The organism is Marinobacter sp. MBR-99 (assembly GCF_040547575.1).
Taxonomy (GTDB): Bacteria; Pseudomonadota; Gammaproteobacteria; order Pseudomonadales; family Oleiphilaceae; genus Marinobacter.
In genome coordinates this window covers 1-113971 of sequence record NZ_JBEPPY010000013.1, presented here as the reverse complement: position 1 = coordinate 113971, position 113971 = coordinate 1, and the positions used below count along the sequence as shown (strand labels likewise).

The window sequence follows — 113971 nt, the reverse complement described above, 5'->3', positions numbered from 1 at the left end:
GGGTCGTCTGCCGGTGCTGATTTCTGATTGGCCAGCGCCACCATTTTGCCCAGCAGCTTCTGGTAGCCCTCTTCTTCAAAGTACCGGGTCCGGTCCTTGATCACAGCAATCAGGCGCTCCTGTCCGATGTAATCGACCAGATCCCGGAACGGTTTATTGAGCTCATCCTGGCGCGGTTCCGGCAGGGACTGGTATTCGTCCATGCTTTGCATGCGTTCCTGCATGGTCTTCAGGGAGGTTTCTGCCTGAGCTCGGGTTTGCTGCACTTTCTCATCGATGCGCTCCTGCAGGCTATCCAGTTGGCCCTTGAGCTGCTGAATGCGATTCCCCTTGTAGCAGTTAGGGTCGTTCAGGATGGTGCGGATCTGCTCGATCTCGTCCCCGGACACATAGATGAAGTTGGGCTCCTGACTCTGCAGGAAGGACCGAGCCTGGTTGTAGATGTCTTTCTGTGAGCCGCCCATAAGCCTGCGGATGGGATCGATGACATCCTCTTTCAGGTCCAGCAGTTGGTCTTCCTGCTTGCCCAATTCCGTCAGGTGCCAGGTGTAGGGCTTTCCGGCGACCTCTTTCAGCGTCACCAGGGCAGGTTTCAAGGCATTGAGAAACGGGTACTGATCGACCTGCGCTATCCGCCGATCCAGGTCGTGGTACATGTCCTGGAAGGCTTCGCCGGCCTCTTTACCCAGGGCCTTGGCTTCGCTGCTGCGGGGCGGGCTGTCGAAGAAGTCCTCGTAGAACGACTTGAGGGCTCGGACCTGAGAGGCGGTGAACTCAATCTGTGGTTCCAGCACCACGTTGCCGTGGCCGTGAGTGTTACGCAGGGCGCGCTCCAGCTCGCTGTCCTCCAGGATGTTACCGTCGAGACGAACTTCCACCTTGCCACGGGCACAAAGGTTGGCCAGGGTGCAGAGAATCGCGGCGTAATACCAGCCGTAGGGTTTGTGTTCGAACTTTTCCAGCAGGCTCTTGAGGGTGGTGCGGACACCGCCCCGATTGTTGCTCTGAATGAACGCCAGCACTTCCTGCTCGGATTCTGCCAGGGCCGTGGCGTCGTTACCGAAAAGGCCATCGTCTGTACGGTTGAGGCAATTGCTGATGTCGTTTTCCGTGTAGGAAACGCCGCGCAACATGCGGAGGTTGGGGTAAGCCCGTGAAATCAGCTCATGGAAGCCCCGAATAATGCGCGTCTGGGGGTCCTCATTCGCCACTTCCACATCGGCGCCGCCAATGAGCAACTTGGACTTGCCCATGAGGGTCTGAACCTGCTGCCGGAGCCTGGCCTCGCGCTCACGGTTCTGGAAGCCCTTGTCATTCAGGATCCGCTTAACGGCTTCCTGCTGGGTAACGGAAATGTTCTGCTTGATGTACTTCTCGGTGCGCTTGAACATGAGCAGATCGCGCACCAGGCGCTCGTCCGACGGCATGAGCACGAACAGCTCGTCCGCCTTGTAGGTCGAGGCTGTGCGTAGCATTTGCTCGTTGTCAGTATGCTCGTGGAACGGGCTGATGACATTGATCGAGAGCTCGTATTCACGCCCATGCAGACGATCATCCAGTTTGCGCGAATAGGAGTAGTCCTGCCCCTGGTTTTGGGAGGAGCCGGCGTCATAGCGGATTTTGCGCTGTTTTATAACAAAGTCGAAAACGATCTTTTCCAGCTCGTCCGCAACGTCCGATGACTCAACCTCTGTGTTCTTGATCTCCTGCTCGACGTCCTTTTCCTCGTCCGTCAGGTACTCGTACTGGTCGCCGTTGCGCTGTATGTAGGTCTGTTGCTCCAGAAGGCTCAGGGCTTCTTCGACCTTGGTGCGAAGTGCCGGTAGATCCTGATCGAAGGCATCCAGCATCAGCACGCAAAGGTTGCGCACCGTGGGCTTGAATTCCTTGACATATTTGACCAGGAACAGGGCCTTCAGCAGCCGGATAGCGAAGGCATTATCGAGATGGTTCTCGGCCTGAATAATCGCCCGCTGTATTTGTGATTTCAGTGCAGAGCGGATGCCTTCAAACATCAGGTCAAAGGTGGCCAGCTGGCCCACCTCATGGTTGCCGATGTGGATGGCCACCTGCTGGAAAACACCCAGCATGGAGCGCTCACCGACAGAACTGTGTTTACCCTCGAAGGCGTTGTGCTGCGACAGATTCTGGATCGCCGATTGAAACAGCGCGAACTGGTAGGGGACGAAGGGGTAGCTGTGGATGAAGTGGTCCCTGTCCCGGAAGTTCCGGTAGGTGGCCGATCCATCCGCGAAGTCAAACAGGGTTTTGAAGTTGTTTGCCTGCGCGTGATAGACGTCCGACAGCTGATTGACGCCTTCTTCGGTCTTGGTTAGCAGGCGCTTCTGGATGACCTCCGCCACGTCCGCACTGGACAGCTTCATACGGTTATTGAACCGTGCCTGAATTTTCGAGAAATCGTTGCCTTGCTGCTTGCCCATTTCGCCAACCACGTTTTTCATTTCTTCCTGGGCGGTGACGATAATCCAGGCCCGCCCACGACACTTGGTGGCGAGGCTCTCGGCAATGGTTTGCAGGTTGGTCATCAGCTTGGTGTTGTCGGCAATGTACTGGCCAACCTCGTCCACAAAGAAGTTCAGGCGGAACTCTTTGTGGCCACCCTCTTTTGCCTGCTTCTCGATATAGGTGTTCACATTGTCCGCGAAGTCCTCTATCGAAACTCGGTATTCGCTGCGGTACTTGTCCAGAATGCCCGCTGCCGACTGCGGGTCGCCACCGGTCACAGCGGCGTAGGCTTTGGCGATATTCGCGCCTTCCAGGAGGGCCTGCTCCCGGCCTTTCTGCCAGGGGCGGCCGGCGATGGTCTCGTACTCGGCTTTGAATTGTTCGTACAGGCCACGGCCGTCCAGATCGCGCTCAAACTGGGCAATGTGCCCTTGTTTGCCGTAGTAGCCGCACATTTCGTCGAAGACTTTAACGAACACGGCCAGAAGCGCATCGATTTGGGTTTTGCTGATGACATCGGCTTTCTGGTCGATGTTGAACAGAATGCTCTTCGCCGGAATTGAGACAGCTCGCTTCAGGTCGCCCCGGAGAATTTCATTCTCACTGCACTTGGGAAGGAACAGGTCCAGGGTAGTAGCACCGTCCATCTCCCGGTTTTCAAGCAGAAGGGCCAGCATCTTGAGGAGGTGCGACTTACCTGAGCCGAAGAAGCCGGATACCCAGACCCCGTTCGCCCCTTCGTAGTTATTGTAGGCGTCCAGGAACTCTTCGAGGCGTTTCTCGACTTCGTTGGTCAGTACGTATTCTTCAATTTCGAGGCGAAGACTGGCTTCATCGTCGGCTTTGATAACGCCTTCAATGGGGCGGTCAACGGGCTTTAGAAAAATATTCTTCAATGTCATTGTACTTTCCCTTAATGATTACGCCTCGAATCGTATCGTCCGCTCAGGCTTCGTAATGAAAGATGTTGAACGCACGGTAGTACTTGTCGTCATGCAGCCTGCCGAACAGATCCAGCGATGCACCGGTTTCCAGCGAGTGGGTATAGGACCCCGGAAAGAACATCACCGTTGGCTGGTCTTTGGCGGTGCTCTGCAAGTTGTTGAGCACGTTATGGGAGCGTATGTAGGGGAAAACCTCGCCCACCCCTGAGAGAAACAGCACGTCAAACTCAACGGACTGGAGTTTTGCCGCAATAGCGGGCACCAAATGGGCTTCCGGGTCCAGCACTCCCTGTAGCAGTTCTTTCAGCTGATCCTTTGAGACCGTGGGCTCGAGCTCCAACACCTGCTCCCAGATGTCTCTTTCTTTCAAAATATCGACGGCCAGGTCGTACAGATTGATACTCAGGATCCGGATGCCCGCCTGCTCCAGCCGGTTAACCAACTGCCGCTGAAGACGCTCCATCTCGACCGCTTCTTCAGGCCGGTAGGGACAGATGAAGAAAGGCACTTCATTACCCAGTCCCTGTTTGTTCAGGAACCGCTGGCCGGAAACCACGCTAAACAGGTGCTGTAGTCGCTCCTGCATCGGCATTTTGGCAATGTCCTTTTTCAAGCTGACATCCCCCTGATATCGGATTCATAGACTGGGAAGTAGAAAAACTCGTCAGGATTGTTCTGACGCAGCAACTCAACCAGCCTGGGGCTGAGCAGAACTGCGTTTATGGTTTTGTCCTTAGCTAACAACCCTGCCTCCCGCAGCATTCTGAACAGGACCTGCCGCAATTTATCGCGCGTTGAGGCGCTGGCATTATCCAGTTCGTCATGCCATTCCGATTTACGGTTATAGAAGGCATCGAAATCCTCAAAACTGAGATCCAGCTTCATCGCGACAAACCGTTCGTGTAGCACTTCCACCGCAAAGTCCGCGATAAAGCGGTACAGGCGGCACACGGCAACCCACAGAAGGTGAGCCTGGTCCTGGTGGTTTGCCTCGGCCAGGAAAGTCAGTTCGCTTTCGGTCAACGTCTTCAGGCGTGCAATCGCCTCTCTACAGGTGCGCTTTGCCGTGCTTTCTGTTCTGGCCTGTAGCAGGTTGTCATGTAGAGCTTGAGTCCGCACATCTTCCCAGTCACGGAGCGACAGGTACAGCTCGGCCAACTTCACCGATTCGCGGTGATACAGGCTGCCGGACGTGAAGGAGATGCGATACCGGCCTTGGGTCATTCGGAACGCTCACCTTTGCTCGTCTCAGCGGCTCCACCGCCCTTGACCCACTCATCCACTTCGACTTTTTTGAACTTCCAAAATCGCCCCATGCGGTGGGCGGGCATTGCGTGCTTGTCGATCCAGCGGTACACGGTGTCATTGCTGACACCGAGGTGCTTGCCAATTTCGTCTACGGATAACCAGCGATCTTCCATCTCGGCCATGTTTTCGCTTCCTATGGGCGATGGTGTTGCCACCTTATCTGAGGCGGCACGGTCTCATGGGCGGAACAGCCCTACACTACATTGACTGATCAATATATAGAGGTACCACGCTGCATTCAACCGATTTGACCCGGATAGACCAGCAAAGAACGGCATATATAGCCACCTGAAATCTGGGCGATCCCATCAATAGCCCCACGCAATCAACACCTGCGGTGTGAGCGGCATGCCTTTTACCGCCAACAGCCCTCATCCCTCCTCGTTGGAGGGGCTTGAACTCCCGCTGGTCGCCTCCTTCAGTCCACCGAGGTGCTCCTCCAGATTTTTCAGGAGGCGCTCGCTTTTCCGCACGATTCGACAAAGCTCCGCCTGGTTGGCATTGAGCCTTCGCAACATTTCAAAACCGTCCTCAGTTTCCATGATGAGCGGTTTCTCCCAGTCCTGTGCCCGCGTGAAGGCCGGTTTGTGATAGCGGAACCGACCTTCTTTGCGGATGTACTCACTGAAAACTGATCGGCCCTCGCCACTCTTCTTCGGGATAAAGCGGTTGTAGTACCAGGACAATTCCAGTTTTCTTTTTCTGAGTCGAACGCGGCAGCCGAAGTGCCCGGGATAGCCGGGTGTCTTGTCGGTACGATGAGCCATGTTGTGGGACCAGAAGTGATCACAGAGCCGCTGCGCCAGATAGCGGTACCTTGCTTGCTCCACGTCCGCTTGCTGGTGAATCGCCGTCAGAAACTGACGGCATTGCGTTATGGCGGCTTTGATACCACGTTGGTGGTTCACATTTTGGGCTCGGCTGACCGCCTCCCACTCTTCGCAGATTTCCTGGTGAGTCATTCGTTTGCTCATGGCTGGCTCCTCGCTATGGATTTGCCAACAATCGTAATCCGTCGAGTGCTTTGAGCTGCCATGTGCTTTTGTCCTTTTTGGACACAAAGGCGGGGGCGGAGGCAGATTCCTTCCTCCAAGCCATGGGACCTTTCCAATTCCTGTCCACGTGACTACCTGATTTGGGACTTTGCCGCTGCGCTCCCACGCGCCATGAAATAGCTCGCATGGGCTGAAGGATCCGCGCTCCATTATTTATTTGGGACCCTGGCCTCCCACCTCAGTGAAAACACCGGTATCCGGTGGCTTGATGGAACCGGACTGACTGTCGTCGCTACGACAATTCCCGCTACTTCCTCGGGGCACTTACAAAGGGCTTGGAAGAGACCTTTTGGAGCCCCGTTGTGATATGGACATGCCCCGTAAAATAACAGGGCCTCGAAAAGGCTCTTTAAGAGGCTGTTTTGATCACGTCCAGCATTGACTTTCACATGTGAAAGTCAATGCGCATTACCGCTTCACAAAATGATGCCGTGATGGTGGCGGGTAACAGCGATTGCTTACATTTCGCCAGATTTTGCTCGTAAACCGATGAGGCTCCCATGAAAATCGCCTTAATGACAGAAGTTAACCTTTAATTTCATCTAGTTATAATTTTTTTCTCTTTGCGCCCAAAATGGCCAATTTCACGGTTCTGGTCCTGACTCCTGATTACTAATAATCACTCCTGCCGTTAATCAACGAACCAGGAGTAGATAATGAAACACATGTTTTCTAGCGAGACCAACGAGCGCTTGCTCACATACGAAGAAGTGTGCGCCGTCACTCAGCTATCGCAAGCCACGCTACGTCGATACGTCCGATCAGGTCGCTTCCCCGCCCCCATCAAGCCAAACCCGCAAGGTCGAGCCGTCAGGTTTCGGATCCAGGATGTTAGAAACTGGCTGGATCGGTTGTGACGGAGGGGCAAATGAAATTTCAATTGAGAGACTCTGGCCTGTACTGCTTCAGCTCTGATGAATGGCAAAGAGTTGGTGGATGGATTGAGGTTATTGCCAGAACCCGACTCTCCAACAAGAAGCACGGTCACGGTGCGCTGCTGCAGTGGAAAAATATGGACAACGTCCTGCTCCGCGAGGTGGTGTATGCGCGCAACCTGAACGGCGATAACGCCCGACAGATACGGGAGCTGCTCGTGGACAGCGGCTATCCGCTGGAGCCTGGCAATATCAGTTGGGCACGACTACAACGCTACCTGCTTGAGGAAATGGCAAAGGCGCCGCCGGCCACAACCGTCGACCGTACAGGTTGGCACGGCCCCATCTTCGCGACGAGTAGCTGGACGGCAGGTCAGGCGGATGAGCAGCACTACTTCGTCGGGCAGCTATCAACCTCCCCTCTACTTCAGGAAAACGGTTCTCTCCAGGATTGGCAAGCTCAAGTGGGGAAGCTGTGTGAGGGCAACCCGCTGGCGATGTTCAGCATTGGGGTAGCCCTTGCGGCACCACTGCTGAAGCATGCGGAGATTGAAAATGGGGCTTTTCACTTCGGCGGCAATAGCTCCAGCGGTAAAACGACACTACTGCAGGCGGCCGCGAGCGTGTGTGGTGCACCAACGTTTGTGCGGAACTGGGTATCGACTGCCAATGGCTTGGCAGCCGTGGCTGCTGAGCACAATGACATGTTGCTGGCATTGGATGAAATTGGCCTGGCGCGCCCGGAAGATGTCGATGTAGCGACGTATCATATAATGACCGGTGCCAGTAAGTTGCGTGCGAATATATCAGGGGACCTTACTGCACAAACGCACTGGCGAACTCTGGCTTTAAGTACCGGTGAGGTATGGCTATCGGAAGTATTTCAGGAAATAGGCAAGTCGGTTAAAGCCGGCCAAGAAACCCGACTTGTCGAGATTCCGATTTTTGGGAGGTTTGGAGCCTTTGACAAGTTGCATGGATTCAACAGTGCCCAAGAGTTCGTGGACACGTTGAAAAGCCGTACCGGGCACTACCACGGCACACTGTTCCGGCACTGGCTCGAGCGTCTTACAGAAGATGTGAATGACCTACCCAGCTACATCCAGAATGAGGTTGCCCGGTTGACGGAGCAATGGAAGACCCCTCATATGGCTTCGCAAGTCGTCCGAGTGATCAGGCGGTTCGCACTGATCACCGCTGCACTATGCCTGGCATGTCGGAACTATCTCCTCCCCTGGACGGAAGCGGAGTCGGTTCGAGCAGTACACCAAGTCGTTGGAGCCTGGCTTCGGAGCCGGGGTCACATCTTCAATTCGGAGGAGTACCGCCTGTTGGCCCGCCTTCGCGATGCTATTTACAAATGGAATCACCGTCTCGTTGACATAGAGCGGGGGGATTACGGAAGAGCAATTGGTCTGCGACGCAAAGTGGCCGGTGAGACGCAGTGGCTGATACCCAAAAATACTCTTATCAAGGAGCTTGGCCTTCGAAGTCGATACACCCGGGAAATTGAGCCGCTGATCCAGAGAGATTTCCTGGAAACCAATGAACAGAGCCGTGGCACCATGAAAATCAAGCTACGGGATCGATCGGAGCGTTTTTTCGCCCTGTGGCCTGATCGCATCAAGGCGTATTGGGAAGCGCTACCGGATGGAGATGGACTTTCCCAGTTTCCCACTTATCCCAGTGTTGATTCGGAGGTAACGGAGAATGAGTAACAAGACCTTCAGTCCGCCTTCGGAGGAGGTGCGCGCCAAGCTGCTGGCTCGTTCTGGACAGTGTGAGCGGCTGGTTCGGGAGTCGGACCGTCGAGCGATTACAGCCGTCAGCCGGACGCAGTGGTGGACCTTGGAACGAAAGCGAGTGGCTCCGGCACGACTCAAGCTGGGATGCAACTCAGTGGCCTGGCGCCTGTCGGATCTGTTGGCCTGGATTGAGCAACAAGGGGCCTGATCTGGCCCCTTTACCCTCCAGAGCTGACTTCACCTCTCACGATGGGCGCCAGCCACTCGCAGAGCGCCTCGTGAGCCGCTCTTCGCTCTTCAAAGTACGCATGCTTGTTATAAACCCGGTCCGTCCGGTTGCCGGGCAGTTGATTCAGGCAGCGCTGAGCCAGATTGTCATCAAAACCAAGCTTGCCCAGCTTCGTCCTGGCCGTGCCACGCAGATCGTGGACGCGGCGCTTGTCGAACGAAAAGAACTTTTTCTCAAAGAGTTTCTTGAGCGCATGGTTCAGCGTGTTTTCACACACAAACGGCGTCCGTGCTTTTTTACTGATCCTGCGAGCTGGAAATACCCACTCACTACCGCAGGAACGTACCTTCAGCTCATTCAGCCATTCCACGGCGGGCTCCGCCAACGGGATATCGATGGCCCTTCTCTTTTTGGTCCTTTCCTCGGGCAGGTACCAGATACGGTTCTCCAGATCGAATTCCGACCAAGGCGCTGCCAGCAGCTCCATTTTTCTCGTACAGGTCGCAATCAACAAAGCACAGGCCAGGTAGTTTTCACGGCTGAACTGCGCCGGAATCACCCGGAGTTTGGTGAAGAACTCGGTGACTTCGTCTTCATTCATTGGGTAGTTGGCGGCCTTCTCCTCCCCGCCGGCGTCCCTGGGACGGAATGGCGAGGCTGGATTGAACCTGGTGACGTCCAGTTTGATGCCATGATCAAACAGGTTCCTCAGCAGGCGCATCAAATCATTTGATAGGGTTGGGCGGGGCTTATTGTCGTCATAGCCAGTGGCCACGTCCCGCAGGATTTCACTGATATCCACTGGTCGGATCTTTTCAAGTTCCACCTTTCCGATGCGCCAGGCGACCTCACGCTCGTACAGGCTCTTCTCTTTATGGTGGGACGCGATTTCTCGTTTGCGAAGCTCGTAGTAGTCCGCGTACAGGTCATTGAGCGTTTTGAAGGGGTTTTGGTTGACCTTCTGCCGCTCCTGAACCGGGTCAGCACCCTCACGCTTGATCGCCAACCTCAGCTTCGCCGCCTCATCACGGGCGTCGGCCAATGACCAGTCGTCCACCTTGCCGATGGTGTATTCGCGCCGGAGCTTGGTAGCTGGGGTGGTATAGCGCAGCATCCAGTAGGCATCGCCGCGCTTCGGGGTCATGAGGTAGAGACCATTGCCATCGGCATGCCGCACGGATGGCTTCTCTTTGATCAGTTTCTTGACGGTCTTGTCGTGTAGCTTGCCCACTTTCCTGCCTTAAAAAAATTGGGGAGTACAATCTCGCCGATACAATATAGCGAGAAAATACTCCCCAATCTACTACCCATCACTACCCAAACTTGGCAGAACTTACACGAACATTATGAGCGTCAAAATTACATAACTATTTGATTTATAATGCCATCAAGAACAACGTCGAACCCCCAAGAACATCACTCAATATTCTGCACCTGCTCACGCATTTGCTCGATGAGCACTTTCAGGTCCACCGCCGCGCGGGTAACAGCGGCATCAATGCTCTTGCTGCTAAGGGTATTGGCTTCCCGGTTCAGCTCCTGCATAAGGAAATCCAGGCGCCGGCCGATGGCGTCATCGTTTTGCAGGGTGTCGGTCACTTCACTGATATGGGCCTCCAGCCGGTCCAGTTCCTCGGCCACATCACTCTTTTGCGCCAACATCACCATTTCCTGTGACACCCGCTCCGGGTCCAGCTCGACTTTGGCTTTTTCGAAGCGATCCCGAAGGCTCTGCTCCTGGGCGGCCAGTAACTGTGGCATTTTCTCCCGCACCTCCGCCACCAACCGGCCCATGGTGGCCAGTCGATCCTCAAACAACGGCCGCAGGCGCTCACCTTCCCGCTCGCGAACCGTCATCAGCTCTTTCACAGTATCTTTGAAAAGGCCGGCAGCCGCTTCTTTCGCCGCGCTGTAGTCTTTTTCCGGCAAAGACATCACGCCCGGCCAGCGCAGAATATCCAATGCATTGATATGGGCCGGGTTATCCAGGATGCGGTTGATGTGGTTGGCCGCCTCGTTCACCGCCCTGGCCATTTCATCGCTGATTTCGAAGCTCTGCACCTCGTTCTCGGTCGACTGCAGGCGCATGGAGATATCGACCTTGCCTCGCTTTAACCCCTGATTGCGCAGCTCCTCCCGAAACCGGTTCTCCAGCTCCCGAAACGCCTCCGGCAGGCGGAAAGACGGCTCCAGATAGCGGTGGTTTACGGTACGGATCTCACAAGTGAGCGTACCCCAGTCACCCTGGGTATCCTTGCGGGCAAAAGCAGTCATGCTGCGGATCATATTGGCTCCATAACCGATGAACAGATGCGTCGAGTTTAACAGGGTATCTGCCCGGGCGGCGAACCCGACCAAAGATCACCCTGCAGGCCACCGCCCGGGGCTTGCTACGTGTTATACTCGCCGACCTTTCAAAGATTCCGACCGGCACCGCCCGGACATGCATTTTCACAAACAGGACACACTATGCGACCAAGTGGCAGAACGCCCGAGCAACCCAGAGACGTCCGCATCACCCGCAACTACACCCGCCATGCCGAAGGCTCGGTTCTGGTAGAGTTTGGTGATACAAAAGTCATCTGTACCGCCTCTGTTGAGAACAAGGTACCGCCGTTCCTGCGCGGCGAAGGCAAGGGCTGGATCACCGCCGAGTACGGCATGCTACCCCGTTCCACCGGCAGCCGCATGGGCCGCGAAGCCGCACGTGGCAAACAGGGTGGCCGCACCGTGGAAATCCAGCGCCTGATTGGCCGCAGCCTGCGCGCCGCGGTAGACCTGGAAGCCCTGGGCGAGCACACCATCACCATCGACTGCGACGTTATCCAGGCCGACGGCGGCACCCGCACAGCGGCCATCACCGGTGGTTGCGTGGCCCTCGTTGACGCCCTGAACCACTTGGTCGCCACCAAACGCCTGAAAAAATCTCCCCTTGTTCAAATGGTGGCAGCGGTCTCCGTTGGCGTTTACAAAGGTACGCCGGTAGCGGACCTGGACTATCCGGAGGATTCCGAAGCAGAAACTGATATGAACGTGATCATGACGGATAAGGGTGGCTTCATCGAAATTCAGGGAACGGCGGAAGGCGCTCCGTTCGAGCAGGCCGAGCTGGACTCCATGCTCGCGCTGGCCAGGACAGCGATTAACCAGTTGTTTGAAATCCAGAAAGAAGCTCTCGGCGCGCAAGCCTGACGGCCTACTGAGATCTAGCGGGTTCGGAGGGGGAAGCCTTTCCGGGACCCTCTCCGGCCAGGGATGGCCGGAGCGGAGCGCACAGGGATGTGCTCGTAGCGTGTCCCGGAAAGGCTTCCCCCTCCGGACACGCGGTCGACTATCTCAACGCTTAAAAGCCGATTTCAATATCATAATCCATGATCACCGGGGCGTGATCAGAGAAACGGGTGTCTTCATCAATCCAGCCATCACGGATGGTCTTGCGAATACCCGGCGTCAACAACTGGTAATCCACCCGAATACCCGCCTTCTTGCGGGAACCCTCGGTTTGCTCCGGCCACCAGGTGAACTGATTGCTCTGTTTGTTGATTTCCCGGAAACCATCAATGCAGCCCATCTCATCAAACAGGCGATCAAGCCATGCACGCTCATGGGGCAGGAAACCGGAGAAATCCGTCTTGTGATACAGCGGGCTGGCGTCCGTCACATGGTGGGCGGTTTGCAGGTTGGCACAGAAAATAAACTGGCGGCGCTTACGCAGGGTTTTCTGCATATGCAGGCCGAAGGCTTCCATGAACTCGTCTTTGTGGTCGAGCACAGTGAGGTCGTCTTCGCCAATCAGCTCATCCTCCCGGCCAAGGGCGCAGGGCGCCAGCACACAGGCCACGGAGACCTTGTCGAAATCCGCCTGAATAAAACGGCCTTCGCGGTCGGCCTGTTCATTGGCAAACCCGTACATGATGGCTTTCGGAAAGTGGCGGGTGTAGATACCCACACCACCGTGCTCGTTGAGCTCACCATCAATAAAGTAGGCCTCATAGCCTTCCGGAATCAGGTTTTTATCTTCCACTTCATAGGCACGCATGCGGTGGTCCTGCACACAGACGACATCAGCGTCCTGCTCGGCAAGCCAGTCAAAAAAACCCTTCTCAACGGCCTGTTCAAGACCATTGACGCTGATTGTAACTACCCGCATACATGTTCCCTGATTCGGTTTGTGTGTATGATACCGGTTTTACGCTTTAATTAAAGATCAAACCCCGCCAGAAGCCTTGCCATGCACGACTATCAGCAAAATTTTATCGAGTTTGCCATTGAGCGGAATGTTCTGCGCTTTGGAGAGTTCACGCTCAAATCCGGCCGAACCAGCCCCTACTTTTTCAATGCCGGGCTGTTCAATACCGGTAACGACCTGTTGCAACTAAGCAAAGCTTATGCCGCAGCCATCGAACGCAGCGGCCTGAATTATGACATTATTTTCGGGCCCGCCTATAAGGGCATTCCGTTGGCCACGGTGACCGCCATGGCCCTTGCAACAGACGGTAACAGCAAACCGTTTGCCTTCAATCGCAAAGAAAAGAAAGATCATGGTGAGGGTGGCAATATTGTTGGTGCACCACTAGAAGGTAAGGTACTGATTGTGGATGACGTGATCACTGCCGGCACCGCCATTCGGGAATCCATCGACATCATTCGCGCCGCTGGCGCGGAGCCCGCCGGTGTGCTGATAGCGTTGGACCGGCAGGAAAAAGGCAACGGCGAGTTGTCCGCCATCCAGGAAGTGGAACAGGAATTCGGAATTCCCGTTGTCAGCATCATTCGTCTTGAGCAGGTATTGGACTACCTGAAGTCCAATCCGGAGTTTGCCGGCCATGCGGAAAATGTGGCCAGCTACCGGGACCGTTACGGAGTCTGACCATGCAACACCGTGTGTCCAAATCGACGGTTATTGCCAGCCTGGCGGCGGCAGGGCTGCTGTTCTCTGCCAGTGTGCAGGCCAATATGTATCGTTACACGGATGACAACGGTCAACTGGTGATCAGCAGCACCATCCCGCAGGAAGCCACCAAACGCGGCTACGACATCCTCAGCACCAATGGCCGGGTGATTGAAACAATCCCGCCCGCGCCTACGGCCGAGGAAATCGCGGCCCGGGAAGCGGAAAAAGAACGCCAACGTCAGGCAGAGATCCAGCAGCAACAGGATCGCCAACTGTTGAAACGGTTCAGCCACCCGGACCAGGCTGTGCGCGCCATGCATCGGAAGATTCGCGAACTGGAAGGGATCATCCAACTGAAACGGGGCAACATTTCCGTCATTTCCAGCCAGCTTGACAGCGAACAAAGCCGGGCAGCCGACATGGAGCGGGCTGGCAGGGAGATCCCGGAAGCCACTCTGGAAAGGATTCGGCGGCTGGAATCACAGATCCGCGACGTGGAACGGGAAATTGCGGCGCAACAGCAGGATATCAGCTCGATGAAGAAAGAATTTGAGGCGGATATCAAGCGACTGGAAGTTGTTACTGGCCAGGAGCGGACTCTTCCTCTGGAGCCGGAATAAATTTTTGCGATTACGAAAAAGACAAAGGGCGCTCACCAGAGCGCCCTTTTTGGTTACAGCTTTGCGTCCTGATCAGGCGGAAGCTGTTTCTTTCTTGGCTGCCGTCTTGCGAGCCGCAGGCTTACGAGCGGCCGGCTTCTTGGCAGTGACCGACTTTTTGGCATCCTGAGCGGCTTCTGCTACGTCTTCTGCAGCGCCGGAAACAGCGTCAGCACCTTCAGCGGCTTCCTTCTCAAGCTTGGCAACCAGTTCGGCGGCGAAGTTACCGAAGCGGCTGTTCAGACTACGCAGCTGCTCGAACAGGTTCTCGGAGTAGCCGGTGTAGCGCTTGCGCAGGGTCTTTACGCTGTATTCGCGGGCTTCTGCTTCCAGCTTCTCTGCATAATCAAACGGCTTGGAAGCCAGCTTCTTCTGCTGCTCTTCAGCAGCGTTGATGCCCTTCTCAACGATGTCCTGCAGTTGTTCCTGGTAAGATTTCAGTTTACCCATGGTATAGCTCCTTGATGTTAGGATCGTTTCGGCACCACAAGCCCTTGCTTCTGAATGCCTTTGGTAACTTTCACTTACCAAGGTACGGCTAAAAATTAGAATGTTCATACTAAAACCCGCATTTGCGGTTTTTACGGATAGTTCACTTGATCGAAAGGCAATGGCTGGCATAATCGCACCTAGTTTGAGGTAGCCCGTCTCCCTGCTTTATTCAGGCTCCATACGACCAGAAAACCAGAGAGCCAACTACGGCTCCGTATGCGAGTTGACCATGAAGACTGTACTGCCACTTTTGCCCGGCCGGGCCTTGCTTTGTCTGTCGATTATTGCCATTACCATCCTGATGACTGGCTGCCAGGAAGACACTCGCGCCAGCAAACTCGACTCACAGCGCGCCTCGGAAGTCTCGGATGCCAGGCTGAAACAGGCGCAATCCAACCTTCTGGCCACACTGGGACAGTCGCCCACGGCACAGGAGAGCCAGTATTCTGCGGATAGCGCCGACAGCCCCCGCACTCTGGCATGGAACCCACCGATGACCCGCGAAGATGGGTCGTCTCTGGCACCCGGCCAGATCTCCGGGTATCGCATCTATTACCGGATGAAGCACAAGAACGATTTCAATATCATTCCGTTAAACGATGCCAGCACAACCCGGTACCGCCTTGAAGGCATGCCACCCGGAGCTTACGAGTTCTCGATTACGACCGTTGACGTGGATGGGCTTGAAAGCCGACGCTCAGATCCGGTGGAGGTTAACCTGATCTGAGCGCTAAAAAGGGGCAGTAGGGTTACCAGCGGAAGATGACCCAGCTGGGAATCAACAGGTCAGACTCAGTGTCCTGAATCCAGCCACCACCGGACGGCACCAGGTAGTACTCGGGCCCTACTTCGGGCACCACCTTGATTTCCATCAACTGGCCGTTCACCCGGTATTCGTAAAAGACTTCATTCTCCCCCGGCCTGATCACAATTTCCGGCCCACCCTCCGGGGGCTGGTAATCGGAAATAATCACGGGCTCCTGGGGCGTAACCACCGGGACAGCATCCAGTGAGCCTTCTTGCTGCGCCATCACCGGCAAAGAGACAAGCCCAGCCAACATGGCGGAACAGGCGATTCGTTTCATTTTCGTGGTACCCTTTCGTTCATCTTTCTGGCTAGAGTTGCACAAGCCAACCCACGCTTCAATCAGATTCCGGACCGGCTTTGACATGACTGAGAAAAAGACCCCACCTGTGGTCCTTGTGGACGGATCGTCCTACCTGTTTCGTGCTTACCACGCGCTGCCACCACTGACCACCAGCAAAAACCATCCGACCGGCGCCATCAAAGGTGTTATCAGCATGTTGCGGCGCCTTGAGCAGGATTTTCCCGGCTCCAAGGTGGTGGTGGTGTTTGACGCCAAAGGTAAAACCTTCCGCCATGAAATGTTTGATGAATACAAGGCCAACCGACCGCCAATGCCGGAGGATCTGGCCGTTCAGATTGAACCAATCCATGAAATCGTGCGCGCCATGGGGTTGCCGCTGCTGATTGTGCCGGGGGTGGAAGCCGATGACGTGATTGGCACCCTGGCCCACGAAGCCACCAGCAAGGGTATCGATGTGGTGGTGTCCACCGGCGACAAAGACATGGCCCAACTGGTGAGTGACCATGTCACCCTGATCAACACCATGACGGAAACCGCCATGGATCGGGAGGGCGTGGTCGAGAAGTTCGGCGTGACACCGGAACAGATCATCGACTACCTGGCCCTGGTCGGTGACAAGGTGGATAACATCCCGGGCGTGAACAAGTGTGGCCCGAAAACCGCTGTAAAATGGCTGCAGACTTACAACGATCTCGACAACCTGATCGAACACGCGGACGAGATTAAAGGCAAGATCGGCGAATACCTGCGGGAGGCCACAGGCACCCTGCCCCTGAGCCGGGAACTGGCCACCATCCGACTGGATGTGGATCTGGACTTCGGCCTGGAAGATCTGCAAGAGCGGGAACAGGATGACCATTCCCTGCTGGAGCTGTTCAAGGAATATGAATTCCGTAGCTGGATTGCCGAGCTTGAGAACGCCGATTCCGCCAATGCCCGGAGCGAGCCCTCCGCCGAGCAGGAATCCGCAAAACCGGTAGAGAAACAGTATTCCGTGGTTACCGAGCAGGGAGAGCTCGACACCTGGCTGCAACGGCTGAATGCCGCTGACCAATTCGCTTTTGACACCGAAACCACCAGCCTGCGTTACATGGACGCCGAAATTGTTGGTGTGTCCTTTGCCGTCGAGCCCGGTGAAGCGGCCTACGTGCCCTTGGGCCACGACTACATGGGCGCACCGGACCAACTTGACCGCGATGACGTGCTGAATCAGCTCAAACCGTTGCTGGAAAACCCGGACGCGAAAAAGATCGGCCAGAACCTGAAATACGACAAAAACGTACTGGCCAACCACGGCATCCATCTGGAGGGCATCAGCGACGACACCATGGTGGAGTCCTATGTGCTCAATTCCGTGGCCACCCGCCACGACATGGACAGCCTGGCCCGGGAATACCTCGGTGAACAAACCATCACCTACGAATCCATCGCCGGCAAGGGTGCCAAGCAGCTTACTTTCAACCAGATTGACCTGGAAAAAGCCGGGCCTTACGCCGCCGAAGACGCTGACATTACCCTTCGCCTGCACCAGGCCCTGAGCCCGAAACTGAAAGAGACCGGCAAGCTGGAATCGGTGTACCGGGATATCGACCTGCCACTGGTGCCAGTGCTGTCGCGCATGGAACAAAGGGGCACACTAATCAGCGCCAGCACCTTGCGCCAGCACAGCCAGGAGCTGGCGGAACGTATGGCAGAGCTGGAGAAAGAAGCCCATGACGTAGCCGGCGAATCCTTCAATCTCGGCTCCACCAAGCAACTGCAGGCCATTCTGTATGACAAATTCGGCCTGCGCGTGATCAAGAAGACCCCGAAGGGTGCGCCATCCACCGCCGAGCCGGTGCTGCAGGAACTGGCCCACGAACACGAACTGCCCCGGCTGATTGTGGAACACCGCAGCCTGAGCAAGCTCAAGTCCACCTACACCGACACCCTGCCGGAGCTGATCCATCACCGCACCGGCCGGGTACACACCTCTTACCACCAGGCGGTCACTGCCACCGGGCGACTGTCGTCCTCAGAGCCAAATCTGCAGAACATCCCTATCCGTACCCCGGAGGGCCGCCGCATACGCCAGGCATTCATCGCCCCGGAAGGTTACAAATTGCTGGCAGCGGACTATTCCCAGATCGAACTGCGCATCATGGCGCATCTGTCCGGCGACAAGGGCCTGCTGAGGGCCTTCGAACATGGCGAAGACATTCATAAAGCCACCGCCGCCGAGGTGTTCGGCGTGAGCCTGATCGAGGTCAGCTCCGACCAACGCCGAAGCGCCAAGGCCATCAACTTCGGCCTGATCTACGGCATGTCTGCCTTCGGCCTGGCCCGGCAACTGGAGGTGGACCGCAAGACCGCTCAGGAATACATTGATCGCTACTTCGAGCGCTACCCCGGCGTGCTCAAGTACATGGACAACATCCGCAAACAGGCCCACGACGACGGTTACGTGGAAACCCTGTTCGGCCGCCGCCTGTACCTGCCGGAGATCAATGCCCGCAACAAACAGCTGCAACAGGCTGCCGAGCGCACCGCCATCAACGCACCCATGCAGGGAACCGCTGCCGACATCATCAAGCGGGCGATGATTGATGTGGACCAGTGGCTGCGCTCAGAGCATACCGACGCTGCCTGCATGACCATGCAGGTGCACGATGAACTGATCATCGAAGTTCGGGAAGAAGCCCTGGAGACCGTGCGTAAGGGTCTGATTCAGCGGATGCAGGCAGCCGCCAAGCTGGACGTTCCGTTACTGGTCGAAGCCGGCACCGGAGACAACTGGGACCAGGCCCACTAAGGCCTCAACCCTCCCTGATAACGCCCTGTTTTTGTCCATTTTCACCGGAAAAGCACAATAACAGGGCGCCTTTTTCCCATCTTTCCGCCTTCCGGCTCCGTTTAAGCGCCTCCCGATAACGGCACGAAATCTGCAAAGTTCAAACCGTCTGGGCTCTCTGATGCCCTATGCCGTGACAGCAATGCGAGGCCTATTCCATGAATTCCGCAGCGAGTGAACGCAACTGGTTATTCGACCCAGCCCACCTGAAACTGGTGCAGCAGTGCCGGCGGCTGATTCAGTCTGAATTCGGGGTAAAGCTTCACCTCAACGAAGACCACCTGGCGGAGCACCTGGCCGAATACGCAGGTAAAACCCGCTCGCAGCACCTGGTGCACACCTGGGAAGCCCTGAAACAGAGGGTGCCAGAACTCAGCCAAGTGGAATACGAAAGCACAGAGACAAAGACTTATCGTGGCCAGCCCATTGCAGGCAGTGCATCAAGTGATAGACAACACGAAGGTGGGGAAGAAGCCCGACCACGGAAGAAACAGGTTATCTACCGTGGCCAGGTAGTGGGCTGACCCGGGCGCGCCGGGCCAGTCACTCAGGAGGTCAGCCGGTTAGAAGGCCTTGCTGAACTCGACGGCGGCGCTCCAGGCGCTGAGGTCGTATTCCGCCTGATAGTTGGATGCACCGAAGCTTGGATCTTGCTGAGTCGGATTCTCGTGCTGGTAGAACACTTCATCGACTTTAGCGTTGCCGTCGAAGATCAGGGTTCCGACTGCTGCATCAACCGTCCAGCCACTATTGACGTCTTTCCACTGAGTTCCCAGTGTCAGCCAGTGACGGTCCGTTGATGGAATACGGGCGGTAACGTACTCACCAACTGGTGATTCGTCATAGGCATAGCCTGCCTTGAAAGCCCAGGCCGGGGTAGCTTGCCATATCCCACCAACATTGAATTGCCAGGTATTACCCCATTTCTCCGTAGTGTGACTAATCACCGCACCCGGAACGCCCGCGATCTCTCCATCAGGGTCACGGCTGATGATGTCGAGCTCCTCGAAGCGACTCCAGCGAGAGTATGTTGCACCCGCCAACAGGGTTACATCATCTGTCAGTTTATGGCGCGCCCCCACAGTAATGCTCTCGGGAATCGCCAGGGGCACCTCAACCTTTTCGTTCAGGGCTGTTGTTACTCCAGGCATACCCGGGACGGGAACACCCGTCACCTCCATATCACCCTTTAGGTTGAGTTCTGTGCCGGTTTGCGCCGTCATGCCAAACTGGGTTTTGTCAGACAGTTCGTACAAGAAACCTACGCGAAAGGTCACACCAACATCATCACCGTCAATGTCAGCGTAGGGCTCTGCGCCGACCGGTAGCGGCTCCGCACTCGGCCCAAGATCCTGATTCCTGGTAAGCCGGCCCTCAGCATAAATGATATTCAGCCCGACACCCATGGACAGGCCCTGACCGTTATTAACGGCGATCGATGGTGTAAACGCAATCGCGGTTAACTCGGTTTTGTCCGCAAAAAACCGCCCCACAAAATCATCCTCGTAGTCACCGGCCAGCCCGTAGGGAGCATGAATACCAAAACCGACGTCTACTGAATCACTCACCTCATGGGCCAAGTAGAAATTGGGCAGCCACGCACCATCGGCTATATCCCCGCCCCGGCCAGCCGGGGTTACAGGATTACCGGATATCCGAGTGGCAGACGCCCCGTCCTTTGCCTCTGCATCAATGTCGAGGTAGGCCGCACCAAACGAAATATTGGTCCCAGACAACTGACTCATGCCGGCCGGGTTAAAGAATACGGTCGTGGCATTCTCGGGGTTAGCCGCCGCACCGGCATTGGCGGTACCCATGGCACTGGCGCTCTGTTCATTCAGGGCAAAGCCGCCAGCCATAACAGTGGCCGGAGCAGCAACGGCTGCCAGGGTGACGAGGCGGATGGCCTTTACGAGTGCATTGGCATTCTTGTGCATGGTGTCTCCTTTGTTAGTCGCGCGCGGAGTATACGCAGGGCACCATAATGGCCTCAAATGCCAAAACTACTGGTTGCAGGCACTAACAAAGTACGACTTTGGTATTAAGGCGACCCTGAACCGGGCCGCCTGGGGGGAGGGACTGCCTGTTGCTCCGATCAATCGTCTTGAATGGTGAGCTTGTCGACTGACGAGGACAGCTTGTCGGCGCCCTGGGCATCGGCACCGAGCTTGATCATCAGACGCAGATCGTTCGCGGAATCCGCGTGGGCCAAGGCGTCTTCGTAGGTGATGGAGCCTTCGGCGTACAGCCGGTACAACGCCTGGTCAAACGTCTGCATACCGGATTCGTTGGACTTGGCCATCAACTCTTTGAGTTTGTGCACTTCGGCTTTACGAATCAGGTCCGCCACCAGCGGCGTATTGATCAATACTTCGATTACGGCCTTGCGGCCTTTGCCATCCGGCGTCGGTACCAACTGCTGAGCCACTATGGCGCGAAGGTTCAGGGAGAGGTCCATCCAGATCTGGTTGTGCTGTTCCGGCGGGAAAAACTGGATAATCCGGTCGAGGGCCTGGTTGGCGTTGTTGGCGTGCAGGGTGGCCAGACACAGGTGGCCGGTTTCCGCAAACTGTACCGAATACTCCATGGTCTGGCGGGTACGCACCTCACCAATGAGGATAACGTCCGGCGCCTGGCGAAGGGTGTTCTTGAGGGCCACTTCAAAGCTTTCGGTATCGATGCCTACTTCCCGCTGGGTGACGATGCACCCCTGATGCTGGTGCACGAATTCGATCGGGTCTTCGATGGAGATGATGTGGCCGCGGCTGTTACGGTTGCGATGGCCGAGCATGGCAGCCAGGGAGGTGGACTTACCGGTACCGGTGGCGCCCACAAACATGATCAGGCCACGCTTGGTCATGGCGAGGTCCTTGATGATCTCGGGCAGCGCGAGGTCGTCAATCTGGGGGATTTTCACCTCAATCCGCCGCAATACCATGCCGCAGAGGTTGCGCTGGAAGAATGCAGAAACCCGGAAACGGCCGATACCACGGGCACTGATGGCGAAGTTACATTCGTGGGTTTCTTCGAATTCGGCGCGCTGCTTGTCGTTCATGGCGCCGTAGACAAATTCCCTCGTCTGCTCCGGCGTCAGGGCATTCTTGGTGACCGGCAGTACTTTCCCGTTCACCTTCATGCTGGGTGGTACACCTGCCGTAATAAACAGGTCCGAACCGCCCTTTTCTACCATTAGCCGCAATAGTTTTTCGAATTCCATCTTTCTGTCCAGTCTTCAACGTTTGGAGCCCGGGCGAGGCGGGTACAGCTTCCCGGGACACGCTGTGAATACGTCCCTGTACGCTTGACTGCAGCATCCATGCTGCAGACAGTCCCGGGAAGCTGTACCCGCCTCGCCCTTCAGACATTATTCGGGGAGTCCTTCAGGACCACCCGCCCCACTCCCTGCTCCAAACTCAATGCAGGGAGCCCCAAATTAAAAGTTATCAGGCATCTTGGCCTTGGCCCGCGCCGCTTCGCGGGAAATCAGCCCCTTCTGCAGCAATCGTTCCAGACACTGGTCAAGCGTCTGCATACCAATGGAACCACCGGTCTGAATCGACGAGTACATCTGGGCGATCTTGTCTTCACGAATCAGGTTACGGATCGCCGAGGTACCAATCATGATTTCGTGAGCCGCAATCCGGCCGCCGCCCATTTTCTTCATCAGGGTCTGGGAGATAACCGCCTGCAGGGATTCCGACAACATGGACCGCACCATGGACTTTTCCTCGGCGGGGAATACGTCAACCACCCGGTCAATGGTCTTGGCGGCAGAGGTGGTGTGCAGGGTGCCGAACACCAGGTGGCCGGTTTCTGCGGCGGTCAAGGCCAGGCGGATGGTTTCCAGGTCCCGAAGCTCACCTACCAGGATGATGTCCGGGTCTTCCCGCAGGGCAGAACGCAGGGCTTCGTTAAAGCCCAGGGTGTCCCGGTGAACTTCCCGCTGGTTGACCAGGCATTTTTTCGAGTCGTGCACAAATTCGATCGGGTCTTCGATGGTCAGGATGTGCTCATAGCGGGTGTCGTTGATGTAGTCCATCATCGCCGCCAGGGTGGTGGACTTACCGGAGCCGGTGGGCCCGGTGACCAGGACCAGGCCACGGGGTACGGACGAAATATCCTTGAACACCTGGCCCATGCCCAGATCTTCCATGGTCAGAACCTTCGAGGGGATGGTCCGGAATACAGCGCCGGCGCCACGGTTCTGGTTGAAGGCGTTTACCCGGAAACGGGCCACACCCGGCACCTCGAACGAGAAGTCGGTTTCCAGGAACTCTTCGTAATCCTTACGCTGCTTGTCGTTCATGATGTCGTAGATCAACCCGTGCACTTCTTTGTGCTCCATCGGGGGCAGGTTGATGCGGCGCACGTCGCCGTCGACACGGATCATGGGGGGCAGACCGGCAGACAGGTGCAAATCCGATGCGCCCTGTTTCGCCGAAAAGGCAAGCAGTTCAGTAATATCCATAGGATTCCTCGGAGGGCTTTTTCTTTTAGTCCAGAAGCGGCAAACTCACACTATGAGCAGCATAGCAGACAACATCGGGAGCGTAACCCGACGCATACAAAAAGCAACATTGAAGGCAGGCCGGGACCCCGGCAGTGTGCGCCTGTTGGCAGTCAGCAAGACACGCCAGCCAGACGAACTCAGGGTCGCTGCCAGTGCCGGCCAGGTTGCCTTTGGTGAAAACTACCTTCAGGAGGCGATGGACAAGATTGACGCCCTGAAGGATCTTGATCAGGTTGAGTGGCACTTCATCGGCCCCATCCAGTCCAACAAAACCCGGCAAATTGCTGAGACGTTTGCCTGGGTGCACAGCGTTGACCGGTTGAAAATCGCCCGCCGGCTAAGTGAACAACGGCCGGCCGGTTTACCGCCGCTAAATCTGTGTCTGCAGGTCAACATCAATAATGAGGACAGCAAATCCGGCTGCACGCTGTCCGAACTGCCCGAACTGGTGGATGAGATCGGCGATTTGCCTAATGTGAAACTGCGAGGGCTAATGGCGATTCCCGATCCAGACCAGTCCGAGGCAGATCTGAGGATGAGTTTTCGCAAGCTGGCCAATACCCTGCGGGAACTCAAACAGGCGTTTCCAGAGGCCGGCCCGATGGACACCCTTTCCATGGGCATGTCGGATGATCTCGAAATCGCCATTGCAGAAGGCGCAACCTGGGTTCGGGTGGGCACGGCGCTGTTTGGTGCGCGGCCACCCAAACACAGCCAGAGCTGAAACCCGCGGTTCCTGCTATCATCGCATTCAACGAATTAACTGACCAAAGCCCTGGAGCAAACCTTGAGCAAATCACCCACGATTTCTTTTATAGGTGCCGGCAACATGGCCAGTGCCATTATTGGCGGCATGCTGGAGAACGGCTACGAGGCCGGCAATATCTGGGTAAGCGCCCCGGATGATGGCCACCTGCAATCCATCCGGAAGCGTTTTGGCGTCAGTGTGACCACTGACAACCGATACTGCGCCCAGCAAGCTGACATTGTGGTGCTGGCCGTCAAACCCCAGGTAATGGCGGATGTCTGCCACGACATCGCCCCGGTGGTGCAGAATACCCGCCCGCTGATGGTTTCCATCGCCGCTGGCTTGACCGCCGAGACTCTGGACAACTGGCTTGGTGGCGGAATGCCGCTGGTCCGCGTGATGCCCAACACACCCTCGCTGGTCGGAAAGGGTGCCGCCGGACTGTTTGCCAACGCACAGGTCAAAGACGCACAGAAGACATCGGTGCAATCGATGTTCGAAAGTATCGGCTCAGCGCTGTGGGTGAACAACGAAGACCAGTTGCACAGCGTTACCGCGCTATCCGGCAGCGGCCCGGCGTATTTCTTCTTGATGCTTGAAGCTCTGGAAGGCGCCGCCACCGAAGCGGGCATTGCACCTGAAACCGCGCGGGCACTCGCTATTCAGACCATGGCGGGCGCGGCGGAAATGGCTGCCCGAAGCGACGATGACCCGGCGCAGCTCAAACGCAATGTCATGTCCCCTGGCGGCACCACCGAGCGCGCGGTTAATACCTTTGAGGACGGAGGCCTGCGTCAGCTTGTGAAAAAGGCCTATGGTGCGGCGTTTGATCGCTCCCGGGAAATGTCCAAAGAACTGGCAGACAAACAGTAACCGTTAACGGAGACACAGCTACATGCTGGCAGATATTGTGATTACGATCCTGCTGATCGCGTCCACCTTCTACATGACCATTGTACTGCTGCGCTTCCTGCTACAGCTGGCCCGGGCCGACTTCTACAACCCGATTTCCCAGTTTGTAGTGAAGGCCACCAATCCGCCACTGCGCCCGTTGCGCCGTTTTATTCCAGGCTGGGGCGGCATTGATGGGGCAGCGCTGGTACTTGCTGTAATCATCCAGGCCCTTACCTTCTTCCTGATCCTGGTAGCACTGAACGGAGGAATTCCCGGGATCAACCCGATCACTCTGCTGGTATGGGCAGTTCTGAACGTACTCAGTCTGATTGTAAAAATTTACTTCTGGTCCGTGATTGCCGTGGTGGTGGTCAGCTGGATTGCCCCACAAAGCGGCCACCCGGCCATCCAGCTGGTTGCCCAGATTACAGAGCCGGTGATGCGCCCGGTGCGCAGTGTGATGCCCTCCATGGGTGGGCTGGATCTGTCGCCGATCATTGTGTTCCTGATTCTGAACGTCATCTCCGTGGTGATTGACCATATGAAGATCGCCGCGGGCCTCGGCTCTATCGGCCTTGGAATGTAACCTGCCTCACAGATATACATTCAGTTACAGTTTTCTCTATTTGGAAACACCCAAGGCTTCAGCGTCAACAGTTTGATTCTGAAGCCTTTTTTGAGCCATGGCTCGACGCTCCGCAAAAAATGCCGACTGGCGCACCACATCCAACCGACTAAAACGGCTACTATTAACGTCATTTAATCTCGGAAGTCGCGCAGAAGGATTATCCAATGAATCAGCAGGGAACTCTGTCGCAGCAGGTTGAGGCTTACCACAACTGGAAGAAAGAACTGATACGGCAGATTGGCCGGTACCGGCTCTGGCTGCAAGATAACAATCTTTTCTCGGAAGACGTCAGTACCCGAATTCGCCACGGCCTTGAACTGCTCATTGAAGATGAGCTGACCATTGCCTTTGTCGGCGAGTATTCCCGCGGCAAGACCGAGCTGATCAACGCCCTGTTTTTCTCGGAGTATGGCCAGCGCATGCTGCCGTCTCAGGCGGGCCGTACCACCATGTGCCCCACGGAGCTGTTCTTTGATCGCAGCGCCAACCAGAATTACCTGCTGCTCCTGCCCATAGAGACCCGGACCGGCGAACTTTCCCTGCAGCAACTGCGCAAGCAACCAGAGCGTTGGGTGAAACACGATCTGGACGAGCGCAACCCGGAAGTCATGCGCGAAGTGCTGGCGGAAGTTGCCCGAGTTAAAAGCGTGCCCCCGGAAGAGGCACGCCAGCTCGGCTTCGATGAAGCCATGCTGGAACAGGATCGCAACAACCCTGGCAATGTGCTGGTGCCGGCCTGGCGCAACGCCCAGATCAGCATTCGCCATCCGCTGTTCGAGCGGGGCCTGCGCATTTTGGACACACCGGGGCTGAACGCACTGGGCTCCGAGCCGGAGCTGACCATCAGCATGCTGCCCCGGGCCCACGCGGTCATTTTTGTGTTAAGTGCGGACACCGGCGTCACCGCCAGCGATATGACGATCTGGAAAGACCATATTGATACCGAGCACGCGGATCACCGGGCCGGCCGGTTCGCGGTTCTGAACAAGATTGATGTGCTGTGGGACGACCTGCAGGGCGAGCAGCACACCGCTGATGCCATCGAGCGGATACGGACCTATACCGCCGAACACCTGAGCATCCGCCAGCAAGACGTCATCCCGCTGTCCGCAAAACAGGGGCTGTTGGCCCGAGTGCGTAAAGACAACGAGCTGTTTGGGCGCTCCAACATCGGCCAGTTGGAACAACTGATCATTCAGCGCATCCTGGTGCACAAAGAGCAGTTGATCACCCAGAACCTGATTAACGATCTTCTGGGCATGCTGCAAAACAGTCAGGCGGCCATGCAGTACCGGCTGGAATCACTGGAAGAAGAGCGCCAGGCCTGTGCCGGCGCTACCATGGACAAGGCTGCCCTCGGTCGTCTGGCAGAGCGCGCCCAGAACGATTACGACTTTTACTACAAGAAACTGATCACCCTGCGCTCATCACGACGGCTCATGGATTCCCAGGGGGAAATGCTGAAGAAACTGGTGGCCGAAGATCGTTTCGAGAATCATGCAGCCAAGGTCCGCCACATGATGTCCAAAAGCTGGACGACGGCCGGCATGAACCGGGCCATGGACCATTTCTTTGAACTGCTGGAAAGCGACCTGACCAACCTGCTGGCCGAAGGCAGGCTGGCGGAGAAAATGGTCGGAGCTATTTACCGCCGTTATAACGAAGACACCCGGGCCAGGCACCTGGAGCCCATCCCTCTGCGGGCGGGCCGCCATGTCATCGCCATTCGGGAACTGCGCAAGAAAGCCAAGCGTTTCCGCATCAGCCCGAAAAACCTGCTGACCGAACAATCCCTGCTGGTGCGCCGCTTCTTCAATGTCATGGTGGGTGAAGCCCGCACCCTCCACGGCCGGGTGCGCAAGGATGTCGAACGCTGGCCCCAGGAAGCGCTGCTGCCGATCATGCAGTACTCCATGGAGCAGAAACAGCTGCTGGAGCACCAGATTCGCCGCCTGCGGGACATGGTCCGCAGCGACCGGGACAGCCGTGCCGAACGCCAGAGGCTGGATAATGCCATCGTTGACCTTCGCAAACAGCTGGAACTGGCCGATGCCATGATGCGGCAAATCCGCAAACCGGCCCCCACGATGATTCAGCAGAAAGTGGTCAACATTTCTGGCGCCGTCTGAATAGCCGGGGCCCGCGTGAGCAACGCGCGGGCCCTGAAACCAGCGCCGCGGCCACGCGGCGGTTGCAGCAACCCCCACCCGCCTTTAAACTGCAGTGCTGTCGCGTTTTTCTGAACACTCCAAGGCCAATGGCCAGACACTTGTGGACCGTACCAGGAACTCATCACCGCCATGCCTGATTCCCTGCCCTCGGATTCCGTGGGCCTCGTAAGCCCTCAAACCATTCATTTTGATACGCCTATCGAATTGGCCTGCGGCCAGGCTCTGGAAAGCTATGATCTGGTGGTGGAAACCTACGGCACCCTGAACCCTGAAGCCAGCAACGCAGTGCTGATTTGCCATGCCCTCAGCGGCCACCACCACGCCGCGGGCTATCACAGCATGGAAGACAAAAAGCCCGGCTGGTGGGACAGTTGCATCGGCCCCGGCAAGCCCATCGACACCAACCGTTTTTTTGTGGTCAGTCTGAACAACCTTGGTGGTTGCCACGGCAGCACCGGCCCCAACTCCACCAACCCCGCCACTGGCAAACCCTATGGGCCGGATTTTCCGGTGATTACGGTTGCCGACTGGGTAAAAAGCCAGGCCTGCCTGGCTGACCACCTGGGCATTGACCAGTGGGCCGCAGTGGTTGGTGGCTCGCTGGGTGGCATGCAGGCATTGCAGTGGAGCCTGGATTACCCGGAGCGGTTGCGGCACTCGGTGGTGATTGCCTCCACGCCCCGGCTGAGCGCGCAGAATATCGCCTTTAACGAAGTGGCACGCCAGGCCATCACCTCTGATCGGGAATTTCATGACGGCCGGTACTACGATTTTGGCGCAGTGCCCCGCCGCGGCTTGATGCTGGCAAGAATGGTCGGCCACATCACCTACTTGTCCGACGCCTCCATGGGTGAGAAATTCGGCCGGGAGCTGCGGGAAGAAGCGTACAAATTCGGATTCGATGCCGAATTCCAGGTGGAGAGTTATCTGCGGTACCAGGGCGAGCGTTTCTCCGAAAGCTTTGATGCCAACACTTACCTGCTGATGACCCGAGCCCTGGACTACTTCGACCCGGCCTACGCTGCTGGCGGGGATCTGGCCAAGGCCCTGGCACCTGCGAGCTGCGAGTACCTGGTACTGTCGTTCAGTACCGACTGGCGCTTTTCGCCGGAACGTTCCGAAGAAATGGTGAACGCCATGATTTCTGCCCGCAAAAAGGTCAGCTACGCTGAAATCGATGCCCCCTGGGGCCACGACGCGTTCCTGATCCCAACCCCCCGGTACACCGACATTTTTACCGCGTATATGGACCGGGTAGCACGGGAGGTGGGCGCATGAGGCCGGATCTTGAAATTATCCAGCAATGGGTTCAGCCGGGCCACCATGTACTGGACCTTGGTTGCGGCAACGGTACCCTGCTTGACTTCCTTCAGCGGGAACGGGGCGCTACGGGTTTTGGCCTGGAGATCAACCCGGACCACATCACCACCTGTATGGCGAAAGGGGTGAGCGTGATCGAACAGAACCTCGACACCCAGGGCCTCGACAATTTTGACGACGGTATGTTCGATGTGGTTCTGATGACTCAGGCCCTGCAAGCCGTGCGGCGTCCTGACAAAGTCATCGAAGAAATGCTCCGGGTCGGCCGAGAGGGCATCGTCACCTTCCCCAACTTTGCCCATTGGCGCCTGCGCTGGGGACTGGCTCTGAGTGGCCGTATGCCCGAATCCGACGCACTACCGTATAAATGGTATAACACCCCCAACATACGGCTATGCACCTTCAAGGATTTTGAGGCCCTGTGCCGCCAGAAAGGCATTCGCATCAAGAGCCGGAGGGTGGTTGACGGCCAGCACCAGAACAGCTGGCTGGCGAGACTCTGGCCGAATTTGTTGGGGGAAATTGCCATCTATCGAATCACGCGGGAGAACCCATGATGATGAATCGTTCCGTAACTCGCCTGTTAACCCTGACCCTGGGCCTGCTGCTGTTTGCGCAAGTTCAAGCAGGCCAGGAAGACTTCGGTGACTATCAGGTGCACTGGAGCGTTTTCCCCAGCACCTTCCTTGACCCCGAAGTTGCCCGGGCAAACAACCTGCAACGCAGCCGGGGCATTGGCATCATCAACATTGCCATCATGACCGAAGGCGAACATGGCCAGATCCGCCCGTTTGGCGGGCAGGTACAGGGCCAGGTGACCAATGACATCCAGCAGGTGAGCTTTCTGGCCTTCCGTCGCATTCAGGAGGGAGACGCCGTTTATTTTATCGCCCAATACCAGCACCGCCCTGGCGACCTGATGACCTTTAATATCACAGTAAGACCCACCGGCCACGACAGGGACCTGCCGGTCAGGTTCTCTCACACCCTGTTCAGCGACTGACATCATGAGCCAGAAATTCGTCATTGCCAGCAATAACAAGGGCAAGATCGCCGAACTGACAGAGCTGCTCAGCCCCCTGGGGTTGCAGCCGATTGCCCAGGGCGAACTGGGCGTGAGCGAAGCCGAAGAACCGGCCGTCACCTTTGTCGAGAATGCCATTCTAAAAGCCCGGCATGCCGCAAGGGAAACCGGCCTGCCCGCGCTGGCAGACGACAGCGGGCTGGCCGTGGATGCCCTGAACGGCCAGCCCGGCGTGCGCTCGGCCCGGTATGCCGGCGACTCAGCCTCGGACGCTGACAATGTCGCCGCTCTGTTGGACGCGCTGCAGGATGTTCCGGAAGCACATCGCAGCGCCCAGTTCCATTGCGTCCTGGTGTACCTGCGCCATGCAGACGACCCTACGCCCATCATTTGCCATGGCCGCTGGCCGGGGCAGATCCTGACCGCCCCCCAGGGTGATGGCGGCTTCGGTTATGACCCCGTGTTCCTGGCGCCAGAGTTCAACTGCAGCGCCGCCGAACTGACCCGGGATCAGAAAGGCAAGATCAGCCATCGAGGCCGGGCACTGACCAGCCTTCTGGAACAGCTACAGGCGGAGCAGTGAACCCATGACCGCCACCCCGGTTGCGGTCTGCCCGCCCCTGAGCCTCTATATCCATGTACCCTGGTGCGTGCGCAAGTGCCCCTACTGTGATTTCAATTCTCATGCAATCAAAGGGGAAATTCCGGAAACGGCGTATCTGAACGCCATTCTGGAGGATCTGGATCAGGACCTGCCCTTTATCCGAGGTCGCCCTATCGAAACCGTCTTTATCGGCGGTGGAACCCCCTCCCTGATGAGCGGGGCCTTCTATCAACAACTGTTTGATGGGCTCAGGCAACGCCTGACTTTTTCGAGCGATGCAGAAATCACCCTGGAAGCCAACCCCGGCACGCTGGAGGCAGGTCGCTTCGAGAGTTTCCGCGAGGCCGGCGTCAACCGGCTGTCCATCGGGGTTCAGAGTTTTCACCCGGAGCACCTGAAATCTCTCGGCCGCATCCACGATCAGGCCATGGCCCACCAGGCCATCAACGCTGCCCGTGCTGCCGGATTCGACAATTTCAACATTGACCTGATGCACGGCCTGCCGGGGCAAACACCCGAACAGGCAGTCAGCGACCTTCAGGCTGCCCTGGCCCACCGGCCAAGCCACTTGTCCTGGTACCAGCTCACCATTGAACCAAACACCGAATTCTTCTCTCGGCCACCCGCCCTGCCAGACGATGACCGACTCTGGGAGATTTATCGGCAAGGGGCCGCGCATCTTCGGTCAGCGGGCTTCGAGGATTATGAGATCTCGGCCTGGAGCTTGGCTGACCGGGAAAGCAGGCATAACCTGAATTACTGGAGGTTTGGCGATTATCTGGCGCTGGGCGCGGGCGGGCATGGCAAAGTCAGCCTGGCTGACGGCAGAATTCTACGATACCGGAAAACCCGGCAACCGGACGCCTACCTTCAAAGGATCGGCTCTCGCACCTCCGGCAGCGAAGAGCTGGCACCGGAGGATCGACCGCTGGAATTCATGATGAACGCGTTACGCCTGAAACAGGGCACACCCGAACAACTGTATCCTGAACGCACGGGTTTACCCTTGTCGTCAGTTGCGGTACAACTTAAACAATTACGCAAACAACATCTGCTGACCCCTGATCGCCTGCAGGCGACCGAGCAAGGACAGCGTTACCTGAATAGCCTGCTGGAGCATTTCCTCTGATGAATTCCGCTCAGCACTCTGTGCCATCCGGGCCTCGCCCGATGAAACCACCCATGAAGGTATCCATCGTGGTGGCGGTGGCACTGTTTCTGGTTTTGATGGCCATCAACCAACCGCTGAAGACCGGTTCCGCCCCCCAAGGCATTGTCAGTTTCCAACTGGCGGGTACCGCGGACCAGGCCTACGCCATCATTCGCAGCTGGCGCGAGAACGGGTTGGTCTGGGCACACCTGTCATTGTGGGTAGACTTTCTGTTTATCGTGGCCTATCTCTCCGCGCTGCTGCAACTGACCCGCCACTTCACGCGGGACCGGCCCGGCATCCGGGAGCGTAAGGTCGCACGCTGGGTGCGGGCGCTTTTCGTCACAGCGGGCATGAGTGACGTAGCAGAGAATATCGTGCTGCTGAACAACCTGAGCCCGCCCACAGACTCCATGAGCATGACCGCCACTATTCTGGCTTTGATCAAGTTCACCGGGCTGCTACTGGGCGTGGCAGGTTTGGTGATCATCAGGGCGGCCAGGCGGCACCCACTCAGTCATTCCTCGTGAGTGGGGTGCGGCCTCAGGCTCAGTTGGTGCGATAGAACAACAAATCCCAGACCCCATGGCCGAGATTCTCACCACGCTTTTCGAATTTGGTGATAGGGCGATCATCCGGACGCGGTGAGTAGCCGCCCTGCTCCTGAGTATTGGCGAACCCCTCCGAATCATTCATCACTTCCAGCATGTGTTCGGCGTAATTTTCCCAGTCCGTGGCCAGATGCAGGATGCCTCCCACACGCAACTTGTGGCGAATTCGCTGAATAAAGTCGTGCTGGATCAGGCGGCGTTTGTGGTGCTTTTTCTTGTGCCACGGATCCGGAAAGAACACCATCACACGGTCCAGGCTGGCATCGGGCAGGCACAGGTCAATTACGTCATTGGCGTCAATATTGTATACCCGCACGTTCTCAAGCCCGCGATCCTCCACCTCCTTGAGCAAGGCTCCAACGCCGGGCAAATGTACTTCCACACCGATAAAGTCCTGCTCGGGCGCCGCTTCGGCCATATCGGCCAGGGATTTCCCCATGCCAAACCCGATTTCCAGATTCAGCATATTATCCCGACCAAACACTTCCCGCGGGTCGATCATGCCGTTGTCACGAGTCAGGCCAAACTTTGGCCAGCTGCGTTCGTAAGCCTTTTTCTGACCCTCGGTCATCCGGCCCTGGCGCAGAACAAAACTGCGGACACCACGGCGGGTGGTGATCGGGTTGTCGCCGGAAGCATCGTGAGTCTCATGCTGGTCAGTCATCTGTGGTCCTCAACCGTCAATGCGGATCTGATTTACGTATGGATACCCGCCAGTTTACCAGAGACCGCCAGCTCAGGCGGAGACAACTGAGCTTTGCCCCTGCTGACGGTCCAGCTGCCGGTAGCCAAGTGCCTCCATCAGATAGTTCCGGGTTACCAAGGCCTGCTCATCCAGATCGGCCAGGGTGCGGGCCACCCGCAGAATCCGGTGCAGCGCCCGGGCCGACAGCCCCAGCTTTTCCATGGCCCCGGCCAGCAGTTTCTCGCCCTCCGCATCCAGGTGACAGGCGTCATGTAGCGCCTTGCCGGCGAGGGCCGCATTCAGAGCGCCCCGTTCTGACTGCCTGGACCGGGCCCGCATCACCCGCTCCCGGACGCTGGCACTGGGCTCCCCTGTTTCACCGGTCCCCAGCAACACCCCTCCCGCCTGAACCGGCACTTCAACGTGCAGATCAAATCGGTCCAGCAGCGGCCCTGAGATGCGTGAGCGATAGCGCATGACCTGCTGCGGCGTGCACTGACACTCCATGGTCGGATGGCCACTGTATCCGCACGGGCAGGGGTTCATCGCGGCAACCACCTGAAACCGGGCAGGAAAGGTTACCTGCCGGGCGGCCCGGCTGATAGAAATTTCCCCGGTTTCCATCGGTTCCCGCAACACCTCCAACACCCGGCGCTGGAACTCTGGCAACTCGTCAAGAAACAGTACGCCCCTATGGGCCAGGGAGATTTCTCCGGGCCTGGGGCTGCTACCGCCACCCACCAGCGCTACCGCTGAAGCGGTATGGTGCGGGGCCCGGAATGGAGCCTGCCGCCAACCACCGGGTTTGAGGGGAAGGCCGGCGACAGAATGCACGCTGGCCACCTCCATGGCAGCAACGTCGTCCAGGCCCGGTAAAATGCCGGGCAGTCGGCTGGCCAGCATACTCTTACCCGTGCCCGGCGGGCCAAACAGTATAAGATTGTGCCCGCCGGCGGCCGCCACTTCCAGGGCCCGTCGGGGAACCTGCTGACCACGAACGTCTGCCAGGTCCGGTCCTTCGTCTCTGGGCCCGGCTTCTGGCTGGGCTCGGGCCACCGGGGAGATACGGGCGCGGCCAGACAAGTGCTCGCACACAGTCAGGAGATGGCTGGCGGCAAACACGTCATCATTACTGGCCAATGCTGCCTCTTCGGCATTGTCCTGCGGTAGCAGTAGCGCGCGGCCGGCATCTCGTGCCGCCAGTACCGCCGGCAATATACCTTTCAACGGGCGCAATGCACCATCCAGGGACAATTCACCAACGAATTCGAGGTCTTTGAGACTCTCGGCAGGAAACTGCCCGGAAGCGGCAAGGATGCCAAGGGCGATGGGCAAATCGAAGCGACCACCCTCTTTGGGCAGGTCTGCAGGGGCCAGGTTAATGGTGATTCGACGGGCGGGGAATTCGAATCCGGCGTTGATCAGGGCACTGCGAACCCGGTCTTTGCTCTCACGCACACCGGTTTCCGGCAAACCAACAATCGACAGGGCCGGCAACCCACCAGACAGATGCACCTCAACAGCCACTGCGGGTGCAGACACACCAATACTGGCACGGGAATGGACAACAGCAAGCATGACAACCTTCCTTGGCAAGTGATTCTTACAATACCCGGCCACTGCGTCCTGCAGGCCGGGCCCGACTCGTAATTACGACGACAGTTTCTGCTCGAGCTCGGCGACCCGCTTTTCCAGCGCTTCCACTTTTTCGCGAGTTTTCATCAGCACCGCCTGCTGGGCATCAAATTCTTCACGGGTGACCAGCTCCAGTTTGGACATCACAGTCATCACGGTTGCCCTGGCCTGGGCCTCAAAATCGTCTTTCGCAGCCCGAGCCATATCCGGAACGAACTGGCCGAACTGGCCCTGCAACTGAGCAAAAAAGTCCTGTGGACCTTTCATAAAACACCTCTGAGAGTTTCTGTTTCCCGACACGGTCAAACCAGTGGCTGCGTCGCTATCCACCTTCAGAGGAGTGTATCACACCGCCGCCCCTGCCATACTGTACCCGGTCCGCATTATAATGGTGGTGAGTGGCGAACCCGCCCATGCTCTTTTTTGAGCCAAGACCGGGCTCATCGCACCAAGTTGGTGCACGTTATTGCGCCATTCTGGAACAGGACACAAACAACAACCTGATTTTAAACAACTTTTTTGCGTTGGCACACCCGATGCTAAAGCTCTCGTACGCAATCCGCACAATTGATGTGCGAGGTGGCAGCATCCCGAACTCAACAACCGGCCGCTGGCCCTCACTGTTGGGACGGCTTTACCAAGGAGAAAGCAATGAAACTTGTGACAGCGATCATCAAGCCTTTCAAATTGGATGATGTCCGTGAGGCACTATCCGAGATTGGCGTACAAGGCGTAACCGTCACTGAAGTCAAAGGCTTCGGTCGGCAAAAAGGCCACACAGAGCTCTACCGTGGCGCAGAATACGTGGTGGATTTTCTGCCCAAGGTCAAAGTGGAAATCGCCATTGGCGACAACCTGCTTGACCAGGTCATCGAAGCCATCACCAAGGCGGCCAATACCGGCAAGATCGGCGACGGCAAGATCTTCGTGACCGAACTGGCGCAAGCCATCCGGATTCGAACCGGCGAGACTGGCGAAGAAGCGGTCTGACACCAGACTGACTCACCAATAAGCCAACGCAAAAAATTTATAACCTAAGAGCCTTGTGCGGAGGGCCTCCTATGGAAAGCACTGTTTTTGAAATACAGTACGCATTAGATACGTTTTACTTCCTGGTTTGTGGCGCATTGGTCATGTGGATGGCGGCTGGCTTTGCCATGCTTGAGTCCGGCCTGGTGCGCTCCAAAAACACCACTGAAATCCTGACTAAAAACGTCGCCCTGTACGCCGTTGCCTGCACCATGTACATGGTCTGCGGCTACGCCATCATGTACGGTGGTGGCACCTTCCTGAGCGGTATCACCGGCATGGGCGTTGAAGAAGGCTTTGAGTATGAGGCGGCAGCAACTTACGCCCCGTCCGCTGACTTCTTCTTCCAGGTGGTCTTCGTGGCCACGGCCATGTCGATCGTGTCCGGCGCGGTTGCCGAGCGCATGAAGCTCTGGGCCTTCCTGATCTTCGCGGTTGTGATGACTGGCTTCATCTATCCGATGGAAGGCGCCTGGACCTGGGGCGAAGCCGATGTCTTCGGCATGTATAACCTGGGCGACCTGGGCTTCAGTGACTTTGCCGGCTCCGGTATCGTTCACATGGCCGGTGCGGCTGCGGCTCTGGCTGGCGTGCTCCTGCTGGGCGCTCGTAAAGGCAAGTACGGCCCGAACGGTGAGATCCGTGCCATTCCCGGTGCCAACCTGCCCCTGGCCACTCTGGGTACCTTCATCCTGTGGATGGGCTGGTTCGGCTTCAACGGTGGCTCGGTTCTGGCGACCGCTTCTGCAGAATCTGCAAACGACGTCGCCATCGTGTTCATGAACACCAATGCTGCAGCAGCCGGTGGTGGCCTCGCGGCCCTGATCCTCGCCCGCCTGATGTTTGGCAAAGCAGACCTGACCATGCTCCTGAACGGTGCACTGGCTGGCCTGGTAACCATCACTGCCGGCCCGGACACCCCCACTCCGCTGCTGGCGACCATCTTCGGCGCCTTCGGTGGCCTGCTGGTGGTAGTGAGCATTGTCACCCTGGACAAGCTGCGTATTGACGACCCCGTCGGTGCCATCTCTGTTCACGGTGTCTGCGGTCTGCTCGGCTTGCTGCTGGTACCCGTTACCAATGGCGACGCCAGCTTCAGCGGCCAGATCATTGGCGCCCTGACTATCTTTGTCTGGGTATTCGTCACCAGCCTGATCGTTTGGGGCATCCTCAAGGCGGTCATGGGTATCCGGGTATCTGAGGAAGACGAGTACGAAGGTGTGGATTACTCTGAGTGTGGTATGGAAGCCTATCCGGAGTTTGTCAGCGGCAAGCAGTAATCCGGTCTGACAACCGCAAAATAAGAAGGGCGCCATGTGGCGCCCTTCTTGTTTCTGCTGATTACGTTACAGGACTAACAGACGCCCTGAAACAAATGATCATCCGCGTGCCGCAGATACAACATCAATTCCATTTCCGCTTCGTGGACACTGTCAAAAGGTCCTTCGATTGAGCCCTCGCGAGTCTGGAAAAACCACTGCCCATTGACCAGCGAGAACCGTTCGCTACGAAACCAGTGACGGTTCTGTTCACCTTTACGCGCTTCCATAACGACTCCTTCCACACCGAACACAACGCAGCGATCAATAATTGATCACACCTTTTCAGCATAGCTCAGAGTGCAGGACTGTCTAATTTTCTCAGGCTTCTTCCGGGCGCACCTCGTCTTCCAGCGCGTCCACCATGAATTGAGGCATGGCCAGGGCGCCCTGATGAATGCCGGCGTTGTAGTAACGTGTAACGAAAGGCCGATTGTTGGCATCTTCTACACGGAAGTATTTCAGCGGGTTGTCCTTGCTGCCCATGGTGCAACTCCACCAACCCGTGGGGTAAACCGGTTGCGGGAACGGCAGTGTCTGAACGTGGCCGAAGCCGGCCTTTCGCATGTCGTTGTGGATATCCTTGATGATGCTGTCAGTGTGCAGAAGCGGCGATTCACTCTGCTGCACAATAATGCCACCCTCCCGCAACGCGGCCATGGCATCCCGGTAGAAATCCAGGGCGAACAGGCCTTCAGCGGGGCCAACCGGATCAGTGCTGTCGATGATCAGCAGATCAATGCTGTTGGGCTCGATATCGCGCATCCACTGAATCCCATCGCCAAAGAAGAAATTGGCTCGGGGATCACCGTTGGCTTCACAAAGCTCAGGGAAATACTTCTCCGACATACGGGTAACCCGCTCGTCGATCTCCACCTGCCAGGCTTCTTCAACGCCCGGGTGCTTGAGCACTTCCTTGAGGGTACCGCAGTCGCCACCGCCCACAATCACTACTTTTTTCGGGTTTTTGTGTGTAAACAGGGCCGGATGGGTCATCATCTCGTGGTACAGAAAGTTGTCGCGGGTGGTCAGCATCACGCAACCGTCCAGCACCATCAGGTTGCCAAAGGTTTCCGTTTCATAGATTTCCAGCTTCTGGAACGGCGTCTGCTCCTCGTGCAGTTTACGTTTAACCTGCAATGAGAATGCTGTGCCCTGGTCCTGAAAAACCTCGGTAAACCAGCCTTCATTCAATACCGTCATCTGTACCTCCCATTCATTGCGCCAACACGGGGCCGGGGTCTGTTCAAAGGGGCGTATTGTAGGGGGCCCCAAGCCATAGCCAAAGCACTATTGCCCTTCCCAGTCAGGTATTTTTCCCATTTCAGAGCACTCATGGCCTGCCAATGCTTTCGATCCGGCCAGTCAGGTCCTACAATGCAGCCTGTCAACGGCCTGCCGGCCATTCCGGTTTCCTGACAGGATAGCAACAATGCCTGAAACCACAGCCTTACCAGCCCACAAGGTTTATAATATCGCGCACTGGAGCGATGGTTACATCGCTGTTAACCCCCAAGGCGAAGTCGAAATCTGCCCGGACCGGGGTCGGACTCCAGCCCGCATCAACCTGCCCGATCTGACCCGGTCCCTGGCCCGGTCAGGCATTGCCCTGCCGGTACTGATCCGCTTTACCGATATCCTGCACGACCGGGTGAACAAGCTTTGCGGTGCCTTCAACAAGGTGACCGCCGAACAGGGTTACCAGGGGCGCTACACCTCGGTTTACCCGATCAAGGTAAATCAGCAACGGCGGGTGGTGGAAGAGCTATTAGCGGCAGAACCCGCCGCCTCAGCCGGACAGGTGGGGCTGGAAGCCGGCAGCAAGCCGGAACTCATGGCCGTGCTGGCCCTTGCCCCGAAAACGGGTTCGGTGATTGTTTGCAATGGCTATAAAGACCGGGAGTACATTCGCCTGGCCCTGATCGGCCAGAAGCTGGGCCACCGGGTGTTTATCGTGGTTGAGAAACAATCAGAACTGCCGCTGATACTGGAAGAGGCTGAGCGCCTGGAGGTATCGCCCCTGATAGGGGTGCGGGCTCGATTGGCTACCATTGGCAAAGGTAACTGGCAGAACACCGGCGGAGAAAAATCCAAGTTCGGGTTGTCCGCCAGTCAGGTTCTGGATGTGGTCAACACCCTCAAACAGGCTGGAGCGCTGGGCACCCTTCAGTTGTTGCACTTCCACCTGGGCTCCCAGATCGCCAACATCCGTGATATTCAGACCGGTTTGAAGGAGTGCGCCCGCTTCTACACGGAACTGCATCGGCTGGGTGCACCGGTCAGTACTGTGGATATCGGCGGCGGCCTTGGCGTGGACTATGAGGGCACCCGCTCCCGCAGCAGCTGCTCAATGAATTACAGTGTCTTCGAATACGCCTATAACGTGGTGCATGTACTGCAAGCCGAATGCGATCGGCAGGGCATCCCCCATCCGGATTTGATCAGTGAATCCGGCCGGGCCCTGACGGCCCATCACTCAGTGCTGGTCACCAATGTCATTGACCGGGAAACACCAGACCAACGGGACGTCACCGCGCCGGGAACAGACGCACCAGCGCCGCTGCATGACCTCTGGCGCGACCTGCTGAGCCTGCAGGATGACCAGTCGCCCCGTTCGCTGGCAGAAATCTACCACGACGTTCTGCATGCAATGACGGATGTCCATGCCCAGTTTGCCCATGGCCTGCTGTCACTCAGCGAACGGGCCCAGGCGGAAACCCTGTATACCAACTGCTGCCGCCTGCTCCGGAGCCAGCTCGATAGCACTAGCCGGGCACACCGGGAGATCATTGACGAACTCAACGAAAAGCTCGCGGAAAAGCTGTTCGTTAATTTTTCCCTGTTCCAGTCCCTGCCGGATGTCTGGGGCATAGATCAGATCTTTCCGGTGATGCCCATCAACGGTCTGAACCGCCCGCTGAATCGACGCGCGGTAATACAGGACATCACCTGTGATTCTGACGGCCGGATTGACCAGTACGTAGATGGTCAGGGCATCGAAACCACCCTGGCATTGCCGGAAGAAAAGGAAGGCGAACCACTACTGATGGGGTTCTTCATGACCGGCGCCTATCAGGAGATCCTGGGAGACATGCACAACCTGTTCGGCGACACCCACTCGGTGGATGTGCGGCTGAACGACCAGGGTAAATATGACATCGGCACACCAATCACCGGCGACACCGTCGCCAAAGTGCTGCGCTACGTCAACTTTGAGCCAGACAACCTGCTCAGGGCTTATCAGGACAAGTTTGCCGCCAGCGACCTGAATGAACCCACACAAGCCAGGTTGCTGGCCGAGCTGAAAGCAGGACTCGAAGGTTACACCTACCTGGAGGAGTAACCTTCAATCACCCTCTGCCTGGTGCAACCTGCGCCAGGCAGAGGGTGAAATACCTTCCCATTTACGAAAGGCCCGGCCAAAATTTGAGGGATCGCTGTAACCCAGGTGTTCCGCAATATCATCGATGCTCAGGGGGGCGTCTCGCCGTAACAGATCCAGCGCTCTTTGATGGCGCACCGTTTCCTGGAGTAGCTGAAACCGTGCACCCTCTGCTGCCAGCTGCCGCCGAAGGGTACGAGCCGACACATGTAACTGCCCGGCAACATCTTCCAGGCTCAGCAGGCGACCATCCCGAACCGATTCCAGCATCCGAACCACTCGTTCAGTCACCGAAGTGGAGGCCTCCATCTGTCGCATCTCTTCCTCACACTGCGCTTCCGCCACACGACGAGCCACAGGATTGGACAAAGATAACGGCAGGTTCAGAAACTGCTTGTGGAAGCGGAGCTGGTTAACACCGGTGCAAAAATTCACCGCATGACCAAACAGCGTTTGATAGGGCCCAACGTTAGCTGGTCGCTCGTAGTCGACCAGGCACCGCCCACCCTGCAACAATCGCTGGCCAAACAGCAGGTTATTCACTTCCATCAGAGATGCCAGCACCACCTCAATGTTGAAACGGTGCAAATCCCGGGTGTCATGATTGATATCGAGCTGAATGACCGCTTCATCACCCTCGATAAAAAACGACAGGGCCATGTAGGCAAAACGAATCCGAAAGTATTTGATCAGTACCCGGAGCGCCTGTTCCAAGGTGTCGCAACTGATAGCTGCCTGAGAGAGCGCACCATGGGCGGTAAACTTTAGCCGCCTGCCAAATTCAAGCCCCAGGCTGTCATCCTTGCAGCGCCAGAAGGCCTGGCGACAAAGCTCAGTGAACTGATCCAGGGTAATGAAATTATCCGGGTGGCCAAGCTGGTGCTGGCGGATACCGGCAGCGCTCACCAGTTCCTGATGGGCAACGCCCCGCTCCTCCGCCAACTGGCAAAGAATTTCTGCGTAATGGGCGCGAATGACGGGCAGGGTGCCGCCGGAAAGACTTGCGTTCATGGTTTGACATTTGAGCCGTTGTTATAGCTCTCAGACTAGCGCTTGCTCCGGGGTCCGGCAATCACTCCACTGACACAAAATCTCCGACTGTGGGGCCAGAATTTTTTTTCGTACTGGGCAATCCACTTGATACACCCTGCCGTAAATAACAAAACTGACAAACCAGCGACGAGTGCCTAGAATGATGACCGTAATCAGCTCAACTCATGCGACTGTCAAGGAGCGTCCGGTGACCACACTGGAGCAGCAACCAGCAAAAGCCGAGGGCCGAAAGGACCCTTGGGGCGTATTGCTGGAGAAAGTAGGCAAACATCAGGATAGAGCTGCATACCACGCTTTGTTCGAGCACTTCGCGCCACAGATAAAGTATTACGCCATCTCCAATGGCATGGCCAGCCACGCCGAGGAACTGGTGCAGGAAGTGTTCATTTCCATCTGGCGCCGCTCCTGTCTCTATGACTGGCGCAAGGCTGCGGCATCCACCTGGATCTTCACCATTGCCCGTAACCAGCGCATTGACATGCTGCGCAAGATGCAGCGCACCAGTGCTGAGATGGCTGTGGAAACCGAGGATTTGTGGCAAATCCCGGGAGACAACGAGGATGAACCAGTAACCTCCCTCCACCGACTCATGTCGGAGCGGCGGATTCGGGAGTCTCTCAGCCAGTTACCGGAAGAACAGATTACCGTGATTGCCAAGGTATACATGGAGCACAAATCCCACCAGATGGTGGCAGATGAGCTCCAGATTCCCCTGGGCACGGTTAAAAGCCGGGTTCGCCTGGCATTGAACAAGTTGAAAGTGATTTTGCAGGATCAGAACGTATGACACGGCACCACCCCGATAGCCTAAGCCTGATGGAGTACAGCGCCGGCAATCTTAGCGAGCCGCACGCCCTGTGCATTCGGCTGCATTTAGACCAGTGTCCGCATTGCAGGAGTCGGGTGGACACCCTGAACAGTCTGGGCGCGGTGATGATGGATCAACAGCCCAAGGTGTCGGTGGCGGACAACAGTTTTGAGCAACTGATGGCGCGCATCGACGCAGCCCCGGAAGGTACGTCGCCGGTTGCCAGTGCCCCTCGCACCAGCCCCTTGCAGAAGCTGCTCGGCCAGGATATCAACGAACTGCCATGGAAACGTCAGCTCGGCGATGTGAGTATTCTTGATATTACTGAGAAGTTTCCTGGCCAGAGCGAGCGGGTGGTACTTCAGAAGCTGGTTGCAGGTGGCAAGGCGCCGGCACACACCCATCGAGGCGACGAAACCACCATTGTGTTGCAGGGCGCGTTCGCCGACCAGAAGGGCGTGTTCAATCAGTGGGACTTTGTAGTCCTGAACGATGAAGACGAACACAGGCCCGTTGCGGTTGGGTGTGAAGATTGCATCACGCTGTCGGTGCTCAGCGCCCCGGTAAAACTGACCGGTACTTTCACAAGAATGCTTAACCCGTTCATTCGGTAAGCGTCGACCAGTGAAACATGAGAAAACGGAGGCGACCAGCCTCCGTTTTTTTTCTGGCTGACGGAACCCCATTCACCGCAATCACGCCTTGATTTAATTGACTTGGGAGCCGTTGCTTTTACACTGAACAGCAGCGCTTGAAGAATCCGTTTCCCTCTCAGACACTACAGCTGATACATGCCCGACATCATCGTCATGTTTTTCCTGCTCGGCCTCGTGGCAGGAACGGTCAAATCCGACTTGTCCATTCCGCGAGAAGCCTACGATATTCTCAGCCTGCTGCTGATGCTCACCATTGGCCTGAAAGGCGGAATGGCCCTGTACGGAAACCTGGCGCCCGGCCTGATTCTGGAGATGCTTGCCGTTGCGGGCCTGGGTTTCGCGCTGCCCCTGATGATGATCCCTATCCTGCGATACGGCGTCGGCCTCTCAATTGCTGATACCGCCAGTTTCGCAGCCCACTATGGCTCGGTCAGTGCCGGCACCTTTGCGGTCGCCCTGGCTTGGGTAGAAACCCGCGGCCTCAGCTCCGGTGGGCAAGTCACGCTCTACCTGGTGCTTCTGGAGTTGCCCGCGATCATGGTCGGGCTATGGTTCTACCGCCGTTTCGGCAAACGCACCGGCGACCCAAAAGGCACTCCGCTATGGCAGGAAACCCTGACCAACCGCAGCGTCATCCTGCTGGTGGGTGGCGTCGTTATCGGGGCGCTCTACGGTCCAGGCCAGGGCACCGGAGTCACCGCCCCCCTGACCAGCGCCTTTTCCGTGATTCTATCGCTGTTCCTGCTGGAGATGGGGCTGGTTGCCGCCGAAACACTGCGTAACCTGAAGCTCATCCACTGGCGGGTGGTGCTGTTTGGATTGGCAATGCCGCCCGTGCTATCGGTAGCGGGGCTGACCGTCGGCACCCTGCTCGGTCTCGACACTGGTTCCACCGTCATACTCGCAACCCTCACCGCCAGTGCGTCCTACATTGCCGCACCCGTGGCGGTTCGTCACGCGGTTCCCGATGCCAATATCGGCCTGGCGATGCTGGCTTCCCTGGGCGTGACCTTTCCGTTCAACGTGCTCGTCGGCATCGGGCTTTACTACTCCATGCTCAGTTGGGCGGTGCCGGTCTAGGCGCACCCTACCAGGGCAGCTCCGACCCATCCCAACTGAAGAACCGGCCATTACTGCTGTCGTCCAGAGCATCCAGCACCCGAATCAGGTTATCAGCCGTCTCCAGCGGCCTGTGCACCTTGAGCCTGGTCAGCGACTGGCTAAATGGTGCGCTCAGGGGCGATTCGGTGGTCCCCGGATGCAGCGCCACGCAAGCCATGGGCTTGCACCGCCGAGGCAACTCGATAGAGAGATTACGCACCAGCATGTTCAGAGCCGCCTTTGAACTCCGGTAGGCATACCAACCACCAAAACCATTGTCTGAAATTGAGCCCACCTTGGCCGAAATGGCCGCTATGCGCTTGAACTCGCGATGCCGCAACCAGGGCAGCAGGGCCTGGATCAGCAGGCCAAACCCGGTGGCATTGACCGCGAAGGCACGAGCCATGTTAACCGCAGCGATGTCTTCCAAACGCTTTTCAGGAAACATCCCGTCGTCGTGCAACAGGCCAGCGGCATATATCACGGTAACAATTGGGCCAGACTCTTCGACGACCGCCTTTAGTTCGACATCATCAAGCCGTCGCTGATCTTCGGCGTCCCAGGCCAGCAATCTCACACCGGGATGATTCATAAGGTCCTCCGGCGCCTGATCCGGATCCCGACACAGACCAATCACCACCTGGTCCGGACGAGCCTCAAGATAACGGTACGCCAGCGCTGCACCAATGGCGCCGGATATGCCGGCAATCACGGTCGTCATTCGCAAGTCCCTCAATTATCAATCAATACCATGTTGGTGATACGAAAATTCAATGTCCTCAGCCCACCCCTCAGCAAACCAAAGAATTCAAACGGTCGTATGAAGGAACACTTGCGGATTGAAACAACGACATATGGCAGTCATTCAGGCTGCTGCATTAAGACAGGAGAGTATCCATGCAATACCAGGCTCCAGCGAACGACCTTCGCTTTCTGTTGTTTGATGTGTTGGGCGCAGACAAACTGCACGAACTGGAAAAGTACGCCGATGCAACGCCAGACCTGATTTCTGCGGTCATCGACGAAGCCGGAAAACTCGCCGCAGAGGTCATCCAGCCCACCAACCAGACTGGCGACCGCCAGGGTTGCAGCTACGATCCGGAAACCAAAACGGTCAAGACACCTGAAGGCTTTAAAGAGGCCTACCAGAAGTTTGTGGAAGGCGGCTGGACCGCTCTGGATGCACCCCTGGAATTCGGCGGGCAGGGCCTGCCCCACACCCTGAAGTTTGTTGTGGATGAGATGGTTTGCTCCACCAACCTGTCCCTGGGCATGTATCCGGGGCTTACCCACGGCGCCATCAGCGCCCTGCATGCGCACGGCTCCGAGGAATTGAAGCAGACTTATCTGGAAAAACTGATTTCCGGCGAGTGGACCGGCACCATGTGTCTGACCGAGCCCCAGTGCGGTACTGACCTGGGCCTGATCCGCACCAAGGCCACACCGAATGACGACGGCAGCTATGCCATCGAGGGCACCAAGATCTGGATCACCGGCGGTGAACACGACCTGGTCGACAACATTGTGCATCTGGTACTGGCCAAGTTGCCAGGCGCGCCAGACACCACCAAGGGCATTTCCCTGTTTGTGGTACCCAAGTTCCTGCCGGATTCCGGCGAGCGCAACCCGGCGTTCTGCGGCGGTCTGGAGCATAAGATGGGCATCAAAGGTTCCGCCACCTGCGTGATGAACTTCGAAGGCGCCAAAGGCTGGCTGGTGGGCGAGCCGAACAAGGGAATGAGCGCCATGTTCACCATGATGAACGAAGCGCGCCTGATGGTGGGCATGCAGGGGCTCGGCCTCGCCGAGATGGCTTACCAGGAAAGCCTGGCATTTGCCAAGGAACGCCTGCAAAGCCGTTCCCTGAGCGGCCCCAAGAACCCGAATGGTCCGGCTGACGCGATCATTGTACACCCGGACGTACGCCGCATGCTGATGCGCCAGAAGGTGCTGAACGAGGGCATGCGGGCCCTGGCCCTGTTCACTGGCCACCAGTTGGATCTTTCTGTGGCTCATCCGGATGAAAGCGTGCGTGAAAACGCCGATGACCTGGTACAGCTACTGACCCCGGTGGTCAAAGCTTTCCTGACCGACGAAGGCTACAACAACGCCAACTGGGGGCAGCAGGTTCTGGGTGGTTCCGGTTTCACTCAGGACTGGCCGCTGGAGCAACTGGTCCGGGACGGCCGTATCGCCCGCATCTATGAGGGCACCAATGGTATTCAGGCTATGGATCTGGTGGGCCGGAAGTTGTCCCTCAAGGGCGGCCAACTGGTTCGCGCCCTGTTCGCAGAACTGACTGGATACCTGAAGGACAACCCGGAGGCGCCCTACCGCGAAGAACTCAAGGGTGCGGTCAAGAGCCTGGAGCAGGCCACCCTATGGCTGGCCCAGAATGCCCCGAAAGACCCGGAGCAAGCCGGCGCCGCCGCCACCCCGTACCTGCGGATTATGGCCCTGACCGTCATCGGTTATCTGTGGTCCCGAATGGCGGGCATTGCAGGCCAACAGCTGCAACTTGGCGAGGGCAACAAGCCGCTGCTCGAAGGTAAGCAGGTGTCCGCCCGCTACTACTTCGAGAAGCTGATGCCCGAGGTGGACTGGCTGCTGAAAGACATCCAGACCGGCAAAGACAGTCTGATGGCGTTTGAAGACGAGCACTGGGTGGCTTAAACGGCAATACCGGTCAGGCCAAAAAACCTGGCCGGAAATGACCGACGATTGGCAACTTCTGACCTTCTTCAAGACAGATCAGAACTTGATAATAGTCACGTTGATTAGTGTCTCTGAACTAGTCCAACCCGCCTCTTGCCGAGCCGGGTACCTTCTTGAAGCCGCGCTTTGCGCGGCTTTTTTTATCGCATTTTCCCGCCCGCCGTTGTCTCGGTTACAATGCGCCTTTGTTTTCTCCCCTGCATTCCGGAGGCTGAATGACCGCCGATGATTACCCATTCCGCTTTGGCGGCATAGAGCGCCTCTATGGCCGCAAGGCCCTGAACGCATTCCGTCATGCCCATATTGCCATCGTCGGCCTGGGCGGTGTTGGCTCCTGGGCGGCGGAATCACTGGCGCGCAGTGGTATCGGCACGCTCACCCTGATTGATATGGACGATATCTGCGTGTCCAACACCAACCGCCAGTTGCATGCTCTGGAGGGCCAATATGGCCGCACCAAGACCGATGCCATGGCCGAGCGGCTGAAGGCCATCAATCCCCAGGCAGATATTCGCGTGCATTTCGGGTTTCTGACCACCAAAAACGTGGGGGAGTTGATTACCGAGGATATGACCGGAGTGGTGGATGCCATCGACAGCGTGAAGGCGAAAGCAGCGCTGATTGCCCATTGCCAGCGGCGCAAGATTCCGATTGTCTGTGCCGGCGGGGCCGGTGGCCAGATGGACCCGACCCAGATTCAGGTGGCAGACCTGAGCAAGACCACCCAGGACCCGTTGCTGGCGAAAGTACGCAACATGCTGCGCCGGGAGTACAGGTTCTCACGGAACCCAAAGCGGCGTTTCGGCATTGAGGCGGTGTATTCACTGGAGCAGCTTACCTACCCTGCCGCCGATGGCGAGGTGTGCCTGCAGAAGCCGGCCACCGATGGGCCGGTGCGGCTCGACTGCGCCTCCGGGTTCGGCGCAGCCAGCCCGGTGACCGCCAGTTTTGGCTTCTTTGCCGCCTCCCGGTTACTGAACCGGATTGCCCGCCAAGCCAATCAGGCCGATTAACGGCAATCCAGCACCAGTTTGCCCCGAACATGACCGCCTTCCAGCAACTCGTGGGCGTCCTGCACCTGGTCCAGCGCAAATACCTGGTCAATGTGGACTTTCACGTCGCCGTCTTCAATCAGCTCCGCAATTTCATCCAGGTGGAAGGCATCCGGCCGTGAACGCATCCCGTGGGCCCGAACGCCCATGGCCTCTGCCGCGCTGACCACGTCATCGGCAGTCACCGTGGGGATGGTGACCAGCACGCCGGAATCGCTCAGGGTCTGCAGAGAACGTTTACCGGTCTCGCCCCCTACCAGGTCCAGCACCACGTCCAGGCCATAACATTCTTCGGTGAAGTCGGTGGTGTGGTAATCAATCACCTCATGTACCCCCAGTTCCGCCAGGAAATCCCGGTTACGGGAGGACGCCGTCACAATGACATGGGCGCCCCGCTCCAGGGCAAACTGAACCGCAAAGTGCCCGACACCGCCGGCCCCGGCATGGATCAGGATTTTCTGACCAGACTCCAGTTCAGCCACCTCGAAGAGAGCCTGCCAGGCAGTGAGCGCGGCAAGAGGCACGCCGGCAGCCGCGATAAGGTCCAACTCCTCCGGCACGATGGCGAGATCTTCAGCGTCGGCAATGGCGTACTGGGCGTAGGCTCCGCCGGTGACCGGGAAACCGATCATGCCCATCACCCGGTCGCCGGGCACCAGCGTGGTCACGCCTTCACCCACCCCCACCACTTCACCGGCGGCGTCGTAGCCGGGCGTCCAGGGCAGGCTGTGTTCGATCTGGGTGGCGACGAACCCCATACCCTTGCGGGTTTTCCAGTCAATGGGATTGAGGCCGGCGCCGTGTACCCGAACAAGTACCTCGCCCTCACCCGGCTCCGGAATAGGCGATTCTGTCACGCGCAGCACATCACGCTCACCAAAGCGATCGTAGACCACATGGCGCATGGTGCCGGATTCGGTCAGATCAGATGATTCCATGGGTGTCTCCAGACAGCAGTGAACGGTGCCGTTACCGGCCTGAATTCTCAGACTAGCAGAATTTTACTGGCCCGGCCTCACCCGGGCAGGCCACGGCCGCCGGCAACCAGCGCGCCGCCAAGAATCTCGGCGAAGGCCTTGGGCGCCCGGGCTGGCCGCTGGGATTTCATGTCGACACAGGCATGGGTAGAAAGCCCCCGCAGCAAGGTTTTGCCGTCGGCCGGGCGAATCAGTTGAAACTGGCGAGCCGAGCGGAAACGACCATCCCAGTCCGTCAGCCAGGTCCCCAACACCAGTTCGTCTCCGGCATTGGCAGAGGCCAGGTAATCCAGCTCAGTGCGGGTAATCGCCATGGCCTTGCCGGTTTCTTCATGCAAGGCCCAGGTCATGCCCAGGCTCTCGATGTGCTGCCAGCTCACCTCTTCCAGCCAGCGCACGTACACCACGTTATTGGCGTGGCCGAGGCGATCGGTGTCCTCCGGGCGCACGGTGATGGTCATGGTAAACGGGTCAGGCAAGTCCCAGTTCAGCGCCTGTGTCATGGTTGCTCTCCAAGGCCGGGAATAGCGTGCAACGGTAGCCGGCCAATACGGTCATTGTGAAGTGAACCAAAGTATAGAACGCCCTCGTGGGGATTCACCGAGGTGATTTCCTGAAGGTGGCTGCCACGGGTATCGTGCAGGCTGGTAATCATCTGTCCGCTGGCATCAAAGGCAACAACCAGCCCGTACTCCTGTGGCTGGGGCTTTAGGCTGTCCGGCAACTTGGCCACCAGATCTTTCAGCCATGGCTTGCGATGCATACTGTCCACCTGGGCATTGCGAAGCGTCGGGAACGCCACCCAATATCGGCCCTCGGCATCCACCGCAAGGTTGTCGGGGAAGCCTGGCAGGTTGTCCGCAAACACTTCGGCCTGGCCGGCCCTGGGCCCGGTGATCCAGTACTTCAGGATACGGTACTTCCAAGTCTCGTTAACCAGCACATAGTTACCGGCCGGTGAAATCGCTACGCCGTTGGCAAAATGCAGGTTGGCCAGCAGGACTTCGGTACGGCGGGTACGGGGGTTATAGCGAAGCAAGCGGCCGTGGGGTCGCATCTCCAGCAGATCCAGGATGTAATCCGGCTGACGAAAGCGGGAACTGGCGTCTGTGAAGTAGATGCGGCCGTCCGGCGCGATGTCCACGTCGTCGGTAAACCGGAACGGCGTACCTTCGGCCTCACGGGTCAGAACCGACATCGTGCCCTCCGGCGAGATAGACAGCAGACCCTTCCAGGCATCCGCGACAATCAGGTTGCCCTGGGCATCGAACACCATACCCAGTGGCCGCCCGCCGGTTTCCAGCCAATTCTCGACGGTACCGTCCGGAAACACCCGAACGATCTTGCCGTCCTGGGTACCGGTATAGAGAACACCATCATCATCAACGGTGGTATCTTCCGGACCATAGACCTGCCCCCGGGCCAGCAGATCGGCCAGGCGCAGGCGTTCATTGGGCGCCAACACACCGGTCATGGCAGGCGGTGATGGTGCATCCCAGGCCTTGCTGTCAACTGGCGACGGTGTGAGCAGGAAGCTGCCCAGCAGCAGAAAGATGATCAGCAGGCCTATCAACAACCATTTCATCATGTGCGCACGATCCATTGGTGACTGTTAGCCAGAAGGCAATAGCGAAGCACCCTAACCTTAGCAGACATTACCGGGTTTCTGGCAACGCAGGACGGGCCGTCAGGATCCGAGAAAACGACGACATAAAGCCGCAAAGGTATCGGGCTTTTCTGCATGCAGCCAATGCCCGGTACCTTCGATTATCTTGAGCTCGGCGGCCGGGAACAGTTGGCGGATGGTGTCCTGATGTTTGCTCTGTATATAGGCGGAATCAGCGCCTTTGATGAACAGCACCGGGCCGTTGTATGGGCCATCACCCTCCGGCGCAGCGGCCAGTTTCTGATAACAGGCGTCGATCACCGGCAAATTCAGGCGCCAACGAAACAGCGGATTCCCATCATCGGCCTGCCCCGCCGGCAGGCGCTCCAGGTTTTTCAGCAGGAACTGCCTCACGCCCGGAATCTCAACGAATTCGGCCAGGCGCTTGTCTGCTTCCTGGCGGGTTGTTACGCCAGCCAGGTCCAGGTTTTTCATGCCATCCAGAACCGCATCGTGTCGGGCTTTGTAGGTGACCGGTGCTATGTCCGCCACGATGATGCCCTTGACCCGCTCCGGATAACCCAGGGCCACCTGCATCGCCACCTTACCGCCCATGGAATGACCCAGCACCCAGGCCTTGTCGATATTCCGGGCGTCCATGTAGGCCACCACGTCGGCCGCCATGGCCGGGTAATCCATGTCGTCGGTGTGCGGCGAGTTGCCGTGATTGCGCTGATCGAGGGCGTGAATCTGCCAGCCGTCTTCCAGACGACGGGCGATACCTCCAAGATTCTCAAGGGAGCCGAACAGTCCATGCAGCAGGATAAGGGGCTCGCCCTGGCCGGTAATACGATGATTCAGTTCCACGCTCATACGCTGACAGCCTCCGGTTATCGGGTTGAACCGGATACACTACCATCGCCAGAGTCGGGGGCAAGCGGAAATTAGGCAGGCAAACCGCAGGCAGAAAAAAGCCGGGATCATCCCGGCCAGAAGGTCACAGACATTACGACGGACAGCTCAGCAGTAAAAGATGCTGTCCAGATATTCCGCCAGTGCCAAAACGTTTTTACGCTCGGCTTCGTTATGGGGTACAAAGATTTCCCGTTCCATACAACACCTCCATTTTGCCTATTGGCTACTTCAACCTTATGACGACCATGCTATCGTTGAACGTGTGGCAAGCCGTTGACTGGCTGTGCCGATCGTTTGACATTTTGTATCACCTTAACACTCGACCATCCGGAGCCAGCCATCGGCATGCACGCGCAAAAAGACCCAGCGGATACCCCGCAGGTTGCCGCCTCCAGCACCCTGGCGCTGGTGCATTACCTGGATACGCTCGGGCTGTTGAATCGCCAGAGGATAGAAGCCCTCGCCGGCCTTAGCCTCGAGGCGCTGGAAGATCCGGATTTGCGCATTCCCGCCAGCACTCACTACCAGCTTTGGGATCTTGCGGAACAACTGACCGGAGACCCCGGCGTTGGCTTGCACGCCGGGCAGGTGGTTGACCCGGAACGGATGGGGCTGGTGGGCCATGTATTCTTCAACTGCGACACCCTGGGCGAGGCTGTGGTGCAGTATGTGCGTTTACACCGGCTGATCAACGAATCCGTTACCCTGAGTTTTGAGCAGACGCCCGATCAGGCCATTCTGACCTGGCAGCCGGACCACCCCGACCACTACAGTCGCCAGGACATGGACCGCACCCTGGCGGCCGCCCTGTGCAGAACCCGCCATTTTATTCACCGGGGTATTAAGGCCGACTGGCTTGAGATAGCCCACCCGGAACCCAGCTATGCCGGCGAGTACCGGAAACTGTTTGGCGGGCAGGTTATTTTTGGTACGGGCATCACCAGAATGGCGTTCTCCAGCCAGCACCTCGGGCACCCGATTCCCCACCGCAACCCGTATGTCTATTCCGCTGTTCTAAAGCAGGTCAATACGGTGCTGGCCCGCCTGCAAACGCGAAAGTCATTCAGCCGCAAGGTTCGCCGCCTGATTTCACGGCAGATGGCCACCGATCGCATTGATGCCGACACCCTGGCCCGGCAATGCCACATGAGCCGGCAGACTCTTTACCGTAAGCTGAAGAAGGAGGGACTGAGCTTTCATGATCTGGTGGAACAGGTGCGCCAGGACAAAGCTCTCCGATATGTGGCCGACGATCAGTACGCCCTGGGGGAAATTGCCTTTCTACTCGGCTTTTCCGAGCTCAGCGCCTTCAGCCGGGCCTTCAAGCGCTGGACCGGCGTGGCACCCGCCCAGTTCCGGGCAAACCACCAGGAACGCAACGAATGACCCCGGACAACCTTTCGCTCCTGGCCATCCCCCTTGCCGCCCTCTACCTGGCGGCACTCGCCTGCATTTACCGGATTCTGCTCAGCTATCGAACGGCACAGGGAGCCATTGCCTGGATCATCGCGCTGGTGGGCCTGCCCTACATTGCGGTGCCACTGTTTTTGCTGTTTGGCCGCAGCCGCTTTGGCGGTTACGTCAAAGCGCGCCGGATGGGAGACCAGTCCCTGACCACCTTGCTGGACCAGTTCGAGAAGCAGACCACGTCTATCTCCAACCCCGGCCACGAACATTTCAGCGACGAGCTTCAGGTACTGTGCAAGCTGAGCCGGCAGCCGTTTACCAGCGGCAACCAATGCACTCTGCTGAGAGACGGCTCAGCAACATTCGAAGCCCTGTTCGAAGCCATGGAAGATGCCCGCCGGTACATTCTGCTGGAATTCTACATCGTGCGTTCAGACAAGGTGGGGCAACGCATCAAGGCAATTCTGGAACGCAAGCTGGCGCAGGGTGTCGAGGTGTGGTTCCTGTACGACGACATCGGCAGCGTGTTGCTGTCCCGACGCTGGCTGAAGGAACTGGCGGCCGCCGGCGCGCGCATTGCCTCCTTTGGTAACGGTAACGTTCGCCGCCGGCGGTTCCAGATCAATTTCCGGAACCACCGGAAATTGCTGGTATGCGATGGCAAGGTGGGCTTTGTTGGCGGCATCAACCTCGGCGACGAATACCTGGGCACGGCGATGGACCAGGAGCCTTGGCGTGACACCCACTGTCGCATTGAGGGGCCCGCCGTAACCGGTCTGCAACTGGCGTGGCTGGAAGACTGGCACTGGGCCAGCAATATCCGCCCGGAACTGGACTGGCACCCGAGCTTTAACACCGGCGGTGACCAGCAGGTTCTGGTCCTGCCCACCGGGCCGGCAGACACCTGGGAGACTTGCACACTGTTCTTCCTGAACAGCATCAACAACGCCCGCACCCGAATCTGGATCGCATCGCCCTATTTTGTTCCAGACTTCCAGATCATGAATGCCCTTCAGCTCGCGGCTTTGCGTGGGGTGGACGTTCGCATCCTGATTCCGGAAAAAACCGATAACCGGCTTATTCGCCTGGCGGCGTACTCCTACCTCGTGCAGGCCAGCCAGGCCGGCATCGGGATCTATCGCTACCAGCCCGGCTTCATGCACCAGAAGGTGGTGCTGGTGGATGACCGCTATGCTGCCGTCGGCACAGCCAATCTGGACAATCGTTCCATGCGCCTGAACTTCGAGATAACGGCGGTGAACACCAACGGGGATTTCGTCCGCTCGGTCGATACCATGCTCCGGGAAGATCTTGAGTACTGCCAGAGAATGACTGAACGGGACTACCAGGACCGTTCCATCCTCTTCCGACTCAGCTGTCGCGCGGTGCGACTGCTGGCACCGTTGCTGTAGCGGTTATTCTGGCTCCGGTAAAAACATTGTGCGACCATGGACTTTCCGACGGTTCACCTGCTGTAAACAGATAATCCATGAACGCATTCAAGCCCAGAGAAACCCTGACTGAACAAGTCGCCCGCCATATTGAAAACCTGATTGCCTTTGAACAACTGAGATCCGGTGAGCGCATCTACGAGAGCGCCATGGCCAAGGAGATGGACGTCAGTCATGGATCTATCCGCGAGGCGCTGTTACTGCTGGAGAAGCGGCATCTGGTCCGTAATGTGCCGCGCAAGGGCGCGTTCGTTACCCCGCTTGATGAGCACTTTGTCCGCAGTCTCTATGAAATTCTCGAGCTGTACCTGACCCACACCGGCCAAAAACTGGTACGGCAGTGGCAACCGGAGGACATGGCACGGCTTGAAAGCCTGTACCAGCAGATGAAGGACTGTTACCAGAAGAATGACCTGATGGCATTTCTGGAACTGGGCATTGAATACACCCAGGCATCGCTGGTGTATGCGGACAACTACTTTATTGTCTCCGCCATTGACGATCTCTGGCCCTCCGCCAAACGCTGTGCGTTTGTTGCTTTTCGCCAGGGCGGCACCCAGGTGCTGGAAGACAACCTGGTGCACATGGAAGAGTCCATTCGCGCCATTGGTAACCGGGACGAAGCCGCCCTGGCAGACATCCTGCACCGTTATGCGCTCCAGCAATGCGAGCAGGTTCTGGCCGCCATCAACGTGGGCTGAGGCTGGCGCTGGCTGCTGTTCAGTAGAACAACTGGGTAAACGAGAAACCAATGTTCAGGTAGGCCGTCCAGTTATCCTCGTTATTGTAGGCAGCGGCCAGCTGTACCGGCCCAAACAGGGTGTCCACGCCGGCAAAAGCACTCCAGGACCGCACCGTATCGCCCCAACGGGCATCACGCATACTGTCCCAGGCGTTGCCGGTTTCAAAACCGGCACCGGCAAACCAGGGCATGACTGGACCTCCGAATTCCCGCCGGCCGTATACAGACGCCAACACGGCGTCGTTGCCGGTGATTTCTCCTGGTGCGTAGGCGGAGAGCTGGCGAAAACCACCCAGTCGGGCGGCATTCTCGATACCGGCATCCCCGCTGAGAATCTGGCGGGTATACAACAGACCGGTCAGATTGAAGCGTTCCCAGGTACCCGTACCCAGGAGCATGGCTGTCACACCATCAAAATGCCTATCTGAACCCAGGTCTTCCCGTTCAATCCGCCCTCGGATCCCGGCAAAGGCACCGGATTTCGGGAAGAAAGCATCGCTCAGGGAATCGTGCACCAACTGCAGGCTAACGTGCCCCTGATGAACATTGTCAGCGGGTGCAACCGGAACGCCCACTTCGTCCTCAACCGTGGCGTAGCCACGGACGTAGGCCAGCCGGATTTCGCCGTTGCCTCCGAGCTCCATACCCAGGGCCAGGTCCACTTGCCGGAAGGTAACATCCACTTCCGAAATGCGCCGGCCCTGATCATAGATACTGTAGTCATCCCGACGATACTCCATGCCGACAACGGCAAACCGGTCATATCCGTAGGTTAGCGGCTGGTACCATTGGCTCCGGACCCAGGGTTGGGTGCCCAACTGGACACCGGTCAGCCATTCGGCACCTAGCCGGTTGAGCTCGGTCATGCGCAGGCCAGCCGCCAGATTGAAGCGGGTGTCACCCTCAAAGTTGTCCTCATAGTTGAGCCCGAATGACAGGTAGTTCGGGCCCCAGCTTTTCTCCCGTGCCCGGACCACCAGGACCGCACCCTCTTCCGCGGGTGCCAGCGACCAGCCCACCGATTCGTAATAGCCGAGGCCATAGATACGCTTCAGATCTGCCTCAAGCTCTTGCACACCCAGGACCTCGCCCGGCTGCTGGCGAATTCTCTCCTTCAGAAAGTCGGTCGCAAGGCGCTCACCCTGGGCGATCTCAACCCGAACCACCGGCCCTGGCACCCAACTGCCCGCAGCCCGGCGCGACTGATAAGCCGCCCATTGCGCCTCTGACACAGACAGCCGGTTCAGGGCGACCGCATGGTCACGGGCGGCGGTGGCACCCAACTCAAACAGGACCGGGGCATCGTAAAAATCGGCGGAGCCAAAGCCTTCTAGGTCCGGGTGAACCAACACGTCCTGCTCGGTCAACATCGCCAACTGGGCGTCAGTGTTTCTGCGGGTTATCAGGGTGGTCAGTTGCCCCACCACCGAGAGGGCCTCCCGCAGTTGGTCCGCACTCATCATCGGATCGGTGATGTCCACGGCAACGATCAGATCGGCTCCCATGTCCCGGGCCACGCTGACCGGCAGGTTGTTGGCAATGCCTCCATCTACCAACAACCGACCGTTGCGCTCAACCGGCGCATAAACGCCGGGAATACTCATGCTGGCCCGAATTGCCTCAGCGAGATTACCGTCACCGATAACCACCTCGTCTCCGGTTTCAAGGTCGGTGGCCACCGCCCGATAAGGAATGGGCAAGTGGTCGAAATTGTCGACCAGAGCCGCATTGCGGGTGAGTTCATTGAGGATAAAACCAAGATTCTGACCGGTGACGAGGCCTCCGCCCAGATGTACACCCGTCGTGCTCACCCCCAGGCCGGGAACCAGTGGCAAGCGCCAATCGTCCTTTTTGCGCCTGACCGGCTTGAAAGCCCGGCCGGGGTCGTCACGGAAGCTGGATAACCAGTCCAGCTCCAGGAACCGTTGCTCAATCTCGGAAACCGACATGCCTGACGCGTAGAGTGCAGCCACTGCAGAGCCAGCACTGGTACCAACCACCACATCCACCGGCACCCGCATTTCTTCCAGAACCCTAAGAACACCCACATGGGCCATGCCTTTGGCACCACCACCACTGAGCACCAGCCCAACTTTCGGGCGTTCTGAGGGTTCCGATGCCAGTACGGGCGCACACAACAGGGGGGCCAGAATAACCAACAGGAACAGATAATACCGACAACCTGGCAAACCCCGTTTAGCTCTTGTCGCGGTGCTTATCATCGTCGGCCAGGGAAAGGTGAGAAACGTCGGGTACCACGGGCGGGGGCAAATCCCGCTGTACGCCCAGTTCTGAGCCCGGAGGCGCCAGGCTCCAGTCGTCCAGGTGCTCGAACATCGGCGCTTCCGGATCTTCATGTTCCACGAGGGTGACACCGACCGGGTCCAGAGTCAGGCCTGAGCCAGCCAGGATATCATCCACTTTTTCGCCGGCCACCGGCAGGCGATCTCCCGGCTCGGTGGCAGGCACCCTGCTTCCAGTGGCTGGTTTCGGCGGGGCAGGCGGCGCTTCAGCCGCTTCCGGGGTAGCTGGGGGAGTGGGCACAGGTTTGGGAGCAGGCGCCGCCCCGGCCATCGGCTGAATGTGAGCAAGCATGCCATGCTTGCGCAATACCGCCTGGTACTTTTCCGCCTGAACCTGCTCCAGCTTGTTACGAATAACGACTGGCTGGCCGCTGAACATACGGTCCAGTTGCTCAACGCTGGCCTTGAACAGGCTCCGTGCGTTATTGCGGGCGGTTTCCACATCAGTGCCCGGTGCGCACTCACCCTTGAATACAAGCTGGAACATGGCTATTCCTCTCACTTTCCCAATGATTCTGGCTTCATGATAGCGGAAAACCAGCCTGACGGCAGGCCGGCAAAAGCGGCAGATGGCCTGGCTGCCCGGAAATACGTCCGAAATGCAAACAATTGAAAAATACCCGGCATAAGTGACGAAATTTTCGACACGCTCTGCAATAATCAACCGTAACCAAACTTTACACTTGGTTACATGGAATGTGTCTTATACGTTTTCGGGAGTGCCTGTTATGCGCACCAGACTCTACGCCCTTGCCCCTGCGGTTGTGCTGTCGCTGGCTGCCAGCCAGGTACACGCCGAAAATCTTGACGTCTTGATGAGCCAGGTGTTTTCCAAACAGGAAGCGACCTATATCGGCTTTGAAAGCGTGGAACGGGAAGACATACCCGAACGGGCAGCCGTAGACCGGAAATATCTGATCGTTGACTTCCGGCTCAACGGCCAGAATCCGGCAGTTGAACAGCTTCAGGCCAGTGTTCACAAAGTTTGCATGACCCTGCTGAAGGACCGCGAGCTGATTCGCTCCCTGTCAGACTCCGGCTACGACATGGTATCGGTGGCGTTCGACCGAAAATCCCAGTTCGACTGCCTCTGAGCCGCTGGCCAGCTCAACGCTGGCCCAGCAACTTGGGAAAGGCGTCCAGTGCCGTGTTGACTGCATCCAGATTGAACGCCTCCACATCCGCCAGCAGTTTTTCACCATAGCTGGTGACCGACGGCGAACGATGGCGCTGCCCCCACTCTAAAATTCGTAGTGCAAAGTCCTTCATCTGTTCCGGATCGCCGCTTTCTCGAACATCCTGCCACTGGTCACCGAAGTCTTCCGCCAGTTTCTCTCGTAGCCAGCCTCGCTCCTGCATACTCATGGTCTGCGCCAGCAACCGCTCAGCCTCCTCCGGTGCTCCGTCATCCTCAGCCTGCTCAACGGTGGCCTCAACCCGGGGCAGGACCAGGGTAAAGGTAGACCCTGCATCCGGCTCACTCTTGACCGTCAGTTCACCGCCCATCATTTCCACCAGCTTTCGGCTGATGGCCAGGCCCAGACCGGTGCCACCATACCGCCGGGAGCTCTGTCCCTCCTGCTGCTCAAAGGCATCGAAAATGCGATCCTGCTGATCCGGCGCAATGCCAATGCCGGTGTCGGCCACGGTCACTTTTAACCGGTAGTAGCGAATATCTGCCTCCTTGCCGGTGGATTCCTCCAGCTCCTTTGCCACGGCCCGCACTGTCACGCCACCCTGGTGAGTGAACTTGATGGCATTACCCACCAGATTGAACAACACCTGGCGCAACCGGGTTTCATCCAGCATCATTGCCGAGGGCATACCGGAGCCCACACTCACCTCCAGGGTAATACCCTGCTCGGTGGCCCGTAGATCAAAGATATGCCGGACATCACTGAGCAGCCGGCGAACCGAGACCGGACCAAAGTCGAGGCGCATTTTGCCGGCCTCGATGCGTGACAGGTCCAGAATGTCGTTGATCAGCATCAGAAGGCTGCGGCTGCCTGCGCGAATGGCATTCAGGTAGTTGCGCTGCTGGGGATCAGTCACCGAATTGTAGAGCAGATCGCTGTAGCCGATGACCGCGTTCATCGGCGTTCTTATCTCGTGCGACATATTCGCCAGGAACTCACTCTTGGCCCTGCTCGCGGTCTCCGCCTCCCGGGCCAGACGTTCGGCCTCAAGCTTTGCCGCTCGCAGTTCGTCTTCACTGCGCCGCAAGGCATTCTCTGACCGAATTCGCTCGTCTACCTCCAGCGATAGCTTGCGGTTCCAATACAGGAAGATCAGCACCACCACAATGGCAATCAGAATGATGCGCCTGACCACCGTGTAGTCGGTTTCCTGTTCGATATCCAGATGTATCCAGCGGTTATACACCGCCTCGGTTTCCGAGGCCGGCAGACTGCTCAGGGCCTTGTTGAGGATTCGGTGAAGAACCGGGTTGTCTTTGCTGACCGCCAGCCGAAGATCATACTGGTAGGGCGTGATGCTGGTGATCCGCAGGTTTGACAGGCCCAGCCTGGCAACCGTGTAACTCACCGCCGGAATGTGGGTAACCATGACATCCAGGTCGCCGTTGGATAGCGCCAGAAGCCCCTCTTCCACGGTTTTCTGCGGGTACAGGTCCAGGTTTGGGTGATTGATCAACAGATAGTCGTGACTGGCCTGGCGGTTGACCACACCTACCCGCTCATCCCGTAGCTCTCTCAGGTCACCAATGAACCGGCCGGTGTCCCGAATGGCCAGGGCAATCGGCACCGACACATAGGCCCGGGTGAACAGGAACTCCTGCTCGGTTCGGGGTGTACGGGACATGCCTGGCAGAATATCCACCTCGCCCGCTTTCAGCATTTCCTCGGCCGACTGTCGGGAGCCGGCAATAACCCGATTGAAGCGGACGTCCAGATTCTCCTCCAGCCGTTTAACCAGGTCAGACGCCAGGCCCGCCGGGCGGCCATCCTGCTCAAACTCAAACGGCGGCCAATCGCCACGCATACCCACTTTCAACCCCGGATGACGTTTCAGCCACTCCAACTCTGAAGTGGTCAGGGCCACGCCACGGCCTTCCAGGGCGGGCATGTTCGCCTGCAACCAGGACTGACGAATATCCCGGTGTTCGTTGTGGCTAAGTGCCTGAATGGCCCGGTCGAATACCCGGAACAAACGATCATGGCTGGTCGGCACCTGCAATACGACGTCTACCGGGCGATTATCCAGCAGAACCGCCAGACCTACGCCATTGATCATGGCCGATTCCAGGTAATCCGAGACTACCGGCACCGGCCCAAGGAAGGCGTCAGCCTTACCGGACAGGACCAGGCTGATGGCCTCTCCAAGACTGGCGACCGGAACCGGTGAAAAGTTATCTATCGGGTCCAGCAAAGGGAACTGGTTAGGGTCGCCACCAATAATCGCGACGTTAGCCGATTCCAGATCAGAAAGCGTCCGGTAGGCGGCGTCGCCGGCATTTACGAATATGCCATAGGTCAGCGACATCATTGGTGAAGTATGCCGAAGGCCGGGAATAACCGGTGAGCCTGGAATACGGGTTGTCAGAACCAGGTCGGCGTCGTCCACCTGATCACTGGCCATAAAGGGCTCCACCGGCACACCAAGTTTGTCCGACAAGCGCGCAAGGTAATCAATCCAGATGCCCGCCAGCGAACCCTCCCCGGTATCAAATACCAGCGGCACTTGACTCTGCGTTACAGCCACCCGAAAGCGTTCCTGCTGGCCTAACCACTCCAGGTCTGCAGCGCCGAGAACCGGCGCCGGTGAGGCCTGGGGTGGTTCCGCCCACACGACCCCTTGAATCAGGACAAACAAGAGGCCATACATTAGCTGTGGAAGAGACTTCACTGGATATCCTCGGTGGTTCCACTACATTTCAGGGAACAATACCTGCAAATGTGGAAGATTTCATACTGCCTCAACATATAAAGGGGAAACGGTCTTATGGACACCAGCAAACACACGCTGAGCACTCTGTTTGAACAACTTGGCCTGCCTTCAGAACAGGGCAGCATCGAGAGTTTTGTGGCGCGGCATTCCCCTCTGCCCTCGGAGATTGCCATTCAGGACGCACCTTTCTGGTCCGAGAGCCAGTCGCAATTTCTTGAGGAAGGACTGGAAGAAGATAGCGACTGGGCAGAAATTATTGATGAACTGGACGCCCTGCTGCGACACTGAACAGCGCCGTCAATCCACCATTACCTGATTGCGGCCAGCATCCTTGGCCTGGTACAGGGCGCGGTCGGCACGGTCGAACACGGCATCCTCGGTATCACCGTCCCGGAATTCGGATACCCCGGCAGAAAAGGTGATAGAGACCGGTTTGCCACCGAAATGGAAGGGCAGTTTGCCGACATGCTCACGAAACTGCTCAACCACGTCCCGGGCAGCCTCCAGTCCGGTCTCCGGCAACAGCAACACGAATTCCTCACCACCGAACCGGGCAATGAAGTCGGTGCTGCGCAGCCGGCTTTTCATCTCCCGAGCTACCAGTTGCAGCACCCGATCACCGGCTTTATGGCCAAACGAATCGTTGATTTTCTTGAACAGGTCGATATCAATCACAGACACACTGAGCGGATGCCGGTAACGCTGCCAGCGGTTGTATTCAAACGCAAGGCGCTCCTGCCAGGCTTCCCGATTGGGCAACTGAGTCAGCAGATCGGTCATTGCCCGTTCCCGCTCCCTTCGAACCTGGGCCTGCATCTGCTCTGAGTGCGCTTCCATGGCGGCAACTTTCTCCTGCATGGTACTGAGTTGCTGCGCCAGCAATTCTTCCCGTTCGGCATCCCGCGTGCGGAATCGCTCCAGAGCGCCGCCGATGAATTCGAGGCGCTGGCTCACAGACTGCTTGAGGCTCTGCAGGTCCATACTGCTGCGAATATCTTCGGACACCCTGCCCAGTTCCTCCCGAATCTCCCGATCCAGAGTAGCGGTGTCATCCTGTCTGGAGGCCTGAGCATCAGACTGTTCCGAAAAATGCTGGCGCAGGGTTTCCAGGCGTTCGTCCAGGCGCTTGAGGAAGGTCTCAAACTCCCGCTGGCTTCGGGTAACCGCCTCGATCACCAGTTCAGCGACCTGATCAAGGCCTTCCCGCAGGATTTCCCAATCGTTACTGGATAACAGTGTCTGTTGCAGCGTTCTGGCCTGGGACTCAGCCTCCGGATCCAGACTGACCTGGTTCAACAGCTGTCCTAACAACTGGCCAACGCGGCGGGCAATTCTCAGCCGATGGCCATCTCCGGCAATATCGTGCTCGCCGCCAATCTGTTGCACCGGAACAGCAGGCTGTGCAGAGCTTTCGGGGCTCTTCGGTTCGGCCTCATCAAGCCGGGTGATGGCTTTATCAATCTGATCCTGCAGGCTTCTCCAGGCATCAACATCAAATTTCTGCTTACGCAGATCGGATCTCAGGCGGTTAAGCAGGTTATCCAGTTCTGGCGTCTGGCCTTCCGAGGCCAGACTGGTTCGCACCAGCATGCGCTCAAGCACGTTGCGCTCGGCCAGCCATTGTTTTTCGCGCTGCTCTGCCTCGTCCAGTTCCCGGAGATACTTATCTTTCCAGGACTCCTCAGATGCCATGAAACACTCCCTCAAGAACCGGCATGATCATTGTCTTTGCGGTTGGTATTGTTGTTGGAACGGCGACGCGCCCGGGGATGGCTCTGGTCATAAACCCGGGCAAGGTGCTGAAAGTCCAGATGAGTATAGACCTGAGTGGTGGCGATGTCCGCATGGCCAAGCAGTTCCTGTACCGCACGCAGGTCACCGCTGGACTCCAGCATATGGCTGGCGAAGGAGTGCCGCAGCAGGTGCGGATGCAGGCGCTGGTCGGCGCCCTGCACCATACCCCAGCGGGCCAGGCGGGCCTGGATACTGCGCTGACTCAGGCGACCGCCCCGCTGACTGACGAATACCGCGGTTTCGCCCTCGTTAGCCATGGCGGTGCGGTGGGCCAGCCATTGATTCAGAGCCGCGACGGCTTTGCCGCCGACCGGCAGAATGCGCTCCTTGTTACCTTTACCCAGAACGCGCACCTCCCGGCCTTTCAGGTCCAGAGCGGGCAGGCTCAGGCCGGCCAGTTCTGCCAAACGGAGACCGGAAGAATACATCAGCTCGAACATGGCCAGGTCGCGGATTTCCAGGGGGTCGTCCGGATTGATGTCCAGCAGCTGACTGATCTGGTCAACGTCGGCCACCTTCGGTAGCCGGCGACCGCTCTTGGGGGCCCGGACGTCCAGAGCGGGGTTGTCCCGGGCAAGCCCTTCCCGAAGCAGGAACTGATAGAAACGCCGAATGGCAGACAGGTGCCGGGCAATGCTCCGGCCACTTAACCCGTCTCTGCTCAGCCGCGCCACGTAGCGGCGGATGTCGTGGATCGTCAGCTCTGACCAGGCCGGAATGTCAACTTCGATCAGCCAGGCGACCAGACGATCGATGTCTCGCTGATAGTGATCACAGGTGCGGGGGGAATGGCGCTTTTCGGTGGCGAGATGCCGGACAAACGCAACCACCGGGGCGGCCATCGCCTCGGGTGGTCGGGTGTCCGTCGCCAGCCCGGTCACCCCTGGCCACTCTCCACAGCCAGGCCAGACACCGGGGCGTCTGTGCGATAACGATCAAGCATGGGAGGCAACAGACGGCTCAGGGTATCGCTGATGTAGCTGAGAAACAGCGACCCCATACTCTGGTCAAAATAGCCCTGTGCGCAGCTGCCGACAGCAAAAACGCCAACCAGACCTTCGTGACGAAGTGGCACCAGGGCCACCGAGGCAATCGGCTCATCCCGGTCCGGGAACAGGAACTCCCGCTCGCTTTCACGGAACTGGCCGCACACCGCACGGTCGCCCTCCAACAACGAACCGAGGCGCTCCCGGGCCTGAACGGAGTTGACGATGTGCAGGGCTCCCTCGCCTTTTTCCGGTTGCGCCGAATCACTGAACAGCAACACCGAAGCAGCATCCAGGCCGAAATCACCGCGAATGCTGTCGTCAATGGCAGCGGCCATGTCGTTGAGTGACTTGGCTTCAATCACCTGCATCAGCAACCGTTTGCTTTTCTCGAACAGCCGGTCGTTATGACGGGCTATCGATACCAACTCCACCAGTTCTCGGCGAAGGGTATCCCGCTGCTCACGGAACAGATGAACCTGGCGTTCCACCAACGAGATGGCCCGGCCACTGTCGTGGGGCAGAGTCAGGCTGCGCAGCAGCTCGTCCTGATCCAGAAAAAAATCAGGATTGGCCCGAAGATAATCGGCCACCTGCTCCCGGGTGAGTTCGCCGGCCTTCTGGCGGGCCGTTTGTTCTGTCATCGTGTTCTCCTGAGCCGTCAGGACCTTGTTTTGTTGGTTCGCGGACTTCTGCGACGCCTGGGCTGGGGATCGCCCGGAAGCCGAAGCTGACCTTCAAATACCGTTTTAGCGGGGCCTTCCATCATAACAGGGGACCCATCACCCTGCCATTCGATCACCAGCCGGCCGCCCCGTAGCTCCACCTCCACCCGGGTATCCAGCAACCCACGCAGTTGGCCGGCCACCACCGCCGCACAGGCACCGCTGCCGCAGGCCAGAGTTTCCCCGGAACCACGCTCGAATACCCGCAAGCGGGCATGGTTTCGATCGATAACCTGCAGGAAACCGATATTGGCCCTGGCCGGAAACCGGGCATGCTTCTCCAGCATGGGCCCAAGGGTGGCCACCGGCGCCGTGTCGACGTCGTCTACCACCAGCACCCCGTGGGGGTTGCCCATGGAGACCGCCGACAGTTCGACGGTCTGGCCGTCGACATCCACGGTGTATACGTTTTTCTGACAGTCCGCGGCGAAGGGAATGGCGGGTGGATTGAGTTCCGGCACGCCCATATTAACCATCACCAGGCCATCCTTGCCGATTTTCAGCTCGATCACGCCCTTGGCAGTCTGTACCCGGATCACCCGCTTGTTGGTCAGGCGCTGGTCACGCACAAACCGGGCAAAGCAGCGGGCGCCGTTGCCGCACTGCTCCACTTCCGAACCATCGGCATTAAAAATACGATAGCGAAAATCCACATCAGGCAGACCCGGCGGTTCGACCACCAGCAACTGGTCGAAGCCGATACCAAAGTTCCGGTCCGCCAGCTCCCGGATCAACTCCGGGCGCAGACGGAAAGGCTGGCTGATGGCATCCACCACCATAAAGTCGTTCCCCAGCCCGTGCATCTTGGTAAACCGGAGCAACGGCCCCTGGCCCCGTCTTTGCGGATTCATTTCTTGCTCCCCGTTCATTCCGGCAGGCAACTTTCAGGGCCAAGCTGATCGTCCAGAGTCTCCCGGCGGCGCACCACATGCACCTGATCACCATCGACCATGAGTTCCGGTGGGCGGTTACGGGTGTTGTAATTGGACGCCATAACGAAACCGTAGGCACCGGCTGACCGAACCGCAAGCAAATCGCCCGCTTTCAACCGCAGTTTGCGATCCTTGCCCAGAAAATCGCCGGTTTCGCACACCGGCCCGACCAGGTCCCAGGCTTTTTCCTCGCTGTCCTGATGGGGCTGGACCGGAATGATGGCCTGCCAGGCGCTGTAAAGGGCCGGGCGGATCAGATCGTTCATGGCGGCGTCGATAATCGCGAAGTTACGGTGCTCGGTGCACTTGAGGAACTCGACCCGGGTCAGCAATATGCCGGCATTGGCGGCAATGGAACGGCCGGGCTCCATGATCAGTTCCAGCTGCCGATCACCCAGCCGCCCGGCCAGAGCCTTGACATAATCCGCAGGCTGCGGGGGCTGTTCCTGATTGTAGGTCACGCCCAGACCGCCGCCCATGTCCAGGTGACGAATGTGAATACCCTGATCCGCCAGGGTATCAATCAACACCAACACCCGGTCCAGCGCATCCAGGAACGGCGAGACAGACGTCAGCTGGGAACCGATGTGGCAGTCCACACCATGCACATCCAGGTTCGGCAAGGCTGCGGCGCGGGCGTAGACCTGGGGGGCCTCGGCGATATCGATACCGAACTTGTTTTCTTTCAGCCCGGTGGAAATGTAAGGGTGGGTACCGGCATCGACGTCCGGGTTCACACGCAGCGATACCGGCGCCTTCACGCCCAGCTCGCCGGCCACTTCATTCAGACGGTCCAGCTCGGTGTCAGACTCAACATTGAAACAGCGTACACCGACTTCCAGCGCGCGCTTCATTTCCCATTCCTGTTTGCCAACGCCGGAGAACACTACCCTGGCGGCATCACCACCGGCACGAAGCACCCGCTCCAGCTCACCGGCAGAAACAATATCGAAACCGGCACCCAGGCGGGCCAGCACGTTGAGTACCGCCAGGTTACTATTGGCCTTGACGGCATAGCACACCAGGTGCGGTCGGCCACTCAGGGCGCTGTCATAGGCCCGGTAGTGGCGCTCAAGGGTGGCCCGGGAATATACGTAAGCCGGGGTGCCAAAACGCTCAGCAATTGACGCCACCGGAACATCTTCGGCGTACAGTTCGCCGTTGCGGTAATTGAAGTGATCCATGTTGATCCTGAATATCTGGATGGGTTCCTGCAGGGTTGGCCGATCAGCGCTCCGGCGCCTCGTCGGTGTCGGAGCGCTCGTCAGTCTGCTCGGCCTGGGCCGGCTCTGCTTGCGGTGCGTCCCGGTACAGTGGGCCTTTCTGGCCACAACCGGCAAGCAGCAACAGCACTAGCATCGCAAACGCCCACGGTCGGCGAGATGATCCAACCTGCATACCCATACCCCTGAGTGAATAATGGCCGAAGTATACCCGACACCCGCCCCCTGTCGCGAGGGACCCGATGGCTTATGGCAGATAACTGTTGAGAGCGTCTTCCAGGCTTGTTCGGTAATACAGTGACTGCCCCGTCTGGATATCCCGTTGATACAACTGCGGGTCCAGATCATGGGGCAGATGCAGATCGGTGAGGTACACCGGATAAGATTCGCCACTCTGGCGCAGCGAACGGATGTAATGGGCGACGGCGGGAATCAGCCGGTCTCCGTATTCCTGCACACTGAATTCCTGATCATTGCAGTAAATATCGAACCGCAGAGTGCTGTCACCCTGCTGAACGCCCACTGCCTGCACTTCAAGCCCCGAAGGCAGCGCCATGGTGCTCTGGTAGGGCCGAAGTTCGGCGAGCCAGCGACCGTCACGGCGCACCATCTCGTAACAACGGATACCGCCCGCCGGGTCCAGGTTATCCGCCTGGCGCAACAGACGCCGTTCTACCAGATTCTCCAAAAAGCGCATCAACGGTCCGAGCAAGTGATTGCGGTGCCCCGCCCGCACCGATCGGGTCCACAAACTGCCATGCTCATCGACAACCCAGAGCTGGCCACGCTCACCCTGAAGCAACCAGAACACCTGGATATTGCCCGCTTCGGACGCTGCGCAGACCGCTTTGAGCACCGGCTCGTCCCGCAGGGCATGGCGGTCCGGCACTATTGGCAGATACTGATCCTGCGGCTGCAACAACGCGGCCAGCAGCGCTTCACGGCTGTCCAGGGCGACAAACCCGGGCTCACGGCCGCTGAACTGCAGCAGGAAATAGCGATGATCCATCTCAATGATGTAACGCAAGGGGTGTGGTCCGGTGCCACCGGCAAAGAACTGGCGCAGCACATCCCCGAACAACTCACGCACCCGCCGAGCAATGGCGCTGCCATGCCCCCGACTGGGGGCCGCCACGCGCATTTCTGGCAGCTCGGCCGGATTCATGGCCACCTGAGCCAGGACGTTCTTCAGGCACTGGATCAGGGTATCTCCGGCGGCATAGTGCTGCAGGCTGATCTCATGCCAGCTGTTCAGGGTAATCTGATCAATGGTCAGCACCAGGTTATCGCGACCACCGCTGAACCCCAGGGAATCGGAACGGGCACTGAGCTTGTGCAGCCCACGTTCGGTCAGGTGGGCTTGCGGATCCACAGCGACATTAATCAGCAGCAGGTTTTTCAGCGGGCGCACGCCTCGGGACAACGCTTCCCGGGGCGCCGGAGCCATAGGCATGGGCAGAAAGCCCGACAACACCTCTACAATGTCTTTCAGCTCGGCCACCGAGGCAACACTTTTGCCCGCACGCACGTTCAGCCGGGTTGAGCGGTGCAACAGGCCATTGCAATAACACCACACCAGCAGCTCCGCCAGATTGCCGGCACGGCGGATCACCGGTTGCCAGAATGCATCAGAGGGATCTTCAAGATCCCGGTACAGCAACCAACCGTCGCCTTCCCCTCCCTGCTCGGACTGGTGGTGAAAAGACAGGTTTTCCTCCGCCAGCGACGGCACCAGGCCGGGGTTGACCAGTTCAATCTTTCCCGCCTTGCGCTGGAAGGCTGCGTAGAGTTTGCGGCCCAGCAGGTTGATATCATTGGCACTAATGGCCGCCTGGGTGCGCTGTTCCCGGGCCATTCGAGATAACAGGCGGTAACTGTGGGTGAGTTCGGCTACGATGGTCCGCCGGAGGCCCGTCACATCTTCCGCCCGCCAGCGCTGGCGGTCATCCAGGGCACTCAGCCGGTCTTCGGTCCATTCCCACTGTTGCACCAATTGCCGCAGCAAATCGATTCGCCACTGGTCCCCGGCCATTCCAGCCCGGGTCAGGGGCAATCCCGCTTTCAGGTAAAGGCTCCGGCGCACCAGGTCGAGGCGTTCCGGAGCGCCACTGGCCAACAGCCATTGCTCCAGGCGCTGATACAGCATGACGTACGGATCCAGCACATCAGCACTGGTTTGGCCCTGATAGACCGCCTGTTTGAAGCTGGCTGACAACAATGGCTGACTGATATCGGTGGCGTAACACTCAATCAGGAACAACTTGAGAATGGCCTTCCAGGGCGCGTCGATGCCTTTGTATAGCTGCCAGATACCGGCGCCGGGGAATTCCTCATCCGGAATCGACGGTACGGCGCCAAAATCAACGTACTCGCTGGCCTTGATGAACCGGCACTCCACCAACCGCCGACGGCATTCCTCGTAGTCCGCCTCAGCCTCCGACGGGATCAGCCACCAGAGTGGGTAACGCCCCGCCAGGTGAATACTTGTCCGGTAGAACTCGTCCAGCAACAGAAAGTGCTGGGCACTGCCACAGTTCTCTCCGGTGACCTCGGCCCGCTGCCTGCCGGCCCGCCAATCGCTGGCGGAGAATACAAACACGTGGAGCTCAACGCCTAGCGTTGCCGCCCATTGCGACAGCTTTTCAGCCTTGCGCTCCAGGCTGCGGATGCCCTGTTCGGGCAAATCCTCCCGATGACAAAGCCAGGCATCGAGGTCACTGGCAACCGAGTGCCCCAGGGTGCCGGGACTGCCCATCAGGAACAGGCTGTCGAGATCGGCTTTGCGCAGCCCCTGGTCACGCACGCTGAAGCTGCGGGCAAAACGGCGTGCGGAGCTGAGCACATCGTTACCCGGGGTATAGCCGGCCAGGCCCTGCGGACAATTGCCATCAAGATAGCCCGGCAGGGCGGGGTGATTCAGATGAAACGCCAGTGGCAGGAGTTCAAGCACCACCTGCTGCCGATAGGTCAGAGCCGAACAGGCCCGCTCCCAACGCTGCCGATTGACCAGCAGAAACCGGTCCCGCAGCCGCCGCAGGGTTTTCCGGTCGATGCCATCCTCAAAATCGAGAACGATGGGCGGTGCGAGAACGGTCAAGAGGGCTCCGGCAAGTGGTTATTTTCGATCAGATAGTCAGTATGATGAACGAATCGTGGCAAAACCGGAAAAAAAATAAAAGGATGACCGGATTTCGGCAAGGACCGGAACCGGCACCTCCTGAAGGGGCACCTGTGCTGTGAAAGAGTTTATCATTCAACGCTATCGGCCGGACCTGTCCGGGCCTGTCATTCAGCCCACCCTGCTCAGAGTGGATGAAGATGGCCGCATTGCCCACGTCGACCGCCATGCCGAGGCCATGTTCGGTTACGACGCCGGGGAACTGATCAGACAACCTGTGCAGCGCATACTCGCTTCCCGACAGGACGACCCTTTTGCCCCGGCTCACCGCCATCACCTGGACAACGGCCAGACCGTGCTGGTGACCTTCCGCCACAAGGATGGCTTCTTTTTTACCGCCATTCTCGGTTTGCGCATGGAAATGCGTGATTCAGACCAGGCCGCCAATGCCGCCATTTCCCTCAAGGACAGCGGCGACATGGACGACCGCCTGTTAAGACTGGCCGAACAGGGCGCAGGTTTCGGGCTCTGGGAACTGGACATGACCTCCAACGAGATCAACTGGTCTGAAGGCATTTACCGTTTGCTGGAGTTACGCCCCGGCACCGAATTGTCACCGGAGCAGGCCTTGTTTTACTGCCAGACCGGCCAGAACCGGGTGCGCGCCCTGTTCCGACGCTGCATGCGGACAGGCCGCCCGTTCAGCATGGAGCTGTCGGTGTTGACCAGCAGACAACGCCTGCAGCGGGTCATCCTGTCTGGCAGAGCCCTGAAGAGTGGCGGCCGGATCCAGAAACTCGGTGGCGTGATGGTCAACCACAGTGAAGCCATGCTGCACGATCACGCCCGGCAGCAGGCTCAGAGAATTCTGGAAGCAACCGCCAGTGCCACGCCAGACCTGGTGGTGGCTGTCGACACCAGCATGAACCTGCTGCACTTCAACGCCCCCTGGGCAGAGCAGTTCCGAACCGCTTTTGGCGCAGTACCCAAACCTGGCGACAACCTCAAAACCCTGCTCGCCGACTTCACCAACGAACGGCGCATGATCGAACGCCTGTGGCAACGGGCCTTTGACCGGGAACACTTCGTGGCAGAGATGCCCCTGAACCGCCAGGGCGAAGGCCTGCCGGTCTACGAATTCCACTTCCAGAATATCCAGGGCCTACAAGGCGAAGTGATCGGTGCTGTGCACGTTGCCAGGGACATCAGCAACCGTGTACAGCACAGCGGCAGCGGTGACTATCGCATGCGCCATGACCCGGTGACCGGCCTGATGAATCGGCGTTCCTTTGTCGAACATCTGGAGCGGGCCATGAAACACAAGCACAAACGCCAGTCGATGGATGGCCTGCTGCTGATTGACCTGGACAGTTTTGAGCAGTTCAACGAGCAGGCCGGCAGCGGCACCTGCGATCGCTATCTGCGCGAACTGGCCAGCATGCTCGGGCTGCGGGTGCGCCAGCGGGACGCCCTGGCCCGGCTTTCTGGAGATACCTTTGCCCTGTTCATCGAAAACTGCCCGGAACCCAGGGCCCGTAAGATTGCCGAGGAAATCCGGGAGCAGATTGCCCAGTTCCAGTTTGAATGGCAGGGCCGGCAGCTACAGACCACCGCCAGCGGTGGTCTGCTGATGCTCGGAAACGATGCTCCGGAACAGGCTGAACAATTACTGACCCAGGCCGCCGACCTGTGCCACACCGCCAAGACCTCCGGCCGTAACCGCATCCACACCGCCCAGGCCCTGCCTGGCGAGCTGGCCAATCGGGGCACCGACAGCCAGCTTGAACAGTTACATCAGGCACTGGATAACGGCGAGTTGATTCTCGAGTTTCAATCCCTCAAGCCGGTGGCCAGCGTCACCTGGGGTGACCATATTGAAATCCTGTGCCGGGTCCCGGGCACGGGTGACGATGCCCCCCTGCTGCCTGAGCAATTCCTGCCGGTGGCAGAGCGGTTTGACCTGGCCAAACGCCTGGACCGACAGGTTATCCGGCAAACCCTGGCGTGGCTGAGCCAGCACCGGTTATTGGAACCACGGCTGAAGTACTGTGGCTTCAACCTGTCCCTGGCCACCATCCTGGATGACACCTTCGCCGATTTCATGGGGCAACAGGTGCGGCAAACCCCGTTCCAGGCCCATTGTTTCTGCCTGGAGATCCGCGAATCCCATGCCACTCAGTATCCGGATGAGGTGGCCGTGTTATGTGATGCCCTGCACCGGGCGGGGTGCCGGGTGGCCCTGGAAGGAGCGGGGGCATCCGTGGAAAGCTACAGCCTGGCCGCCAACCTGCCGGTGGACATCATCAAACTGGACCGGCGCATCATGAACGATCTGGAACGTGATCCGGTGCAGCAGATTATGGTGGATGCTTTGCACCGTATTGCCGAAACCGCTGGCAAGGAAACCGTCGCCACCTTTATCGAGAACGATGAAACCCTCAGGAAAGTCCGCACCCTGGGCATTCACTTTGGCCAGGGTTATCGGTTGTCACGGCCGCGACCGCTCGCTGAGCTGAAGCCAGCGGAGGTAGAACTGAGCACCGGCCGGATAGGCGGCTAAGCGATTGCGGGGAGCAGCCGGCAGGCTTCCCCCGCAACCAAGCCGGATTACTTCAGGACTGCGCGGGCGCGAGCTACTGCGGCACGCACCTGGTTCGGTGCGGTGCCGCCCAGGTGATCACGGGCCTGCACAGAGCCTTCCAGGGTCAGGACGTCAAACACATCCTCACCAATCACGTCGGAGAACTGCTGCAGTTCTTCCAGGGCCATATCGGACAGGTCACGGCCTTCCGCCACACCAAAAGCCACGGATTTGCCGACAATCTCGTGGGCATCCCGGAACGGCACGCCTTTCTTGACCAGGTAATCGGCCAGATCGGTGGCAGTAGAGAAGCCCCGCTTGGCGGCTACCCGCATGTTTTCGGCCTTAGCTTCGATCGCCGGGATCATATCGGCGTAGGCCTTCAGGCAACCCTTGATGGTATCGACGGTATCGAACAGCGGCTCCTTGTCTTCCTGATTGTCCTTGTTGTAGGCCAGCGGCTGGCTTTTCATCAGAGTCAGCAGGCTGATCAGGTGGCCATTGACCCGGCCGGTCTTGCCCCGCACCAGCTCCGGCACATCCGGGTTCTTCTTCTGGGGCATGATGGAAGACCCGGTGCAGAAACGGTCCGGCAGGTCGATGAAATCAAACTGGGCGGAGGTCCACAGCACCAGCTCTTCACTGAACCGGGACAGGTGGGTCATCAACAGCGCGGCAAAGCTGCAGAATTCAATGGCGAAGTCCCGGTCAGACACCGAATCCAGGCTGTTTTCAGTGGGCCGGTCAAAGCCCAGCAGTTCCGCGGTCAGGTTACGGTCGATCGGGTAAGTGGTGCCGGCCAGGGCGGCAGCGCCCAGGGGCATCACATTCACCCGCTTGCGGCAGTCCTGCAGACGATCGGCATCGCGCACCAGCATCTCATACCAGGCCAACAGGTGGTGGCCGAAAGTGACCGGCTGGGCGGTCTGCAGGTGGGTGAAGCCGGGCATGATGGTGTCTGCTTCACGCTCGGCCAGGTCCAGCAGGCCAGCCTGCAGGCGGGCCAGTTCCTCGGCAATCACGTCGATTTCGTCCCGCAGGTACAGGCGGATATCAGTGGCCACCTGGTCGTTACGGCTGCGGCCGGTGTGCAGCTTTTTACCGGTAATCCCGATGCGGTCGGTCAGCCGGGCTTCGATGTTCATGTGCACGTCTTCAAGGCTCACAGACCATTCGAAGCGGCCGGCCTCGATGTCTTCTTTGACGCCTTTCAGGCCCTCAATAATCTGGTCTCGCTCAGCGTCAGTGAGCACACCCACTTTCGCCAGCATGGTGGCATGGGCGATGGAGCCGGTAATATCATGGTGATACAGGCGCTGATCAAAACCGACCGACGCGGTGAAGCGCTCAACAAAAGCGTCTGTGGGCTCGCTGAAGCGGCCACCCCAGGGTTTTTCGGAGGATGTGGTCTGGTCAGACTTTTTCTGATCCGTCATGGTCTATCTTTCCTGCTGACAGCCCGGCATCATCACGCCGGCAATGGATAAGTGAAAATTTGCCGCAGTATAGCATTCTGACCACGGTTAAGGAGACTCCCCTGGCAACCGACAAAGGCATCAACAAGAAGGACTCCACCGACTTCTACGTGCCCGATCTTTGCCGGGTGCGGGCGGTGTTCCTGCTGCTGGTCACCAGTGAGCTTTTTGTCCTGGTGTTGTCTATCGTGCAGGCCGAGCGCGGCTGGATAGACTGGAACTACTTCGGCTTGCTGTCCCTGTTCGTGCAGTGGACCACTCTCACCAGTGCCGCACTGATCTGCCTGCTGCGGCCATGGCTGGCGCAAATGAGCGTCGCCCGCGCCACCCTCGCCATTGTGGTCATTGTGCTGCTGGATGTGCTGGCCTTCAGTCTGTTTGCCGACAACGTATTGCACCCACAGCCGGGGGTTGCACTGTGGCAGGGCATTGCCAAGAAACTGCTGGTTGCGCTGCTGATCGTACTGATGGTTCTGCGCTACTTTTATCTGCAGCACCAGTGGCAACAACAGCGGGAGGCGGAAATGCAGGCCCGGCTGACGTCGCTGCAGGCCAGAATCCAGCCCCACTTCCTGTTTAACAGCATGAACACCATTGCCAGCCTGATCGCCAGCAATCCCGAGCAGGCCGAGGAGGCCATACTGGATCTCTCCGAACTGTTCCGGGCCAGCCTGCGCACCGATGATCAACTGGTGCCGCTCAGCCGTGAACTTGAGCTGTGCCAGCGTTATCTGGCCATAGAAGCCCTGCGCCTGGGAGAGCGGTTAACCCTGGACTGGGACATACAGCCGGGCCTGGAGCAACAGGCCATTCCGCCACTGACTCTGCAGCCGCTGGTGGAAAACGCCATCTATCACGGCATTCAGCCACGGCCTGAGGGCGGTACGGTACGTGTCGAAGCCTATGCCAAAGGGCATTTTGTATACTTGATGGTCCAGAATCCGAAGCCGGAGTCCGGCAGCCGCCAGCATCAGGGTAACCAGGTGGCCCTGGCGAACATCCAGGCCAGGCTTCAAGCCCTGTTTGGCGAACCCGCTGTACTCAAACACAGTCATCAGCACAATACTTACACCGTCACTCTCCGGCTACCCGAAAGGAAGGCAAGCTGAATTGGAACCAGGCGACCTCAGGAGCACCATGAACCAACAACCGCAGCGCATTCTGATCGCAGACGACGAACCCCTGGCCCGGCAGCGCATTCAACGCCTGGTGGAAGAACTGCCGGATTACCGGGTGTGCGGTGAAGCGACCGATGGCAACGACGCCCTGCGCAAAGTGGCCGAGTTGGAACCCGATATCCTGCTGATGGACATTCGCATGCCGGGCATGGATGGCATGGAAGCGGCGCACCAGCTAAGCCAGCTCAACAACCCGCCGGCGGTGATTTTCTGCACTGCCTACGACCACTATGCCATCCAGGCATTCGAGGTTCGCGCCATCGCCTACCTGCTCAAACCGGTGCGGCGGGAGGCTCTGGCAGACGCACTGGCACGGGCAGGAAAGGTCAACCGGGTTCAGCTCCAGGCCCTGACCCACAACAGCGACCTGACCACCGAACAGGTTGCCGTGCGGACCCACCGGGGAACAGAACTGATTGATCTTGCCGACATCCGCTACTGCGAAGCGGACCAGAAGTACGTCACCCTGCACCACAGCCGGGGTGAAACAGTCTGTGATTACACCCTGAAAGAACTGGAACAGGCCTACCCGGAACACCTGTTGCGTATTCACCGGCACACCCTGGTTGGCGTACGCTTCATTCAGGCCCTGCGGCGCAACAACGACGGCCAGAGTATGCTGGCACTGAACGACTCAGATACCCTGCTACCGGTCAGCCGTCGCCATGCAAGCCATGTCAGGCAGTGGTTACAGGAGCACCAACCCTCCCCCTGACGGGGTACACGGCCGTCTACGGCGGGACTTTTTCGTTGCCACAAGGTAACCTTGGGGCACATTTTTCCTACGACTGTGAGTGCCATGTCAACACGAACCCTTCGCATTGCAACCCGCAGCAGCGCCCTGGCGTTGTGGCAGGCGGAATTCATCAAATCCGAACTGGAAAGGCTGCACGATCACATCACCGTGGAGCTGGTGAAGATCAAGACTCAGGGCGACAAAATTCTGGACGTACCACTGGCCAAGATTGGTGGCAAGGGTCTGTTTGTGAAGGAACTGGAAGAAGCCATGCTGGACGGCCGGGCCGATCTTGCAGTGCATTCCATGAAAGACGTACCGATGGAGTTCCCGGAAGGCCTCGGGCTAGTGGCCATCTGCGAGCGGGAAGACCCGACCGACGCCTTCGTCAGTAACCACTACGATAACCTGGACCAACTGCCCCAGGGAGCCGTGGTTGGCACCTCAAGCCTGCGCCGTGAAACCCAGCTCAGGGCCAATCGCCCGGATCTGGAAATCAAAATGCTGCGAGGCAACGTCAACACCCGATTGGCCAAGCTGGATGCCGGCGAGTACGACGCCATTGTCCTGGCCAGCTCCGGCCTCAAGCGCCTGGGCTTTCACGACCGGATACGCTACTGCATGCCCGATACCGTGTCGCTTCCGGCCGTTGGCCAGGGCGCGCTGGGTATTGAATGCCGCCTCGATGACAGCGAGCTGCGGGCATTGCTGGCACCGCTGAATCACGACGATACTTCTGACCGGGTGAACGCAGAAAGGGCCCTGAACCGGCGCCTTGAAGGTGGCTGCCAGGTTCCCATTGCCGCCTATGCCCTGCTGGAAGACGACAACACATTGTGGCTGCGTGGACTGGTGGGGGCTGTCGACGGCACCGAGATTTTCCGGGTGGAAGGCCGAGCGCCCCGCGCCGAAGGCGAACGTCTGGGCCGTGAACTGGCCGAGCAACTGCTGGCCATGGGGGCCGACAAGGTACTGGCTGAGATCTATGGCCACACCCCAAGCTGATCGGAATAGCCAGGCCCTGCCCTTGCAGGGCCGGCGCATACTGATTTGCCGGCCGGAGCCTGAGGCCAGCCGGCTGGCTCAGGCCTTCCGGGCAGCCGGCGCCGAGGTTCGCCAGATGCCCCTGATGGCCAGGGAACCGCTGCCTGAAGCACCAGAGCGCCGATCGATACTGCAGGAACTGGATAACTTTTCCCACATCATTGCCGTCAGCCCCTACGCAGCCAGCTTACTGCTGGACGAAATCGATCATTGGTGGCCCCAGGTGCCTATGGGCATCCAGTGGTATGGCGTGGGCGCCGGTACCGCAGCAGTTTTCGCCGAGCATGGTTTGCTCCCGAACAAACCGGAAAACGGTTGGACCAGTGAAGCCCTTCTGGCTTTGCCCGGCTTGCAGGACCTGGAACACGAGAAAGTGCTCCTGGCCCGGGGCGAAGATGGCCGGGAGCTGATTCGGCAGACTCTGGAGCAGAGGGGCGCGCGCATAACGGTCCTGCCGCTGTACCGACGCTTCCGGCCATACTATGCTGCCAATGAGCTGCAAGACAATTTTGCTGCGTTCCGGCCGGAGGTGATCATTGCGCTTTCCGGCGAAACCCTGAACAATCTGATTGACGTTGGCAGCGCGTTCCAACAGACCCTGCACGATGCGCTGTTGGTGGTTCCTGCGGAACGCGTATCGGAGCACGCCCACAAGGCCGGCTTCAGGAATATACTGATCCCGGACGGCCTGGCTGACCAGAACCTCGTGACCAGTGTGGCCTCCCGGATAACGAAGGCGGCCGGTGACAACGGTAAACCAAGTAAGGATGCCCGTGACTGAAACAACAAAGCAACTGCCCGCCCCGGTTAGCCCGGCCAATGCCACTCGAGTACGCCTGTGGCCAGTCTGGCTGATCGCCATCCTCGCACTGATTATTGCGCTGGCCCTGGCGTTCTGGAACTGGCAACAATGGCAGACTCACAAAACCACCATGTTAGTCATTCAGGAGCTTCGCCAGGACACGGCACAGCTGGAGAACCGTTATGGCAGCCGGGGCACCGAACAAAGCCAGCGCCTGCAGTCACTGGAGAATAACCTGTCAGCCCAGCGGGAGCTGATTGCAACCCAGCAGCGACAAATTGACCACAATGCCCGGGAACTGCTGGAAGCCGGCAATCGTACCCGAACCGACTGGTTGCTGGCAGAGGCAGAATACCTGCTGCGCATTGCTAACCAACGCCTGTTGATCGAAAAAGATATCCGGGGTGCCCTGTCCGCCCTGGAGTCCGCAGATGAAGTTCTGCGGGAATCCGACGACATTGGAGTTTACCCGGTTCGCCAACAGCTGGCCCGGGAAATTCTGTCACTGCGCGGTATTCAGGGTGTTGACCGAACAGGGCTGTACCTGAAACTGGAAGCCGCCATCGCCAGCATCCATGACCTGACCGACCAGGCCCTGATTCACGACCAGGCCCCCGGCTTCCGGATGACCGAAGATCCCAACGCCCCAACCGACGGCCGCAATATGTTTGTACGGGGCTGGAACCGTTTTCTCGACACCCTGAAACAAGTGATCGTGGTACGTCGCATGGACGAGCCCGTCAAACCGCTGTTGTCGCCGGACCAGAGCGCCTGGGCACGGCTTAACCTTCAGTTGATGCTGGAGGAGGCCGAAATGGCCGTGCTTCGGGGCAACCAGCCGTTGTATGAACGGGCCCTTAACAAAGCCATCAACACCGTCAGCGACTGGTACGACTTAACCAATCCGGCAATCCGGGGACTGGCCGACACCCTGACAGAACTGGCTGGCCGCAATGTCGACCCCACCCTGCCGGATATCAGCCAGTCTCTCGGTTTACTGAAAGAACGGCTGGCTGGCCGGCTCGCGACCGGTAACGAAGAAGCCTCCGGAACCGAACGCGAGGGCAATGACTCATGATCCGGCTGCTGCTCCTCCTGCTGGTTGCGCTGTTGATTGGCACTGCCTTATCACTGGGGCTGACCTACGATCTGGGTTATATCCGCATCAGCCTGGGCCACTACCTGATTGAGACCAATTTCTGGATGGGTCTTGGACTTATGATTCTGCTGGTGGTACTGGCGGTTTCTCTGATCAACACCCTGAGGCACCTGCGCCAGGGCACCGGCATGGTGGCCGGCTGGGTATCCCGGGGCAACGAACGCCGGGCCAGGCGCCGCACTACCCAGGGCCTGCTGGCACTGGCCGAGGGCAACTGGCCCCGCGCCCGCAAGCTGCTCGCTTCCTCGGCAGACAAAGCCGACACACCGCTGATCAACTATCTTGCTGCCGCCCAGGCGGCCTTTGAAACCGGTGACCACGAGGCGGTGGATGAGCTGCTGCGCAAAGCCTATGACAGCACACCTGGCTCCAACATGGCCGTGGGGTTGACCCAGGCCCAGCTGCAACTGGCAGGCAACCGGCTGGAGCAGGCCTTGGCCACTCTGCTGCGCCTTCGCAAGGAATCGCCCCATCATCCGTTTGTGCTGAAGCTGCTGAAGAACACCTACCTGCGCCTGGAAGACTGGCGTGAGCTGTCCCGGCTGATACCGGAGCTTCGCAAGCGGGATGTATTGCCAGGCAAAGAGCTGGACGAGCTGGAACGGCAGGTATGGCATAACCTGCTGGAAAGGGCCGCAGAAGACACCCAGAAATTGCGCAAAGACAACCCCGAGGCGTCTCTGGAACCGCTGACCCGGTTATGGGACGAACTGCCCGGCTTTGTGCGCCGGGACGAATACACCATCCGGGATTACGCCAGCCTGCTGGCCAGGCTGGGTGACGAAGCCCAGGCCGAAACCCTGTTGCGCAAGGTACTGAGAAACCACTGGAGCGATGAGCTCATCAACCTGTATGGGCGGGTCAAGGGCAACCAGCCCGAAGAGCAGCTGCTGATTGCCGAACAGTGGCTGAAAGACCGTCCCAATAATGCGGAGCTGTTGCTGGCCCTGGGCCGTCTCAGCCTGCGTAACGAGCTCTGGGGCAAGGCAAAAGAGTATTTCCAGACCAGCCTGCACCTGCGCCGTAGCCGGGAAACCCTGGCCGAGTTAAGCCGGCTGAATGCTCACATGGGTGAAGAAGAAGCCAGCATCAAGCTGCTGATGCAAGGACTGGAAAGCGATAACAGCCTGCCAGACCTGCCCATGCCAAGGGCCTGACACGGGAAACAGAAAGGCCGGATGGTTACATCCGGCCTTTTTATCTGACCACAGCGGCGTTCAATCCCGCGGAGCGTACTCCAACACATCCGAAAAGAACGCCTGCTTTGGTAGGCCTTCAGCCATCAGCGCATCCATCAGCGTGTAGACCATTGCTGGAGAGCCACTGGCATGCACCTCCACATTTTGCCAGTCAGCCCCGGATGCCAGTACGGCACCCACCAACTGATCGTGATGGCCGCCCCAATCGTTGTCCTCGTCGTCACCGACCACCGGGAAGAAGCTGAACGGTGGCCAGTCGTCATGCCATTGCTGGGCCAGCGACCGCAGATACATATCCTCGTGCTTGCGCACCCCCCAGTACAATTTGACCGGGTGCTGGAAACGGGTTTCCTGCAGGAATTCGCACAGGCTTTTCATCTGGGCAAAACCGGTGCCTGCCGCTACCATCAGCATCGGCTTTTCCGGTGCTGCAGCCAGGCACGCCTTGCCGTGGGGCAATTCCACGGTAACATCCTGCCCGGAGGTCAGGGCATCGATCACCTTCTGGGCAGATACCCACTCCGGCGAAGCCTGGATGTGTAACTCAATGTTGGCGGCCGAGGGGCTGCTGGCAATCGAAAAATAGCAGGGCTCAGCACCCGGAAGGTTTACCGACAGGTACTGGCCGGCGTGAAAAGCCACCTCACGGCGCTTCGGCAACTGCAATTCAACCCGATACACATCGTGACTGATGGAGCGCACGTCCACCACTTTCGCCAGGTATTGCCGGGGTTGATGATTTCCTGATGCCATAACGGCGGGTATCTCCAGTTTCAGGTCAGTCAGCGCCAGGGTTCGACACATCATTAAACGCTCACCGACCGTGATTAGTTTCTGATTACGGGTATTCAGGGCCTGACCGGACACCAGCCGGGCCTCACAGATTTCACAAACGCCATTTCTGCAGGCGGCCGGCACCTGAATACCGGACTCAGCAGCCCCCAGCAGCAAGTCCGTATCGTCTGCCACCTGAAAACCCAGGCCGGAGGGCTGAAGCCGAATCCGATGCATCCGGCTGCTCCTGTCAATCGGGGCGAGCGGCGGGAATTTCAATGCCGAGGCTGTCCCACAGATCATCCACCCGCTGCTTGACCTCATCGGTCATGGTGATCGCGGTGCCCCACTCCCGATCGGTCTCACCCGGCCATTTGTTGGTGGCATCCAGGCCCATTTTCGAACCCAGGCCAGACACCGGCGAGGCGAAGTCGAGATAGTCGATCGGTGTATTCTCCACCATCGTGGTGTCCCGAACCGGGTCCATCCGGGTAGTCATCGCCCAGATCACATCTTCCCAACTGCGGGCGTTCACGTCGTCATCAGTGACAATCACGAACTTGGTGTACATAAACTGCCGCAGGAATGACCATACGCCCATCATCACCCGTTTGGCATGGCCCGGGTACTGTTTTTTCATGGTAACGATGGCCAGCCGATAGGAACAGCCTTCCGGCGGCAGATAGAAATCCACAATCTCCGGAAACTGTTTCTGCAGGATCGGGATGAAGACTTCGTTCAACGCCACCCCCAGCACCGCCGGCTCATCGGGCGGCCGGCCGGTATAGGTGCTGTGGTATATCGGGTCTCGGCGGTGCGTGATTCGCTCCACGGTGAACACCGGGAAATGGTCCACCTCGTTGTAATAGCCGGTATGGTCACCGAAGGGCCCTTCGGGAGCCACGTCGTCCGGGTAGATAAACCCTTCAAGCACAATCTCGGCACTGGCAGGCACCTGCAAGTCACTCAGGCCAGCCTTTACCAGCTCGGTACGGGCGCCCCTTAACAGCCCGGCGAAAGCGTACTCGGACAACGAATCTGGCACGGGGGTAACGGCGCCGAGAATGGTCGCCGGGTCCGCGCCCAGGGCAACCGCCACCGGGTAAGGTTTGTCCGGGTTGGCCCGGCGGAATTCCTGGTAGTCCAGCGCCCCGCCCCGATGACTGAGCCAGCGCATGATCAACCGGTTACGGCCAATCACCTGCTGCCGATAGATACCCAGGTTCTGGCGCTCTTTATTGGGCCCCCGGGTGATCACCAGCGGCCAGGTTACCAGCGGGCCGGCGTCACCGGGCCAGCAGTGCTGGACCGGAATCTGGTACAGGTCAACCTGGTCTTTGTCGATCACCACCTCCTGGCAGGGTGCCGAGCGGAGCACTTTCGGGCTCATGCGCATCACCTGTTTGAAGATCGGTAGTTTCTCGATGGCATCCTTGAAGCCTTTGGGGGGATCCGGCTCTTTCAGAAACGCCAGTAGCTTGCCGACCTCGCGCAATGCCGCCACGTCTTCCTGCCCCATCCCCAGGGCCACTCGCTTGGGCGTGCCAAACAGGTTCGCCAGAACGGGCATGACATAGCCTTTCGGGTTTTCAAACAACAACGCCGGCCCACCGGCCCGCAGGGTACGGTCGCAGATTTCGGTCATTTCCAGGTGGGGGTCGACTTCTACGCTGATGCGTTTCAGCTCACCCAGCTTTTCCAGCTGGCTGATGAAGTCTCTGAGGTCGTTGTATTTCATGGTGTGCTCCGTTTCTGGTCTACGGTACTACGGAGTTTGGGCTTAACCGGACTGCCCTGTATTCAGCCTTTTCATTTTTTGGTTCGGAGTCAGAACAAGGCCGGGAGAGGGTGTCAAAACGGAAAACGGTGGTTTTCCTGATGGTTTTGACACCCTCTCCCGGCCTTGTTCTTTGAACTTCGGGAGTGCAACGCTCCCTGTGTTCAAACGAGCAGGGGGACCGGCATTAACGACGCTTCATGGACTGGAAGAACTCGTCGTTGGTCTTGGTGTCACGCAGCTTGTCGAGCAGGAATTCCAGTGCACCGGTGTCGTCGTCCATGGAGTGCAGGAGCTTGCGCAGAATCCACACGCGCTGGATGTCTGCTTCGCTCATCAGCAGGTCTTCACGGCGGGTGCCGGAACGACGGATGTTGATGGCCGGGTAAACTCGCTTCTCGGCAATTTTGCGGTCAAGGTGCACTTCCATGTTACCGGTGCCCTTGAACTCCTCGTAGATAACCTCGTCCATCTTGGAACCGGTATCCACCAGCGCGGTCGCCAGGATGGTCAGGCTGCCGCCCTCTTCCACATTCCGGGCCGCGCCAAAGAAGCGCTTGGGTTTTTCCAGGGCATGGGCGTCAACACCACCGGTGAGCACCTTGCCGGACGAGGGAATCACCGTGTTGTAGGCACGGGCCAGGCGGGTGATTGAGTCCAGCAGGATGATCACATCCTTCTTGTGCTCGACCAGGCGCTTGGCCTTCTCGATTACCATTTCCGCTACCTGCACATGACGGGCTGGCGGCTCGTCGAAGGTGGAGGCCACAACCTCACCGCGCACGGTGCGCTGCATCTCGGTCACTTCTTCCGGGCGCTCGTCAATCAGCAGCACCATCAGATGACATTCCGGGTTGTTACGGGCGATGGACTGGGCGATGCCCTGCATCAGCAGCGTTTTACCGGCCTTGGGCGGGGACACGATCAGACCACGCTGGCCTTTACCGATCGGGGCCACCAGGTCGAGCACCCGAGACGAAAGGTCTTCGGTACTGCCGTTGCCCACTTCCAGGGTCAAACGCTCCTGGGGGAACAAGGGAGTCAGGTTTTCAAACAGAATCTTGTTGCGGGCGTTATCCGGCTTGTCAAAGTTAATCTCGTTAACTTTCAGCAGAGCGAAGTAACGCTCACCATCCTTGGGAGGACGGATCTTACCGGAGACGGTATCGCCGGTACGCAGGTTGAAACGGCGAATCTGGCTGGGGGAAACATAGATATCGTCCGGGCCGGCCAGATAGGAGGCGTCACCGGAGCGAAGGAAGCCGAAACCGTCCTGCAGAATTTCCAGTACGCCGTCGCCGTAGATGTCTTCGCCGCTCTTGGCGTGTTTCTTCAGGATAGTAAAGATAACATCCTGTTTGCGCGAGCGAGCCAGGTTGTCCAAGCCCATTTCTTGCGCGATGTCGAGCAATTCGGGCACAGATTTCTGCTTGAGTTCAGTAAGATTCATAATTTGTAGGATTGTCAGGAATGGAAGTAAACGACTGTTGGAATGACAGGGGTGCCCCTGAACGTGTTGATCAAAAAAAGCTGAAACATGGTGCTGGCTAGATGGAGCAACCGGTGCAGATGGAAGCCGGATTTGTTTGCTGAAGCCAGAGAGTGGGAACAACTGTTCGCCGGGCAAGCCGCATAATCGACCACCTTGAAGGCGTCTGTCAAGACCTGTGCCCAAAATTAAGTCAGTTTCATGATCTTCTGTCACCGGCACACCTCCCTCTGATGGGTTACTCCCTTCCCATCTGAGGCCCGTATACGGATACTGACACTACTATTGATGAATGCATCTCGAATGCAGTAGAGCGGAGCCAAGCTATGAGCACTGAGCTTACCAAGGAACTCACACCTCTGAATATTGCCATTCTGACGGTATCTGACACACGGGGTTTCGAGCAGGACACCTCCGGGCAGTTCCTCGAAGACAATGTTGTCGAGGCCGGTCATCGGCTGGTGTCTCGCCGGATACTTCCGGACGACGTCTACCTGATACGGGCGATCATTTCCCAGTGGATTGCCGACCAGGAAATTCAGGCGGTGATCATAACTGGCGGCACGGGCTTTCACGAGCGAGACAGCACACCGGAAGCGGTCAAGCCGCTGCTGGACAAGGTCATTGAAGGTTTTGGGGAGGAATTTCGCAGGTTATCGGCGCTGGAAATCCGCTCTTCCACGATTCAGTCCCGGTCATTCGGTGGCATGGCCAACAACACCGTTATTTTCTGTCTGCCGGGCTCAACCGGTGCCTGCAGGACGGGCTGGGAGGGCATTCTGAAAGACCAGCTGGACAGCCGGCACGGCCCCTGCAACTATTCCGGACTGGTCCTGCGCAAACCAGAGCGGGCCTTCAGTCGGCTCCAGGAAGTCATTGGCCATCGTGCAGAAAAATAACCGGGAGGTACCATGGCAGGTTCTGACCTGATCTCTGTTGACGACGCGCTCAATCACATCCTGAGCCGCGCCACGGCGATAACGCAATCCCGGCCTGTGTCACTCAGCGAATGCCTGGGCCGGGTCCTGGCCGAAAACCAGTATGTGCCGGCGAATGTTCCCCCCGCCGACAACAGCGCTGTGGACGGCTATGCCCTGCATCACTCAGACGTGACCCCCGGGCGAGCGTTGGCGGTCTCTGACCGGGTACCGGCGGGTACCGCCCCCAAACCACTCGAACCAGGCACCGCGGTGCGAATCTTTACCGGTTCAGAGATTCCTGCAGGTGCCGATGCGGTAGTGATGCAGGAGCGGGTGGAACGCACCGATGACAGCGTACTCATCTTGGCAGAAGTCAGCGCCGGACAGAACATTCGTCGTCGCGGCCAGGACCTGGCCCAGGGGGAGCTGGCGTTGTCCCGGGGCACCCTTATTCGCCCCCAGGAAATGGGATTGCTGGCCTCTATGGGTATCGCACAGGTGCCTGTACTGGAGCGTTTGCGGGTGGCTATTCTGAGCACCGGAGATGAACTGGTACAACCCGGAGAACCGCTTGCCCCCGGGCAGATCTACAACAGTAATCGCTACACGCTGCTCGGATTACTGGCCCAGGCCGGTTGTGAGGCTATCGTCTGCGACACGGTTCGCGATACTCGCGACGGCACCCGCCAGGCCCTGCAGGATGCGGCGAGACAAGCTGATCTGATCATCACCAGTGGCGGCGTGTCTGTGGGTGAAGAAGACCATGTGCGCGCAGTGCTTGAGGAGTCCGGCCGGCTGTCGTTGTGGCGGCTGGCCATCAAGCCTGGCAAACCACTGGCGTTCGGCAGCATTGACGACACGCCGGTGCTCGGGCTGCCTGGCAATCCGGCCTCAGTGCTGACTTCCTTTATGATCATCGTGATGCCCTACATTCGCAAACGCCAGGGGCGACCCGACGCGTTGCCGGTTGGGGAGTGGCTGCCCGCCGACTTCACCACACATTCACCCTCTATCCGCCGGGAGTTTATGCGCGCACGCAAGACAGGTATCGGTGCCGCAGCCTCGGTGTCCGCCGCCCCGAACCAGAGCTCCGGCGTGCTGAGCGCCGCATGCTGGAGTTCCGGCCTGGCGGTGGTGCCGGAAAACAGCACCATCAATATCGGTGATCCGGTAATGTATTACTCATACCCTGAACTGATGAGCTGATCATGACTGACCAGAACCTGACTGTTCGTTTTTTTGCACGGCTTCGCGAGGAGCTTGATACCGAGAGCCTTGAGTTGCCGGCAACCCCGGGCCAAACCGTTGAGGGCGTGCTGTCGGAACTGGCCGCCCGGGGTGGCCCCTGGGCTCAACTGAAGGGCGATCAGCCGGTCATGGTGGCCGTCAACCAGGCCATGGCCAAGCCGTCAACGCCGGTCACGCCAGGCGATGAAGTGGCCTTTTTTCCACCAGTGACCGGAGGTTGAAATGATTTCTGTCCAGACGGAAGATTTCGATGTCGGTGCTGAATATGAGGCGCTGCGAGCCTCCGGCTCTGGTACCGGGGCGGTAGCCACCTTCTCCGGGCTGGTCAGGGATTCCGGGGACCTGTCCGGGGTGACCGGGCTGTTCCTGGAGCACTACCCTGGCATGACTGAACAGGTGATCCAGGGGCTGATAGACTCTGCTTCTCAGCGCTGGGATGTCCGCAAGGCAAGGGTGATTCATCGGGTTGGGCGGCTGGCGCTGTCGGATCAGATCGTGTTTGTCGGCGTTTGCAGTGCTCACCGGGGGGATGCATTTGCAGCCTGCGAATTCATCATGGACGCCCTGAAAACGTCAGCCCCGTTCTGGAAAAAGGAAATCACCGGAGACACCGAACACTGGGTAGAGCAAAAAGACTCGGACCTGGAACGCTCCAGGGCCTGGGAATAAAGCTCACTTTTCGACTGGCAGCCAGTGAGGGTGATTGAGGCACAAAAAAACCGCCCGTGAACCATGTTCAGGGGCGGTTTTCTTCAACAGCGGATCAGAGGTTGCTGTCGAGGAAGGCGGCGAGTTGTGACTTGGACAATGCGCCCACTTTGGTGGCATCCACGTTGCCGTTCTTGAACAGCATAAGGGTGGGGATGCCACGGATGTTGAACTTGGGCGGGGTCTGTTCGTTTTCGTCGATGTTGAGCTTGCAGACCTTGAGCTTGCCGTCGTATTCGTCGGCGATTTCTTCCAGAACCGGGGCAATCATCTTGCACGGGCCACACCACTCTGCCCAGTAATCCACCAGTACCGGGACGTCAGATTTCAGTACGTCCTGTTCGAAAGAAGCGTCGGTGACATTAACGATATTTCCGCTCATTACCTTTTCCTGATTCAGGCGCTCCACGGCAAAAAGTGCTGCCTTGTCGGAGTCGCTGTTGACTGTAGCGGGCTGTACCAACCGTAACCGGAATACTGCCCACCCGGATTTCGTTAGAGGCTTACTTTACGCGATTGCCTGCCTCAATGTGAAGCGGGATCTGTTTCCACAGGGCTTGATCTGCATCCGTATTCACCGCAGGCCGTTACTGACAGCGCACTGCGCTTTCTTTTATAGTACGGCCATCGCTACCGACAAGTTCACACCATACAGGACGCCAACCCACGTGATGGCCGCATCCCCCGCCGAGAATACTGCACCCTCCCCGGATATGCTGGCAGCCATTGATATGGGCTCCAACAGTTTTCATATGGTCGTGGCCCGACTGGTCCATGGGGAAATCCGCACGGTCGAGAAAATGGGCGAAAAGGTCCAGCTCGGCGCCGGGCTTGACCCCTATAACCGACTGACAGAAGCGGCTCAGCAGCGGGCCCTGGAATGCCTCAGTCGATTTGCCCAGCGGCTGCAGGGCATGCCTGCCGAAGGCGTTCAGATTGTCGGCACTAACGCGCTGCGAGTAGCCCGCAACGCCCCTGAGTTCATCGCGCGGGCTGAAGAGGTGCTCGGTTACCCGGTTGAGATCATCGCCGGCCGAGAAGAAGCCCGGCTTATTTATCTGGGAGTTTCCCACACCCTGGCAGATGACGAAGGCAAGCGGCTGGTCATCGATATCGGTGGTGGCAGCACCGAATTCATCATCGGCCAGCGATTTGAGCCCCAGGAGCTGGAAAGCCTGCATATGGGCTGTGTGTCGTTTCGCAATCGCTATTTCCCGGACGGAAAAATTACCCGGCGGCAGATGGACAAAGCGATCACTCACGCCGAACAGGAGCTCCTGAACATCCGCCAGCACTACCGCTCGGTTGGCTGGCAAAGTGCCGTCGGTTCCTCAGGATCCATCAAGGCGATCTGCAGTGTGCTGGCCAATCTGAAGATCACCGATGGCACCCTCACCCGTGACGCAATGGAAGAGCTGCGTAAACGGCTCGTCGACATGGGCAAGGTTGAAAAACTGGCAGACCTGGGCGTTCGTCAGGATCGGCAAAGCATTTTCCCGGCCGGATTTGCCATCCTGCTGGCGGCATTCCGATCACTGGATATTCAGGCGATGACCTTCGCAGATGGGGCTCTCCGGGAGGGGCTGCTGTACGATATCGTTGGCCGTATCCAGCACGAGGATGTGCGGGAGCGCACCATTGCCGCGCTGCAGGAGCGCTACCACGTCGACCAGGCTCACGGTGCCGCCGTTGAGCAGACGGCCATTGCCGCCTGGCAGCAAGTGGCCGATCAATGGGGCCTGCATACGTCAGCGGACGAAGATGTACTGCGCTGGGCCTGCCGGCTACACGAGATTGGCCTGACCATCTCCCACAGCCAGTACCACAAACATGGTGCTTATCTGCTGCGTTATTCCGACCTGCCCGGCTTTACCCAGCAGTTTCAGAAAGATCTGGCCACTCTGGTGCGTGGCCATCGACGGAAATTCTCCTCCACCGTGTTCGAGGGCATAGAGCCGGAAGATAAGCCGCGCCTGCGCTACCTGTGCGTTTTGCTAAGGCTGGCCGTACTGATCCAACACCCCAGGAATCTGGAGCAGCCACCCGAATTCGTCCTCCATGGCCATGAAAACAAGCTGGTGGTGGAGTTTCCGGAAGGCTGGCTGGATAACCGGCCACTGACCCTGGCAGACCTGGAGAACGAGCGGGATTATCTGTCCAAACAGGATTTCACGCTGGAAATCGGCACCCGGTAAACCCGATGGGGCGCTAGCCGGCCAGTTCGGCCTCCAGATTTTCCACTGTTTCGCTGACCTCCAGCCATTCGGCCTCGGTCTCCTCCAGGGCCCGCTTGAGTTCGGTCTGCTCCGCCAGCAGCGTCTTCAGGCGCACTTTCCCGCTGTCTTCGTACACCGCAGGGTCCCCCAGAGAAGCTTCCACGCCTGCCAATTGCTGCTGCAGCTGATCCATCCGGGCTTCCAGAGATACCTGTTTTTTCCGCCACGGGCTCAGCTTCTGGCGAAGTTCCGCCTCCTGGCGCTTTCTGGCCTTGCGCTCGTCGGCCGTCAATGCCTGGGCACTGCCGGCCTTCTTTTCAGCATCGGAATCCTCAGCTACCTGGCGTTTGGGGGGCTCGTCCTCATCCTTCCTGCGGTCTGCCAGCCAGCGTTCATAGTCTTCCAGGTCGCCGTCGTATTCCTGAACTGTGCCATCCGACACCAGCCAGAACTCGTCTACGGTATTGCGTAACAGGTGCCGATCATGGGACACCACCACAATAGCACCATCAAAATTCTGCAGTGCCATGGTCAGGGCCTGGCGCATCTCCAGGTCCAGGTGGTTGGTGGGCTCATCCAGCAACAAAAGGTTCGGTTTCTGCCAGGCGATCACCGCCAGGGCGACCCGGGCTTTTTCACCCCCGGAGAACGAGCGAATTGGGCTCAGGGCTTCGTCGCCATGAAAATCAAAGCCGCCCAGAAAGTTCCGCACCGATTGCTCGGACGCACGTGGCGACAATCGCTGTAGATGCAGGAACGGGCTGGCGTCCAGGTCCAGGGCTTCCAGCTGGTGCTGGGCAAAATACCCGATGGCCAGGTGCTCGCCACAGGTACGCTCACCCGACAGCAGGGTACCGGTGCCCCGCAGGGCATCCATAAAGGTTGATTTGCCCGCACCGTTGGGGCCGAGCAAACCAATGCGCGAACCGGGCAGCAAGGTGACGTTGATATTATTCAGGATAGCCATCTGGCCATGGCCGGCCACACCGTTGCGAATGGACAACAACGGGTTGGACACCTTGTCTGCCATCGGAAATTCAAAGCTGAAGGGCGAATCCACATGGGCTGGCGCGATTCGTTCCATGCGTTCCAGAGCCTTGACCCGGCTCTGGGCCTGGCGGGCCTTGGTAGCCTTGGCCTTGAATCGGTCAATGAATCGCTGAATCTCGGCAATACGGGCCTGCTGGCGCTCGTAATTGGATTGTTGCTGGGCCAGGCGCTCGCTGCGCTGCACTTCAAACGCCGAGTAGTTGCCGGTGTAGAGTTCCAGCTTTTTGTTATCAAAGTGCACCAGGTGTGTGGCCACCCGATCCATGAAATCCCGATCATGGGAGATAAACAGCAGGGTGCCCGGGTATCGACGAAGCCAGTTCTCAAGCCACAGACAGGCGTCCAGGTCCAGGTGGTTGGTGGGCTCATCCAGCAACAGCAGGTCCGATGGCCGCATCAGGGCCTGAGCCAGATTCAGGCGAATACGCCAGCCCCCGGAAAACGCCGACACCGGCCGGTCCACATCGCTGTCGACAAACCCCAAACCCCGCAACAACGCCTCGGCTCTTCTGGGCGCCGACCAGGCTTCGTGCACGTCCAGTTCCCCGTGTAACCGGGCGATGGCGTGATGGTCATCCCGGGCTTCGGCATCCGCCAGCTCACGTTCCATGCGGCGCAATTCAAAGTCGCCGTCCAGCACAAAGTCTCTGGCAGATCGCTGACTGGCCTCAACTTCCTGCGCCATGTGGGCGATGCGACAGCCCCCCGGCAGCGACACACTGCCCTGCTCAGGTGCCAACTGGCCCAGTAAGAGCTGGAACAGGCTGGATTTTCCGGCACCATTGGCGCCAACAATCGCCACCCTCTGGCCGGGCTGCACCGTCAGGCTGACGTTTTCTAGCAACCAGACGCCGCCTCGTTGTAAACTGAGATCGGTTATCGTTAACATAGACTGTCTTTATCCATGGATTTCAGCCAGGGAAGTGCCCTGCCATGACCGTTCCGCAGACAGAATCATTGAATCTGCCCGCAACAATGGAACCGGATAATCCCCTGTGGCGTTATGCTCTGGCCTGCTGGCAAAACCCGGAGCTGGCCGAGGCCTGCCTGGCATTGCAAGCCTGTGACTGGAGCGTTACCCGAATTCTCTGTGCCGGCTGGTTGGGGGTGAACGGGCACCCGTTCACTGGCGTTGAGGACGCTAAGGTAACAGAGTGGCGAGCCCGTGTAACCGGCAGCATTCGTTCGGCCAGAAAATCCATTCCCCGGCATCATAATGGTTGCCGTGATCTCCGGGAAGCACTGGCCCGGGCCGAACTACAGGCCGAGCAAACCGAACTTGCCCTGGCCTGGCACACACTGACAACCAGGTACCCGGAGACTGGCAATATGCACAATCGCAAAGCCGCCATCCTGCAAAATCTGTTGGCTGCAGCACCGTATCGGGAAGCAGACACCCGGGCACCCACATCACTGGACACGCTGGCAGAGCATTTGGCGGCTGCCACAGGAGAACCCCGGCCATGATGATGAAGTGGCTTATTCGGCTATCGTTTCCGGCCCTTGGCCTGCTGTTGTTACTGATTTTCTTTGGTCTGGGGGACCCCGGCAAAGTATCGGAGTCTGCGGCCGAGGCGAAACCCGAGGCCATACCTTCGTTCGAAGGCCTGCTGCCGGCCCCCATTCCCACCGATGGCCCGGAGATTGTCTTCAAATGGCAGGACACCGAAGGCAACTGGCACTATGCCGACCAGCCACCGGCCCAGGGCCCCTGGAACGCTCTGGCCATCGAACGGCCAGGTAAAAACCTGCATAACGAACGCCGGGCCGACAATGACAACGACTGGCGTTCACCCTACCGGGCTCCCTTTTCTCTGACTCCATCACCCGGCGATAACGGTAGCTGACGCCAACGGCATCACACTGTTACCACAGTTTCAGTGGCATCCTGCCGCTGAACCCGTTACCTTTCTTTTTTGCCAAATCCAAGTGGGCCGCAAGGCCCTGTTTCACGTGCGAAGGATACAAGTATGAAGAAAACCCTGTTAGCTATCGCCATGACCGGCCTGGTTGCCGGCTGCTCTACCGCCCAGGATTCCGCAAATGACCCCGCCCTGGACACCACGCCGGAAAAAGTCAGCTACGGCATGGGCCTGGTGCTTGGTGAGCGTATGAGTAATGACCTGCCTGACCTGCAAATGGACCAGTTCCTGCAGGGCATACAGCACGGCCACGCTGGCGACGAGCAAACCAAGCGACTGACCCGTGAGCAAATCCAGGAAGCGCTGATGGCGTACCAGGAGGAACTTCAGAGCCAACAGGAACAGCAATACAACGAGCTGGCCAGCCAGAACCTGGAAGCCGGTGAAGCCTTCCTGGCCCAGAACGCCGAACGGGAAGGTGTGGAAACCACTGAATCCGGCCTTCAGTACGAAGTCATCGAGGAAGGCGACGGCAACAACCCGACGGCCTCGGACCGGGTGCAGGTGCACTACACGGGCGAGCTGATCAATGGCGACGTGTTCGACAGCTCCCGTGATCGTGGCCAGCCGGTTACCTTTGGCCTGAGCCAGGTGATTCCGGGCTGGACCGAAGGCCTGCAGCTGATGAGTGAAGGTGCCCGTTACAAGCTCTACATTCCTGCGGACCTGGCCTATGGCCCAGGCGGCAATCAGGCAATCGGCCCCAACGAAACCCTGATTTTTGATGTGGAACTGCTGGCAGTTAACCCGGAAAACGAATAAATCCGAGCAATAAAAAAACGGCCTGAGAGTTCAGGCCGTTTTTTTGAAAAGCGCTTTGTCTTGCCGAATTCAGGCAGAGGCCATTTTCCCGGCATGGGCATTATGCAAATGCTCGATCAGGAAATCTTCCATCTCGAACCGGCTTTCCAGTACCTCACCCAGCTTTGACAACTCGGTGAACAGTTCCCTGACGTCGTCTTCGGTCAGCAGTCGACCATCAACACGATCGTTGAAGTTGAGAGCCACACCAGTCGTCTGTTCAATCCGGGGATAGACTTTTGCCGCCAATTCCAGCCCGCCATCGTTGAACTCACGGGCCTCCTGGATCAACTGTTCGTAGACTTCGAAGTGCCCGGCAGACACATAGTCGACCAGCACCTCACAGAGGCGGACAAACTTGTCTCGCAGCATCTCGGTCTGGGAGAAATCGGTCTCGGTCGACAGATCGCAGTAGCGCACCAACAGCTCCTGGCGCTCTTTCAGCCAACGGTCGATCAGCTCGCTGACTCCGCCCCAACGCTCCCTGGCGTTTCTGCAGTTCTCCAACATGACGTCTGTCTCCCCTCAGTCAGTCTGCCTGATAAATGGCCGTTCACTTGATTGTCGTCATGACTGAATCAAGTTACCCCAAGGCCATGGTGGCCCGCAACCGTTTCAGCCCTGCAACCAGTTTTTCGGCCGATACCGGCGGAACATCATCACCAGGCCAACCAGCACCAACAAGCTGAAGAACACGGCTGTCCAGCCAGGAATGCTCAACCCGAGAAAGCGCCAGACCACTTCGGCGCAATCACCGGTGCCTTTCAGGGCCGTCTGCAGCACCTCAAACCAGGGCAACACCTCAAGCATGTAGTCCACCGACGGCCCACAGGCGGGCACCTGATCTTCCGGCAGGCTTTGCAGCCACAGCTGCCTACCAGCAATGCCCAGCCCGGTGCCGGCGGTCAGCACCAGAAAAAAGCCATACACCCGGTTACCAAAACCGGCGGGACCATGGAGAAACGCAATCAGGGCTACCAGCCCTGCGCCCATAAAGCCAAAACGCTGCAACCAGCACAACGGGCAAGGCTCCAGGCCCATGACGTGCTCCATGTAAAAGGCCACGGCCAACAGAGCTGCGCACAGAAGAAAAACGACGCCGAACACCCATCTGCTTGTCAAATCAACACCCCGGAATCATCATGTAAGCTGATGCTGCCAATCCTAACCCATGAAGAACATTGCGCCTATGACCTTTCACCGAAAATACGTCCTAACGCTGTTACTCGCTATCGCTTCCCTGATCGCCTGGCCGGCCATGGCCGAGGAGGAGACAGAGGAACGGGGGGTAACCGACTACATCGCCATGGAGCCGGCATTTGTGACCCATGTGGGCGAACCCGGCAACAAGGTCATTTACCTGAAGGCATCGGTAACCCTTCGTGCCTCGCAGGAGACAACAAGAGCCGCCGTACAGGCCCATATGCCGCGATTGCGGCACGAACTGGTGATGCTGTTCGGTGAGCAGACGGACGTTGACCAGCTCACTACTCAGCAGGGCCAGCAAGCGTTAAGAGGGGAAGCCGCACAGCGGATCAATACCGCCCTGGAAGAACAGAAAACCGGTGAGCGCATCACCGGCGTGCTGTTTACGGAATTCGTGGTGCAACGGTAGGTCAGGCGATTCGGGAGAACAGGTCGTCGCTGGAGGGCTGCTCCGCAGCCACCTGGCCGGCATCATCCCAACCCGCTTCCCAGGCGGCGATGATCACCTCACCCCGATACGGGCAGCGGTTTTTGTCCATGCCCATGGAGCCCGCCATGTACCCCTGGCGATACGCCTTGTTGAGGGCTTCCACATCCCATCCGAGCTTGATATCTCTTGCCATGGCGCCGTCTCCTTACCTGTTGTAAACAAAAGTAACAGCAGGTAACGAAGCCGGCAAATCCTTCTGTGGTTTCTGTGCGTCACGTCCCTTTCGGGTTGTGACTCAACCACGGCTCACGAGCGCAGATACTCTTCCAGGAAGGTGGCAAACGGAAGGTTATCCGACTGTTCCTGGGCCTCCTGTTCGGCCAGGGATTCCCGCGACATGCGCTGGTAATCCGCCAGCACGTCCGGAGCCAGTGCTTCGTTTCTGAGGGTTTCCTGGTGCTGCCGGGACAACGCCAGCACCCAGTCCCGGTGACCCAGCCCGGAGGCTTCCATCGACGCCAGTACGCGGGCCGATGGCACAGACCATTCCTGCCCCTGCAACTTTTCACGCTGGGCAGCCAGGGCTGAACGGTAGGTCTCGTCCTGACCCCAGCTGTCCAGCAACTCCGCCAGCGGCTGCAAGCGATTCAGCAACTCACGGGCAGCATTACCCACCGGCACCCGCTGGCCACCCTGGCACACCCCCAGCTCCTGCCAGCGGCCTGATGCCACCACATCTTTGTAGTTGTCATCCAGCCGCTGACATTCGTCATCTCCGATGCGGGGAGAATCGGTCAGCAGGCAGTCAAGCAGGAACAGATCCAGAAAATCGATCTGCGCCCGGTTGACCCCTACCGGCGAGAATGGGTCCAGATCCAGGCAACGTACCTCGATGTATTCCACTCCACGGGCATCCAGCGCCTGGATAGGCTTCTCAGCACGCTCGGTGGTGCGTTTGGGACGAACGGCGCTGTAATACTCGTTCTCAATCTGCAACACGCTGGTGTTGATCTGGATAAACTCGTCGTTACGACGGGTGCCAATGGCTTCATAGGCCGGCCAATTGGTATGGATAGCCTGATCCAGGGTACGGGTGTAAGTGTCCAGCTCGTTGAAACAGATGTTGAGAGAGGCCTGGGCATTGTTGTGGTAACCCAGATCACCCATCCTCAGCGACGTGGCGTGTTTGCCATACCAGGTTCTCTCGTCAAACCGGCTTAGGTCATGCTTCACGCCGGCAACGAAACTGGCGTCCAGGGCTGGGGATGCACCGAACAACAGCATTAACAGCCAGCTTCGGCGGCGGAAATTGCGGATCAACCAGAAATACTGGTCGGATTTGAAATCCTTCAGGGCATCCTGATTACCGGTCAGTTGCTGCCATTTATTCCAGAAACTGTCGGGTAACGACAGGTTGTAGTGGGCCCCGGCAATACTCTGCATGATGCGACCGTAACGCACAGCCAACCCCTGCCGATAGACATGCTTGAGCTGACCAATGTTGGAGCGGCCATATTCAGCGATGGGAATGCTCTGATCGCCATCAATCTCACAGGGCATGCTGGCCGCCCAGAACACTTCGTCACCGAGATTCTGCTGAACAAACCGGTGGGTGTCTCGCAGCGATGCCAGCATGGCCTCAGTGGAGCTGAAAACCGGGGTGATCAGCTCCAGCAAGGCTTCGGAATAATCGGTGGTGATCCGTGGATGGGTCAGGGCCGAGCCCAGCGCCTCCGGGTGCGGTGTCTGGGCAATGAAACCATTGGCATCCACGCGAAGGCCTTCTTTTTCGACCCCTTTGAGAAAACCGTCCCAATCGCTGGCCGCAAACTGGTGAAACAGGGAGTGGCGGGATTCAGCCATGGTGAGCTCCTGTTGGCGCGATTGCCCCCTCGTGAGGAGCAATCGCGTTGAATCGATGAGGTGATTTAACGACCGTTCTTGCGGGCAGAGGCCAGCGCCTGCGCCAACGCACCCGCCATGGCGCCCTGCGCCTGGCCCTGACCACCCTGGGGTTTGCGACCACCGGAGCGACCTGCGTTGCGGTCGGCGCCCCGGGCTGGCTTGGCCTGGGTCTCGGCCCCGGGCTGGTCATCCATACGCATGGACAGCCCGATGCGTTTACGGGGAATGTCCACTTCCATCACTTTGACCTTAACAATATCACCGGCCTTGACCACTTCGCGCGGGTCTTTTACGAAAGTATGAGACAGGGCGGAGATGTGCACCAGGCCGTCCTGATGCACGCCGATGTCAACAAAGGCGCCGAAATTGGTGACGTTAGTTACTGAGCCTTCCAGCACCATACCCGGCTTCAGGTCCTTCAGGGTTTCCACCCCTTCCTCGAAGCTGGCAAAGCGGAACTCGGGGCGCGGGTCGCGGCCCGGCTTTTCCAGTTCGGAGATGATGTCTTTGATGGTTGGCAGGCCAAACTGTTCGGTAACGTAGTCCTGAGGGTTCAGGCTGCGCAGAAACGCCGAGTCGCCAATGATGTCTTCCACCTTGCGGTCATTACCCTTCGCGATGCCCTCAACCACACCGTAGGCTTCCGGGTGCACCGAGGAACGGTCCAGCGGGTTGTCGCCGCCAGCAATACGCAGGAAGCCGGCCGCCTGCTCAAAGGTGCGCTCACCCAGGCGGGAGACCTTCAAAAGCTGCTTGCGACTGACAAATTTGCCATTCTGGTTGCGAAAATCGACGATGTTCTGGGCAATGCTCGGGTTCAGGCCGGATACCCGGGTAAGCAGCGGCACGGAAGCCGTATTCAGGTCGACCCCAACGCCGTTTACACAGTCTTCCACCACCGCATCCAGGCTGCGCGACAGCTGCACCTGGGAAACGTCATGCTGGTACTGGCCAACCCCGATGGACTTGGGTTCGATCTTTACCAGTTCCGCCAGTGGGTCCTGCAGGCGGCGGGCGATGGACACCGCACCACGGATGGTCACGTCCAGATCCGGCAGCTCTTTGGAGGCAAATTCCGAGGCGGAGTAGATGGACGCCCCGGATTCGTTCACCACAATACGGGCCAGCTTCAGTTCCGGATACCGTTTGCACAGGTCGCCCACCAGCTTCTCGGTTTCCCGGGACGCGGTGCCGTTGCCGATGGCGACCAGCTCAATCTGGTATTTCTGGCACCAGGCCGCCAGCTGGGCAATGGATGGCTCCCATTTGTTCTGGGGCGCATGGGGGAAGATGGCCCCGTGGTCCACCACCTGGCCGGTGCCGTCGATCACCGCGACTTTAACGCCGGTACGCAAACCGGGGTCCAGGCCCAAGGTTGGCCGAGGGCCGGCCGGGGCCAGCAATAACAGGTCTTTGAGATTGGCGGCGAACACGTTGATGGCTTCGGCCTCAGCGGCTTCCCTTACCTGAGACATCAGGTCGGTTTCGATCTGGGTAGAGAGCTTCACCCGCCAGGTCCAGCGCACCACTTCCGACAGCCATTTGTCGGCGGCCCGGCCGTTATCCCGAATACCCCAGCGGGCGGCAATGCGCTGCTCGGCAGGATGGGGCTGGCGGCGATCGTCTTCAACATCCCCCACCACCAGCGAGTAGGTCAGTATGCCTTCGTTACGTCCGCGCAGAATGGCCAGGGCCCGGTGTGACGGTACCTTTTTCAGGGGTTCCACGTGATCGAAATAATCCCGGAACTTGGCGCCTTCGTTCTCCTTGCCGTCCACTACGGTGACTTTCAACTGACCTTCCTGCCAGATGAAGTCACGCAGCGAACCCAGCAACTCCGCGTCTTCGGCAAACCGCTCCATGAGGATGTGGCGGGCGCCTTCCAGCGCGGCCTTGGTGTCTTCCACGCCCGCTTCCGGGTTCAGGTAACCGGCGGCGGTGGCTTCCGGCTCCAGCGTGGGGTCGCCGAACAGGGCATCAGCCAAGGGTTCCAGCCCGGCTTCACGGGCAATCTGGGCTTTGGTGCGGCGTTTGGGCTTGTAGGGCAGGTACAGATCTTCCAGGCGGTTCTTGGTGTCTGCCTCCTGGATGGCTGCGCGCAGCTCATTGGTAAGCTTGCCCTGCTCATCAATGCTGTTGAGGATGGTGCCGCGGCGGTCTTCCAGCTCGCGCAGGTAACGAAGACGCTCTTCCAGGGTTCGCAGCTGGTTGTCATCCAGCGAGCCGGTTACCTCTTTCCGGTAACGGGCAATAAACGGAACGGTGGCCCCTTCATCCAGCAAGGCAACGGTGGCATTAACCTGTTGCTCGCGTACGCCGAGTTCGTCGGCAATGCGCCGGGAGATACTGTTCATGCAACCTCTGTGTATTATCGCGTTCGGAATTAATGCGCAAAGGTACAGCGGCTTACTGCTGCAGGCAAGCGGACTGGTTACGGTGGTTCAGGAATTGTACAAGGTCATTCCAGGGCATGGGGCGGGCAAAGTAATAGCCCTGGATCTCATCGCAGTGCTGCTGGCGCAGGAATTCCAGCTGGCTTTCGGTTTCAACACCCTCCGCCACCACGCTGATCTGCAGGCTGTGGGCCAGGCTGATGATGGCCCGGATGATGTGCTCGGCATCCGCCGACTGCCCCAGTTCCTGGACGAAGGATTTGTCTATTTTCACCAGGGAAATGGGCAGGTGTTGCAGATTGCTCAGGGATGAAAAACCGGTACCGAAGTCATCCAGGGCAAAGCTGATGCCTAGCTGATTGAGTTCCCGCAGGCATCGCTGGGCGTAATCCGGATCGTGCATCATGGCGCTTTCGGTCAGCTCCAGCTCCAGCAGGCTGGTGTCGACATTGGCGTTGAAGATGATTCGGAAGATGGTTTCGGTCATCTTGCGGTCGTGGAACTGACGGAACGACAGATTGACCGCAAACACCAGGCCGGGAAAGCCCATTTCGGCGCTTTCCTGCAGGCGCTTGCAGGCCTGCTCTATAACCCAGTAACCAATGGGCACAATCAGGCCACTGCGCTCCGCCACCGGTATGAACTCGTCGGGCCCCACCAGGCCTCGTTTGGGATGATTCCAGCGCAGCAGACACTCGACGCCACGAACCTCTTCGGTCGCCAGATCGATTCTTGGTTGATAGTAGAGCTCCAGCTCTTTACCGCGTAAAGCGTTGCGCAAATCCGCTTCCAGCCGGAGCTGGTAGCCAGCAGAAATATGTAACTGCCGGTCATAGAACCGATAACTGGTACCCGGGTCCCGTTTGGCCTCGAACATGGCCCGGTTGGCCCGCCTCAGCAGTTCTTCGGGGCTGTCGCCCGCCTCGGGATAGGTGGCCACGCCCAGGCTGGCGCTGACCACAATCATCTGGCCGTCAACCGTCAGCGGCTCATCCAGTGCAACCACCACCTTACGGATAATCTGGGTAATATCGAGCGAGTCTTCCACCTTCTCGATAATAATCGCCAACTCGTCGCCGCCGATGCGCATCAGCGAATCCACCCGGCGCATCTTCTGGCGCAGCCGCTCCGCTAGCCGGAACATTAACTGGTCGCTTTTCTGATAACCGAAGGATTCGTTGATACTGCGAAAATCATCGACATTGAGGTGCAGTAGTGCCAGCCGGTGGCCAGCTCTCTCCGCCCGCAACAGGGCCTGCTGCAGGCGATCGAAGAACAGGTCCCTATTGATAAACCCGGTTGCCACCTCACGGCCTAACTGGCCGTGGGCCGACTCGGACAGCTGCACCCGATACCAGAGATACTTCACCGCCCGACGGAAGTTCCAACGATCCAGGGTCTGCCGGCACAGATAATCAGATGCACCGTCACGCAGCAGCTCTCCTGCACGCTCGTTACAGGGTTCCGCGCTCAGCGCTAGCACCGGTTTGTCTTCACTGGATACGGACAGATACTGCAGAAAGGCCTGTTCGTCACCACCGTGAAAAATGCAGTCCCAGACAATGACATCGAAACTGGCGTTGCGGATAAGATCATCACAATCCACCAGGTCCGGGCACCATATGGCGTCCGGACTGATTTCCGGATCGTCGTCCAGCAGCGCGGATAACCACAGAAAATCCGCGTATTCCGGGGTCAGCACCAGCAGGCGTAGACGATCAGGTCTGGTGTCCAGAGACAGTGTCATCGAGCAAAATCCATGTGTCGGCCAACAGCAGAGTCCATTCTAGGAAGCATAGCTGATAGATCGTCAAGGTACAGAAAGTCTGGCTGGTGTAGAATAGCCCCACGCTAAATACCTCCCCATGGTTCCCTATTTGGTCTCTACATTGTGAACAAGCTCAACCCGAGACAACGCGAAGCGGTTCGCTACGCCGAAGGCCCTCTGCTGGTGCTGGCCGGGGCGGGTAGTGGCAAAACCAGTGTGATCACCCGCAAGATTGCCTATCTGATTGAGGAACTGGGTATTCCCGGGCGACATATTGCCGCAGTGACGTTCACCAACAAGGCTGCCCGGGAAATGAAGGAACGGGTCAGCCGGATTGTTGACCGGGGTAAGGCCCGGGGGCTGATCGTGTCCACGTTTCATAACCTGGGACTGAACATCATTCGGGAGGAACACGCTCATTTAGGCTACCACCCCGGTTTCTCGATCTTCGATGCCGAAGATGCCAAAGCTCTGCTGCAGGACCTGATGATGCGGGAGGCCAGCGCCGAGGCCGGCGACGAGCTGAACGATGTACAGATGACCATCTCGTCCTGGAAGAACGCCATGCGCAGTCCGTCGGAAGCCTACAGCAAGGCGGCTGACGAGCGTGAGCAGCGCATAGCCATTGTCTACAAGCACTACAACGAGTATTTGAAAGCCTACAACGCGGTGGATTTTGACGACCTGATCCTGCTGCCGGTGCAGTTGTTCCGGGACACCCCGGACGTGCTGGCCAAATGGCGCCGGAAAATACGTTACATGCTGGTGGATGAATATCAGGACACCAACGTGTGCCAGTACGAACTGGTCAAACAACTGGTCGCAGAGCGGGCAGCGTTCACCGTGGTGGGCGACGACGACCAGTCCATCTACGCCTGGCGTGGTGCTCGGCCGGAAAACCTGGCACAACTCAAAGAAGACTTTCCCAGCCTGAAGATCGTCAAGCTGGAGCAGAACTACCGTTCCACCGGTCGTATCCTGCGCAGCGCCAACACGGTGATTGCCAACAACCCCCACGTATTCGAGAAGGCCCTGTGGAGTGACCACACGATTGGCGAGGAAATCCGCATCATCCGTTGCCGTAACGAAGACGCGGAAACCGAACGGGTGGTCACGGAGATCCTGGACCAGAAACTGAAGAACGGGCTCGACTTCAAAGACTTTGCCGTACTCTACCGGGGCAACCACCAGGCCCGGTTGCTGGAAATGAAACTGCAGGCGTATCAGATTCCCTACCGGATTTCCGGTGGGCAGTCGTTCTTCTCCAAGAACGAGATCAAGGATGCGATGTCGTACCTGCGCCTGATGATCAACCCGGATGACGATGCCGCCTTCCTGCGGGTGGTGAACGTGCCTCGCCGGGAGATTGGCCCGCGCACCCTGGAACAGCTGAGCCACTACGCCCGCGCTCGCAACGTCAGCCTGTTCAAGGCACTGGGCGATATGGGCGCGGAAACCCATGTCACCGAGAAAGGCCTGGACCGGCTGCGCCGCTTTGCCCACTGGGTGGACAAAACCTGCGAACGGCTGTTTTCGGAAGATCCGATACCGGTGATCAAGCAGCTGTTCACCGACATTGAATACGAGGAATGGCTACACCAGCATTCCGGCAGCCCGAAGCAGGCCGAACGGCGAATGGAGAACATCTGGTACCTGGTGGAATCGATCCAACGCATGCTGGACGACGGCAAGGGGACCGCCGATGAACTGGGCATAGAAGATGCCATCGCCAAACTCATTCTGCGCGACATGATGGAGCAGCGGGAGGAGGAAGACGACAGCGACAAGGTGCAATTGCTGACTCTGCACGCCTCCAAGGGCCTGGAGTTCCCCCATGTTTTCATCATGGGCCTGGAAGAGGAAATCCTGCCGCACCGTACCAGCATTGAGGAGGGCAACATCGAAGAAGAGCGTCGCCTGATGTATGTGGGTATCACCCGGGCCAGGGAAACCCTGGCACTGACCTATGCCGCCTCACGCAAGCAGTACGGCGAGAAACTGGAGACCATTCCCAGCCGGTTTCTGGACGAGCTGCCAGAAGACGACGTGAAGTGGGAGGGCCTCGGCGATCAAGACAAAGAGACCAATCAGAAAAAAGGCAAGGCAACTCTGAGCGCCCTGCTCGGCAATCTCCGCGAGTAATATTGCCGGACAACATTACATTTTACATTTTTTGAAACTTTTTCCGCTCCCCGCCGTATGAGTAAGTAGTGGTCGTATAGACCACCGCATGCCATACAAATACAAGACAAGGGAGCATACGATGAATCGAACAAAAATTGGGTTATACAGGGGTATCCCCATTTTGTTGGGCGCCGCCTATCTTTCAGCCTGCGGCGGTGACGGTGCTGAATCGGGTGATACCGCCAACCCAAGCACCGAGGCGCCAGCAGTCGCAGACGCGGCCCAGCCGTCGCCCAGGCCGCTGCCGGCCATCCCGGAGAATTACTCACCTATCGGCGTGTTCAGCGCACCGTTCGCCGAGCCCACCATCGTGGTAGACGGGGAAGTGGTCGAAACCGACGAAAAGTGCATCACCACCGAAGACGGTCTGCAGGAATGTAAGCCGGCCGCCGGCACCATGGCGCTGCTTCCCGACGACCGCCTTCTTTACCTGAATGCGCTGGAGGGAACCGAAAACGTTGAGTTGTCCATTGTTGCAGAGTTCGGCGAGGTATCGGTAAACGACCAGACACGGGTGCTGTCACTGGGTAACGGCGATCGCCCCGACTGGCTGAAACCCTCTCCGCTACGCGGTGGTGCCAACCCGGACGGCAACGACAGTGAGACGTTGCTTGGCGGAACGCCGCTGGACGGTTTGCTGGACACCGCCGACAACACCAACCGGAATGATGGCGCCCTGTTCTGCTCTGACGTGATCGGGCTCGCGGATGGCAGTGTCATGGCCGTGGGCGGCACCGACTATTATTCCGAGCCGGGCATTGATGGCTTACCCCTGGGGGTAGCTGAGCTGGAAGGCATCAAGAATTCCCGGATCTTTGATCCGACCACCAATACCTGGCGACAAACGGGAGACATGAACTTCGGCCGCTGGTATCCCTCCATGGTCACGCTGCCAGACAGCAAAATCTTTGTTGCCAGTGGCGTCACCAAACTGCTGAAGCCGGTTTATCCCGAGGAGCCCATCAACTCCGGCCGCAACGTGGTGCAAACGGAAACCTTCAACCCCTGCACCGGCGTATGGAGCCAGAATCCCAGCACCGCTGATCGTTCTCTGCCTTTGTACCCCCGCTTGCACCTACTGCCCAACGGCCACGTGCTCTACAATGCCGGCGGCCAGGCCTTCAATCCGTTTGGCCAGGGTTATGACCAGGCACTCTGGAACATAGTGGCAACCTTTAACCCTGACACCCAGCGCTGGAACGACATTGGCTACGCCGGTCTGCCGTTGCGGCTGGATGAAATCGGGTTGGGGCAGCTTGCCAGCACGCTTAATCTGACCAACCTGACGGCGGAGCAACTCCAGTTGTTCACCGAGGACCTGTTGTCCAGCACCGATGGGTTGATCAGCTCAGTCACCGATCTGCTGACCAGCCCGGACGATTCGCTCCTGACAACCGACACGTTGGTTAAAGCCATCGGCGGCGGTATGCGGGGCTCCACCTCCTCGACCATGCTGCCGTTAAAGCCGAACGAGAACGGCGAGTACAACGACGTTGAGCTGCTCACTGCCGGTGGCGTGCCAAGCTATGCACTGCTGACCAGCCCCGGCGGCTACCTGCCGACCGATCAGAGCCGAATCGACCGGATTGAAACCAATGGCGACCAGATTGGCTATGAATCGCGGCTGACCGGCGCCCTGAACCAGCCGCGCTGGTATGGCACCAATGTGGTGATGCCCGACGGCAGCGTGATGGTATTCAGTGGTGGCACCCGAGACGGCGTCGTCTTGCCGGGGCTTGAAGGCGCCATCATGACCGCTGAGCGGTTTGATCCGGAGACCGAAACCTGGACCGAAATGGCCAGCGGCCATCGCCCACGCACCTATCACAACACCGCCGTGTTGATGGCCGATGGCCGGGTCATGATTGGCGGGCACGCTCCGATCAACACAGCGTATTTGTCTCACATCAGCCTGGAAGACTTCGGACTGGCCCCGAACGATGGCCGGGACCCAAGCTTCGAGATCTACACACCGCCCTACGCCATGCGTAATGATCGGCCCACCATACTGTCTGCACCCGAGCAGCTCAGTGTTGGCGATAGCTTTACCATTCAGGTGGACCAGGCCCAGGACATCGACAAGGTGTTGCTGATCCGGAGAACGGTGATGACTCACCTGATTGATGGCGATCAGCGGGCGATTGAGCTGCCAGTCAAGGCTCGCAACGGCCGCAACCTGCAACTGGAAATGCCCGGGAAACAGAGCGTTGTGCCTGCGGGGCAGTATATGTTGTTCGTCAGCAAATCCACGCCGGAAGGGCGGGTACCCTCGGTTTCTGCGCCAATTGCGGTGGTAAACGAAGCGCTCCAGTGCCAGGGCGATGCCACCATGGCGCAGCTGGGCCAGGACATGCTTGAGCTGTTGCCTGGCGTATCCGGCTAAGGAGGCGATCATGCAGATGACGAAAAAGGCGCGGACATTGGCTGAGGCCGCTGTGTTTGCACTGCTAGGCTCAGCTTTGCCCTCAACCTTGCTGGCGCACGGAGCCGTTGAGGTAGACAATGCGCCCGAGCACATCCTGCAGGCGAGCATCAGCCAGTCTGCAGCGATCCCCGGGCTGTCTGCGGTTATCCTGGATGCGCCGCAACCGGGCATACTGGTGTCTTACCGTGGGAGCAGTGTCCTTACCGTGGAGGACACAGAAGGCGAGGGGCTGCTGAGGTTCGGCCCGGAAGGTGTGATGGCGAACCGTTCGAGCGCGGACTGGCCCGGCCTGAGCGAGGCAAGACCGGGTATGGTCAACAGCCACAACAAGGACAGTTCCTGGGTAAAGGTGTCTGCGACGCCAAGCTTTGGCTGGCTGGATCCACGCCTGGGTGTTGAAAACGGGGAGGGACTCTGGCGAATTCCCGTCATTACAGATTCGGGCGCTCAGTCTGAGATCAGGGGGCGCCTAACCAGAAACCCACTACCCAAGGATGACCACCACTGATCCGCACAAAATAAAACAGCCCCTTTATGAGGGGCTGTTTTATTCATCCAAACATTCTCAAGCCGAATTACTGGCTCTCATCAATGATGTGCTCAATAGCAGCAACGATTTCCTCATCGGAGCAGCTGGCACAGCCGCCTTTGGCCGGCATGGCGTTGAAGCCGTTAATGGCATGATCAATCAGAGTATCCATGCCCTTGTCAATGCGAGGCGCCCACTGGTCGGCGTTGCCGATAACCGGAGCACCGGCGGCACCGGTGGTGTGGCAAGCCATACAGGCTGCATCGTAAACTTCGCTACCGGAGCGAGGGCCAGAGCTGGCGGCGGCCGGAGCAGCTGCTGCTTCACCACACTCCTCACCCTGCAGGCATACTTCGCCCACTGGTTTGATGCGGTTACGGATCTCATCTTCAACACTTGCCAGTGCAGCACCAGCGGCCAGGCCAAAACCCAGAACAACAACAGCCAGGACTCTCTTCATCTTCACAATGCACCTCGCATTTGAGCGTTATAATCTTTCGGTGGCAGCATTATAGCGATTGAGCCCCCGCAAAAAAACCAAAGGCCAGAAACAGAATTTGATTTCAACCATTTTAGTGACAGTTTCGTAGGCTATAACGGAACTGACGCGAATTCCGGTTACCATACCTGCTAACCGCGTGGTTTAACATTATTCCGGCCAGAACAGGGAGTCGCATGTCTGATAACAACCCCCACCGCCTGCGCAAACCGCTGTTGATCGTCGAGTTTTCGAGCCTGGCAATTCTGCTGGTTTCGATGGCCTGGTTCGGCAACCAGTCCACCGCCGAGCATCCGGTAAGCGCCGCATGGCTTCTGGTGCCGGCGGTGGCCAGCCTCGGCGTGTTCCTGAGCTTTATCGGCCTGATGTACCTGCGCTGGGTGGCGTCTGCCAGCAACGAAGGCAACGCCCGGCACAAGCTGATTTTCCTCCTGCTGGCCCTGAGCCTGCTGGGGATCTGGATTTACAGTATTGCCAATACCTGGCTCAGCCTGACCGCCACCAATTGAGGGGATTCGATGAAAGGAAATCACAGCGGTTTGCCGGCCAAGGTGCTGGCCATGATTTTGGTGGCTACAAGCAGTGCTGCGCCGGCCGATGAGCGTACCCCATCCGATCAGAGCGCTGTTAACTGCGCCCTGATTCGAGACGGCATACAGCGCTTGGCCTGCTACGACGCCCAGAACGACCCGGGGGCAGCAAGAGAGGCGGCTGACGAGGAGGCATTAGAACAGGCCGACGAGGAAGCTGCCGAACTGGTGGCAGATGACGCCACCCGCGAGGATATGGTTGGTGATGCCCTGGGGGATGATCCGGATGCCGGCGTGATGGCAGCTTTGGTTGATAATTATCTGACCGCAGAAAAAGCAATCTTCTCATTCACCGGCAGCTTTGTTACCCATCGGCCCAACTATATCCTGCCGATTACTTACGTAGACGACCCGAATCCAAGGCCCGTCAGCCCGCGATTGGGCACCGGTGGTTATGACTACGGTCTGGAGCAGGAGGAAGCGAAATACCAGATCAGTTTCAAGATACCGTTGCTGACCGGCATTTTTGATGATCGCACAACCTTCTGGTTCGGTTACACCCAGCAGTCCTACTGGCAGGTTTATAACACCAAAGAATCCGCGCCTTTCCGGGAAACCAACTACGAGCCTGAGATTTTCTTTCGGCAGCGACTGGATTGGAAGGTGGGGCCAGGAACCCTAAGTGGTGTCTCTATCGGGCTCAATCACCAGTCAAATGGTCAATCAGACCCCCGTTCACGAAGCTGGAACAGGATAAAGGGCGGGCTGGCTTACAGCTATGACCGCTGGCTGTTTATGGCAAACCCCTGGTACCGGCTGCCGGAGAGCAGCAGCGATGACGACAACTCGGATATCGAGAAATATCTGGGGTATGGCAGTTACCATGCCGTCTATAAGCTGACAGAGGACCGGACGTTCTCGCTGAAGCTTTTGAATAATATGCGGTCTACCAATCGGACGTCGGTTGAGTTTGGGTACAGTTTCCCGATGGGGGATACGTTGAAGGGCTTTTTCCAGTACTACAGCGGGTATGGGGAGAGTTTGATTGATTATAATGAGCGTATTGAGCGCTTTGGGGTGGGTATTATGCTGAATAACTGGCTGTAGTAAATATAGTTCAAGACCGGGGTAAGGGGGAGGGCTTCCAAAACGGAAACCGTGGCTTTCCTGATAGTTTTGGAAGCCCTCCCCCTTACCCCGATCCCGAAGCCCATCCGTGGTTTCAACTCACAGTCTTAATTCTTGTTCAGTCTGTCCATTTCCTGCAGTAAGTCTTCCGTTTTCGCCTCCATCAACGCTTTGTCTGCCCTGGATTCCACGTTCAGGCGAACCACCGGTTCGGTGTTGGACATCCGGAGGTTGAAGCGCCAGTTGTCGAATTCTACGCTCAGGCCATCTACGAAGCTGACGCTCTTGGCTCCCGCGGAGTATTTGGCTTCGATGGCGGCGATGACCTTGGGGGGATCGTTGATGGTGCGGTTGATTTCGCCGCTGGCCGGGTAGGCTTCGATTCTGGCGTCGATCAGGGACGACAGAGTTTGGCCGGACTGGCACAGGCGTTCGGCGATCAGTAGCCAGGGGATCATGCCGCTGTCGCAGTAGGCGAAGTCACGGAAGTAGTGGTGGGCGCTCATTTCGCCGCCGTAGACGGCGTCTTCGTCGCGCATTCTCTGCTTGATAAAGGCGTGGCCGGTTTTGCTTTCGATGGCTTCGCCGCCGGCGGCTTTGACCAGGTCCAGGGTGTTCCAGGTGAGGCGGGGGTCGTGGATGACTTTGCCACCGCCGGTTTTGCGCAGGAACTGGTCAGCCAGCAAGCCCACCACGTAATAACCCTCTATGAACCGGCCATTTTCGTCGAAGAAGAAGCAGCGGTCGTAGTCGCCATCCCAGGCGATGCCCATGGCGGCACCGTGTTCGATCACGGCATCTGCGGTGGCGGTGCGGTTCTCCGGCAGGATCGGATTGGGTACGCCGTTGGGGAAATGGCCATTCGGCTGGTGGTGCACTTTCACGAATTCGAATGGCAGGTGCTGTTCCAGCTCGTCAATTACCAGGCCGGCACCACCGTTGCCGGCGTTGCAGACAATGGTCATGGGCTTGAGGCTGGCCGCATCGATGTAGCCCAGCAGGTGGTCTACGTAGGCACTCATCACTTCTAGCGTCTCGTAACGGCCCTGCTCCGGCGCATTGGCGAAGGGCTCCAGAACCCGATCCCGAATGTCGTTCAGGCCGTTGTCGGAGCTGATCGGCCGTGACTGGGGGCCAACCATTTTCATGCCGTTGTGGTCTTTCGGGTTATGGCTGGCAGTCACCATGATGCCGCCGTCCATGCCGTAGTGGCTGGTGGCAAAATACACCTGCTCGGTGCCACACAGGCCGATGTCATATACATCCGCGCCGGCGGCCATCAGGCCGGAGCTCAAGGCTTCTGTGATTTCCGGGCTCGAGAGCCGGATGTCGTAACCCACGATGACTTTTTTTGCGCCGGTAATGGCCACGTAGGCCCGGCCAATCTTTTCAGCCAGCGTGGGGTTAAGCTGGTCCGGCACCCGACCGCGAAGGTCGTAGGCCTTGAAACAGGACAGGTCCATTGTCAGTGCTTACTCCGCTGCAGAAGATTGAAGCTGAATGTAATTCTGGATACCCATCTGCGAAATCATTTCCAGTTGGGTTTCCAGCCAGTCGATGTGCTCTTCTTCGCTATCGAGGATGCTGCGGAACAGTTCACGGCTGGTAAAGTCCTGCACCTGCTCGCAATAGAGGATGGCTTCTTTCAGATCGGTGTGGGCAATGTGCTCGAGTTTCAGATCGCACTCGATCATTTCCTGGACGTTTTCGCCGATCAGCAGCTTATTCAGGTCTTGCAGGTTGGGCAGGCCTTCGAGGAACAGAATGCGCTCGATCAGCTGATCGGCGTGTTTCATTTCATCGATGGATTCTTCATATTCCTTGGCCGCCAGCTTGGTAATACCCCAGTCCTTGTACATGCGCGAGTGCAGAAAGTACTGGTTGATCGCCGTCAGCTCGTTGGCGAGCACTTTATTCAGGAACTGAATGACCTTTTTATCGCCTTTCATAGCCGGAGTCCTTTGATTTGCTGAGTTGTCAGCTAGTCAGGATAGCCGGTTTGTAGCCGATAAAAAATGTCTGTGGCGTTTTTAGGAGGGTTTCGCGCCCCGAGATGAGGAGTCTGGCGCCCGCCAGTGTCAGGCGGGCTGGGCCAGCATGTTGGCAAGGGTCAGGTAGTCAGGAGAACGTGCTTCTTTCAGGATTTCCCGGGCCGTACAGGCGCAACGACCACACTGGCGACCAACACCCAACTCCTTGCCCAACTGACGCATGGAGCTGATACCGTTATCTGCCGCTTCGCGGATTTCTCTGTCTGTTACCCCGACACACAGGCATACATACATAGGAGACACTCACCAACTGAAAAACGTTAGTGATAATTATTGTCATTACAAACGAGAATTGCAACCATTTGTACTTAACTTTTTGCTAATAAATGTATCAGATCATCCAGAAGGCCAGCGGCAGGAACAACGCCGTGAATACGCCCGTCAGCCCCATCCCCAGAGAAGCAAAGGCGCCAGCAGTATGACTGATCTCAAACGCACGGGCCGTGCCAATGGCGTGACCATTTAGGCCAAGGGCAAAACCGATGATGCGGTCGTCGGTAATCCGAAGCCAGCGGGCGCACCAGTCCACGAACAGAGAGGCCAGCACACCGGTGATCAGCAGCCCGCCCAGTGTGAGCGACACCGACCCGCCCAACTCCTCAGTGATACCCATGGCAATGGGTGCGGTAACCGACTTGGGCGCCAGCGATGCCAGAACCATGGGCGCCGCTCCCATCAACCAGGCAATAGCCAGGGCATAGAACGCCGCCAGGCTTGCGGCCAGGGGCAGCGTCACCATAATCGGCCGCCACAGCGCCCGGATGTGATGCATCTGTTGATACAGGGGAATGCCAAGCGCAACCGTTGCCGGCCCCAGCAGCACCGTTAGCCAACGCGCACCCGCCTCGTAACGTTCAAAGCCCAGGCCACTGGCGGCAACCACCGCCGCCAGCAACAGCGCCGCAATCATCACCGGCGGCAACCACAACGGGCGCCGCAGCCTGGCAAACAGCCACTGGGCCACGATAAAGGCGCCCAGGGTAAGACCGATAGACAACATGGGGCCAGCCGTCCAGGCCGCCAGCAAAGCGTTGAATCCGCCCGGTTGATCAGTCATGTTGATCACCTCGGGCTTGCTCTGTCGTCAGTTTCTTCATCAACAGCAACGTGGTGAATACACTCAACAATGTGCCTACGACCAACGCCACCACCACGGCTGTCCAGTGCCCGGCAAACTGATCAGCAATAAAGAACACACCAACAACACCGGGCGTGATCAGTAACACCAGAACCGATATCAGCCCCTGGCTGGCTGCCGCCAGCTCGTCGGTTACCCGACCGCGAAGCATCAGGGTAAACGTTGCCATCACCATACCCAGGACACCGCCGCTGATGGGCAGCCCCACCAGTACCCGCACCGCCTCACCCAGCAGAAAAAACACCACCAGAACCAGAAAACCCCGCAACACCACCATGCCGCTATGCCCTGCCAAGTCAAAATTGCTCTACACTATTGCCCTGCCACCCAAAACACAGGACGCTCAATGGCACTGAAAGCCACTATCTTCAAAGCCACACTCCATATCGCGGATATGGACCGGCATTACTACGCCGACCACCACCTGACCATCGCCCGCCACCCGTCAGAAACCGACGAGCGAATGATGATCCGGCTGCTGGCCTTTGCCCTGAACTCCACAGATACGCTGGAGTTTACCAAAGGCCTGAGCACCGATGACGAACCGGAGCTGTGGCAGAAATCCCTGACCGACGACATCGAACTCTGGGTAGAGCTGGGCCTGCCAGACGAAGACCGGGTTCGCAAAGCCTGCAACCGGTCCCAGCAGGTCATTCTGTATACCTATGGCGGCCGCGCCGTGCCGGTGTGGTGGGAGAAACACCATAACAAGCTGGAACGATTTGGCAACCTGACCATCGTCGACCTTCCCGCCGAAAACACCGCAGCGCTGGCCCGCCTGGTGGAACGCTCCATGACCTTTCAGGTGTCGATGCAGGACGGCGAAGTCACCTTCAGCAATGACACCGATCTGGTCAGCATCACCCCGGAACAGAAACTGCCAAAGGTATGAAAACAGAGTTGCCGCAAGGGGCTGGACAGACGCCCCCGGCGCACGTAAGATTGCGCACTCGAAATTGACGAGCAATCCGCAGTTTCGAATGCGCCCGTAGCTCAGCTGGATAGAGCGCTGCCCTCCGGAGGCAGAGGTCAGAGGTTCGAATCCTCTCGGGCGCGCCATGAATATCAAGGACTTGCGTGAAAACGCAGGTCCTTTTTTTGGGCTTGTGCCCAAATGGTGCCCTGACAGTGCCCAGCACTTTTTCACAGATTAGCTTCCGATCTTTTTCGTGACCTTTGCCATACTTGCCCCTCTAGAGGGTTTGGGCACAGTTTCTCGCCGCCCCTGCAACCTATCTCGTTACCATGACCTCTTGAACAGACGAGCAAAATCCGCAAACATAATAAAGACCGCCCCAGGCCAGCAAGGGCGACAACAGCCGTTTGTTAAATGCTTAATGAACACTGACTTTAGAAAAAACGTTGATCACTACAACCCCAGTAACGATAAACGCCATACCCAAAACGCTTGCCACGTCTAACTTCTGACCAAAGATTAACCAGCCGGCTAAAGAAATCAGTACTATTCCTAAACCAGCCCATACTGCATAAGCAATGCCAACCGGAATAGCTTTTAAGGTGAGAGAAAGAAAATAGAAAGCAATGGCGTATCCTAAAAGCACAATCAAACTAGGCCATAACTTTGTAAATCCTTCGCTTGCTTTCAAACTTGAAGTTGCCACCACTTCAGCAATAATTGCAACACTAAGAAACAACCAATTTTTCATTCACACACCTCAACAGTAATACTAAGATGCATGCTACCCAAGAAATCGGAATGTGTGCAGTCTTGTTATATCCTCTGCTCTATGCGCAATGATCTTGTACCACTTTGATGAAAACTCTATGCGATGAGCTTTTCGCGCGTGTTTTTTTTCAAGCAAGTAATAGCCTCACTCGCACTATAGGCAAGGAGAAATCTCATATATTCCCCCCTTTCAAATGTTGTCACGCATTGGTACCAAAACTGAAACGCGACCGATACTCTGCAGGAGTCAATCCTGTCCAGCGTTTGAACATGCGTCGAAAGTTGGCGCCGTCACGGCAATCCAGAGACTTTGCCACTTCCGAAGGTTAATCAGTATTTCATGACAGCCGGTATCGATGAGTGACGTCAGAGTTACGTCGCCACGTACTTTAAGGACGCCTCCGGAACCTATCTCTGGTGATGAACATTACTAAGATCATAATGAATTAAAAGTTGGAAGCAGGTAACAGGAGTACTGCGGGAAAGCCCGAAATACCGGTTCGGCTAGTCGAAGTGGGTGCCACAATCTCTGGAATGGCTGACGGATAATGGCAACTGCTACATTGCCAAAGAAACGCGAGTCTTCGCATCCGCTCTGGGTTTTGTGGTGTATATCACACCCGCGCGAAGCCCTCATAGTAACGGCATAGCGGAGGCTTTTGTGAAGGCGTTTAAGCGGGGCGATGTATACCTGTACGACCTTCCTGATCCAGCCACAGTGATGGCCAGATTGCCGAAATGGATCTGAGATTATAATCGCAGCCACCCGCACAAGAGTCTGAAATGCCACCGGGGAATACCGGGCTGAACTGGCAAGATGGTGCTCAGTTTAGTTGGGGCAACTACAGGCATCAGTATTATCGACCTTGTTAAAATCAGAAGGCTGGCTGCCAAGAGAATTGTCGCCAACTGGTCATCCTAATTGTCGCCGAACATCCCCCCGGCAATCGAGGGGGGCTGCGTAGGGCCGTGTGGCCCTACGCAGCGTGACCTGATTGAGTCAAGGCCGGGTTGTCATGCAGGCAGTTTGGCTGCAAGCAGTTCGACCTTCTCGATATTGGGCGGAGAACTGAGCAAGGTCGCGGCGTTGGCCATCAAGGCCGCGGCGATCTGGCCGTTCAGATGTGCCTGGCGACCTGCCTCATCGGCAAAGGCATCGAACACACCGAACGTCGAAGGGCCAAACTTCAATGCGAACCAGGCACAGGTGACGGACACGGCGTTGGCGAGCGG

General features: G+C 58.2%; 108 protein-coding genes, 1 tRNA gene and 1 pseudogene (1 of these 110 cut by a window edge). 56 read left to right on the top strand and 54 right to left on the bottom strand.

Annotated elements, in window-relative coordinates; all coding sequences use genetic code 11:
* From brxC to mobI, 5 genes are all read right to left on the bottom strand, one after another.
* Positions 1-3368, bottom strand: partial view of a BREX system P-loop protein BrxC gene (brxC, locus tag ABIE59_RS12835; RefSeq protein ID WP_104416052.1) — the 5' portion only. It extends 214 nt beyond the left edge of the window; 3368 of the gene's 3582 nt are visible here — the first part of the coding sequence; it begins with the start codon at positions 3366-3368; its stop codon lies off the left edge, out of view.
* A 43-nt stretch (positions 3369-3411) separates the two neighbouring features.
* A complete protein-coding gene (locus ABIE59_RS12830; protein ID WP_011784100.1) occupies positions 3412-4002 on the bottom strand; it encodes a DUF1788 domain-containing protein in 591 nt (196 codons plus the stop codon).
* A gap of 17 nt (positions 4003-4019) precedes the next feature.
* Positions 4020-4634 (bottom strand): DUF1819 family protein, encoded by a 615-nt coding sequence (locus ABIE59_RS12825; RefSeq protein WP_022988852.1) that lies wholly within the window; start codon positions 4632-4634, stop codon positions 4020-4022.
* Positions 4631-4840, bottom strand: coding sequence for a helix-turn-helix domain-containing protein (locus ABIE59_RS12820; protein WP_008174223.1), 210 nt, complete (start codon positions 4838-4840; stop codon positions 4631-4633). Before ABIE59_RS12820 ends, ABIE59_RS12825 begins: the two co-directional genes overlap by 4 nt.
* Before the next feature lie 249 nt (positions 4841-5089).
* On the bottom strand, positions 5090-5680 hold the full coding sequence (mobI, locus tag ABIE59_RS12815) for a conjugative transfer protein MobI(A/C) (RefSeq protein ID WP_227499589.1): 591 nt from the start codon (positions 5678-5680) through the stop codon (positions 5090-5092).
* Between the two features lie 749 nt (positions 5681-6429).
* On the opposite strand from mobI, the gene ABIE59_RS12810 reads away from it, so the two are divergent.
* From ABIE59_RS12810 to ABIE59_RS12800, 3 genes are read left to right on the top strand one after another with little or no spacing between them, the layout of a single operon-like run.
* Entirely contained in the window at positions 6430-6630 is a 201-nt protein-coding gene (locus ABIE59_RS12810; protein WP_022987609.1) for a helix-turn-helix transcriptional regulator, read from the top strand.
* 11 nt (positions 6631-6641) lie between these two features.
* Positions 6642-8366, top strand: coding sequence for a DUF927 domain-containing protein (locus ABIE59_RS12805; protein ID WP_022987608.1), 1725 nt, complete (start codon positions 6642-6644; stop codon positions 8364-8366).
* Positions 8359-8601 (top strand): helix-turn-helix transcriptional regulator, encoded by a 243-nt coding sequence (locus tag ABIE59_RS12800; RefSeq protein WP_023008356.1) that lies wholly within the window; start codon positions 8359-8361, stop codon positions 8599-8601. The genes ABIE59_RS12805 and ABIE59_RS12800 overlap by 8 nt, the downstream gene beginning before the upstream one ends.
* Positions 8602-8611: 10 nt before the next feature.
* Here ABIE59_RS12800 and ABIE59_RS12795 read toward each other — a convergent pair whose 3' ends face one another.
* Both ABIE59_RS12795 and ABIE59_RS12790 read right to left on the bottom strand, forming a co-directional pair.
* Complete coding sequence (locus ABIE59_RS12795) at positions 8612-9853, bottom strand: tyrosine-type recombinase/integrase (protein ID WP_022987607.1); 1242 nt, start codon at positions 9851-9853, stop codon at positions 8612-8614.
* A gap of 185 nt (positions 9854-10038) precedes the next feature.
* Positions 10039-10908 carry a YicC/YloC family endoribonuclease gene (locus tag ABIE59_RS12790; RefSeq protein WP_354447435.1) on the bottom strand — a complete coding sequence of 290 codons (870 nt, stop codon included), beginning with the start codon at positions 10906-10908 and terminating at the stop codon, positions 10039-10041.
* Positions 10909-11091: 183 nt separating this feature from the next.
* Here ABIE59_RS12790 and rph point away from each other — a divergent pair, with 183 nt between their 5' ends.
* Positions 11092-11814 (top strand): ribonuclease PH, encoded by a 723-nt coding sequence (gene rph / locus ABIE59_RS12785; RefSeq protein ID WP_058091996.1) that lies wholly within the window; start codon positions 11092-11094, stop codon positions 11812-11814.
* Between the two features lie 151 nt (positions 11815-11965).
* Here the strand turns inward: rph and ABIE59_RS12780 are convergent, their stop codons facing one another.
* On the bottom strand, positions 11966-12772 hold the full coding sequence (locus tag ABIE59_RS12780; RefSeq protein WP_061332567.1) for an exodeoxyribonuclease III: 807 nt from the start codon (positions 12770-12772) through the stop codon (positions 11966-11968).
* An 81-nt stretch (positions 12773-12853) separates the two neighbouring features.
* On the opposite strand from ABIE59_RS12780, the gene pyrE reads away from it, so the two are divergent.
* A complete protein-coding gene (gene pyrE / locus ABIE59_RS12775; protein ID WP_354447432.1) occupies positions 12854-13492 on the top strand; it encodes an orotate phosphoribosyltransferase in 639 nt (212 codons plus the stop codon).
* 2 nt (positions 13493-13494) lie between these two features.
* Positions 13495-14136: a DUF4124 domain-containing protein gene (locus ABIE59_RS12770; protein WP_354447430.1), complete on the top strand. Its 642-nt coding sequence runs from the start codon at positions 13495-13497 to the stop codon at positions 14134-14136.
* 72 nt (positions 14137-14208) lie between these two features.
* Here the strand turns inward: ABIE59_RS12770 and ABIE59_RS12765 are convergent, their stop codons facing one another.
* Entirely contained in the window at positions 14209-14625 is a 417-nt protein-coding gene (locus ABIE59_RS12765) for a hypothetical protein (protein ID WP_061332564.1), read from the bottom strand.
* Between the two features lie 271 nt (positions 14626-14896).
* Here ABIE59_RS12765 and ABIE59_RS12760 point away from each other — a divergent pair, with 271 nt between their 5' ends.
* Entirely contained in the window at positions 14897-15394 is a 498-nt protein-coding gene (locus ABIE59_RS12760; protein ID WP_354447428.1) for a fibronectin type III domain-containing protein, read from the top strand.
* Positions 15395-15416: 22 nt separating this feature from the next.
* Here ABIE59_RS12760 and ABIE59_RS12755 read toward each other — a convergent pair whose 3' ends face one another.
* Entirely contained in the window at positions 15417-15752 is a 336-nt protein-coding gene (locus tag ABIE59_RS12755; protein ID WP_354447426.1) for a DUF2782 domain-containing protein, read from the bottom strand.
* Positions 15753-15837: 85 nt separating this feature from the next.
* Here ABIE59_RS12755 and polA point away from each other — a divergent pair, with 85 nt between their 5' ends.
* Positions 15838-18567, top strand: a complete 2730-nt coding sequence (polA, locus tag ABIE59_RS12750; RefSeq protein ID WP_354447424.1) for a DNA polymerase I — start codon at positions 15838-15840, stop codon at positions 18565-18567.
* A 197-nt stretch (positions 18568-18764) separates the two neighbouring features.
* Positions 18765-19130, top strand: coding sequence for a hypothetical protein (locus tag ABIE59_RS12745; protein ID WP_354447422.1), 366 nt, complete (start codon positions 18765-18767; stop codon positions 19128-19130).
* A 39-nt stretch (positions 19131-19169) separates the two neighbouring features.
* Here ABIE59_RS12745 and ABIE59_RS12740 read toward each other — a convergent pair whose 3' ends face one another.
* The 3 genes from ABIE59_RS12740 to ABIE59_RS12730 all read right to left on the bottom strand — a co-directional run bounded on the left by ABIE59_RS12740 (position 19170) and on the right by ABIE59_RS12730 (position 23074).
* Positions 19170-20543 carry an OmpP1/FadL family transporter gene (locus ABIE59_RS12740; RefSeq protein ID WP_354447420.1) on the bottom strand — a complete coding sequence of 458 codons (1374 nt, stop codon included), beginning with the start codon at positions 20541-20543 and terminating at the stop codon, positions 19170-19172.
* Positions 20544-20701: 158 nt separating this feature from the next.
* The gene (locus tag ABIE59_RS12735) at positions 20702-21823 is read right to left on the bottom strand and encodes a PilT/PilU family type 4a pilus ATPase (protein WP_354447418.1); all 1122 of its coding nucleotides are present in this window, start codon (positions 21821-21823) and stop codon (positions 20702-20704) included.
* A 216-nt stretch (positions 21824-22039) separates the two neighbouring features.
* A complete protein-coding gene (locus tag ABIE59_RS12730; protein ID WP_354447416.1) occupies positions 22040-23074 on the bottom strand; it encodes a type IV pilus twitching motility protein PilT in 1035 nt (344 codons plus the stop codon).
* Positions 23075-23126: 52 nt separating this feature from the next.
* Between ABIE59_RS12730 and ABIE59_RS12725 the strand changes: the two genes are divergently transcribed.
* The 10 genes from ABIE59_RS12725 to ABIE59_RS12680 all read left to right on the top strand — a co-directional run bounded on the left by ABIE59_RS12725 (position 23127) and on the right by ABIE59_RS12680 (position 32185).
* Positions 23127-23840, top strand: a complete 714-nt coding sequence (locus tag ABIE59_RS12725; protein WP_354447414.1) for a YggS family pyridoxal phosphate-dependent enzyme — start codon at positions 23127-23129, stop codon at positions 23838-23840.
* A 63-nt stretch (positions 23841-23903) separates the two neighbouring features.
* Positions 23904-24737 (top strand): pyrroline-5-carboxylate reductase, encoded by an 834-nt coding sequence (gene proC / locus ABIE59_RS12720; protein WP_354447412.1) that lies wholly within the window; start codon positions 23904-23906, stop codon positions 24735-24737.
* Positions 24738-24759: 22 nt separating this feature from the next.
* Positions 24760-25344: a YggT family protein gene (locus tag ABIE59_RS12715; protein ID WP_354447410.1), complete on the top strand. Its 585-nt coding sequence runs from the start codon at positions 24760-24762 to the stop codon at positions 25342-25344.
* Positions 25345-25550: 206 nt separating this feature from the next.
* The gene (locus ABIE59_RS12710; RefSeq protein ID WP_354447408.1) at positions 25551-27515 is read left to right on the top strand and encodes a dynamin family protein; all 1965 of its coding nucleotides are present in this window, start codon (positions 25551-25553) and stop codon (positions 27513-27515) included.
* A gap of 171 nt (positions 27516-27686) precedes the next feature.
* A complete protein-coding gene (gene metX / locus ABIE59_RS12705) occupies positions 27687-28835 on the top strand; it encodes a homoserine O-succinyltransferase MetX (protein WP_354447406.1) in 1149 nt (382 codons plus the stop codon).
* Positions 28832-29434 (top strand): methionine biosynthesis protein MetW, encoded by a 603-nt coding sequence (gene metW, locus ABIE59_RS12700; RefSeq protein WP_061332555.1) that lies wholly within the window; start codon positions 28832-28834, stop codon positions 29432-29434. Before metX ends, metW begins: the two co-directional genes overlap by 4 nt.
* Entirely contained in the window at positions 29431-29880 is a 450-nt protein-coding gene (locus tag ABIE59_RS12695; protein WP_502915361.1) for a DUF4426 domain-containing protein, read from the top strand. The genes metW and ABIE59_RS12695 overlap by 4 nt, the downstream gene beginning before the upstream one ends.
* Positions 29881-29884: 4 nt before the next feature.
* The gene (rdgB, locus tag ABIE59_RS12690) at positions 29885-30484 is read left to right on the top strand and encodes an RdgB/HAM1 family non-canonical purine NTP pyrophosphatase (protein WP_354447403.1); all 600 of its coding nucleotides are present in this window, start codon (positions 29885-29887) and stop codon (positions 30482-30484) included.
* Between the two features lie 4 nt (positions 30485-30488).
* Complete coding sequence (gene hemW / locus ABIE59_RS12685; RefSeq protein ID WP_354447401.1) at positions 30489-31634, top strand: radical SAM family heme chaperone HemW; 1146 nt, start codon at positions 30489-30491, stop codon at positions 31632-31634.
* Positions 31634-32185 carry a hypothetical protein gene (locus ABIE59_RS12680; RefSeq protein WP_502915360.1) on the top strand — a complete coding sequence of 184 codons (552 nt, stop codon included), beginning with the start codon at positions 31634-31636 and terminating at the stop codon, positions 32183-32185. The genes hemW and ABIE59_RS12680 overlap by 1 nt, the downstream gene beginning before the upstream one ends.
* A gap of 19 nt (positions 32186-32204) precedes the next feature.
* On the opposite strand, the gene trmB is transcribed toward ABIE59_RS12680, so the two are convergent.
* The 3 genes from trmB to ABIE59_RS12665 all read right to left on the bottom strand — a co-directional run bounded on the left by trmB (position 32205) and on the right by ABIE59_RS12665 (position 34853).
* Positions 32205-32930 carry a tRNA (guanosine(46)-N7)-methyltransferase TrmB gene (trmB, locus tag ABIE59_RS12675; protein ID WP_354447397.1) on the bottom strand — a complete coding sequence of 242 codons (726 nt, stop codon included), beginning with the start codon at positions 32928-32930 and terminating at the stop codon, positions 32205-32207.
* A gap of 72 nt (positions 32931-33002) precedes the next feature.
* On the bottom strand, positions 33003-34529 hold the full coding sequence (locus tag ABIE59_RS12670; protein WP_354447395.1) for a YifB family Mg chelatase-like AAA ATPase: 1527 nt from the start codon (positions 34527-34529) through the stop codon (positions 33003-33005).
* 72 nt (positions 34530-34601) lie between these two features.
* The gene (locus ABIE59_RS12665) at positions 34602-34853 is read right to left on the bottom strand and encodes an accessory factor UbiK family protein (protein WP_354447393.1); all 252 of its coding nucleotides are present in this window, start codon (positions 34851-34853) and stop codon (positions 34602-34604) included.
* Between the two features lie 384 nt (positions 34854-35237).
* Here ABIE59_RS12665 and glnK point away from each other — a divergent pair, with 384 nt between their 5' ends.
* Together glnK and ABIE59_RS12655 are read left to right on the top strand one after the other, a co-directional pair.
* Positions 35238-35576, top strand: coding sequence for a P-II family nitrogen regulator (glnK, locus tag ABIE59_RS12660; protein ID WP_058091350.1), 339 nt, complete (start codon positions 35238-35240; stop codon positions 35574-35576).
* 71 nt (positions 35577-35647) lie between these two features.
* Entirely contained in the window at positions 35648-36895 is a 1248-nt protein-coding gene (locus tag ABIE59_RS12655; RefSeq protein ID WP_354447391.1) for an ammonium transporter AmtB, read from the top strand.
* Between the two features lie 74 nt (positions 36896-36969).
* Here ABIE59_RS12655 and ABIE59_RS12650 read toward each other — a convergent pair whose 3' ends face one another.
* Positions 36970-37164, bottom strand: coding sequence for a DUF6316 family protein (locus tag ABIE59_RS12650; RefSeq protein ID WP_354447389.1), 195 nt, complete (start codon positions 37162-37164; stop codon positions 36970-36972).
* Between the two features lie 91 nt (positions 37165-37255).
* On the bottom strand, positions 37256-38137 hold the full coding sequence (gene speE / locus ABIE59_RS12645) for a polyamine aminopropyltransferase (protein ID WP_354447387.1): 882 nt from the start codon (positions 38135-38137) through the stop codon (positions 37256-37258).
* A gap of 229 nt (positions 38138-38366) precedes the next feature.
* Here speE and speA point away from each other — a divergent pair, with 229 nt between their 5' ends.
* Positions 38367-40277 (top strand): biosynthetic arginine decarboxylase, encoded by a 1911-nt coding sequence (speA, locus tag ABIE59_RS12640; RefSeq protein ID WP_354447385.1) that lies wholly within the window; start codon positions 38367-38369, stop codon positions 40275-40277.
* A 3-nt stretch (positions 40278-40280) separates the two neighbouring features.
* Here the strand turns inward: speA and ABIE59_RS12635 are convergent, their stop codons facing one another.
* Positions 40281-41327 (bottom strand): AraC family transcriptional regulator, encoded by a 1047-nt coding sequence (locus ABIE59_RS12635; protein ID WP_354447383.1) that lies wholly within the window; start codon positions 41325-41327, stop codon positions 40281-40283.
* A 229-nt stretch (positions 41328-41556) separates the two neighbouring features.
* On the opposite strand from ABIE59_RS12635, the gene ABIE59_RS12630 reads away from it, so the two are divergent.
* The 3 genes from ABIE59_RS12630 (at position 41557) to ABIE59_RS12620 (ending at position 43913) form a co-directional block, all read left to right on the top strand.
* Positions 41557-42156, top strand: coding sequence for a sigma-70 family RNA polymerase sigma factor (locus ABIE59_RS12630; protein ID WP_354447381.1), 600 nt, complete (start codon positions 41557-41559; stop codon positions 42154-42156).
* The gene (locus tag ABIE59_RS12625) at positions 42153-42791 is read left to right on the top strand and encodes a ChrR family anti-sigma-E factor (protein WP_354447379.1); all 639 of its coding nucleotides are present in this window, start codon (positions 42153-42155) and stop codon (positions 42789-42791) included. Before ABIE59_RS12630 ends, ABIE59_RS12625 begins: the two co-directional genes overlap by 4 nt.
* Before the next feature lie 177 nt (positions 42792-42968).
* Positions 42969-43913: a sodium-dependent bicarbonate transport family permease gene (locus tag ABIE59_RS12620; RefSeq protein ID WP_354447377.1), complete on the top strand. Its 945-nt coding sequence runs from the start codon at positions 42969-42971 to the stop codon at positions 43911-43913.
* 7 nt (positions 43914-43920) lie between these two features.
* Here ABIE59_RS12620 and ABIE59_RS12615 read toward each other — a convergent pair whose 3' ends face one another.
* Positions 43921-44655, bottom strand: coding sequence for an SDR family NAD(P)-dependent oxidoreductase (locus ABIE59_RS12615; RefSeq protein WP_354447375.1), 735 nt, complete (start codon positions 44653-44655; stop codon positions 43921-43923).
* A gap of 176 nt (positions 44656-44831) precedes the next feature.
* Between ABIE59_RS12615 and ABIE59_RS12610 the strand changes: the two genes are divergently transcribed.
* Positions 44832-46607, top strand: a complete 1776-nt coding sequence (locus tag ABIE59_RS12610) for an acyl-CoA dehydrogenase C-terminal domain-containing protein (protein WP_354447373.1) — start codon at positions 44832-44834, stop codon at positions 46605-46607.
* 257 nt (positions 46608-46864) lie between these two features.
* On the top strand, positions 46865-47662 hold the full coding sequence (gene tcdA, locus ABIE59_RS12605) for a tRNA cyclic N6-threonylcarbamoyladenosine(37) synthase TcdA (RefSeq protein ID WP_354447371.1): 798 nt from the start codon (positions 46865-46867) through the stop codon (positions 47660-47662).
* Here tcdA and ABIE59_RS12600 read toward each other — a convergent pair.
* The 4 genes from ABIE59_RS12600 to ABIE59_RS12585 all read right to left on the bottom strand — a co-directional run bounded on the left by ABIE59_RS12600 (position 47659) and on the right by ABIE59_RS12585 (position 51157).
* Positions 47659-48639 (bottom strand): NADP-dependent oxidoreductase, encoded by a 981-nt coding sequence (locus ABIE59_RS12600; RefSeq protein ID WP_354447369.1) that lies wholly within the window; start codon positions 48637-48639, stop codon positions 47659-47661. The two genes, tcdA and ABIE59_RS12600, sit on opposite strands and share 4 nt — an antisense overlap.
* 77 nt (positions 48640-48716) lie before the next feature.
* Positions 48717-49181 (bottom strand): acyl-CoA thioesterase, encoded by a 465-nt coding sequence (locus ABIE59_RS12595; protein ID WP_354447367.1) that lies wholly within the window; start codon positions 49179-49181, stop codon positions 48717-48719.
* Positions 49178-50266: an SMP-30/gluconolactonase/LRE family protein gene (locus tag ABIE59_RS12590; protein WP_502915364.1), complete on the bottom strand. Its 1089-nt coding sequence runs from the start codon at positions 50264-50266 to the stop codon at positions 49178-49180. The genes ABIE59_RS12595 and ABIE59_RS12590 overlap by 4 nt, the downstream gene beginning before the upstream one ends.
* A gap of 99 nt (positions 50267-50365) precedes the next feature.
* Positions 50366-51157 (bottom strand): alpha/beta fold hydrolase, encoded by a 792-nt coding sequence (locus ABIE59_RS12585; RefSeq protein WP_354447365.1) that lies wholly within the window; start codon positions 51155-51157, stop codon positions 50366-50368.
* Between the two features lie 387 nt (positions 51158-51544).
* Here ABIE59_RS12585 and ABIE59_RS12580 point away from each other — a divergent pair, with 387 nt between their 5' ends.
* From ABIE59_RS12580 to ABIE59_RS12570, 3 genes are all read left to right on the top strand, one after another.
* A complete protein-coding gene (locus tag ABIE59_RS12580) occupies positions 51545-52585 on the top strand; it encodes an AraC family transcriptional regulator (RefSeq protein WP_354447363.1) in 1041 nt (346 codons plus the stop codon).
* Complete coding sequence (gene cls / locus ABIE59_RS12575) at positions 52582-54018, top strand: cardiolipin synthase (protein WP_354447361.1); 1437 nt, start codon at positions 52582-52584, stop codon at positions 54016-54018. Before ABIE59_RS12580 ends, cls begins: the two co-directional genes overlap by 4 nt.
* A 77-nt stretch (positions 54019-54095) precedes the next feature.
* Positions 54096-54758, top strand: coding sequence for a GntR family transcriptional regulator (locus tag ABIE59_RS12570; RefSeq protein ID WP_354447359.1), 663 nt, complete (start codon positions 54096-54098; stop codon positions 54756-54758).
* 19 nt (positions 54759-54777) lie between these two features.
* Here ABIE59_RS12570 and ABIE59_RS12565 read toward each other — a convergent pair whose 3' ends face one another.
* Together ABIE59_RS12565 and ABIE59_RS12560 are read right to left on the bottom strand one after the other, a co-directional pair.
* Positions 54778-56988 (bottom strand): patatin-like phospholipase family protein, encoded by a 2211-nt coding sequence (locus ABIE59_RS12565; protein ID WP_354447357.1) that lies wholly within the window; start codon positions 56986-56988, stop codon positions 54778-54780.
* Between the two features lie 7 nt (positions 56989-56995).
* Complete coding sequence (locus tag ABIE59_RS12560) at positions 56996-57589, bottom strand: hypothetical protein (RefSeq protein ID WP_354447355.1); 594 nt, start codon at positions 57587-57589, stop codon at positions 56996-56998.
* A 241-nt stretch (positions 57590-57830) separates the two neighbouring features.
* On the opposite strand from ABIE59_RS12560, the gene ABIE59_RS12555 reads away from it, so the two are divergent.
* Positions 57831-58196, top strand: a complete 366-nt coding sequence (locus ABIE59_RS12555; protein ID WP_354447353.1) for a hypothetical protein — start codon at positions 57831-57833, stop codon at positions 58194-58196.
* A 13-nt stretch (positions 58197-58209) separates the two neighbouring features.
* Here the strand turns inward: ABIE59_RS12555 and ABIE59_RS12550 are convergent, their stop codons facing one another.
* A complete protein-coding gene (locus ABIE59_RS12550) occupies positions 58210-60945 on the bottom strand; it encodes an ATP-binding protein (protein WP_502915363.1) in 2736 nt (911 codons plus the stop codon).
* Positions 60946-61062: 117 nt separating this feature from the next.
* Between ABIE59_RS12550 and ABIE59_RS12545 the strand changes: the two genes are divergently transcribed.
* Positions 61063-61296 (top strand): DUF2789 domain-containing protein, encoded by a 234-nt coding sequence (locus tag ABIE59_RS12545; RefSeq protein ID WP_354447349.1) that lies wholly within the window; start codon positions 61063-61065, stop codon positions 61294-61296.
* A gap of 9 nt (positions 61297-61305) precedes the next feature.
* Here ABIE59_RS12545 and ABIE59_RS12540 read toward each other — a convergent pair whose 3' ends face one another.
* The 7 genes from ABIE59_RS12540 to ABIE59_RS12510 form a co-directional block, all read right to left on the bottom strand.
* The gene (locus ABIE59_RS12540) at positions 61306-62700 is read right to left on the bottom strand and encodes a diguanylate cyclase (protein ID WP_354447347.1); all 1395 of its coding nucleotides are present in this window, start codon (positions 62698-62700) and stop codon (positions 61306-61308) included.
* An 11-nt stretch (positions 62701-62711) separates the two neighbouring features.
* On the bottom strand, positions 62712-63644 hold the full coding sequence (xerC, locus tag ABIE59_RS12535) for a tyrosine recombinase XerC (RefSeq protein WP_354447462.1): 933 nt from the start codon (positions 63642-63644) through the stop codon (positions 62712-62714).
* A gap of 35 nt (positions 63645-63679) precedes the next feature.
* On the bottom strand, positions 63680-64432 hold the full coding sequence (locus tag ABIE59_RS12530; protein ID WP_354447345.1) for a DUF484 family protein: 753 nt from the start codon (positions 64430-64432) through the stop codon (positions 63680-63682).
* Between the two features lie 17 nt (positions 64433-64449).
* Entirely contained in the window at positions 64450-65364 is a 915-nt protein-coding gene (dapF, locus tag ABIE59_RS12525; protein WP_354447343.1) for a diaminopimelate epimerase, read from the bottom strand.
* Between the two features lie 14 nt (positions 65365-65378).
* The gene (gene lysA / locus ABIE59_RS12520) at positions 65379-66629 is read right to left on the bottom strand and encodes a diaminopimelate decarboxylase (protein WP_354447341.1); all 1251 of its coding nucleotides are present in this window, start codon (positions 66627-66629) and stop codon (positions 65379-65381) included.
* Between the two features lie 43 nt (positions 66630-66672).
* The gene (gene lptM / locus ABIE59_RS12515; protein WP_354447339.1) at positions 66673-66843 is read right to left on the bottom strand and encodes an LPS translocon maturation chaperone LptM; all 171 of its coding nucleotides are present in this window, start codon (positions 66841-66843) and stop codon (positions 66673-66675) included.
* 72 nt (positions 66844-66915) lie between these two features.
* Positions 66916-69765, bottom strand: coding sequence for a class I adenylate cyclase (locus ABIE59_RS12510; RefSeq protein ID WP_354447337.1), 2850 nt, complete (start codon positions 69763-69765; stop codon positions 66916-66918).
* Between the two features lie 139 nt (positions 69766-69904).
* Between ABIE59_RS12510 and ABIE59_RS12505 the strand changes: the two genes are divergently transcribed.
* Positions 69905-72346 carry an EAL domain-containing protein gene (locus ABIE59_RS12505; protein ID WP_354447335.1) on the top strand — a complete coding sequence of 814 codons (2442 nt, stop codon included), beginning with the start codon at positions 69905-69907 and terminating at the stop codon, positions 72344-72346.
* A 47-nt stretch (positions 72347-72393) separates the two neighbouring features.
* On the opposite strand, the gene argH is transcribed toward ABIE59_RS12505, so the two are convergent.
* Positions 72394-73803, bottom strand: a complete 1410-nt coding sequence (gene argH / locus ABIE59_RS12500) for an argininosuccinate lyase (protein ID WP_354447333.1) — start codon at positions 73801-73803, stop codon at positions 72394-72396.
* 59 nt (positions 73804-73862) lie between these two features.
* On the opposite strand from argH, the gene ABIE59_RS12495 reads away from it, so the two are divergent.
* From ABIE59_RS12495 to ABIE59_RS12470, 6 genes are all read left to right on the top strand, one after another.
* Positions 73863-74951 (top strand): sensor histidine kinase, encoded by a 1089-nt coding sequence (locus ABIE59_RS12495; protein ID WP_502915359.1) that lies wholly within the window; start codon positions 73863-73865, stop codon positions 74949-74951.
* Between the two features lie 28 nt (positions 74952-74979).
* A complete protein-coding gene (locus ABIE59_RS12490; protein ID WP_354447331.1) occupies positions 74980-75735 on the top strand; it encodes a LytR/AlgR family response regulator transcription factor in 756 nt (251 codons plus the stop codon).
* 84 nt (positions 75736-75819) lie between these two features.
* Positions 75820-76761: a hydroxymethylbilane synthase gene (hemC, locus tag ABIE59_RS12485; RefSeq protein WP_354447329.1), complete on the top strand. Its 942-nt coding sequence runs from the start codon at positions 75820-75822 to the stop codon at positions 76759-76761.
* Positions 76742-77581: a uroporphyrinogen-III synthase gene (locus ABIE59_RS12480; RefSeq protein ID WP_354447327.1), complete on the top strand. Its 840-nt coding sequence runs from the start codon at positions 76742-76744 to the stop codon at positions 77579-77581. Before hemC ends, ABIE59_RS12480 begins: the two co-directional genes overlap by 20 nt.
* Positions 77568-78680 carry a uroporphyrinogen-III C-methyltransferase gene (locus ABIE59_RS12475; RefSeq protein ID WP_354447325.1) on the top strand — a complete coding sequence of 371 codons (1113 nt, stop codon included), beginning with the start codon at positions 77568-77570 and terminating at the stop codon, positions 78678-78680. The genes ABIE59_RS12480 and ABIE59_RS12475 overlap by 14 nt, the downstream gene beginning before the upstream one ends.
* Positions 78677-79918, top strand: a complete 1242-nt coding sequence (locus tag ABIE59_RS12470) for a heme biosynthesis HemY N-terminal domain-containing protein (protein WP_354447323.1) — start codon at positions 78677-78679, stop codon at positions 79916-79918. Before ABIE59_RS12475 ends, ABIE59_RS12470 begins: the two co-directional genes overlap by 4 nt.
* Positions 79919-79978: 60 nt before the next feature.
* Here the strand turns inward: ABIE59_RS12470 and ABIE59_RS12465 are convergent, their stop codons facing one another.
* The 3 genes from ABIE59_RS12465 to rho all read right to left on the bottom strand — a co-directional run bounded on the left by ABIE59_RS12465 (position 79979) and on the right by rho (position 83961).
* Entirely contained in the window at positions 79979-80971 is a 993-nt protein-coding gene (locus tag ABIE59_RS12465) for a 2Fe-2S iron-sulfur cluster-binding protein (RefSeq protein WP_354447321.1), read from the bottom strand.
* Between the two features lie 13 nt (positions 80972-80984).
* Positions 80985-82472, bottom strand: a complete 1488-nt coding sequence (gene ubiD, locus ABIE59_RS12460) for a 4-hydroxy-3-polyprenylbenzoate decarboxylase (RefSeq protein ID WP_354447319.1) — start codon at positions 82470-82472, stop codon at positions 80985-80987.
* 226 nt (positions 82473-82698) lie between these two features.
* The gene (gene rho / locus ABIE59_RS12455) at positions 82699-83961 is read right to left on the bottom strand and encodes a transcription termination factor Rho (RefSeq protein WP_058091947.1); all 1263 of its coding nucleotides are present in this window, start codon (positions 83959-83961) and stop codon (positions 82699-82701) included.
* Positions 83962-84326: 365 nt separating this feature from the next.
* On the opposite strand from rho, the gene moaB reads away from it, so the two are divergent.
* From moaB to ABIE59_RS12435, 4 genes are read left to right on the top strand one after another with little or no spacing between them, the layout of a single operon-like run.
* The gene (gene moaB, locus ABIE59_RS12450; protein WP_354447317.1) at positions 84327-84899 is read left to right on the top strand and encodes a molybdenum cofactor biosynthesis protein B; all 573 of its coding nucleotides are present in this window, start codon (positions 84327-84329) and stop codon (positions 84897-84899) included.
* A gap of 12 nt (positions 84900-84911) precedes the next feature.
* The gene (locus ABIE59_RS12445; protein ID WP_354447315.1) at positions 84912-86126 is read left to right on the top strand and encodes a molybdopterin molybdotransferase MoeA; all 1215 of its coding nucleotides are present in this window, start codon (positions 84912-84914) and stop codon (positions 86124-86126) included.
* Positions 86127-86128: 2 nt separating this feature from the next.
* Positions 86129-86389: a molybdopterin converting factor subunit 1 gene (gene moaD / locus ABIE59_RS12440; RefSeq protein WP_354447313.1), complete on the top strand. Its 261-nt coding sequence runs from the start codon at positions 86129-86131 to the stop codon at positions 86387-86389.
* 1 nt (position 86390) lies between these two features.
* On the top strand, positions 86391-86837 hold the full coding sequence (locus ABIE59_RS12435; RefSeq protein ID WP_354447311.1) for a molybdenum cofactor biosynthesis protein MoaE: 447 nt from the start codon (positions 86391-86393) through the stop codon (positions 86835-86837).
* A gap of 94 nt (positions 86838-86931) precedes the next feature.
* Here the strand turns inward: ABIE59_RS12435 and trxA are convergent, their stop codons facing one another.
* Positions 86932-87258 (bottom strand): thioredoxin TrxA, encoded by a 327-nt coding sequence (gene trxA, locus ABIE59_RS12430; protein ID WP_011784020.1) that lies wholly within the window; start codon positions 87256-87258, stop codon positions 86932-86934.
* A 289-nt stretch (positions 87259-87547) separates the two neighbouring features.
* Here trxA and ppx point away from each other — a divergent pair, with 289 nt between their 5' ends.
* Positions 87548-89071 carry an exopolyphosphatase gene (gene ppx / locus ABIE59_RS12425; protein WP_354447308.1) on the top strand — a complete coding sequence of 508 codons (1524 nt, stop codon included), beginning with the start codon at positions 87548-87550 and terminating at the stop codon, positions 89069-89071.
* 13 nt (positions 89072-89084) lie between these two features.
* Here the strand turns inward: ppx and abc-f are convergent, their stop codons facing one another.
* Positions 89085-91031, bottom strand: coding sequence for a ribosomal protection-like ABC-F family protein (gene abc-f, locus ABIE59_RS12420; RefSeq protein ID WP_354447306.1), 1947 nt, complete (start codon positions 91029-91031; stop codon positions 89085-89087).
* A 44-nt stretch (positions 91032-91075) separates the two neighbouring features.
* Between abc-f and ABIE59_RS12415 the strand changes: the two genes are divergently transcribed.
* From ABIE59_RS12415 to bamJ, 3 genes are all read left to right on the top strand, one after another.
* Positions 91076-91609 (top strand): DUF2390 domain-containing protein, encoded by a 534-nt coding sequence (locus tag ABIE59_RS12415; protein ID WP_354447304.1) that lies wholly within the window; start codon positions 91076-91078, stop codon positions 91607-91609.
* Positions 91606-91989 (top strand): DUF4124 domain-containing protein, encoded by a 384-nt coding sequence (locus ABIE59_RS12410; protein ID WP_354447302.1) that lies wholly within the window; start codon positions 91606-91608, stop codon positions 91987-91989. Before ABIE59_RS12415 ends, ABIE59_RS12410 begins: the two co-directional genes overlap by 4 nt.
* Before the next feature lie 123 nt (positions 91990-92112).
* The gene (bamJ, locus tag ABIE59_RS12405) at positions 92113-92826 is read left to right on the top strand and encodes a BamJ family beta-barrel-assembly machinery protein (RefSeq protein WP_354447300.1); all 714 of its coding nucleotides are present in this window, start codon (positions 92113-92115) and stop codon (positions 92824-92826) included.
* A 69-nt stretch (positions 92827-92895) separates the two neighbouring features.
* Here the strand turns inward: bamJ and ABIE59_RS12400 are convergent, their stop codons facing one another.
* Positions 92896-93375: an Rsd/AlgQ family anti-sigma factor gene (locus ABIE59_RS12400; RefSeq protein ID WP_072678673.1), complete on the bottom strand. Its 480-nt coding sequence runs from the start codon at positions 93373-93375 to the stop codon at positions 92896-92898.
* Between the two features lie 105 nt (positions 93376-93480).
* Positions 93481-93987, bottom strand: coding sequence for a disulfide bond formation protein B (locus tag ABIE59_RS12395; RefSeq protein WP_072678674.1), 507 nt, complete (start codon positions 93985-93987; stop codon positions 93481-93483).
* A gap of 67 nt (positions 93988-94054) precedes the next feature.
* Between ABIE59_RS12395 and ABIE59_RS12390 the strand changes: the two genes are divergently transcribed.
* Positions 94055-94480 carry a flagellar basal body-associated FliL family protein gene (locus tag ABIE59_RS12390; RefSeq protein ID WP_152437166.1) on the top strand — a complete coding sequence of 142 codons (426 nt, stop codon included), beginning with the start codon at positions 94055-94057 and terminating at the stop codon, positions 94478-94480.
* A 1-nt stretch (position 94481) separates the two neighbouring features.
* On the opposite strand, the gene rmf is transcribed toward ABIE59_RS12390, so the two are convergent.
* The 4 genes from rmf to ABIE59_RS12370 form a co-directional block, all read right to left on the bottom strand.
* On the bottom strand, positions 94482-94694 hold the full coding sequence (rmf, locus tag ABIE59_RS12385) for a ribosome modulation factor (protein WP_058091935.1): 213 nt from the start codon (positions 94692-94694) through the stop codon (positions 94482-94484).
* A 113-nt stretch (positions 94695-94807) separates the two neighbouring features.
* Positions 94808-96364, bottom strand: a complete 1557-nt coding sequence (gene gshA / locus ABIE59_RS12380) for a glutamate--cysteine ligase (protein ID WP_354447296.1) — start codon at positions 96362-96364, stop codon at positions 94808-94810.
* Between the two features lie 65 nt (positions 96365-96429).
* A complete protein-coding gene (locus ABIE59_RS12375; protein WP_354447294.1) occupies positions 96430-98760 on the bottom strand; it encodes a Tex family protein in 2331 nt (776 codons plus the stop codon).
* 52 nt (positions 98761-98812) lie between these two features.
* Positions 98813-100546 (bottom strand): EAL domain-containing protein, encoded by a 1734-nt coding sequence (locus tag ABIE59_RS12370; RefSeq protein ID WP_058091932.1) that lies wholly within the window; start codon positions 100544-100546, stop codon positions 98813-98815.
* 144 nt (positions 100547-100690) lie between these two features.
* On the opposite strand from ABIE59_RS12370, the gene rep reads away from it, so the two are divergent.
* From rep to ABIE59_RS12355, 3 genes are all read left to right on the top strand, one after another.
* A complete protein-coding gene (rep, locus tag ABIE59_RS12365; RefSeq protein WP_354447291.1) occupies positions 100691-102709 on the top strand; it encodes a DNA helicase Rep in 2019 nt (672 codons plus the stop codon).
* A 121-nt stretch (positions 102710-102830) separates the two neighbouring features.
* On the top strand, positions 102831-105134 hold the full coding sequence (locus ABIE59_RS12360) for a galactose oxidase-like domain-containing protein (protein WP_354447289.1): 2304 nt from the start codon (positions 102831-102833) through the stop codon (positions 105132-105134).
* A 10-nt stretch (positions 105135-105144) separates the two neighbouring features.
* On the top strand, positions 105145-105684 hold the full coding sequence (locus tag ABIE59_RS12355; RefSeq protein WP_354447287.1) for a hypothetical protein: 540 nt from the start codon (positions 105145-105147) through the stop codon (positions 105682-105684).
* Between the two features lie 67 nt (positions 105685-105751).
* Here ABIE59_RS12355 and ABIE59_RS12350 read toward each other — a convergent pair whose 3' ends face one another.
* Positions 105752-106165: a c-type cytochrome gene (locus ABIE59_RS12350; protein ID WP_106694394.1), complete on the bottom strand. Its 414-nt coding sequence runs from the start codon at positions 106163-106165 to the stop codon at positions 105752-105754.
* 215 nt (positions 106166-106380) lie between these two features.
* Here ABIE59_RS12350 and ABIE59_RS12345 point away from each other — a divergent pair, with 215 nt between their 5' ends.
* Together ABIE59_RS12345 and ABIE59_RS12340 are read left to right on the top strand one after the other, a co-directional pair.
* Entirely contained in the window at positions 106381-106713 is a 333-nt protein-coding gene (locus ABIE59_RS12345) for a hypothetical protein (RefSeq protein ID WP_354447285.1), read from the top strand.
* Between the two features lie 9 nt (positions 106714-106722).
* Positions 106723-107841, top strand: a complete 1119-nt coding sequence (locus ABIE59_RS12340) for a phospholipase A (protein ID WP_354447283.1) — start codon at positions 106723-106725, stop codon at positions 107839-107841.
* A gap of 128 nt (positions 107842-107969) precedes the next feature.
* Here the strand turns inward: ABIE59_RS12340 and ABIE59_RS12335 are convergent, their stop codons facing one another.
* From ABIE59_RS12335 to ABIE59_RS12315, 5 genes are all read right to left on the bottom strand, one after another.
* Positions 107970-109325, bottom strand: coding sequence for a phosphohexomutase domain-containing protein (locus ABIE59_RS12335; RefSeq protein ID WP_354447281.1), 1356 nt, complete (start codon positions 109323-109325; stop codon positions 107970-107972).
* Between the two features lie 9 nt (positions 109326-109334).
* Positions 109335-109811, bottom strand: a complete 477-nt coding sequence (gene bfr, locus ABIE59_RS12330) for a bacterioferritin (protein WP_061333471.1) — start codon at positions 109809-109811, stop codon at positions 109335-109337.
* Positions 109812-109940: 129 nt separating this feature from the next.
* Complete coding sequence (locus ABIE59_RS12325) at positions 109941-110147, bottom strand: bacterioferritin-associated ferredoxin (protein ID WP_061333472.1); 207 nt, start codon at positions 110145-110147, stop codon at positions 109941-109943.
* 97 nt (positions 110148-110244) lie between these two features.
* Positions 110245-110970: an LrgB family protein gene (locus tag ABIE59_RS12320; RefSeq protein ID WP_106694390.1), complete on the bottom strand. Its 726-nt coding sequence runs from the start codon at positions 110968-110970 to the stop codon at positions 110245-110247.
* Positions 110963-111328: a CidA/LrgA family protein gene (locus tag ABIE59_RS12315; RefSeq protein WP_152439568.1), complete on the bottom strand. Its 366-nt coding sequence runs from the start codon at positions 111326-111328 to the stop codon at positions 110963-110965. Before ABIE59_RS12315 ends, ABIE59_RS12320 begins: the two co-directional genes overlap by 8 nt.
* A gap of 69 nt (positions 111329-111397) precedes the next feature.
* Between ABIE59_RS12315 and ABIE59_RS12310 the strand changes: the two genes are divergently transcribed.
* Both ABIE59_RS12310 and ABIE59_RS12305 read left to right on the top strand, forming a co-directional pair.
* Complete coding sequence (locus ABIE59_RS12310; RefSeq protein WP_061333475.1) at positions 111398-111943, top strand: YaeQ family protein; 546 nt, start codon at positions 111398-111400, stop codon at positions 111941-111943.
* A gap of 90 nt (positions 111944-112033) precedes the next feature.
* A tRNA-Arg gene (locus ABIE59_RS12305) sits at positions 112034-112110 on the top strand.
* Between the two features lie 275 nt (positions 112111-112385).
* On the opposite strand, the gene ABIE59_RS12300 is transcribed toward ABIE59_RS12305, so the two are convergent.
* The gene (locus tag ABIE59_RS12300; protein ID WP_354447277.1) at positions 112386-112718 is read right to left on the bottom strand and encodes an SMR family transporter; all 333 of its coding nucleotides are present in this window, start codon (positions 112716-112718) and stop codon (positions 112386-112388) included.
* Between the two features lie 492 nt (positions 112719-113210).
* Here ABIE59_RS12300 and ABIE59_RS12295 point away from each other — a divergent pair.
* Positions 113211-113483 (top strand): annotated as a pseudogene (locus tag ABIE59_RS12295) (IS3 family transposase); the annotation flags it as partial.
* Positions 113484-113752: 269 nt separating this feature from the next.
* Here ABIE59_RS12295 and ABIE59_RS12290 read toward each other — a convergent pair.
* Positions 113753-113971, bottom strand: a 219-nt coding sequence (locus ABIE59_RS12290; protein ID WP_354447275.1) for an antibiotic biosynthesis monooxygenase, incomplete at its 5' end; no start/stop codon positions are given.

Excerpts from the sequence above, each read along its gene's own strand:
- ABIE59_RS12830 (WP_011784100.1), bottom strand. The coding sequence starts at position 4,002 with ATGCCGATGCAGGAGCGACTACAGCACCTGTTTAGCGTGGTTTCCGGC.
- ABIE59_RS12825 (WP_022988852.1), bottom strand. The coding sequence starts at position 4,634 with ATGACCCAAGGCCGGTATCGCATCTCCTTCACGTCCGGCAGCCTGTAT.
- ABIE59_RS12820 (WP_008174223.1), bottom strand. The coding sequence starts at position 4,840 with ATGGCCGAGATGGAAGATCGCTGGTTATCCGTAGACGAAATTGGCAAG.
- mobI (WP_227499589.1), bottom strand. The coding sequence starts at position 5,680 with ATGACTCACCAGGAAATCTGCGAAGAGTGGGAGGCGGTCAGCCGAGCC.
- ABIE59_RS12810 (WP_022987609.1), top strand. The coding sequence starts at position 6,430 with ATGAAACACATGTTTTCTAGCGAGACCAACGAGCGCTTGCTCACATAC.
- ABIE59_RS12805 (WP_022987608.1), top strand. The coding sequence starts at position 6,642 with ATGAAATTTCAATTGAGAGACTCTGGCCTGTACTGCTTCAGCTCTGAT.
- ABIE59_RS12800 (WP_023008356.1), top strand. The coding sequence starts at position 8,359 with ATGAGTAACAAGACCTTCAGTCCGCCTTCGGAGGAGGTGCGCGCCAAG.
- ABIE59_RS12790 (WP_354447435.1), bottom strand. The coding sequence starts at position 10,908 with ATGATCCGCAGCATGACTGCTTTTGCCCGCAAGGATACCCAGGGTGAC.
- rph (WP_058091996.1), top strand. The coding sequence starts at position 11,092 with ATGCGACCAAGTGGCAGAACGCCCGAGCAACCCAGAGACGTCCGCATC.
- ABIE59_RS12780 (WP_061332567.1), bottom strand. The coding sequence starts at position 12,772 with ATGCGGGTAGTTACAATCAGCGTCAATGGTCTTGAACAGGCCGTTGAG.
- pyrE (WP_354447432.1), top strand. The coding sequence starts at position 12,854 with ATGCACGACTATCAGCAAAATTTTATCGAGTTTGCCATTGAGCGGAAT.
- ABIE59_RS12770 (WP_354447430.1), top strand. The coding sequence starts at position 13,495 with ATGCAACACCGTGTGTCCAAATCGACGGTTATTGCCAGCCTGGCGGCG.
- ABIE59_RS12765 (WP_061332564.1), bottom strand. The coding sequence starts at position 14,625 with ATGGGTAAACTGAAATCTTACCAGGAACAACTGCAGGACATCGTTGAG.
- ABIE59_RS12760 (WP_354447428.1), top strand. The coding sequence starts at position 14,897 with ATGAAGACTGTACTGCCACTTTTGCCCGGCCGGGCCTTGCTTTGTCTG.
- ABIE59_RS12755 (WP_354447426.1), bottom strand. The coding sequence starts at position 15,752 with ATGAAACGAATCGCCTGTTCCGCCATGTTGGCTGGGCTTGTCTCTTTG.
- polA (WP_354447424.1), top strand. The coding sequence starts at position 15,838 with ATGACTGAGAAAAAGACCCCACCTGTGGTCCTTGTGGACGGATCGTCC.
- ABIE59_RS12745 (WP_354447422.1), top strand. The coding sequence starts at position 18,765 with ATGAATTCCGCAGCGAGTGAACGCAACTGGTTATTCGACCCAGCCCAC.
- ABIE59_RS12740 (WP_354447420.1), bottom strand. The coding sequence starts at position 20,543 with ATGCACAAGAATGCCAATGCACTCGTAAAGGCCATCCGCCTCGTCACC.
- ABIE59_RS12735 (WP_354447418.1), bottom strand. The coding sequence starts at position 21,823 with ATGGAATTCGAAAAACTATTGCGGCTAATGGTAGAAAAGGGCGGTTCG.
- ABIE59_RS12730 (WP_354447416.1), bottom strand. The coding sequence starts at position 23,074 with ATGGATATTACTGAACTGCTTGCCTTTTCGGCGAAACAGGGCGCATCG.
- ABIE59_RS12725 (WP_354447414.1), top strand. The coding sequence starts at position 23,127 with ATGAGCAGCATAGCAGACAACATCGGGAGCGTAACCCGACGCATACAA.
- ABIE59_RS12715 (WP_354447410.1), top strand. The coding sequence starts at position 24,760 with ATGCTGGCAGATATTGTGATTACGATCCTGCTGATCGCGTCCACCTTC.
- ABIE59_RS12710 (WP_354447408.1), top strand. The coding sequence starts at position 25,551 with ATGAATCAGCAGGGAACTCTGTCGCAGCAGGTTGAGGCTTACCACAAC.
- metX (WP_354447406.1), top strand. The coding sequence starts at position 27,687 with ATGCCTGATTCCCTGCCCTCGGATTCCGTGGGCCTCGTAAGCCCTCAA.
- metW (WP_061332555.1), top strand. The coding sequence starts at position 28,832 with ATGAGGCCGGATCTTGAAATTATCCAGCAATGGGTTCAGCCGGGCCAC.
- ABIE59_RS12695 (WP_502915361.1), top strand. The coding sequence starts at position 29,431 with ATGATGATGAATCGTTCCGTAACTCGCCTGTTAACCCTGACCCTGGGC.
- rdgB (WP_354447403.1), top strand. The coding sequence starts at position 29,885 with ATGAGCCAGAAATTCGTCATTGCCAGCAATAACAAGGGCAAGATCGCC.
- hemW (WP_354447401.1), top strand. The coding sequence starts at position 30,489 with ATGACCGCCACCCCGGTTGCGGTCTGCCCGCCCCTGAGCCTCTATATC.
- ABIE59_RS12680 (WP_502915360.1), top strand. The coding sequence starts at position 31,634 with ATGAATTCCGCTCAGCACTCTGTGCCATCCGGGCCTCGCCCGATGAAA.
- trmB (WP_354447397.1), bottom strand. The coding sequence starts at position 32,930 with ATGACTGACCAGCATGAGACTCACGATGCTTCCGGCGACAACCCGATC.
- ABIE59_RS12670 (WP_354447395.1), bottom strand. The coding sequence starts at position 34,529 with ATGCTTGCTGTTGTCCATTCCCGTGCCAGTATTGGTGTGTCTGCACCC.
- ABIE59_RS12665 (WP_354447393.1), bottom strand. The coding sequence starts at position 34,853 with ATGAAAGGTCCACAGGACTTTTTTGCTCAGTTGCAGGGCCAGTTCGGC.
- glnK (WP_058091350.1), top strand. The coding sequence starts at position 35,238 with ATGAAACTTGTGACAGCGATCATCAAGCCTTTCAAATTGGATGATGTC.
- ABIE59_RS12655 (WP_354447391.1), top strand. The coding sequence starts at position 35,648 with ATGGAAAGCACTGTTTTTGAAATACAGTACGCATTAGATACGTTTTAC.
- ABIE59_RS12650 (WP_354447389.1), bottom strand. The coding sequence starts at position 37,164 with ATGGAAGCGCGTAAAGGTGAACAGAACCGTCACTGGTTTCGTAGCGAA.
- speE (WP_354447387.1), bottom strand. The coding sequence starts at position 38,137 with ATGACGGTATTGAATGAAGGCTGGTTTACCGAGGTTTTTCAGGACCAG.
- speA (WP_354447385.1), top strand. The coding sequence starts at position 38,367 with ATGCCTGAAACCACAGCCTTACCAGCCCACAAGGTTTATAATATCGCG.
- ABIE59_RS12635 (WP_354447383.1), bottom strand. The coding sequence starts at position 41,327 with ATGAACGCAAGTCTTTCCGGCGGCACCCTGCCCGTCATTCGCGCCCAT.
- ABIE59_RS12625 (WP_354447379.1), top strand. The coding sequence starts at position 42,153 with ATGACACGGCACCACCCCGATAGCCTAAGCCTGATGGAGTACAGCGCC.
- ABIE59_RS12620 (WP_354447377.1), top strand. The coding sequence starts at position 42,969 with ATGCCCGACATCATCGTCATGTTTTTCCTGCTCGGCCTCGTGGCAGGA.
- ABIE59_RS12615 (WP_354447375.1), bottom strand. The coding sequence starts at position 44,655 with ATGACGACCGTGATTGCCGGCATATCCGGCGCCATTGGTGCAGCGCTG.
- ABIE59_RS12610 (WP_354447373.1), top strand. The coding sequence starts at position 44,832 with ATGCAATACCAGGCTCCAGCGAACGACCTTCGCTTTCTGTTGTTTGAT.
- tcdA (WP_354447371.1), top strand. The coding sequence starts at position 46,865 with ATGACCGCCGATGATTACCCATTCCGCTTTGGCGGCATAGAGCGCCTC.
- ABIE59_RS12600 (WP_354447369.1), bottom strand. The coding sequence starts at position 48,639 with ATGGAATCATCTGATCTGACCGAATCCGGCACCATGCGCCATGTGGTC.
- ABIE59_RS12595 (WP_354447367.1), bottom strand. The coding sequence starts at position 49,181 with ATGACACAGGCGCTGAACTGGGACTTGCCTGACCCGTTTACCATGACC.
- ABIE59_RS12590 (WP_502915364.1), bottom strand. The coding sequence starts at position 50,266 with ATGATGAAATGGTTGTTGATAGGCCTGCTGATCATCTTTCTGCTGCTG.
- ABIE59_RS12585 (WP_354447365.1), bottom strand. The coding sequence starts at position 51,157 with ATGAGCGTGGAACTGAATCATCGTATTACCGGCCAGGGCGAGCCCCTT.
- ABIE59_RS12580 (WP_354447363.1), top strand. The coding sequence starts at position 51,545 with ATGCACGCGCAAAAAGACCCAGCGGATACCCCGCAGGTTGCCGCCTCC.
- cls (WP_354447361.1), top strand. The coding sequence starts at position 52,582 with ATGACCCCGGACAACCTTTCGCTCCTGGCCATCCCCCTTGCCGCCCTC.
- ABIE59_RS12570 (WP_354447359.1), top strand. The coding sequence starts at position 54,096 with ATGAACGCATTCAAGCCCAGAGAAACCCTGACTGAACAAGTCGCCCGC.
- ABIE59_RS12560 (WP_354447355.1), bottom strand. The coding sequence starts at position 57,589 with ATGTTCCAGCTTGTATTCAAGGGTGAGTGCGCACCGGGCACTGATGTG.
- ABIE59_RS12555 (WP_354447353.1), top strand. The coding sequence starts at position 57,831 with ATGCGCACCAGACTCTACGCCCTTGCCCCTGCGGTTGTGCTGTCGCTG.
- ABIE59_RS12550 (WP_502915363.1), bottom strand. The coding sequence starts at position 60,945 with ATGTATGGCCTCTTGTTTGTCCTGATTCAAGGGGTCGTGTGGGCGGAA.
- ABIE59_RS12545 (WP_354447349.1), top strand. The coding sequence starts at position 61,063 with ATGGACACCAGCAAACACACGCTGAGCACTCTGTTTGAACAACTTGGC.
- ABIE59_RS12540 (WP_354447347.1), bottom strand. The coding sequence starts at position 62,700 with ATGGCATCTGAGGAGTCCTGGAAAGATAAGTATCTCCGGGAACTGGAC.
- xerC (WP_354447462.1), bottom strand. The coding sequence starts at position 63,644 with ATGGCCGCCCCGGTGGTTGCGTTTGTCCGGCATCTCGCCACCGAAAAG.
- ABIE59_RS12530 (WP_354447345.1), bottom strand. The coding sequence starts at position 64,432 with ATGACAGAACAAACGGCCCGCCAGAAGGCCGGCGAACTCACCCGGGAG.
- dapF (WP_354447343.1), bottom strand. The coding sequence starts at position 65,364 with ATGAATCCGCAAAGACGGGGCCAGGGGCCGTTGCTCCGGTTTACCAAG.
- lysA (WP_354447341.1), bottom strand. The coding sequence starts at position 66,629 with ATGGATCACTTCAATTACCGCAACGGCGAACTGTACGCCGAAGATGTT.
- lptM (WP_354447339.1), bottom strand. The coding sequence starts at position 66,843 with ATGCAGGTTGGATCATCTCGCCGACCGTGGGCGTTTGCGATGCTAGTG.
- argH (WP_354447333.1), bottom strand. The coding sequence starts at position 73,803 with ATGACGGATCAGAAAAAGTCTGACCAGACCACATCCTCCGAAAAACCC.
- ABIE59_RS12490 (WP_354447331.1), top strand. The coding sequence starts at position 74,980 with ATGAACCAACAACCGCAGCGCATTCTGATCGCAGACGACGAACCCCTG.
- hemC (WP_354447329.1), top strand. The coding sequence starts at position 75,820 with ATGTCAACACGAACCCTTCGCATTGCAACCCGCAGCAGCGCCCTGGCG.
- ABIE59_RS12480 (WP_354447327.1), top strand. The coding sequence starts at position 76,742 with ATGGCCACACCCCAAGCTGATCGGAATAGCCAGGCCCTGCCCTTGCAG.
- ABIE59_RS12475 (WP_354447325.1), top strand. The coding sequence starts at position 77,568 with ATGCCCGTGACTGAAACAACAAAGCAACTGCCCGCCCCGGTTAGCCCG.
- ABIE59_RS12470 (WP_354447323.1), top strand. The coding sequence starts at position 78,677 with ATGATCCGGCTGCTGCTCCTCCTGCTGGTTGCGCTGTTGATTGGCACT.
- ABIE59_RS12465 (WP_354447321.1), bottom strand. The coding sequence starts at position 80,971 with ATGCATCGGATTCGGCTTCAGCCCTCCGGCCTGGGTTTTCAGGTGGCA.
- ubiD (WP_354447319.1), bottom strand. The coding sequence starts at position 82,472 with ATGAAATACAACGACCTCAGAGACTTCATCAGCCAGCTGGAAAAGCTG.
- rho (WP_058091947.1), bottom strand. The coding sequence starts at position 83,961 with ATGAATCTTACTGAACTCAAGCAGAAATCTGTGCCCGAATTGCTCGAC.
- moaB (WP_354447317.1), top strand. The coding sequence starts at position 84,327 with ATGAGCACTGAGCTTACCAAGGAACTCACACCTCTGAATATTGCCATT.
- ABIE59_RS12445 (WP_354447315.1), top strand. The coding sequence starts at position 84,912 with ATGGCAGGTTCTGACCTGATCTCTGTTGACGACGCGCTCAATCACATC.
- moaD (WP_354447313.1), top strand. The coding sequence starts at position 86,129 with ATGACTGACCAGAACCTGACTGTTCGTTTTTTTGCACGGCTTCGCGAG.
- ABIE59_RS12435 (WP_354447311.1), top strand. The coding sequence starts at position 86,391 with ATGATTTCTGTCCAGACGGAAGATTTCGATGTCGGTGCTGAATATGAG.
- trxA (WP_011784020.1), bottom strand. The coding sequence starts at position 87,258 with ATGAGCGGAAATATCGTTAATGTCACCGACGCTTCTTTCGAACAGGAC.
- ppx (WP_354447308.1), top strand. The coding sequence starts at position 87,548 with ATGGCCGCATCCCCCGCCGAGAATACTGCACCCTCCCCGGATATGCTG.
- abc-f (WP_354447306.1), bottom strand. The coding sequence starts at position 91,031 with ATGTTAACGATAACCGATCTCAGTTTACAACGAGGCGGCGTCTGGTTG.
- ABIE59_RS12415 (WP_354447304.1), top strand. The coding sequence starts at position 91,076 with ATGACCGTTCCGCAGACAGAATCATTGAATCTGCCCGCAACAATGGAA.
- ABIE59_RS12410 (WP_354447302.1), top strand. The coding sequence starts at position 91,606 with ATGATGATGAAGTGGCTTATTCGGCTATCGTTTCCGGCCCTTGGCCTG.
- bamJ (WP_354447300.1), top strand. The coding sequence starts at position 92,113 with ATGAAGAAAACCCTGTTAGCTATCGCCATGACCGGCCTGGTTGCCGGC.
- ABIE59_RS12400 (WP_072678673.1), bottom strand. The coding sequence starts at position 93,375 with ATGTTGGAGAACTGCAGAAACGCCAGGGAGCGTTGGGGCGGAGTCAGC.
- ABIE59_RS12390 (WP_152437166.1), top strand. The coding sequence starts at position 94,055 with ATGACCTTTCACCGAAAATACGTCCTAACGCTGTTACTCGCTATCGCT.
- rmf (WP_058091935.1), bottom strand. The coding sequence starts at position 94,694 with ATGGCAAGAGATATCAAGCTCGGATGGGATGTGGAAGCCCTCAACAAG.
- gshA (WP_354447296.1), bottom strand. The coding sequence starts at position 96,364 with ATGGCTGAATCCCGCCACTCCCTGTTTCACCAGTTTGCGGCCAGCGAT.
- ABIE59_RS12375 (WP_354447294.1), bottom strand. The coding sequence starts at position 98,760 with ATGAACAGTATCTCCCGGCGCATTGCCGACGAACTCGGCGTACGCGAG.
- ABIE59_RS12370 (WP_058091932.1), bottom strand. The coding sequence starts at position 100,546 with ATGACACTGTCTCTGGACACCAGACCTGATCGTCTACGCCTGCTGGTG.
- ABIE59_RS12360 (WP_354447289.1), top strand. The coding sequence starts at position 102,831 with ATGAATCGAACAAAAATTGGGTTATACAGGGGTATCCCCATTTTGTTG.
- ABIE59_RS12355 (WP_354447287.1), top strand. The coding sequence starts at position 105,145 with ATGCAGATGACGAAAAAGGCGCGGACATTGGCTGAGGCCGCTGTGTTT.
- ABIE59_RS12350 (WP_106694394.1), bottom strand. The coding sequence starts at position 106,165 with ATGAAGAGAGTCCTGGCTGTTGTTGTTCTGGGTTTTGGCCTGGCCGCT.
- ABIE59_RS12345 (WP_354447285.1), top strand. The coding sequence starts at position 106,381 with ATGTCTGATAACAACCCCCACCGCCTGCGCAAACCGCTGTTGATCGTC.
- ABIE59_RS12340 (WP_354447283.1), top strand. The coding sequence starts at position 106,723 with ATGAAAGGAAATCACAGCGGTTTGCCGGCCAAGGTGCTGGCCATGATT.
- ABIE59_RS12335 (WP_354447281.1), bottom strand. The coding sequence starts at position 109,325 with ATGGACCTGTCCTGTTTCAAGGCCTACGACCTTCGCGGTCGGGTGCCG.
- bfr (WP_061333471.1), bottom strand. The coding sequence starts at position 109,811 with ATGAAAGGCGATAAAAAGGTCATTCAGTTCCTGAATAAAGTGCTCGCC.
- ABIE59_RS12325 (WP_061333472.1), bottom strand. The coding sequence starts at position 110,147 with ATGTATGTATGCCTGTGTGTCGGGGTAACAGACAGAGAAATCCGCGAA.
- ABIE59_RS12320 (WP_106694390.1), bottom strand. The coding sequence starts at position 110,970 with ATGACTGATCAACCGGGCGGATTCAACGCTTTGCTGGCGGCCTGGACG.
- ABIE59_RS12315 (WP_152439568.1), bottom strand. The coding sequence starts at position 111,328 with ATGGTGGTGTTGCGGGGTTTTCTGGTTCTGGTGGTGTTTTTTCTGCTG.
- ABIE59_RS12310 (WP_061333475.1), top strand. The coding sequence starts at position 111,398 with ATGGCACTGAAAGCCACTATCTTCAAAGCCACACTCCATATCGCGGAT.
- ABIE59_RS12300 (WP_354447277.1), bottom strand. The coding sequence starts at position 112,718 with ATGAAAAATTGGTTGTTTCTTAGTGTTGCAATTATTGCTGAAGTGGTG.